Raw genomic sequence first — 115,343 nt, 5'->3', positions numbered from 1 at the left:
AAACAATTTGTGGCATTCTAATCTCTCTTAAATGTTGTCTACTGACTGCCCTGTAAGGGCTTTTTTAATTGATGCATCCATTCTGCGCGATGCAAAGTCGCTACTCGCATTATCGACTTTTTCGATAGCTGCTTTAATTTCGCCAGGCTCTTGTGCATTTTCGCGCACTTTTACCAGTTCTGCAATTTCAGTGCGTAAGTTAGCTAGTTGCATATCATCAAGCAATGCACCATCAGCTGCAAGTGATGCATTAAGCGCTTCTATTACACGCAGTGCTTCTACTTGTTGCTCTTTGAGCATACGCGCTTGCATATCGCCTTTCGCGTTACTCATTGACTCTTTTAGCATGTTAGCTACTTGGTCGTCAGATAAACCAAACGAAGGCTTAACTTGAATTTCAGCTTGTACGCCTGTTGATTTTTCCATGGCTGAAACACTTAATAAACCATCTGCATCTACCTTAAAGGTCACACGAATATGCGCAGCGCCTGCCGCCATTGGTGGAATACCTTTTAAGCTAAATTTAGCAAGCGATCGACAATCATCAACAAGCTCACGCTCACCTTGCAGCACATGCAACGACATTGCCGTTTGGCCGTCTTTGAACGTTGTAAATTCTTGCGCGCGTGCTACCGGAATCGTTGTATTGCGTGGAATGATTTTTTCAACCAAACCGCCCATCGTTTCAAGGCCTAGCGACAACGGCAATACATCAAGTAACAACATGTCAGAATCAGGCTTATTGCCAATTAACACATCAGCCTGAAGCGCAGCACCTAGTGCTACTACACGATCTGGGTCGATTGAAGTCAGTGGCTCTTTATCAAAAAAACTTTGTACTTGGCTACGTACCAGTGGCATACGGGTTGAACCGCCTACCATAATAACTTGCAGTACTTCGTCGTTTTCTATGCCAGCATCTTTTACAGCACGACGACACGAACGCAGCGTTTTTTTAACGAGTGGCATAGCCATTTCGTCAAACGTTTCGCGCGTTACTTCTACTGTGTATTTTTGATCGTCAAACTCAAGACCTACGTTTACTTTAGCGTATTGGCTTAATGCTTCTTTACAGGCCTTTGCTTTATTGATGAATAAACGTAAAACTGAAGGTGACAACGCTGACACACCAGTTTGCTGCTTAAAGTAATCAACAAGTAGTGAGTCAAAGTCATCGCCGCCGAGGCTTGAGTCGCCGCCAGTTGCCATTACTTCAAACACACCTTGGTGTAATCTAAGTACTGATATATCAAATGTACCACCGCCTAAATCATAAACAGCAATAATACCTTCTTGACCTGAATCTAAACCATAAGCAACCGCTGCTGCTGTTGGCTCATTTAATAAACGTAGTACGTTAATACCAGCAAGTTCTGCGGCATCTTTAGTACTTTGGCGCTGCGCGTCATCAAAGTACGCAGGCACTGTAATTACAGCCCCTAAAATTTCTTGATTACCAAAGCTTTGCTCAGCACGTGATCTTAATGCAGCTAAAATATGGCTTGATGCTTTAATTGGGCTGATTTTGCCAGCCGCAGTTTCTATTGCTAGCGCACCATTGTCTTCACAAAACTCATACGGTAATTGGCCATAACTTTGCTCTATTTCAGCCTGAGTTTTGCCTAAAAAACGCTTAACCGAAATAAGTGTATTAGCAGGATCTTGCGTTGCTGCTTGTGCAGCCTCTGCGCCAACAGTAATACCGCCTGCTTGATAACGAACAACCGACGGTAACATAGCCGCGCCAAGATCATCAGTTAACGTGCGGGCTTCGCCACTTTGTACTGTTGCAACTAATGAATTGGTTGTACCAAGGTCAATACCAATAGCTAGTTTATGTTCGTGTGGTGCCGCGCTCTGCCCCGGCTCAGCAATTTGCAATAATGCCATAATGCTCTTTAAACTCGTGTTGCTCGCTTTGCAGCAAGTAATTAATCGTCAAATAAACTGTCTTCAATGCGCTCTAGTTCGTCACGCAACTTATAAACAAACTTCAGTTTACGAATATTATCTGCGGCAAGTTGATATTGCTGCTCATCGTTACTCGCTAGTTGCTCGGCAAGTTGTGCACTGTACTGCGCGTTTAGTTGCTTAATTTGTTTTTCAAAATTTGCAATCGCAGTATCAGGATCGCTTGATGATGTTAGCTCTTCAAGCTCTTCGCGAAGTTCCATTTGCTGCATTAAAAACATTGGATCTTGCAAGGTTTGCTGCTCTGCACGAATATCAACACCTAGCTCACTCAACATATATTCAGCACGCTTTACTGGGTGCTTTAATATTTGTAGCGCATCGTTAATTTCGGCGGCGCTTTGCACAGCCATTAACTTATCGCGGCTGCTCGCATTCGCGTGGCGATCTGGATGTACAGTACGTTGTAATTCCAAGTAGTGCTTGTTAACTGTCACTAAATCAATATTGTAGTCAACTGGTATTGCAAATAACTCAAAATAGCGCATAACTTCAACCAATAAAATTCAGAAATTAATTTCAAAAATAACAAAGCCCTACATTAACTGGCAGGGCTTATTTATACTACAAAGATATTTAAATCTTAAACGGTAAAGCTTTCGCCACAACCACACTCATCTGCTTGGTTAGGGTTTCTAAATTTAAACCCTTCATTTAAGCCTTCTTTAGTGTAGTCGAGCTCTGTGCCGTCGATGTAAACTAAGCTTTTAGCGTCAACAATTAATGTGACACCTTTAGCCGCAAAAGTTTCATCGTCTTCGTTTAAATCGTCAACAAACTCAAGTACATAAGCAAGACCTGAACAGCCCGTCGTTTTAATGCCAACGCGCAGGCCTAAACCTTTACCGCGGTTTGCTAAAAATGATTGTACGCGGTTTGCTGCCGCATCTGTCAATGTCACTGCCATGAGTTTCTCTTCTTACTTCGCTTGTTTGCTTTTGTAGTCTGCAATTGCTGCTTGAATTGCATCTTCGGCTAAAATTGAACAGTGAATTTTCACTGGTGGTAATTCTAGCTCTGCACTGATATCAGTGTTTTTGATTGTCGCTGCTTCGTCTAGCGTTTTGCCTTTAACCCACTCTGTTACAAGTGAAGATGAAGCAATTGCGCTACCACAACCGTAGGTTTTGAATTTTGCATCTTCAATAACGCCAGTGGCAGATACTTTAATTTGCAATTTCATTACGTCACCACATGCTGGTGCGCCTACCATACCCGTTGCCACTGACGGATCGTTCTTATCTAGAGTACCTACGTTACGTGGGTTTTCTACGTGGTCGATTACTTTATCACTATAAGCCATTATTCTATCCTCATTACCTGCTAGGGTATGTGCTCACACTATTAGTGGTGAGCCCATTCAACTGAATCTAAATCAATACCTTCTTGATGCATCTCCCAAAGTGGAGACATCTCACGTAGGCGACCGATAGAGTTTTTCATTAATTCGACGGTGTAATCAATCTCTTCTTCGGTAGTAAAGCGACCAATACTAAAACGAATTGAGCTATGTGCTAATTCGTCGTTACGGCCAAGTGCACGTAATACATAAGAAGGCTCTAAGCTTGCAGATGTACAGGCTGAACCTGACGATACTGCAATGTCTTTTACTGCCATAAGTAACGACTCACCTTCAACAAAGTTAAAGCTGATGTTTACAATGCCAGGTACTGATTGGTCTTGTGTGCCGTTAAAGTATACTTCGTCCATATCAGCCATAATGCCGTCGATTAAACGATTACGTAAGGCGCTGATGTGTGCGTGATCTTTTTCGAAATCTTGCTTAGCGATTTTAAACGCAGTACCCATACCCACTAATTGGTGAGTAGCTAGTGTACCTGAACGCATACCACGTTCATGTCCGCCACCGTGCATTTGCGCTTCAAGGCGAGCACGTGGTTTACGACGAACGTAAAGTGCGCCAACACCTTTAGGGCCATACACTTTATGTGCAGAGAACGACATAAAATCAACTTTAAGCTGTTGCACGTCAATTAATACTTTACCCGCGCTTTGCGCTGCATCTACGTGGAACATAATTTTACGTTCGCGACACATTTCGCCAATAGTCGCGATATCTTGAATTACACCTAGCTCGTTATTAACGTGCATGATGCTTACAAGTACTGTGTCGTCACGCATTGTGTCGGCAAGTTTTTGTAAATCAAGTAGGCCGTTTTCTTCAACGTCCATGTAAGTTACTTCAAAACCTTGGCGCTCAAGCTCACGACACGTGTCGATTACAGCTTTATGCTCAGTTTTAGCGGTAATAACGTGCTTACCTTTTTTCTTGTAAAACTGTGCTGCACCTTTAATAGCAAGGTTATTTGATTCTGTTGCACCCGATGTGAAAACAATTTCACGTGGGTCTGCATTAATTAAATCAGCAATATCTGTACGCGCTTGGTCAACAGCTTCTTCTGCTTGCCAACCAAAACGGTGTGAGCGTGACGCAGGATTACCAAACTTACCGTCCATTGTCAGGCATTGCATCATTTCTTTAGCAACACGTTCGTCAACAGGCGTGGTCGCTGCGTAATCTAAATAAATCGGTAACTTCATTTCTCTCTCCGCTGCAGGTCAACCTTAAAGTTGACAGCTTACTTGAATGTTTTCCAACTGCTTAATTGCATTATTAATACTGTTATCTTGGCGCGATGCTATTTCTTTCACATCTGATTTTTCCACCAATTCAGCAAGGGTAATATTATTCAAAAATTCTTCTATGCGTGCGCTTAGGTCTGACCACAAATTATGTGTTAAACAACGCATACCACTCTGACAGCCGGTATCGGCACCTTGGCAACGTGTTGCATCGACCGATTCGTCTACGGCGCTAATAATATCGCCAACAGAGATAACGCTCGCTTCACGCCCTAGTAAATAACCACCACCAGGTCCACGAACAGAACTTACTAGGCCATTTTTACGTAAACGAGCAAATAATTGTTCAAGGTAAGACAAAGAAATTTCTTGTCTTTGTGAAATATCAGCAAGGGCTACAGGACCTACACCTGTGTGTAGTGCAACATCCAGCATAGCTGTAACGGCATATCTGCCTTTTGATGTTAACTTCATAACGCCCCCTGCACAAAAGAGTGCAAATTTTAATTACCAGAGTAAATTAGTCAAGTATTATCACTTGATAAAAATTTGATTTAGAAACTCTTACTTTTAAATTGTAGAGTTAACAAATTTTCAATACTTGACCTCTTTGGTCAAGTATTACAGCCATTGTAATTACCTGAGTAATTTAGTCAAGTATTAGCGCGTTAATTAGTCTAGGTCTTTTATAACTAATAGCTATACCTAAGTTACTTAGGGATAGCCTTATTAATTGAGGTGAGAATACCGCGTAAAATATTCATTTCAGCATCTTCAGGGTGAGCTCGGTTAAACAAACGGCGCAATTTAGTCATAACTAAACCAGGGTGCTGCTTGATGATAAAACCTGTTTTAAACAACGTGTCTTCAAGGTGATCATAAAACAGCTCAGTTTGCTTTGAGCTTGGGTAAACTGCATCGTCTTCTTCAACCTTTTTAGGTTGTTGATTTAAAAATGCCATGCGAGTTTCGTAGCTAAGTGTTTGTACGGCCATAGCTAAATTAAGCGAGCTGTACTCTGGATTAGCTGGAATACATACATGGTAATTACAAAGCTGTAATTCTTCATTAGTTAAACCACTGTTTTCACGACCAAATACTAGCGCTACAGGACCATTTACGGCTTCAGCAACGAGCTTTTCACCACATTCACGTGGTTCAACCATTGGCCACGAAAGCGTACGAGAACGCGCACTTGTGCCAATCGTTAATGTACAGTCAGCGATAGCTTCTTCAACGGTACCTACAATAACTGCATTGCCTAAAACATCAGTTGCGCCTGCAGCTAATGCACTTGCTTGGCTGTCTATTTCGCAAGCAGGATCAACTAAATAAAGTTTTGATAAACCCATGGTTTTCATGGCGCGAGCCGCCGAACCAATATTGCCGGAATGTGACGTGTTAACTAAAACAATGCGAATATCATCTAAGATCATTACTGTGCTACTTTGCTATGCCAAAAAATTGCGCAAATTCTAACATGAAAATGTAATAAGATCCTAGATTCAAAAGGCTAGATCCTATGATCAAACCCAATATAACGATTCTTACATGGGTAAATTCTAGGGATATAACGTCGATTTGTTTTGATGCTTAAACCATTGCCGCCTTTACATAGACATCAAAACGGTTCTTTTTGGTTTTGATCTGCATACTTGGGGTTTTTTCGTTTAAGAATGGGGCGTAATCGGGGCGCTTTACAACGACACGCTTACTGGCAAGTGGGTAGGCAAAATCAAGTAAGTCGTCAGCGTCGTTGTCTGCACCAACAAGCTCTTGGAATACGCGCATTTCTTTTTTAACTAATGCTGATTTTTCGCGATGCGGGAACATGGGATCTAAATAAACAACATCAGGCATGCTTTCGCATTGAGAGAGCAAAGTATGACTTGAGCCAAATATTAGGCTCATGTTTTCTTTCATCCACAAACCAATTTCAATATCGCTATAGGCTCGCTTTAAACCATCGTATAAAAGTGCAGCTACAACCGGGTGACGTTCATGTAATATAACTTTGCACCCTAGCGAGGCAAGTACAAAACCATCTCGCCCTAAACCAGCGGTAGCATCAAGTACAACAGGCGTTGCGCCTTTATTTAAACCCACCGCTTTGGCAATTGCTTGCCCTTTACCACCGCCAAACTTACGCCTATGGGCAGCAGCACCGGTTACAAAATCAACGTTAATTGCACCTAGTTTAGGCTCGTCGGTTTTAAATAGACTTAACCCTTTATCATCGTAATGTAAGCTAAAGCCACTGCAATTTTGCGCCCATTGGGCTAAACCAAAGCGTGTTTCTAATTCATTTAAATAAGGGCGTAACTCTTTAAAAGCACACTGAATAACCACAATAAACTCCGACGATAAAATACGCCTGTAGTATATCAACCGCTTTACTTTAAAGCACTAAAATAGCTCTATATCACTATGATGATTAGTATTAACCTTTACTGCTTCCGCTTTAGTACGTAAATTAGATATAAGTTCATTGCGGCTTTCGGCAACCTGTTTAAGCTGATATTTGATAAAGGCTAAATCACTATTAGCCGATACAAATAACTGCATCGTTTGATCCAGTTGGGATATATATAAGGTGAGATCCGCGGGATTTGCTTGTGTTTGTTGTAGCTTAATGGCGCAGTCAAGTTCATGTAGCTGTTCTATAAATATTTTAGTACTTTTGTTTTGCTCTACATTTTGAGTAGTTAACTGCTTAACAATGTCTTGAAGGGCTGTACTTATTTGAGCTGCCTGCTCATAACTGCTTTCGCTTCTTTCCATGGTAACAACCTTCTCGTTGGTCACTTCTAATATATGCGGGAAAAGATCTTTGTAGCGCCCGTACAAAGCATCATTATCAACAGGCATATTTTTTATCAAAAGGGACACTTTGGGGTAATTAATAATAGTGCTGCTACCAATATCAACAAATCGTTGAGCATTTCGATGTTGCTCAAGCAGCTCTTGTTCTAACGGGCAAACACCACTTTGCTGGCTGTAAAAAATACCTTTTCCTTGATACCAAAACACAACCACAACATCTAAATTTAAAGGAGCAAAAAAGGTAAAAAAGTATTCACTCAACGATTGAAAATTATTAGCGTGATAACTTTGTCCAACGTAGCGCATTATACGCCCCATATCGCCTGACTCTGTCATTGCCATTTCAGCTGTTTTATTCGCTTTTACTATATCCAATTTTAGTTTTGCGCATTTTTGCCTATATTCGTAAAGTACCTTTATTCGCGCTATTAACTCTTCTGCATTAAAAGGTTTTGTAATGTAATCAGATGCGCCGACGCTATAACCTTTTACCCGATCGCTTAGCTCTATTTTAGATGAGAGAAACATAACGGGAATATCCTGAGTATTTTGACTTTGCTTTATAGTTTTACATACGTCATAACCTGACATACCTGGCATTTCAATATCGAGTAAAATAATATCTGGGTTGTATTTATTGGTTAGCCTTAATCCTTCATCGCCATCTTTTGCATGAATTATTTTACAAAACCCTGCTAAAGACTCTTCAATTATATGATGAACATACTTGTCGTCATCAATTGCCAATACCAACTTTGCCATGCCTTAGTCCATTTTATTAGGTGTGCTAAAAGCATAGTACGGTAGGATGAAATTACTAAAAATTATTAGATAATAATTTTAAAATAATAAAAAAGCGCCATTAAGGCGCTTTAATTTGGTTTGTGCTAAATATTAATTTTTAAACAGCAATACCGCTATGGCGTAGTAACGCGTCGACATTTGGCTCACGACCACGGAACTTTTTAAATAATTCCATTGGCTCTTCACTGCCGCCTTTTTCTAAAATATTTTGCATGAAGGCTTGCCCTGTTTCAGCGTTAAAAATACCTTCTTCTTCAAATTTAGAAAATGCATCAGCAGAAAGTACTTCAGCCCATTTATACGAGTAGTAACCTGCACTATAACCACCGGCAAAAATATGGCTAAAACCATTTTGAAAACGGTTAAACTCAGGCGGTTTAACGATTGATGTGCGGCTACGTACATCGTTTAGTACTGCTTGAATTTGGCATTGCTCACCCACTTTGTAATCGTTATGGATTTTAAAATCGAATAACGAAAACTCAATTTGACGTAGCATTTGTACGCCTGAGTTATAGTTTTTAGCAGCAAGTAACTTATCAAGTAACTCTTTAGGTAACGGCTCACCCGTTTCATAATGACCTGAAATAAAGCTCAGGGCTTCTTCGTCATAACACCAATTTTCTAAAAACTGACTAGGAAGCTCTACCGCATCCCACGCTACACCATTAATGCCAGCCACTGGCGCGGCATCAACTTGTGTAAGCATGTGGTGAATGCCATGACCAAACTCATGAAATAAAGTAGTTACTTCGTCATGAGTAAACAGCGCAGGTTTATCGCCAACCGCCTTATTAAAGTTACACACTAAATAAGCCACTGGAGTTTGTAGTTCGCCGTTAGCGCGTACTTTACGACCCATACAGTCATCCATCCACGCGCCGCCACGTTTGTGGTCGCGTGCATATAAATCGAGATAAAAACGTCCGCGTAGAGTATTGCTACTATCTACAATTTCAAAAAAGCGTACATCTTTGTGATAAGTATCAAAGTCAGTAACTTCTTTTACGCTAATACCAAATAGGCGATTAACGGTTTCGAATAAGCCGCTAAGCACTTTATTTGCTGGGAAGTAAGGACGTAGTACTTCGTCTGAAATAGCGTACTTTTCTTGCTTAAGTTTTTCGCTGTAGTAACCAAAATCCCATGCTTGTAATTCAGAAATACCGTGTTTTTGCTCAGCATACGCTTTTAGCTCGGCCACTTCTTGCTCTGCTTGTGGTTTTGATTTAGCTGCTAGGTCTTCTAAAAATGAGAATACTTGTTCTGGTGTTTCGGCCATTTTAGTCGCGAGTGACTTTTCAGCGTAGCTGTTAAACCCTAGTAACTGTGCAAGTTCATGGCGAAGCGCAAGCTCCTCGCTCATAATATCAGAGTTATCAAACTCACCGGCGTTAGGGCCTTTATCTGATGCGCGCGTAGAAAACGCAGTGTAGGTTTCTCTGCGTAATTCGCGGTTATCTGCGTAAGCCATTATTGGTAAATATGATGGAAAATCGAGTGTAAATAACCAACCCTCTAATTCTTTACTTTTTGCTGTATCAGCTGCAAGTGCAAGAGCAGATTCTGGCAAGCCTGCTAAGTCACTCTCATCAGTAATATGTTTGTGCCAAGCAAGTGTGGCATCCATTACGTTGTTGCCAAATTTTGAGGCAAGCTCTGATAAACGCGCGCTAATTTCGCCGTAGCGTGTTTGCTGCTCTGCCGCCAGAGCAATACCCGATAATTTAAAATCGCGTAGCGCATTAGTAATTGTTTTTTGTTGTGCTGTAGTCAGCGTTTTAAATTCGTCACTGTTATAAAGCGTATTATACGCGTTGTATAAACCTTGGTGCTGACCTACAAATGTTGAATATTCAGATATTAACGGTAAGCACTGCTCGTAAGCTTCACGTAATTCGTCGTTATTCATTACTGAATTTAAATGCGATACAGGGGAGAACATGCGCGATAATTTATCGTCAGCTTCTTCAAGGGGTAATACTAAGTCATCCCACGTATACGAGCCTTTAGCTAACACGTCATCAATGGCTTTACGACAAAGCTCGATACCGTCTTTTAGTGCTGGTACTACGTACTCAGGCTTTATTTTTGAAAATGGTGGTAAGCCTTCAAGGCCAATTAATGGGTTGCTCATAAATACTCTCTTTGCGTTAATGCATTACGTTTTAAATTGGGTCTAAAAGTAAAAAAACAACTCAGCCGCTTTTAAGTTGTTTAATTTTAATATGGTTGCTCCAGAGCAAAACACAAATAACCCATTAATGAGTCGGCCACTTTATAACGTTCTAACACCGTATCAACTAAATTATTGCTACATACTTGTTTTTGAGTAAGCGAGCTAATGGCTATAAAGTCTTTTCGCTTGAGCTCATCTATTAAGGGATGCTCTTTTTCAAAACCTCTTGGCGGGCGTTTTAGCGATTCTCCTGACATTTCAAATATAGATTTAAATTGTTCATCATAAATTGCTTTTTTATAGCTATTTGGGTTTTCATCTATGCAGGTTCTAATTGCGTTAAGCGCCTTTGATTCTGGTCGCCAAATACCAGCACCTACAAAACATTCGTCATTTGCTAAGTGAAAGTAAAAACCCGGGGCGTGTACGTCTTTTCCCATAAAATGGCGAAATTGAATCCCTATATTAATTTTATATGGGGTTTTATCTTTACTAAAACGCGCGTCTTTATGGATTCTCATTAAGCTACCGCCCACTTTTTTATCTGATGCGACAAAATGGCTAGAAACATCAGCAAGTGGTGCTTGCATTTGCCTAATGAAATCTAAAGCGGGCTCTCTTACGTATTCCTCATACTGTGATTTATGGTCGTTAAACCAGTCTCTATTATTGTTTTTATCAAGCTGAGCAAGAAATTCGAATGTTTTTTTACTAAACATAGGTCACCTAAACACTCTTTATTTTTAAAACTTAATGTTATGCTAATGCGCATAAAACTCAACGCCTAAGGACATAAAATGACACAACACTTTGATTATATTGCAATCGGTGGTGGCAGTGGTGGTATTGCCTCTGCAAATAGAGCGGCAATGCGTGGCGCTAAAGTAGCACTTATAGAAGCAAAACACATGGGCGGCACGTGTGTAAACGTAGGCTGCGTACCTAAAAAAGTAATGTGGCACGGTGCTCAGGTTGCTGAAGCAATTAATTTATATGCCCCAGATTACGGCTTTAATGTTGAAGTAAAAGGCTTTGATTGGAGCAAACTAGTAGAAAGCCGTGAAGCCTACATAGGCCGAATTCATAAAGGTTATGACAGTGGCCTTGCTAGCAATGGCGTTACTGTAATTAAAGGCTTTGCTAAATTTGTAGATAATAAAACAGTTGAAGTAAACGGCGAGCACTACACAGCCGACCATATATTAATTGCAGTAGGCGGCCGCCCAAGCATTCCGCATATTGAAGGTGCTGAACACGGTATCGATTCAAATGGCTTTTTTGAACTAAAAGAGCAACCTAAACGCGTTGCAGTAATAGGCGCAGGCTACATAGCCGTTGAGCTTGCTGGTGTATTACATGGTTTAGGTACTGAGACACATTTATTTGTACGTAAGCATTCTCCACTTCGTAACTTTGACCCATACATAGTTGAAACACTTGTTGATGTTATGGCTGCTGAAGGCCCTACTCTTCATACAGAATCTGTACCTCATAAATTAGTTAAAGAAGATGATGGCTCTGTAACGCTACATTTAGATAATGGCAAAACTCATAACGTTGACCAAGTAATTTGGGCCATTGGCCGCCAGCCAACAACAGATGCAATTAATGTAGCTGCTGCCGGCGTAGAAGTTAACAGCGATGGTTTTGTAAAAGTTGATGAGTATCAAAATACCACAGCTAAAAATGTATACGCGGTTGGCGATATCATCGAAAATGGTATTGAACTTACACCGGTAGCAGTAAAAGCAGGCCGTACTTTATCTGAGCGTTTATTTAATAAAGAACTACCAGATGATTTAAAAATGGATTACAGCTTAGTTCCTACTGTTGTATTTAGTCATCCACCTATTGGTACTATTGGTTTAACTGAGCAAGAAGCTATTTCTCAGTACGGCGAAGAAAACGTTAAAATTTACCAATCTGGTTTTACGGCTATGTACACAGCGGTAACTAAACATCGCCAGCCTTGTAAAATGAAACTTGTATGTGCCGGCCCTGACGAAAAAGTAGTTGGCCTACATGGTATTGGTTTTGCGGTTGATGAAATGATTCAAGGTTTTGCCGTTGCCATGAAAATGGGCGCTACTAAAGCTGATTTTGATGCCGTTGTTGCGATTCACCCGACAGGCTCGGAAGAATTTGTTACCATGAGGGGTTAGTGTAGGGTTTTCACCTATACACCTTTCTTATTCTGGAAATAAACATAGGTCAGATGAATATCTGGCCTTTTTTAAAACTCATATTTATTAAAAAGCTTTCAAGTCTCTAGGGCTTATTTCATCAAATAATTTTTGTTTAAATAAAAATATTGATTTTTCCCGAAATACAATATTTTCAGATTGCCACTATAGAGAGATATGTTAACCAAAAATAAACTCCGTATATTCTTACTCCCCTCTATTACCAATGTATAATCTAACCATTTATCACTAGAAACTTTCTATTTGCACACTCCTACATATTTAGCCTTTCCAAAAATTAGATAAATTGCGAAAGTATTTGCATAAAATTCCAACTAAAATTAACCACTTTTTAAACTTTTTATTTTGAATAAAAGTGAAAAGTTATACTACGATTTCAATAGATATAGTTTAAAGTTTTTTTAAAATTTAAACGCTAGTACCGCATACACTGTAGATGCTTAAAAAAAAATAAAAATCACACCACCTTCGAAAAATGTGATAAATAACCTCATTAAAAAATAAAGTAACGTATTGTAATTTTAGGTATATTTTAAAAACGACTGAAAGAATCTCCACAAAGCCCTCTCTACATTTGATTTCACAAGAAAAACAAATTCCGTATCATCAACTTTAAAAATAAAACTACGATTAATCTTTTATGTTAAAAAAATTGAGTTCATTCTTTATTTAATAACAATATATATTGAAACCGCAAGAGTATAAAAAAAACAACAAGCCAAAACTATAAACACTATAAATTTGTATTGATTATTTACTATTACGCTATATAAATAGCTGTACGATAAAAACTCTAAAAATAGCTAACGCATTATTATTAATGAATTAATATCACCAAAATTAATTGATGTTTTGCGAAGCCATTCTTTTTATAGCGAGGTGTTCCTAGTTTATGGATAGTTCAAATTTAACTCTTCAGGCATATACTCAACATGAAAATCAGGCAGGTTTTTTCAAATTAGTGTTACTAAGTTTGAAGCTATGGTTATTGTTTTTTCACAACTTCCAAAAAAGAGCCTAACTATGGCATACATTCTTGAATCAAATAATGTGCGTATAGGTGGTGAGGCCATCTTCGATGCACATTCAATTGAATTTAAAGATGGCCTGAACTTAGGCCCAATACCAACACTTTATGATCAAAACAACTCATATATTGAGCCTGTTAATAATTGGTTCATACATTTAAAATCTTCAAAAAGGTTAGAAGACTTAAGCTCATACTCTCGGGCGCTAAAACATTATTGGAGTTTTCTAGAATCCAGAAACCTCTCTTGGGATTACTTTCCTCGTGCAAAAGGGTTAAAACCAACCTATAGGTATAGAAATGATGAGCTTTTAGAAAAGGCTACAAATGGAGAGCTTGCGTACTCAACTGCAAGTACGTACATGAGTCATATTATACAGTTCTACTTATGGGCCGCACGAGAAAAGTACTATGATATCAGCGAGAACCATAAACCATTTGAAATTGAATTTGTTCAAGCCCGACGAGATGATGTACTCGCACACATGATGCCTAAGTTTTTAATACAAACTACAGATTTACGTATACGAGTGCCCAGAGACTCTACGAATAAAAATATAAGAAGTTTAAAGCCACTCTCTCAAACACATTTGAGGACTCTCGGCTTATCTCTAAATTCTTGTTCAATAGAAATGCGCCTTATTTGTTTGCTATCTGCTCAATGTGGACTTAGGGCAGCTGAAACTGCAGGGTTTACTCTTATGGCCTTAAACCAAGCTGTAAAACGCCTTAGTTCCCGCACACACTACGAGATCACAATAGGCCCTAATAACGGTGTCCCAACAAAGTTCAATAAAACACGTATTATTGAAATTACAGAGCAGCTGTTATCGGATTTAATAGACTATTCAATTAGTGAACGAAGATTAAATAGGCTCAACAAGCTGCAGGCAAAATGTAAAAGCCTTGATGAGCAAACTGATGAGATAAAACCTATTTTAAGTAACTCTATTCAAAGCGCTTTATTAGCAGCTAAAAAATTTGAGCCATTATTTATTAGTCAGCAAGGTAATCCCCAGCTACCAGGTAGCCTGAGCTCTCGGTTTTCAGAACTTAGACGTGAAATTATTAATTCAGGAACTTCATTTGATTACAAATTCCATGATTTAAGGTGTAGTTATGCAACTTATCGTTTGCATAGTCTCCTAGAAGCTGGAATTGAGCCAGCTGATGCGCTTAGTCTGTTGATGTCATGGATGGGACATAAAAATGAATCTACCGTTTGGAAATACCTTCGTTATTTAAAACGTAAGGAAGCTATAAGAGAAAAGATATCTATCCTAGATAGTATTATGAATGAAGCACTCAAGGAGGCAGAAAATGAATAGGCATTTAAGCTTAATATCTCCTTGGGTTGAACACCTGTGTGTACCTATGATCAATGGAGCAAATGCATCAACTAACTTAGACTTTAATCGTTTTAGATATTTAGGTATTCCAAAAACACATGAAATAAAAGCGGGTAACGCAACGCCATTAGAGCGGGATGAAATCGCTCAGAACTTGTTTATTGCAATAATAGAAAGGAGAGATGCATCCCCTTCAACTAAAGCGAATATCTTTAATGCAGCTAGAAAACACTTTTCTTTCTGTGATAACCAAGAAATAAAACTAGTACCACTATCCGAAAAAGCCTTTGTGAAAGAGCTAGAAGCGCTATCAGTACGTCAGAGAAGAGGTGAAATAAAGGATAGTACAGTTAGTCGATTGCGGGCCGACCTCTCAACTTTATTTCAATGGCTTGAGCTTAATTCTAATATTAAGATGCCTACACACTTACACACAGGTACTACTCAAAGTACGCCAACTCGTGGATACAGTGACCAAGATCTAAAGCAGTTACTACCTCTATTAAGAAGCATTTTTAAACAATTGTATCCTCAGTTTGTTAAGGAGCCTCTTGTCCATATGCAAGCGGCTTCTAACTCAAGTACGATGTCTTTTTATTGGAAAGGTGAAGAATATGAAGTTTGTGGTGGCACAACAAAGTTATTTTGCACTGCAACATTTCTTCTTAGTTATTATACTTGGAGCAATAGCACAACTTTATACAATCTTAAAAGACCAAAAATAAGTAGTCATTCACTATCTGAGAATTGGTATCAAATGCCTGCGTTTAAAAGAAGAGCTTTCAAAACTATTACTGTTGAGCTAGGAGATAATAACCAATTTGAGATCCCTAAGTATGCGACTCAGTTTTTTAATCAGCTATTAACAGCATCGAAACTATTAGATCCTAGCCCTAATGGCCTACTGCTACCTGCATATAGCTGTCGAAAGAAAAAAATACAAAATATGAGTGGGTGTATACTAAATGACTTTAAAGCGAAGTGGTTAAATAAATTTTTCCCACTGCAAGATGAACGAGGTGAGAAACTATGGCCTGTCCCACGGAGGTTCCGAGCTACTGGCAGCCATTTAACATTAGCTCGTAAAGGCCCTGTAGAAGCTGCAATACTTCTAGATAATACTCCTAATACTATTAAAAGTTCATATTCGACTGGTAATCCGCACGAAAACGACAAAATGAATAGAGATACTATTCTTACATTAGAACAAACTGTTCGTGATAGGCAAAGCGTAGAAGCAGCTAAAGCCAAAGTAATCAAAGCCCAAAAGGTTGATGTATTAACTTACGATGCTTACGTAAGAAGAGCTTCCCCCCCAACCCGCAGTGCTCACGGAAGCTATTGTAAGGATTCAGATGGCCATAAAGCCGAGAAATTCACAGCAAGAGCACGGCAACACCGACTGATTTCCGATCGAGAACAATTAGCTTGCGCTGACTTATTGAAATGCTGGAGCTGTGACCATCAAGTACTTGTCGAATCAGCTATGGATATTTGGTGTATATTGAGTTTCAGAGAATGCCTTGAAGAATCTATATACCTCCACATTGATAAAACCCATCATCAAGAGAATTTTGCTGTAACAATAGAAAAAATAAACTTACGCCTGAAAAGCTTGCAGCCCAAAGTTGTACGTGACGCTCATCGACGACTAGCAAGCGAAGGAAGGCACCCTCTTTGGTTAGATATTGATAGTGTAATTATGAATAAGGGCTCTATATGAAACCATTACTTCACTTGCCGCATGAAACTTCACTACTCAATAAAAGTACTATTGATGTTATTGAACTAGTGCAAAAAAATAATTGGGACGAATTAAACCATACTCCAACCTGTATTGATAAATATGACATAGTCAGAGCAAGATTTGGAGATAATAAGTGGGATTGTTCCCCATACGCTACAGATAAAGGTAGCGACCAAAGCCAAAGAGTGTTTGATTTCACCTACCTAATTGATACTCCTGAGTTGCTTCTCCAGTCTAAGCTTATTGTTTATGGCTGGATATACATTCAAGGTAATATTTTAGGCCGAAAATGTAAGCTATCAACTCTAGCTTCCAGATTTAACACCGGCTTAAAAAAAATTTTAGTGAGCCTTATACAAGATAGTGGCAGGAATATAACGGATCTCAACAATTATAAAAAGTGGTATAAACTTGAAGAAACCCTAAAAGCCCAAAACTTTAGTAGACGTACACTAGAACTTTCTTTTACTGCTTTACAAGCTATATCAGGGCTAAATTACTGGCTTCCTTTTCAATTAGAATTACCAAATAAAAGTTATAAACAACTAGCCAGAAAGCTCTCTTGTAGGGATAAACTTGAGTCAAAACAGACAGTAGCAATCCCTCAAACATTAACTGAAAAAATATATGGTGAAGCAATTAAAGATGTTGAACTGGCTTGGCCACATAGAAAAAAGTTAGCTGAATTAGAGCGAAACCTACAGTCAAATTATGATATTGGCCGCTCAAGAGTCGACTATAAATTAGCTACAGGTCGATGGACTTGGCTATATGATAAAAATGGAGAATTAAATAAAAAAAGTTATGTTGAAGAAATAAATAAAGCTACTCCCAAATCACAAACTGAAATAATCGCCCAACACTTAGCAGGGACTAAATTACTTCCTAAACACAAAGCAGATGGAAATTGGCTTGTTAGATGGCGTACAAAACTTCAAACGGCTTGTTTTATATGCGCAGGAGCATTTAGCGGTATGCGAGTAAGTGAATTATTTGAGCTTCATGAGGATAGCTTCTTCACTCGCACTATTAATGGGCAAGTTTTTCACTCAGTCAGTGCAGCAACACATAAACTGGCTGCGGGGGCTAAACATGATGAGTGGTTAACAAGTCCTATTACTGAGAAGGCAATATCTTTAGCTATTGAATTAAGTGCTTGTGCTCGAGAGCAGTTAGTCAAAGTCGCGACACACAGTAGTGACCCCGGTCAGGTCGATAAGTTAATAGAGATTTCGAGTAATTTGTGGCTTAGTCAAATTCAAAGAAAAAATATGCCAATATTAATTACTCGAAGTAAATGGAATGACAAATTAAAAAAATATTCTGAGAAAGTTGGAGCTATTGTGAGTGAGGCTGATCTACGTGAATGCCGTCAATTAAACCCTAGAGACGGTGGTTCAATCAACGACAAAGTTGAGCTTGGTAAGCCATGGCCTCTCCTTACCCATCAATTCAGAAGAACATTTGCTTGTTTTGCCGTTCGTAACAATCTCGGCCATCCTATATCCATTAAACAGCAATTCAAACATCTTTCATTAAGAATGTCCGAATGGTATGTAAATGGCGCTATAGAAAGCCGTATAAAAGATATTAGTGTAGACACTGAACTAATAAACTTACTCAACGAAGCTAAAATTGAACAAACTACTGCACACTTAGATCGCTGGTTTAATGGAGAGGAGCAACTAGGCGGCACCTATGGCAAGGCCATTGTAGCAATGCGCAACGACAAGCCCGTTATATATAGTAATTGGGATAATTTATATAGGCTTGTAAAGGAGGAAAGGCTCACACTCCACGGAACACTTCATAGCTACTGTAAAAATGGACATAATTGCGACATGGATGGACTTATTAATCCAGCTTTTTGTGTGGATTGCCGCACTGGAGGTAGTGTAATTGACTTAGATAAAGCCCTATGGTGGCAAAAGAAACATGAGGTTTTAGGTGCCTACTTGCACAAAAGCCTCGATATCAATCGTAACGAATTTGCACATTGTATCACTCAAATACGGGCCGCAGAAAAAGTCATGGACGAATTTAAAATAAAATTTGTAAAGTATGAACATCCTGTGCAGGTAATCGATTTATGAATAAATCAGAGAACACGCTCTTGAGATTAGAAGCTGCTCTACAGAGGATTCTAAAAGGGGCAACTAGAAGAATTTCCGAGAGCCGAAAACTATCTGTTCGTGCTGTAGAAGAAGAGGCTGATATTGGAAACGGAAGTTGCTATTACTACCCTGATTTTGTGTCAAAAATACAATCTGAAATAGCTGTTCTTAAAGGGAAAACATCTAGTGAAGTAACATTGTCTGATTTAGCTATTTGCCAAGCAAAAATGAATAAAGAAAAAAAAATAAAAATTAGGTATCGTGATAAAGCAAGTGAACTAAAACAACAGGTAAAATCGATGGCAGCAGAGCATCACCAACTATCCTATGCTTTACGAAATATGCACCAGCGCGTAGAGGAACTAGAACTGCAAATTAGAAACATCGAAAAAAATAAAACCATAAAAATAAAGTAACTCAAACCTTTTAAGTAAGCTAAGTTACTAAGAGCTAGCAATACACTTTTTAAAGTAAGTTTAGTTGTTAATCTATTCGCAGCTAAGCAGTAAATTATATTATTTATGGGTTTCCACTCTCGCTGAAAATTAATTGAGTAGTTAACAGTGCTCCCCTAATAATACTGTCAAATGTAACTAGAGCGGGTAATCTTATTATGAAAAAAAGCCAAAAGACTAATAATGATTTAATTAGCCTAATCAGTAACGGTAGAATTATGCTTAATTCTAATCATTTAGATATAATCGAAGTTATTCACTTAGGCATAGATACGAACAGTATTGAGCAATTTAGATGTAAACTAGCTTGGGACATACAAAAGATTTCAGAGGCTATTGGTACGAATATAAAGATGCTGAATAAGCCTAAAATTTTAAATGCCACACTGAGTCAAAATGCAATTGAGATTGCATATCTAGCATCTATTTGTATTGATTATTTTGAAAATGAACATCGTTTTAATCTATGGCTAGATACTCCAAATTTACAGTTTAGTAATAAACCACCACGATCTTTTTTAAAATCAATTAAAGGTCGGGAGTTAATAAAAAAAACAATTAATTCTCTTAACTATGGTTTTACTGCATAAAGTAAAGATCACAAACTAATACTTCCAGAAATGTCTATCAGCTCATTTAGTGACAATATGGAGTGATTTAGCGCCACAATGACTAGCTTCCTATTGAATACAAAAAAGCTATTGATGAATTTATTTTTTAACCAATATCCAGCAATCTATAGCCTGCAATTTTAATCGCTAAAACATGTGATACTTACACTAACAATCCATTCTCACAAATCATTACTTATTTTTCTTATTAACTCATTTTGACGCAAGATTGCTATAGCTAAGCTCGTATGCCTATTGCATCTTTAACTATAATAAGATCTTCGCCGCTTTCCAGCATTAATAAAGAAAATGCTCTTCTTAGGTAATACGACGCACACTTTTACATGCAGGTCTCGACAGATCTAATATTTAGAATATGATAAATAGCCATGCAGTAATACGTTCATAGGTAATATCATATTACTTACGAATACAACTATTTAAAGCCCCTAGATATTACTTCCTCGATACGGTTTTCATTTCGAAAGACAATAAGTATTAAAATTTATTGACTGGTTTACTCAAAATAAAGCAATAACTGAATTCAATTTCATAATTAACTTTGCTGATCAAAAACACGCTTAGTATCAAATAAATGATTAATAGGGACATTCAATGCAGTCGACAATTTCAGAACTTCAATATCGGTCACTCTTCTGACATTAGCCTCAACTTTAGCTAGAGTACTTCGGCTAATTTGCCAATCAATAAGGTTACACTTAGCTACAAGCTGTTCTTGGGTCCAACCAAACTTCTCCCGTATTGTTTTCACGTTCTTACCGATAATATTCATGATCCAACCTGCTCCGTTAGCGGAGCTTGATTGTCACAAATAAAAGGCCTAGAATTGCTCCGCCTTCGGAGCAGTCGATTTTTTGGTTAACTTAGTTTGGAATTTCTTTTGAAAATAGACAATTTGGTAGTTCAAATAATTAAAGCTCCCAACTTTAATAACTTTACAACAAGTGATGTCAGATCTGCTTATATCGCTATCAGTAAAGATGCTTTTTTAGACCCTGTAATAATTCGTCGGAAGTTATACGCTGAACTTCTAAAGCTTGTTAATAAAGGGTGGTTAAGGAAGAAATCATCTAGTAATAAAAAAGGCACTCGCTTTGTTAAAACAGAGCTATTTGATGTTCAAAAGCTAATAGAGTGCATCGTTGATAATCCTCAGCAAATAACTCTTTGTAATGACATTAAACAATCTTTAACGACTAAGTTAAATCATTATAAAGCCGAGCTACTGTTAAACCTCGGAGAAACGGAGGCTTATAAGGAACTCTATGATGAATTCCCAGAATTAGTCACTGAAATTCAATATAAGTACAACCAAGCTAGAGATGATAACACTAAAATTTTAGGAAAAATTAAAGCCATAGAAAGCTTAATTAACCAAGAGAAACAGCAAAACACATGAAGTTAAGAGTTTGGCAATCTAAATGTATAAATCTGGCATTCAATAAGTATCTAAATGGACAAAAACATTTTTTAGCTTTGGCTACTCCAGGAGCGGGTAAAACCGTTATGGCCTCTGAGTTAGCAAACCAGATGTTAGTAAACAAACATATTGATTTGGTCATATGTTTTGCTCCAGCATCTATCGTCGCAAATGATTTTTGTGACAGCCTACAATTAATAACCAAAGAGCGTTTTGACGGGCTTTTGGGTGCTAAAGGGCGCTCACTTACTTATCAAAGCTTGCAACACTTAGATAAAACCTTTTGGCAATTATTTACTCGCTTTCGTGTGTTTGTTATTTTTGATGAAATTCATCATTGTGCAGGCTCAAACATCGAAAATGCTAACGCTTGGGGTGAACAAATAATACGAAACATTAAAGACAAAGCTACTTATACATTGGCGCTAACAGGAACGCCTTGGCGGTCTGACACTGCGCCAATTGTCCTTTCAAACTACTTATATCCTAGCAATAAAATTTCTTGTGATTATATCTACGGCCTTACTGAGGCGATTAAAGACGGTGTTTGCAGAGTACCTCAAATTGTCGCTATTGATAATAACAGCATTTCTATTGTTGAAGATGAGGAAACTAAAACATTTAATAGCTTCAAAAGCTTATTATCTGAATCTGCGGTGCCCTACCAAAGCGTCATAGAAAATGAAGCGGTTATTAAGTACATACTTTCATCGGCACAAAAAAAATTAAACAATATTCGTTTATCCTCTCCTAGCGCTGCCGGTTTAATTGTTGCCAGCTCAGTTGCACATGCAAAAAAAATCGCAAACATACTCAAAACACACCTTAACGATGAATGTGCTGTTGTTACTTATCGGGAAAGTGAACCTACTGAAATTATTCAACGATTCAGACACAGCTCCTCCAAATGGATTGTTTCGGTAGGCATGATCAGCGAAGGTACAAATATTCCAAGACTTCAAGTATGCTGCCATTTAACAAATATAAAAACAGAAATGCATTTCAGACAGATTTTAGGTCGAATTCTCAGAATTACTCCATCTAAAAATCAAAATGCTATTATGTATATGCCTGCACAACCGAAGTTCTTAGAATACGCTTATCGCGTTAAGCAAGACGTCCCTTTTGAGGCGGATGTTGTTAAGTTTGATAAGATGAAACCACCTATTGAGAATGATGTAACAGCAATTACTTCAGATGCAGTTACTTTCGGTGACAAAAAAGCTAAACATCTAAAACCTGAAATACACATAACCGACCCAGAAGCTCATGATGGGGTACTTGTTAGCTCATATCTTACAGAGCAAAGTGAACCACACTTTTTAACCCGCTCTTACGAACAAATCGTTAATATTTTTGGGCGTTTTAAACAAGAAGCTATTTCGCTAAGCTTAAATGAATTAAAGTAAATATACGGCTGACGTATATTTAATAGATCCCTATCTTAATGAGAATAAACACTTTGGCCTTGACCAGGGTATTTTTCAAAAATATGCATATAAACCTCGCTACAGGTTTTTGGCCATAAATTATCATCGTATGATTCAGGTAAGTTATCTAATACTTCCTCAATCATATTTTTAACTCTAGCTTTAGTTCGCTGCTTTTTACGCCAATCAATTACCAGTATTTCCTGCATTTTTCCTGTTAATTCTTTAGCTATTTCTTTAACTTGTTTACGCTCTTTCTCTGTTAGTGGTGCATCTTGAATCATCAAGTCGTACACTGCTAACTCTTCTTCAGCTAAGCCTTCACGAACGGTACGCTTTTCTTCATGCTCTAATTCATTAATAAACCCTTTCAGGCGATTAAAAAATTCTTCTGCGGTATATGCACCTAAATTATATTCTTCAATTAAATCTAAAAACTTTTGCTGTAAATCTTGGCGCGTTTTGTTTTTAAGCACCATTGGCTGCAATTTCCGCTCAATTAGGTTTTTAAGTTTCTCAGCATCTGATTGTTTTGGTTTCTCAATCGATGAAGCCATTGTCGCTAAAGCATCAAAGTCTATATTTGCAATGTTTATGGGATCTGGCAGGTTGCTTTGTATTTTAATAGTGGAAATTGATTCATCTAATAAGTCATTAACTTGGTTACGCACAACATCCAATACATCTTCATCATCAATTGATAAACCAGATTTCAAACGCATTTGAGAATAAATTATATTAATCGCGATACGATAAGGTACATATTGATTAGCGCTATCGTCAGGCATAATGGCCTTAAAAATACGGTTAATTTGCCTGATAAAAGACGTAAATTCTTCTTTATTTTTCGGCTCAAGCAGTATTTCGCTTGCGTTATCTAACAATGATAATTTGGCAAAACCATCAGCAGAGGCCGATACAATTTGGGTTAAGTCAATATCAACACTACCTAAGAAGACAATAAGCTCATTGATAGCTATACCTAATGCAGCGACCAGCTCAGATTTGTCTTTTGCAGGGCTATCAACTTTATAAGGTGCGCCGCCTTCAGTAACGCCACCTCCATATAGCCCTAATGCCTGTTGTAATGCGTTAAATATATTAATGTAGTCAACAATCTGTCCCGCAGCTTTTCCCTCATACACACGGTTAGCACGTGCAATGGTTTGCATCAAAGTATGGCTTTTAAGCGGCTTATCTAAGTAAAGAGTTGAAACAGACGGGGCATCAAAGCCTGTTAACCACATCGCGCATACAAATACGATTCTTAAATTATCTTCAGGGTCTTTAAACTTTTCATCTATTTTTTCTTTTAAGAAGCGCTCCCGGTGTGGTTTATAATCAAGCCCTTTTTTAGCAAGTCGCTCGTCATCATTTTGCCCGCCCGACACAACAACCGCCATATCAGTACTTTCCATATGCTCAATTTGAAATTGCAGTTTGTTTAAGCGGCTTCCCGAAGTATGTTTGGCTTTTGCTTTTAAGCTACTGAGCTTTGTTTTCCACGCTAGTTGAACTTTGTCATACATCTTAATGGTAGTGGCTTTATCAATAGATACCACCATTGCTTTGCCTAACATTCCATTACTGAAAGGGTCACGATTGATATAGTGCTCAACCAAATCAGCAGCAATAGTCTCTAGCCGATCTTCTCTAGTAATGATGTGATAAGCCTTAGAGAATTCAGACTCTAGACGCGCTTCTTGTTCTTCAGTAAGGTCTGCTTGATCAAGTATGTCAGCAATATCATCTCCAATAGTATCGCTCGACACTGAAACTTCAGGTACACGATTTTCGTAATATAAAGGAAGTGTTGCGCCATCATCAACAGCATCAGCAAAGTTGTAGATACTAATGTAGTCACCAAACACTTCTTGTGTTTTAGCCTCTCCTGCAAGCAATGGTGTGCCTGTAAATGCCATAAACGAGGCATTAGGCATAGCATTACGCATATTCATTGCTAAAGAGTCGTATTGGCTTCTGTGGGCCTCGTCAGTGATAACAATAATGTCATCACGTTCCGATAAAACCGGATAGTTTCCTTTTTCGTCACCTTTAAACTTTTGGATTAAAGTAAATACAAAACGGTGATCCTCTCCAAGTAACGCTTTTAATTGAACGCCTGAGTCTGCTTGGCAGTTTTCGGTAACAATGCCTGCAGAGTTGAAAGTTTTATAAATCTGGTCGTCTAAATCTGTTCTGTCGGTAACTAATACAAACGTCCAGTTACCGGTATATTTACGAAATGCCTTTTTACAGAAGAAAACCATTGAAAAGCTTTTACCGCTACCTTGGGTATGCCAAAAAACACCGAGCTGACCATCACGCTCCTTTACGTTATTAAGACCACACAATGCCTGATTAACACCTAAGTATTGATGATACTTAGCAATAATTTTAATCGTTTGTTTTGTCTTAATATACAAAGTGTAGTTTTCAATAATATCTAAGAGCCGGTTTTGCTCACACACTCCACGTATAACAACTTCTAAACTAACTCGGCGCTCTTCTTTTTCACTCTCTACTTTCTTCCATTCAGCAAAATGCTCCCACTGGCTAGATATAGAACCAACCTTTGATTGCACACCATTAGAAAGAATAATAATCTGGTTATAGGTAAACAATTTTGGAATAGTATTTTTGTAATCAGCTAAATTATTTTTATAAGCGCTAAGTAAGTTTTTATGACTTGCTTTTAGTTCAATAAAAACAAGTGGTAAGCCATTAATAAAGCCGATCAAATCTGGACGACGAGTTTCAATTTCACCCGTCATACTCATCTGGCTACAAAGCAAGAAGTCATTGTTAGTAGCATCTGACCAATCTATATATTGAACAACGCAATCATCTTCATCTTCAGCATTTGTTGTATACACATAGCCACTGGTTAATAACTCATAAACTTCTTCATTAGCTGCTATTGCGGTCATCGCACTTCTATCGCGCGCTATTTCGTCAATGGCTTCTTGAATAATAAGTTTATTAATATCCGGATTTAGCTTTAGTAACGCAGTTTGTAGCCTTGCGAATAGAACAACATCATTGCGAGTTTCCCTTCCAAAAAACATAGGATTATTAGTCAGAGACTCATTATCTAATGAACCAAAAACTTCATCCCAACAAATTGCGGTTTCCCAGTCTAAATCTGAAAATAACTGAATAGCAGGTTGTTCTACTAAAGCATCTTCCGTGTATGTCATTTTAAGCCCATTTTCTTATTGTCTTTCGTTGTTTACAGGTTCAACAACATCAGCATCTACCATTTGTTTTTTAATTAGAGAAATAAAACGTTTGTCGTTAACTAGCTTCAGAAATAGATCAACGTTATTTTCGTCTATAATAAATTGTCCACTTTCATTTTCAGCAAGGTCAAAGCGGTGTTCAGTTATAGCTTGTTTCATTTGCTCAATGAAAACCTGATCTTCAAAGTAGCGAGTCTCTTCTATTGCAACTAAACGTCGGAGTAGTGTCTTGTTAGTTCCTATTGCTATTTTTAAATCATCAACGCTTGAGACTATACCATTTTCAGCAAAGGCGTCGGCTAACAAATCTCTTTTAGCCTCTAAACCTTCACGAATGTTTAAGCCAAGCTCATAATTAGCTTTATCTCTGATAAAGACATCATCACCAAACGCAACAAAATCAATACGGTCTCTAAATGTAAATATTTTCTCAGCTTCAATTTTTTTGAAATGACCTTCTTTGAATGCCCAACTTTTTAGGAGGCGAGTAGATTTAAGATTCCAACCGCCTTTAACTTTTGAAAACGCGTAAAACTTTTGCGCATCATTAGAAAACTCAAAAACTAATGCCCATGCATTATTAAATTCTGTAATTTCTACCACAGGGTGGTTATCTCCACCATCTTCAATTTTATCAATAATCCCTTCAAAATCAGTGTTGTTTTTTTCATCTAGTAACGCACGATCTTCATCTAAATCTGCCGTTAATACCTGATATGTACTTAAATTATTAATAGGTAATATAACGCCTTCTTTTCCTGTAAAAAACATTTTAAGAGTGTTTTTTAAGTCATCTTCAAGCCCATCAATAGCTGCATATAAAGTCTTATAAGTGTTTTTCCCCTTATAGCTATTTTTCTTTATTACCCATAATCGACATTCCAGTTCATTAAAGTTGGTTGCCTTAATTTGCTCTAATATTTGTAATTTTTCCTGCATGATAATCTCATAACTCCCTTTATTTATTAATTATGCCCATATAATTATTTAGTTTTTTATATTTAACAGCGTCTTCAGCAGTAAGATCTTTTGGCGACAACATAACGCATTCCTTTTCTCTACCATTTTCTGTATATGTACAATCATATAAGCCATAACCGAGTGCGGCTAATATAGGGTTAATGAAGATACTTTGACTGCGAATAGACAGCAAACACAGGATTCCCATAAAGATAATAAGTGATAGCAGGTCTTGCCCCTTACTTAAGTCAAACGCAACGAAAGATATCATGTAAGGAATGGTGTAGTTGACCACTTCACTTGAGCGACTTTTCGCTTTAGTTATCGTAATATCAAAAGGGTTAGATGTAATGTTTTTAAGTACATACCACAACATTAACAGGCTTACAGCAGCAACGATGAATAACCCTAAAACGACGTTAGAGTTATTGAACACGATACCAACAGGGTAATCGATTTGACTGAAACCCAATATATTGGAGGTTAATTGATAAACTCGCCAATCGACTCTAACAAAATCTTTAATTATCATAATTAAAAATAAAGGCGTGTAGCCACTAATAAAAATGGCTATTGACGGTATGAGGGTTGTTGCGTTCCTTCGCTGCATCGCTTAATCCTTTAGCTCTATTTGGCCTGATATTAATTTAGGTAACAACATATCGCGTTGCTTTTTTAGGTTTTCATTTTTCTTAGTTAAAACTTTAACTTGTGACCAAAAACTTTTGCATAACTCTTCAAACCTCACCTGTAACTCTATTGGAGGGGCGATTATTTGATACTTACTTAAGTCAGCTATAGTGATCTGTGAAATTGATGTGCCACTATCTAAACTACGTAAATTAGCAAATTTTAGTTGGTAAAATAGATAAGATTTCTTAAGAAGATCTTCATTTTCCATTATGTAAATAGATAAATTTGTAAGCCAACATATATCAGGAGACATTTTTACATCACCAGTTCCACCTACACCACGAGCGATAACAATAACCTTCGATTCATTTAGATTCGCTTCAGGATAATAGCCCGTTATTTTATAGCCGCTGTAAATAGGTATTCCCTCTTTACATCTGAGGTCTTTTTTAGACATTTTTCCGTATTTCATTGATGACATATTTTCTAGCTTATCAAATTCCCATCCCTCTGGGATTTGACCTAGTGGCGAGTCGATGAGTTTTGGTTTGCCGTCTGCATCAAGGTTATCTTCATGGTTTGGGTAGCGGAAGTTAACAAACCATTCGCGATACAGAGATTGCGCCATGTCTTCTAAAATTGCGATGCGGCGATTGTTGTTTTCGATTAATAAGTCATAACTTCTGACTTTGCTTGCCCAATTCTTTTGCAATAATTTATCTTTTGGAATCTCAACGTCGAAACATCTCATATCAGATAGCAGCAAATTTTTCTGAGCAGCCCCCCCTGCAAGATTACACAACCTATCTTTTTCAGATAACAAATAATAATAGAGATATTCAGATGTTACTAAGTCATTATCAGCTTTGATGATGGCTACACTTTTTTGAAACGTAGTTCTTCTTGTTTCAGGCAAGTCCTTAGCTAAACACATCCTTCCTATTGTGCCGCTATTAGTTATTAATATATCGCCAGCAGCAAATTGAGTTCTTCTATCTGTTTCTTTGAAGTCCTCAGCAGATATTTGCCTAGCGCCACTATAATTTACTTGACCACCTTTAACGTCTTTACAACTAACAAAATAATAACCAGAATCTAATTGATCTTTACAATTTCCATGTTTTCCATCAGTAATCAAATGACATATATCGCCAAGCTTCTTAGTTAACAGCTCCATTATATTGCTCCCAGTATATTGGAAACATTCGTTGATATTGCTGATTCCAACTCATGCGCCTCAGCATTTAAAACTTCTAACTCTTCTTGTAAAGCAGTTAACTTAACAACAAAATCTTCATCACTTTCTTGCTCACCTTCAGCAACACCCACATAACGACCAGGGTTTAAACTATAACCTTGTTCAATAATTTCTTCCTTGGTAGCAACTTTACAAAGACCTGCAATATCTTGATAAGTCAGTTCTCCATTGTCATTAGCAAAGAAGCTTTTTAGTTCAAATTTACTATCGTTACCTGCGTCAGGGTGAGTTTCAAGATAAGTATTATCAATATCTTGCCCACGGTATAAACGCACTATGTTGGCAATAAAATTTAGCTGCTCGCTAGTGTAATCACGCACGGCTCGGGTTACTTGACGGAAGATATGGCGAGCATCAATAAACAAAACTTTATCTTTGTTATGCGCTGGTTTGTTTTTATCTAAAAACCATAAGGCACAAGGCAAAGTTACTGTGTAGAAGAAGTTACTTGAAACGGCCACCATGACATCAACGCCGTCTTCTTCAATTAGTTTTTGACGGATCTCTTGCTCTGAACCACGGGCGTCACTGGCTGAGTTTGCCATCACAAAACCTGCACGACCTTTTTGGTTAAGCGCTGAGTAAAACATTTGAATCCACAGGTAATTACCATTGTCATTACGCGGCATACCATAAGGAAAACGGTGTTTATCAGCTTCTAAACGGTCTTTTTGTATTTCGTTAACGTTAAATGGAGGGTTTGCCATTACATAATCAAACTGACCGTATTGTTTACCGTCAATTACATCACCTTTGGCTAGTTCAAACGGGTCTTCATAATAAGAGTTACCTTCACGGATATCGCCCTGCAAACCATGAACTGCAAGGTTTAACTTAGATAAACGAACAGTATCACCTGTTTTTTCTTGCCCGAATACAGACAGCTCATCAGAGGCATCTTTGTTATGCTTTGCCACAAAATCGGCTGAGCTGATAAACATACCACCGCTACCGCAAGCAGGGTCGTATACTTTTCCGTGGTAAGGTTCAATAACCTCGGTGATTAACTTTACTAATGCTGAGGGCGTGAAAAACTCACCACCGCCTTGGCCTTCAGTTTTGGCAAACTCATTAAGAAAATACTCGTAAATACGGCCAAATATGTCTGAGCCAAGAGTGAAGTCGATGTCATTAAAGTTTTTAAGCAAGCTTTTGAGCATATCGTTTTCAAAGCGAGAATAGGTTTTAGGTAGGGCACCCTTAATTGCTTCGTTGTCAGCTTCTAGCGCTTTCATGGCATCATTCACCTGAACACCGATATTAGAGCCTTCAGGAAGTGCTAGTAGGTTAGAGTAGAGTGCTTCATCTGGCACATACATTGCGCCTTCAGCTTGGATTTTAGACTTTATATCGCCACTGCCGCGACGGCGAGAGCTAGACTGTTCTTCTATCTTGCTTTTTGCCAGAGTAAAACGGTACTCAGCATACTTAAGAAAAATTAAACCTAGTATTGGTCGAGAGTATTCTTGAGCTGTTAAGCCTGTATTAGCGCGTAATGAGTCCGCTGCTGACCATAAACGTTTTTCTAATTCTTCTATCTTTTTAAAATCTGCCATTTTTATAATCCTTCTTATAATTCCCTTTATGTAGGGTAATGTATCAAATATGAGTTTACTTATATACAAACTGAACAGTACGACTATCTTATTGATATTTAGCCAGTAGTAATTTCAATGTTTTTTGAGATTGTTCAAACTCAACTTGATAGTTATTTAGTACTTGTAGCTCTTGCTCAACATCTAACTCCTCAACTTCAACGTTTTTAATAATATAACGTGAAATATTGAGTTCGTTATTTTGCTCTCTAATTTCAGGCATAAATACGGCTTTATAACGATCGTCGTCAGCTAGCTTTCCTGCCGCTAAATCAGCTATTAACACTGCGTCTTCTTCTGAAATAGTTATTCTGTTTTTGTTGCTTTCACCTATTCCACTGGCATCTACAAATACCACTGAAGAACCTGCTGGCTTGTTTTTGTTAAGCACCAAAATAACAGGGGGAATACTTGTGCCATTTAGAACATTAGCGGGCAAGCCAATAACAGCTTCCAGTAATTCGTTTTCTAGCAAATACTCCCTTACTTTTGCATCGTAACCGCCACGAAACAAAAAACCTTGAGGTATTAAAATGTAACCTTTACCCGTTTCATTTAATTTACTTAAGGCTTGTTGTATCCATAAGCTATCACCAGCAGCTGCCGATATTGGCTTATCTTTAAGTACTTCGATAAAAGGAGCGCCTACTAACATGCGCCGTTCATCTGCACCAAATTTCTGAGCCATTGGCGGCTCCATAACAACTAAATCAAATTGTTTGTCTAATCCAAAATTTGACTCTAAAAGTGAGTCTGTATTTGCCAACTTGAAATGTTTATTTTCAAGCGCTAGCAATCGGTAAGCAGAGATATAAGTACTACGATTTTTTTCTTCTAAGCAAAGAGTCTCTGAATTTAAGCTAGATGCTACTCTTGCTAAACCACATGCTCCGTCATACAAGGACTTACCACTACAATCACCAACTAGCGCAGAAAATATCCTTTCCATATTAAGGTTGGCTAAATCTGCTGAAAACCTTCCAAGTACTTGTGCATTCATTTCTCTTAAAGCCTTAGCAAGCGTGTCAAAGTTTGAAATGGCTGCGATGAAAGAGACGACAAGGTTGATTATCTTCACGTCAATTCGATGTTGGTCTGGCGCTGAGCATATCTCAGTTGGATAATTTTCCTCTAACGCTTTTCCAGCTTCTATTAGCATATCTAACTGTTTAGCATGACCGCTATTCACGATTACTTCGAATAACTCAGAGTTTTCCTTCGCAATATAAGCAACATAAGTAACTAATTCTAATATGTGTGGCACCTCCATTGAGCTACGGCTATTATCAATTAGGCTCCTTAATTGTTTTGTTAAATGCTCCATTACTTAGCTCCTTTAATTAATTGAGTAATATAAGCCGTTGAAACTTTCTTCTGTTGTTCTGCCAAATTGAGTGTTGATTGATAAGCCTGGTTGCTAGCATGAAATAGTTCTGCAATTTCATTTTGTTTATTCAACCCTGGCAGCTCAATCACTAACTTTTTGATACTTGATAAGCTTATATTTGTAATTATTGCACCTGTGCTGATCGTATCTAACTGGCTTTGACCAACAGATGAGTTAAAGTAAGCTACAAGCACTTCCCCAAGTAACTCATTGTTATTTGGTCTAAGTAAAATAAAGTTAGCAGAAGCAATTACATTAAGTTCGGCAATAGCTTTAGTAACGTAACCGGCCTTTATTGAGTTACCTTTAGCAAGAAGCACCACATCCCCTTCTTTTAATAGGAAACGCTGAATATCCTTTCCTTCCTTTATTATTATTTCACTAAGCTGTTGCTCAATAATTTCACCATTTAGATTAACAGAGCTACCTGTTAGTAAGTGCAACGCACCTTCGACGTTGCTTTCATTCTTTTCGAATAGTGCGTTTGTTGCACCAGTGGTTAATTCATTACATAACACCTCGATAGTTTTCACATTACTCTCCTTTCGTTTTAAACCTACGAATTAGGTTGTTGAGGTGATATTAACTATCAAACTTAATTAAAGCAAGTAGTTTTTAAAATTTAATGAAATCGTACAATAAAAACGATTCCGATTAAGTGTTTATAAATATAAAAGAACACTATATTTTTGTATTTAAGGAAACTAACTTCGGTGAAAATTTATTTTAACGGCTTTATTTTAGAAAACTGTTCTTGCCAATTTCTATAGAAGTTATCGCATGGTGCGGAAATCAACTGGAAAACATACAAATGGAATAGAGATACGGAACTTAGTTGTTATTTTTATATGATCTACTCTAGATAATATATGAAGATTTTTTACTTAACTGCAGAATATAATCTGGTCAGTAATATAGCAGTAGGACTTCATTTACATCGACTTATGAAGCGATAAAAATCTGGAAAATGCTACCGTTGGATAAGACTTCTCTGAAAAAACATCAAATATTTCCCGTTTTTCTGGAAAACACACAGATGCCTTATTATTAAAGGCTTTACAGAAAACTTCCAGACCTTACATGTAACAGTAACCCACAACGATGCGCTAGGCGCTAAACTCTAAGTTCTCAATTATAAAAAGCCCTTGCTAAGTAAATAGTAAGGGCTTTTTAATGCTTGTTATATTTTGCACAACAAACCACTTAAAACGTCACATTAAAAACATCCATTCAACATTAAGTAAATATCTAAGCCATTATTTTAACAGCAAAAATATTAGACCGATAAAAAGATTAAAAGTTTAAATTTTGTTTTGGCTTTAAGGCATTTTTACAATTAGAATCTCGCGCATTTATAGTTTCTCTTGGTTATTTATGTTTTTACTGCGATCTTTTATTTATTTATTATGCCTAGCGGGTGTTGCTCATTTAATTCAACTTGAAGGCTTTGAATTAAAACAGTATGCACTTTACAGTGAAGAAACTCTTACTGAACATATGCAAGATGTTTTAACTTTTTTAAGCTGTATTTTGTTTTTCTATGCTTCGCGAATTAACTTTCAACTCAAAATACCGGCAGTATTACTTGCTGCGTTATCGGCAATGATGTTTGTAAGAGAGTTTGATACCTACCTCGACTTATACTTTTTTGATGGCGCTTGGCAAAGTATCGTCTATTCAATTTTAGCTGGTGTGTTTGTTTATTTAATAACAAACAAAGGAAGTATTTTTAACGCTTTAAAAGCCTATAGCTTCACTCCTAGTTATGGAATTTGCTTATCAGGCATGGTTACTTTACTCGCATTTTCGCGAATGATGGGCAAAGGCGCATTTTGGCATTCAGTAATGGGCGATGACTACGTACGTGCAGTAAAAAACATTGTTGAAGAGGGTATAGAAACGCTTGGCTATACTCTAATCTTTATTTCAGCCATTGAGCTTGTACTCATATGCCGAAAAAGAATGGCTAAAAATCACAAACATTGCACTGATGAAGTAACTCAATAGCGTTTCTCCATTTTTATTGGTTACTTTTTTTGCACTAAATTTGCTAATTGGTTTAATAAATCAATATACTGAGCCTGTTTTTATCAACTCGCGTTTAATTGGATATTATGACTAAAGATATATTGCTGCATCCGTTTCTTCTTTCAATTGTAATGATCACAATTGCATTTGTACTAAAAGTACTTGTTGATAAGCTGGCTAAAAATCGCGCAGAAAAAAAAGAAAAAGATATTCGTTACATCGCACACAATATTAAGCATTTTATTAATTTTGTAATGATGATATCGCTGCTATTTGTGTGGTCTACCGAAATTCAAAACTTTGCACTTTCTATTGCTGCTTTTGCTGTAGCGATTGTGCTTGCAACGCGTGAGTTTATTCAGTGTGTAATAGGCTTTTTTTACCTCGTAACAACCCGCCCGTTTAGAGTCGGTGATTGGATACAAGTTGGTGATTATTTTGGTGAAGTAGCTGAAACGGATTGGATAAAAACAACCATGCATGAAATTGATATACATACTTATCAATTTTCTAGAAAAACCATATACATACCTAATAATAAGCTGATTACCAGCTCTATTAAAAACTTAAACTTTGTAAAACGCTTTGTTACACATCATTTTATTATTGTCCGTCGAGAAAGCTTTAACCCGTACCCTATTCACGACACATTGACTGAACAAGCTAAGCTGTATTGCGAAGAGTTTCAAGAAGTAGCAAGCCGTTATAATTCGATGATTGAGCGTAAACTTGATGCAAAAATATCTGGCCCAGAACCAGTAATTCACTTTGGTACAACCGATTTAGGTGAATTTAAAGCAAGCTTTACCTTGTTTTGCCCAACAGAAAAAGCGCTTGAGATAGAGCATAAATTAACAGAGTGCTTTTTTGCATTATGGTATAAAGAGGCTGAAAAAAATAAAGAGGATGAAGGAGAGGTATAAACCCCACCTTCATTAAAACAAAGAGCGCGAACTTACTTCGCGCTCATAGAGTCCAGCTTAAACGTAAAAAGCGAGGTGTAAAAACCTCACCTACAATAAACATCAAGCACGTAGGTGCGAATTCACTTCGCGCTTGAGTAATACTTAAGCTGTACCACCAACTGTTAACCGATCAATTTTAAGGCTTGGTTGGCCTACGCCTACCGGTACGCTTTGACCATCTTTACCACAAACACCAACACCTTTATCAAGTGCTAAGTCGTTACCAACCATAGATATTTGCTGCATTACTTCTGGTCCATTACCAATAAGCGTTGCGCCTTTAATTGGTTGGGTAATTTTACCATTTTCGATTAAATACGCTTCTGATGCGCTAAATACAAACTTACCTGAGGTTATATCAACTTGTCCGCCGCCAAAGTTAGGCGCGAATACCCCTTTTTTAACTGAGCTGATAATATCGGCTTGGCTGTGCTCACCACCTAACATGTAGGTGTTAGTCATGCGAGGCATTGGTAAATGCGCATACGACTCACGGCGTGCGTTACCTGTAGGGCTTACACCCATTAAACGCGCGTTTAGCTTATCTTGCATATAGCCTTTTAAAATACCGTTTTCGATGAGTACGTTGTAAGCGGCTGGTGTGCCTTCATCATCCACATTAAGTGACCCACGGCGATCGGCCATGGTGCCATCATCAACAACAGTACACAGCTCAGATGCTACTTTTTGGCCCACTTTACCACTAAACGCAGACGCGCCTTTGCGGTTAAAGTCGCCTTCAAGTCCATGCCCTACTGCTTCGTGTAAAAGCACGCCAGGCCAACCATTACCAAGTACAACTTCCATCGTGCCTGCAGGTGCATCAATAGCTTCAAGATTTACTTTAGCTTGGCGTACAGCTTCTTCAGCAAATTCCATCCAACGTGGTTTACCATCAACAAGTTCTTTAAAGTAACCATAATCTAAACGTGCACCACCACCTGCGCCACCGCGTTCACGGCGACCATTTTTTTCAAGCAGCACTGAGCAGTTTAAACGAATAAGCGGGCGAATATCGGTGGCAAACGTACCGTCACTTGCTGCGATTAATACTTCTTCGTATACCGCCGACATTGAACTAATTACTTGCTCTGCATCGGGTGCTAGTTCACGAATATAGTTTTCAAGTTCGCGTAATAAACTCACCTTGTCGGTATCGCTCATACTCGAAATTGGCTGATGCGGTGCAAACTGCTCTTTAGCTTTAACATCACTAAATACTTTAATCGCTCTATCTTCGCCAGCATCTGCAATGCTACGAGCCGCTGTAGCCGCTTTATTAAGCGCTTCGAGGTTGATTGCATCAGAGTAAGAAAATCCTGTTTTTTCGCCGCTTACAGCACGTACACCAACGCCACGTTCAACGTTATAAGAGCCTTCTTTAACTAAGCCGTCTTCAAGCACCCATGATTCGTGGTGGCTTGATTGAAAATATAAATCGGCGTAATCCACTTTATGCTGATGTATGTAAGCGAGCGTTTTTTCGAGCTCTTCTCTATTTAGCTGGCTGTCGTGTAGTAAATGCTGTTCAACCGAATTCATAATAAATGCTCTCTAAATCGTTGATGAGACTGCACGGGCATATCTCGTCTAATTTTTTGTAACTGGTCTAAATCTGCGTTGCAGCTTATAAAACCGGTGCCTGTTGGCAATTCACTCAGGATACTTCCCCAAGGTGAAATAATAATACTGTGGCCATATGTTTGTCGGCCATTTTCATGTGTACCGTACTGAGCTGCTGCAACTACATAACATTGTGTTTCTATTGCGCGAGCTGCTAATAATGGCTGCCAATGCGCTTGTCCTGTGACGACTGTAAATGCACTGGGTACTAAAATAATATCGGCGCCTTGGCGTACTAGTTCGTTGAATAAGCCACTAAAGCGCAGATCATAACATACTGTTAAGCCTATTTTACCAAAGGGAGAATCAACAACAACCACATCGCTACCTGCTTGGGTAAAATCTGACTCTCGATAGCTACCTGTTTGATCATCTACGTTTACATCAAATAAATGTATTTTGTTATACGTTGCAACCAGCTCGCCTTGATTATTATATAAGTGCGATGCTGCATAATATTTATGTTCGTTAAATGGCTCAGGCATTGTCCCTGCATTTAACCAAATATTATGGTGTTGGCACAATTCACTAAGTTGTAGTTTGTATCGCTCAACTTGCTTAGCAACACGTAACGTGTCGTTGCCGCTTTTACTAAACACTAAAAAAGCCTCAGGCAAACAAACAAGTAATGGTCTTGTTGCGGGGAGGGTTTTAAGTGCGCGCTTTAAGCTTGCTATGTTGTCATCAGGGTTTAGCCCTGAACACATTTGTAGGGCAACTATTGTGGGTGTGCTTATGCTTGCTGTTTTGTTCATTGCGTTACTGTTACTTGAGCATCTTTAAGTTTTAAATCGACTGATGCTTGTGGCTGATTTTGCGCAGCTTGAGGAAGCGTAACTTCACGACTTTTTCTGTCGAGTTCTTGAACAATAGGATCGTTCATTTTACCCGTTACTTTAAAGTTGATCTCTGAGATGACGCGCGCAGAATGAATAACTTTATCAATTGCTAAGGCAGCAAGCCCTGTTACTGGGTTTACCATCCATGCAACTATAACCGGAATACTCGAGGTTACCTGCGGCGCTACAGCAAGATCATAATCTATATCAAGCGTGTTTAAATTTGCATAACCTTTAATGGTTAAATCGGCGGGTACGCCGTCCATTTTGGTATCTTTAGTGTAAGCAATACCGTTTTCTAACTGCATAGTGCCTTGCATGCTGTTATAAAAAAAGCCCTTTGAAAATACATCTCTAAAATCAAGTTTCAGCTTGCGTACTAATGAATCAAGGCTCAGTAACGAAAATACGCGTGCCCCGCCATCGCTAACTTCAGTTAAGTGACCTTCTCCTAAATCCCAAGCTATCTCGCCACTTAAACTTTTCACATCAAAATCATAAGGTGCTGCTTGCCAAGTAAGATCATAATTTAGATCGGCTTTTGAATCTTTAATCGCGGAGGTTATATCAAACTCACCAAACAGTGCGCCTATGTCATCACTTTTAAGCTCGCCACTTAGCGTTGTTAATCCATTTTGCCACTGCCCTTTAGTGCGCAGTACATGATCGCCTTTATCGACTACAAGTTCTGATATTGATAAACGCTCTCCATCACCTAATAATGACGCACTCACTTTATCAAGTTGGTAGCGGTCAATTTTGCAATCACTACATTCAAACTCAATAGCAGGTATTTTAGTAAGCCAGCTCAAGTCTTTCTCAGGAAGTACATCTGTTATTTCAAGTGCTTGCTCATTGTGCGGTGCAAAATTAAGCCTTAAGTAATCGGCATTAATTCGTATGGGCTGGCTAGGCTGTGATGTAGGAATAAAAACCCCAGCTCTAAGTTCTTTAGCATTTAGCTTTAGGTATAAATCGTCTTTTGATGGTGCTAAACGCATTTCAAAATCATTAAAAATGATGTTACTCGCATCAAGTAAACCTATATTTGCGACCACCTCATTAAGCGGTGGCATAATCCCTTTTGATTCTTGATCTGGGTTTGCTTTACCCGCTTTAATTATTTGATCAATCAGATCAAACCAAGGCACTAATTCACTCTGTTCTAGATTTATATTTACGCTTAAATCTTTTTGGTTTAATCCTAAATCTTGTTTTCCGAGCACAAAATGGACATTGCTAAACTGTGATTTACCATTTTCTAAAATAGCATTAAAGTAAAACTGTTGATTAGCGTTTGCTGTAATGAGATTAGAAATGTCATCACCTTGTACTATTGCATCAAGCGCCCACACTTGTTCACTATTTTTATTATAAGGTGCAGGTAGATTACTTGTTAAACCAAGTAGTTCTGAGTTTACCTGTGCACGGTAATTAAAACCTTGTTCTTCAAAATTAAGTACTAAGCCAATATCAACATCACTTTGCCCGCTTAAATAATTTTTTAATATACCTTGTCCACTATCTATTAGTGTATCGGCGTCAATTTTGGCGTTTATATCTATGTTTGCTTGGTAATTTTTTGCATCACTTTTACTGCTGTAATTAATAGTTAGCGGCATGCCCAACCATTTCGCAGTCGCATTTTTAAGTGTGATATTGTCGTTTTTAAAATTAAGTTCGCCAGTTAAGTTTTTAAACTCAATACCTGGTGTTGCTATAAATACTGGCAAGTCATTTAAATTAACCTTGCCGCTAACACTGGCTCCACCTTTAAATTTTGAGCCTACTAAAAGCTCAATACTGGCATCGGCTTCGCCTTTGCCCTGCACAACTTTAAAAATTTCAGCAAGAGGTTTGGCAATAGGTGTCGCTGCAAAAAAATCATGTAACTTTTCCATTTGTGCTTTTTTATCAATTTGCACAATAAGTTCATCAGCATGCATTAAATCTGCAATGCTTACCTGTACACTATTACCAATATCTAAATTAACCAACTTACCTTGCTGGCTATATATGTCCATACGCTCATTATCAAAATGTAGCTGTACGTCGGCATTGGTGACCAAAGGCCAATCAGGATCAAACTCATAGGTTGCGTTGTCTATTTGCGCTAATACACCAAACTGGCCACTGCCATCGGTGAATGGAAAGCCCGATAAAGAACCTGCAAATAAGACTTGTGCTTTAGATACTTCTCCGCCTTTAATTGCCCCATTTAAATAGCTAACGAGCTCAGGGCTCATTGCTTTTAATGGGAAATAATGACCTGCAATTTTGGCATCTGGGGCGAAGGCTTCAGCGTAAAGATCTAATCGAGGATCATCTGTTAGACTAATTTGTAATTCTGCAGCAAGAGTAACTTCATCATTATCAAACCATATATTGTCACTACTTATATGCCAGCCATCATCTCGCTTAGCTAAATCTAGCTCTACATTTAGCTGATTATAATTTATGTCGTTACTAAAGCTTTCGCCTGTAACTAATGTGCCATTTTCGCCAAATAAATTTATTCGACCACTACTTTGATTAAGTAAACCATTTACTCTAAGTCCTTGTGCTGCAGGTACCGATCTTAATTCTTGCCAACCAATATTGTCAGCCTCAAACCATAATTGCCATTGCTGTGCATTAGAAAAATTTAAATAAGCGTGATCTATTTGCCCGCTAGGTTGGCGCTCTAAAAATGGTTCAAGTGCATCAAAATTACTTAGCCCTGCTAGGTTACTAAGTAATTCAAAATCAACTTGATGGAGCCACACTTCATTTTTCGCCCCTAGTTGAGCTTCAAACTCTAAACTTGGCCATGCTTTATCGTTACTATTAAATGTTAAACCGGTGCTTTTTAAGTGCCAGCTATTTTGCTCGGGATATAGATGGAATCCACCTTCACTCAAGCTAACTTGTTGGCTTTGCTCTTCTCGCTGCCAACGCACAAAGCTTGGTAGCCACTGCATTTTTATATCGCTTACAAAACCTTTATCTAGTTTTAGCCACGCTTGTAAATTAATATCGCTATGCAGTTGTTGCTTTTGCGTATTTATATATTGCGCTAACCAGTTAGATACATCGACCTTATTAGCCTGCACATAAATGTCGCCCGCAACTTGCTCTAGGGTATCGCCAGTAAGTGCTATGCGCGCATCAAAATCACCGACCGAAATACCCGGCAATGCTAAGCTCCCACTACCAAGATGCTGCTCATCTTCATTTTGCCAAACAATATTTTTGAGGAGTAACTTACGCTCTTTACCGTCTTCTAGAACAAAGTTAATACTGGAATTTTCTATTGCAAAATGACCCGTTTTACCCAAAAACAGTTCTTCAATTAGCTCTTTTTGCTCAAAAGAGACTTCGTCGTTGTCACCGTTTTTAAATAAGTTGGTGATATTTACACTGGTATGAAAACCATTAATAACAAAATAATTAGATCTAAGTTGCAGTGCTTTTAAGCTTTCCCATAAGTTTAGCTCTAAGCTGGTTTTAGCAATGGTGAGTGATATTGGTGCAGTTTCGTTATCTTTAAACGATAAATTCTCTAGTACTAATGCAGGACCACTACCCTGCCAACTTGCTGATATTTCACCAATAGATAAGCTTATTTCAAACTTTTCGTGTAAATAGCTTTCTATATTACCTTTGTATTCGTTTGCATACGGGAGGGTATATTTTAAAATTGAAACAATAACGGCCAGTAATACCAAAATTATGGCGCAGGTTTGCCATAACTTTCTAAAACAAAAAAAACAGACCGCTTTTGCTTTCATTACATCATTACCACATCAAACTGTTCTTGGCTGTATAAGCTCTCTGTTTGAATATTGACTTGCTTACCAATAAATAGTTCAAGCTCGGCAAGGTTATGATACTCGTCGTTTAGTAAGGCTTCACTTACAGCTGGCGCTGCATATACCATAAACTTATCGGCAGCGTATGCTCGATTAACGCGTACTATTTCACGCAGTATTTCGTAGCACACTGTTTCAACTGTTTTTTGCGATCCACGACCAGAACACGCCGGGCATACATCACATAAAATATGTTCTAAGCTTTCGCGTGTACGTTTACGCGTCATTTCAACAAGCCCGAGTGCTGAAAGCCCATTGATATTTGTTTTAGTGCGATCTTTTGCGAGTGCTGATTCAAGTGAATGTAATACTCGGCGCTTATGATCCTCACTTACCATATCTATAAAGTCGATAATGATAATACCGCCTAAATTACGCAGCCTAAGCTGGCGAGCAATTGCAGAGGTTGCTTCTACGTTGGTATTAAAAATTGTTTCTTCTAAATTACGATGTCCCACAAATGCACCAGTATTAACATCAACAGTCGTCATTGCTTCTGTTTGGTCAATAATTATATAACCACCAGATTTTAGTGTGACTTTACGATGTAGTGCTTTTTGAATTTCGTTTTCAACGTCAAACAAATCAAATATAGGTCGCTCACCTGGATAGTATTCGAGTACTTGAGACAGTTGTGGAACAAACTCTTCAGTAAATAACTTTAGCTCTTCATGAGTAAGTTTAGAGTCAACGCGAATGCGTTCCATATCTTCGCCTACATAGTCACGTAGGGTTCTAAAGGCAAGCGTTAAATCTTCGTGAAGGATGCTGGCCTTACTGGTTTTTTTGCGACGAGCTGTAATTTTTTCCCACAGTTTTCTTAAAAAACCGGCATCGTGTCGTAATTCTGCTTCGCTAGCGCCTTCGGCTGCTGTACGTACAATAAAGCTGCCATTTTCATCGCCATATTCTGCGACTATTTTTTTAAGGCGTGAGCGCTCTTCTTCAGTTTCAATACGCTGACTAACCCCTACATGGGTCGCATCTGGCATAAACACTAAATAGCGAGAAGGAATAGTTATATCTGTGGTGAGTCTTGCGCCTTTAGTGCCTAGCGGATCTTTTACCACTTGCACCATAATGTATTGGCCTTGACGAACTAACTCTCTAATGTCTTGTACTTTTTTTATTGGTACGTCGTCTACGCCTTCAACAATAGAGGCACTATTTACAATATCGGATGCATGTAAAAATGCCGCTTTTTCAAGGCCGATATCAACAAAAGCAGCCTGCATACCCGGAAGTACACGGCTTATTTTTCCTAGGTAAATATTGCCTACAATACCTAGATTACCAATTCGCTCTAGCTGTATTTCTTGCAGTACACCGTTTTCTATTAGGGCAACACGGCTTTCGCTCGGTGTGACATTGATCAGTAATTCTGTACTCATGTTACCTTCTTAAGAATGTTTTTAATAATTGTTCGGTTTCATATAAAGGTAAGCCTACAACAGAAAAATAGCTACCCGCAATGTGAGTTACAAAGCGACCACCTAAACCTTGGATACCGTAGCCACCGGCTTTATCTTGTGGCTCATTAGAATCCCAGTAGGTATTTATTTCTTCATCAGTTAAAGTTTTAAAGGTGACATCTGTGCTTACAACACAGCTAAGCACATCATTTTGCGTCGCAAATGCAACTGCGGTAAGTACTTGATGTGTGTTACCTGATAAACGTTTTAATGTGTGTATAAAATCGTTTTTATCACGAGGTTTACCCAGTGATTCATTATCGATAACAACCACGGTATCACTACCAAGTACAGGGCGATCAGTATATCCAAGCTCTACACCGCTTTGGGCTTTCAAGCGAGCTAAACGCTCAACAAGTGCTCTAGGTTGCTCGTTTGGAAGTGGGCTTTCATCTGCATCAACACTAAATTGTGTAAATTCGACACCTAATTGGCTTAATAACTCTTTACGACGGGGAGAGGCTGATGCCAAATATACTGCGGTAGTCATTACCTGATCCTAAAATGTCTGCGATATTTACGAAGTAGTAAAAACACCCAAAACCAACTAACCATTCCGGTTGCTACTGGCCATAAATACTGTGGATTAAAGTAAACCCCTAACAAAAAGTGATTTAGCCAAAACTGCATTAAATGATACAGCGTTAAAAACAAACCAATTAATAAGCTCTGTTGCCAAAGCGAAAAGTTACGAATTTTTTGAAAGTTGCTCGCGGTTACAAATATACATATTGAAAATGTAAGCGAGTTCACACCTAACGGTGAGCCAGATGCTAAATCTATTAATAAACCAACAACCCAAGCAGTACCAATATTTAAACGATGCGGTACTGCCAACGACCAATACATAAGTACAAGTAAAACCCAGTCAGGTCTAAATGGTTCAAACGAAAAAGGGAGCGGCATTAATGCCATTATTAACGCAAAAAAGATGCTTAGCGCAATTAACAATGAATAACGATTAATCATCGCTGATTTGCTCCTGTTGATTACGCCATAAAATAACCAGCAAACGAATGCGATCTAATTGCGCAATCGGTTCTGCAAAAACTTGTGCAAACGGGCGGCCTTCATCACGGTTTATTTCGGTTACTACAGCCACCGGGTATCCCTCTGGGAATGTGCCACCTAATCCTGATGTAACAAGTACATCGCCAATTCGCACATCTAAGCTGTGCGGAACGTGAGAGAGCTTAACGACGTTAATTTTACCTATGCCCTCAACAACCGTTCGTACATCGTTACGCAGTATACGCACAGGTGTGGCATGCGTAGTGTCGGTCATGAGTAATACGCGTGACGTAGTTGACCCTACTTTAGTTAATTGCCCTACTACACCCATCTCATCAATTACGGCTTGGCTTTCACTAAGTCCATCGGTGGTACCACGATTTATAACAACTTGATGGCTATACGGGTTTGAATGCACAGAAAGTACTTGAGCAATAATTTTACGATTTGATTGCTTTGCAGATGAGCCTAATAAGGCGCGTAGTTTTTGGTTTTCTCTGGCTAGAAATTGATACTGCTGAAGTTGCTCGCTTTGTAGCATTTGCTTTTTTTTCAGCGCTTCGTTTTCAGTAAGAAGTTGCTCTCGCGTATGCAGGCTTTTAGCACTTAAGCTAAATAATTCGTAGGGTAAATTAGCAACATAAATTAGTGGGCTAACTAAGGTATTGAGGCTGGTACGAACAACGGTACCACCTTGCGTATATCTGTCTCCAACAATGAGTGCGATACTCAAAAGCACTGCGACAAAAAGTCGCAGTTGCAAAGAGACTGTGCGTCCAAACATTAATTTCATTAGTCGTAACTAAAAACGTCACCACCATGAACATCAATCATTTCCAATGCTTTACCACCACCACGTGCAACACATGTAAGTGGATCATCAGCAACAACAACCGGAATACCCGTTTCTTCCATTAATAAACGGTCTAAATCTTTTAACAATGCGCCACCGCCAGTAAGTACCATACCGTGTGCAGAAATATCTGATGCCAGCTCTGGTGGTGATTGCTCAAGCGCAACCATTACTGCACTCACAATACCCATTAATGGCTCTTGTAGAGCTTCTAGGATTTCGTGTGAGTTAAGTGTAAATGAACGCGGAACACCTTCAGCAAGGTTACGACCGCGCACTTCAATTTCGATTGGCTCATCAGTTTTAAACGCAGAGCCAATTTGATGCTTAATATTTTCAGCTGTCGCTTCACCAATTAAGCTACCAAAGTTACGGCGTACATAATTAATGATAGCTTCGTCAAACTTATCACCACCAATACGAACAGATGATGAGTAAACAACGCCGTTAAGTGAAATAATAGCAACTTCAGTTGTACCACCACCAATATCAACAACCATAGAACCTGTTGCTTCTGATACTGGTAAGCCTGCGCCAATAGCTGCTGCCATTGGTTCTTCAATTAAGTAAACTTCACGAGCACCTGCACCCATTGCAGATTCACGTATTGCACGTTTTTCTACTTGAGTAGCACCACACGGTACACAAATTAGTACACGCGGACTTGGACGCATAAAGTTATTGTTATGCACTTGTTTAATGAAGTGTTGTAACATTTTTTCTGTTACAAAAAAGTCAGCAATAACACCGTCTTTCATTGGACGAATCGCTTTTATATTACCCGGTGTACGACCTAACATAAGCTTTGCTTCTGTACCTACAGATGCAACACTTTTAGGTCCACCAGCACGCTCTTGGCGGATAGCAACAACAGAAGGTTCATTTAATACAATGCCTTCGTCTTTTACATAAATTAGGGTATTGGCTGTACCCAAGTCGATCGATAGATCGTTAGAAAAAATACCACGGAGTTTTTTAAACATGAGGCTGGATGACCTTTGAAATACGTTCTTATATTAGCTGCCTCACTTTAACATGCTCAACTATATGAGCAATATAAAGCGCAGCGCCTTTGTGAATTTGTGAAAAAAGGAAGCAAAGCTTCCTTAATTGAGTTTTATCGTTCGCGAACTAAGCGAAAACCAATGTAGTTAGATCTAAAATCAGGCGCTAAAATTAAACGCGTAGATGCACGAGCAAGGCTTGGTGCAAAGTTCCACGCTCCGCCTCTTACTGCTACATCAGACTCACCTGATTCTTTATCGGTCCATTCCCATACATTGCCTACGGTATCGTATAATCCAAATGCATTTGGAGAAAAAGAACCTACTGGTGATGCACGTCTGTTTGACCATTCACTACCACACCAACCACAGTTAGCTAGGTTTTTACCAATTTCGTTACCCCAAGGGTATTCTGTTTCAGTTCCTGCGCGTGCTGCGTATTCCCACTCAACTTCGTTAGGTAAACGAAATTGCTGTCCTGTTTGACCAGATAACCACTCAGCATAAGCTTTTGCATCGTTATAAGTTAAACATACAGCAGGAAAGTCACTGCCTTGCTCAAAACCAGGATTACGCCAATTTAAATTTGCTTCCCATACTGGTTCGCCATTTAAATAATACGCACACCCTTTATTTTTTTCCGCTTGAGTTTTATAACCTGTATTTGCTACAAACTTTTCGTAGGCACCCACGGTTACTTCTTTACTTTGCATAGCGAAAGAATTTGCTATTACTTTTTCAATTACTGGACGTTCATTAGCTAAACCATTGCCGTTAATATCGCCCATTTTAAATTTGCCTGCAGGAATAACGACAACCGGCGTTTCAACGTTTGCATTTAATACATTAACGTTTTCACTAACCTGGCGTGTTGTTACTTCTGGTTGCTCTCGAGTATAGGCCGGTGCAGCAATCGACTTAGGCTTTTTTACTAAATTTGCATTAATTGTTTGCGCTTTATTCAAATCAACACGTGCTTGATAAGGTTTATAACCAAGTTTACGTATTTCAATGTTATGAATGCCCGGCGGTAAACGTGTAATCAAGCGTGTTGAGCCAAAGCTTACACCATCGATAAACACTTCATCGTCGTATACGTTTGATCGTAATGTTAGCTCTACCGATTGATCCTTCTTCTTATTAAGGATAGAAGGGTAATCTTTTTTCACCGATGCAGGTTTAACTGAATAATCACGTACTGGCTGCTCATTTAAACGAGAAACCGACACTGTGTTGCTATTATCCGCGCTATTACTGAATGTTAACTGACTATCAGTAAATGTATTGTTATACGCTGGTTGATAAGCAGCCGTAAGTGGCGTGCCGTACTCAGAACAATAGCGGTTATCTATGCTTAATAAGCTACATAAACGGCTGCTATTAACTTCGCCGCGCATAGTTACGCTTAAGTTAACGTTGTAATTACCTTGGCCGCTAAATGCACTGTTAACTACATGGCTACTTAATATTTGTACTTGAGCGCCCGCCAAATTGCGTTTTGGCTCAACAATGCGCTCTTCTGTTAGATTTGCAAAAATTTGATCAACAAAGCGTTTAGTTGCTTTTTGTAGACCCATTTGCTGACCGCGTTGCTCACATGCTGCTAGCGTTTCTGTTCGCTTACAGTTAATAGTGTGGTTAACCTCAAGCGTACCTTCACGTGTAAACTCGTTACGTAAACGCTCTACGCGGGCTGTAGTTAACTGCTCTTTTAAACTTTCTAATGTATTTAAAAGCGTATGCTTAGCAACACGAATTTGTTCTATATCTTTACGGTGGGATGCAATTGCCGCCAACTGCATAGAAATGTCATCTTTATTTTGCTTATGATCAATCACCGCTTTTTGATAGCGTGATTGAGCCGCACTAATATTAATAGTGGGATCGTCAATTAAACGACGGTACATTTCGTTCATCGCATCGAGCGCTTGGTTTTTTTCTTTATCTAGCTCTGTAGAACGAGAACGAAGTAGCTCTAATTGATTTTGTAACTGACTTTCTTCTTTAAGATGTTTTTCAAGTATTCTTGTCGAGTTATCGTATTCTGTCTGTTTAACACTAATCTCTGAGTCAATTCCAGTCACTGTAGCTGTGTCTTGTGCAAATGCACTACTAGCTAACAAACTAGCTGAAATTAACAGAGATAAAGGAGTAATTCGCATATATTCCAGTCCCAAAAAGCGGCAATTATTTGGTCGTTATTATTTTTTATAATTAAAGCCTTATGCTATGTACTTGCAGCACAAAACACAAGCTTTGTTCAATTATTATATTAGTTTACAACTATTCGCGTGTTTCACGCCAGTAAATAACCCGATCATTTCCTCTAAAGCGTCCAAATTGTAAAATAGTACGAGGATCAAGCTGTGTTCCATCGCCCTGCCAATCCCACTTTAACCAATCATAAGTATTATATTCTAAGGTAAATTCACCCAAACCATTTGGCTGTGCATAAATACCGTTATCTGCCGGATACACTCCCGCTTCTAGCTGGCCAGATACACCAGTCCCATATTTATAGGTTAATTGTGGGCTGCTAGGTGATATTTGAGTGATTTGGGTATGATCAAATACACTACAATTATCTTCAGTGTTATTTACAAATCCACTGCCGTTGTAATACTGAGCCTGCATAGGAATAAGTAAAGGGTCGAGATCGGAGCCTGCGTTATTGCCAAGGACTAAACGTCCAAACCTAAACTCTATCGGTAATGCATTTAGTCGTACGCTATTACAACCACCCGAGCATGCTGTTTGTGTATTAGGTTTATCATTTGCATCAATGAGTGTTGCTCCTTCTATGTTAGAAAGCGTTGCCATTAAGCTCACCATAGCGAACGGTCCGTCTGCTTGCCCTACACCTAATCTTTTAAGTGTCGTGTTGAGTTGGCTCATTTGCCATTGACCATCGCTTGTATCTCCCCAGTTGTTATTTCCTAGGTTTACTAAGCGGCTAGTAAAATTAGTTGCAGGTACATAGTTACCTACTTCATTATTTTCGGCATTAACGTCTACACTTGATTTATCAAAGCCCGCTTTATAATTAGCCATTAGCTCACCATTTTGATTTTGTGCTTGTACTGTAAAGCCAAGTTCAAAAGGTTGATCAAGGTAAGTTAAATTACTGCCGTATTGCGTGCATTGCGCGGCAGCTTGAACCCCCACTACCTGAAACTGCGAAGGTGCAAAACGACCAACGTTATATAGCTCACCTTTTACATCTCCCGCACCAAAATAATCGGCATCTTGAAGGCCTGCTGTTAAATCAATGATGCCAACTTGGTCGTAATTATATTGCGATATAGATTCACTCAAACTACCTGTGTTATTAAAGGCAACAGTACTCATAGCTTCAAGCGTACCTTGAATGCCTGGCGTAGGCGCTTTAAGTAATGCCTCTACAAGTGGTTGCTCTGTAATAAAATGCTTGGCAATGGTGTTATTTGTAATATTGCTGTAGTTGTCTGGGAAACCATCGTTGTTAGTGTCTTGCCCTGTTTGCCACTGCACCGCATTCATTTTTAAATCAAATGCTTCGCCCGTTAATCTAAATAAGCTCCCATCAGCGTCTGCTGCATAACCATCACTTGCAACCTCCATCGCTAATCCAAATGGCTTTACAACATATTCATTTGAACTACCTGTTAGATTTACTGACAGGTTAGTAATTGGATCTAAAATTAAGTTGGTTTTTACATTTAAACTCAACTTTCCTGCATCGGGATAATTTATAACAATCGGGGCTTTAGAATCACTATCAAAGTTTAGCGTGAACGATTTAGCTGCTTGCTCGACCGCAAAGGTATTATTGTTGTTACTAAGTGAAACCGTATCGGAGCAACTTGCACCAGTACTGCATATATACGATAAATCTAAGCTTACATCGCCACCAGCGGGAAATGCAGCTTCGCATACGCCCGTAGTGGTATTTGTTTTTACCGCTTGAATAGATAGCGCTTTTGCATTAAATCCAGTATTTGAAGGCTTTGCTGATAACTGAGTAGGAATTGTAGTATTACCATCGGTTTCGTTATTAAAAATAAATCCAGCATCAGAAAACGTAACTTTACAGCCACTCAAACCAACATTATTACCACCGATATAACAACGAAGAGGTGCAGAAGGATCAGCAGTGTTATATCCAAATGTAACACTGCCTGTGGTGCGTTTAGCAAATTCGACAACCGCTGATCCTGTAAAATTAATATTCTCCCCCGTAACCCAACTTTGCTGACCACTATTATCTGGAGAAAGGTTTAAACTAGACGGCTCAGCAAATAATAAATCGCAGGCATCATTAGCGCAGGCTGTTAGTGTCATTTCTTTAGCTTCACACGTTAGACCTTTGTTATCGCTTATTGTTAAACGATAATGATCCAGTGTTTCTGGTGTATAAATACCACAAAAACCAGGGATACTTTCGGGTACTGGTAGAGCGTCAAACGTTGAGCTCCCTTCGGTAATAATTTGAGTAGCCGATGTAATTGATCCCTGATACGTTACATTTTGAGCGATTCTTACCTCACCAGTGGCAACAATATAGCCCGCAATATTTGCATCGGCTGCAATAGCAACCGCACCATCCACATAAATAGCCAAGTACGCGCCAGTTTCTACTACTATATTTGTTTTACCTATATTCAAAAATGAAGTTGATAGAAGTGAGGTTGTGTCTTTTAAAAAAATACGTGTAGGCGCTGTTACTCTGTATTGTGTTTCCAGCATACTTAACTGCAACTCATCGTAATAATAGTCGCCAGCTAAAGACGTAGGTACGGGCCCTGTTGAGCTACCATCATTTGTAACCGTTGGCACCTGCGCCGCTTGATTAGGCTCTAAAGAGTTATAACCACCAGCAACACACGCCTGACCATTACACAAAGGAGGGCTTGTCAGCGCTGTAGAAATTAAACTTGTGGTGGTGACAAACTGCGCATTACCATCGGTTATTTCTACTCCCTGCACCAGCTGCACTTCACCATTGTTATAAGTAGAAATAGCGCCTGGAAATAGCGTATCACAATCTAAAATATCACCATTAAATACAAAGGTACTGGTCATGGCGAGTATTGATGCTTCCTCGTTTACGTGACGGCGCTCGTTATCGCCATCACGATCTTCGTCAACAACTAGCCCTAACCTGTCAGTTCGCAGGTTACAGCTGCGTAGCCACCCGCCATCATCTTCTTGGCGTGAGTTTTTACTTGCTACAACTAACGGAGCCACACTAAAGTTATTAGTAAAACTAAAGTAATTACAGCCATTGCTCCAGCCGTCAACTTCAAAGCCTGTGAAAAAAGTTTCCCACGATACCTCAACGCCATTATCGTCAGAAAATGTGCGGTTACTTCCGGGCTCTACAGCCATATAGGCAACAGTTTCGGTTTTTATGAGCCCAAGTGCTGTTTCAGATGCTTCTAAAGCAATATTAACGCCGCTGGCAGATAGAGAATTACTTTCTACTGCAACTGTTAAAAACGGAATTAATGCCTCAGAAGGTGGATTGCTGTCTATGCTATTGAGTGTTTGTAACGAATGGAAAAAGTTTGGCCTTTGAGTAAACGGTTCAGCAAATGTTAAAGGCTTATAGCCTTTAGGTGTTAATGGAGCAAAGCCAGACTTAGAGCCATACTGTAATTCGAGCAATAGATCAGTATTACCTACTTCCATAATTGTGCCGTCTGGAAATTGATGCACACCATACTCAATAGCTAAATAGTGCGCCCCCATACTAATATGTCCACCATCCTCTCCTGAAGGTTCAAGCGGTAAGGCCTCAAAGCTAGTTGTGGTTATATTACGTATTCTTATTATTGCAGGGTTTCCGCCTTGGTTTGTTGAGAGCATAAAAACAGCAGGAGGCGTTATATATTGCTGTTGAAAATTAACTTTTGTCCAAACAGGCGATGTATATGTATCTTGCAGTTCTATATAACGGCCTTCGATTTTTGGAGGCACTGCATTTGCGTAATTACAAAGTAACACGCAGCTAAAAAATGTAATGACCAATGCATTTTTCATCATGGTAAAGTTTTAGCCTCCACACTGAGCGTTCTTTGTGTTTGCCAATAATCTTTTCTGCAGCTACTCCCTGCAGGGCAATCAATTGCGGCGCACGTTGCACTGCTTTGTAAGTAATATATATTCACAAGCCCGTTGGTTGTACTGCTATCAGGTAAGTCTATATATTCATCGCAACTCACCACTACTTTACAGTTAGCTAAATATGCAGTTTGGAAGGTTAAATCAGTAGTAACTGATGTACAGCTCTGAACTGAGCGATTTGTTGGAAATAGTTGCGTTAAACCACTTTCTAGGCCGCTTTGTGCTGCCATAAAAGCGCGAGCCCCATAATACTCAATCGTATTTTGTTGAGATGCACCAGAAAGCACTTTAACTAATGCTAATCCTAGTGCTAATAAAGCAACAATAATTACTAAAGAAACAATTATTAAGTTCCCTTTTTGTTTACTGGGTAAGGCTTTTCCGTGAGGATTTTTTTTAAGGTACATTAGGAATATGTACCTCATAGTTAAAGTTCATTACTTCAGTATCGTTAAATTGCATTTGCGCATTCACATTAAGCACAGCGTTTCTTTGTAGGGAGAGCGCATCAAGAGTAAAAAATAAATCGCTCGCTAAATTATTGGCAATGTAAATACCTAATAAATCACGTTTAACACCACTGCTTATTTGTAAGCTCACGGCATCTAATTGATTAACAGTAAAACCGTAATTGGTATATCTATATAAATACTGCCCTTCAACGCAAAAACTTACAGGTTCTGAAAGTAAATAAAGGCGTTTACTCGGCGACTCTTGGGCAAATGCTTTGCTAAATTGCCACTCATCAATTTCGCTCGCTGAACTATTAAATGCTGATACTTGCAAGCGCTTATTATTGTTTTCATCGTATATATCAGCACTGCTTAATGGGTAAATAGTTGCCCAATCTCCAGCTTGCGGCTGCGTTAAATTATTAAGTTCAAAATCAACAGCGCTAACATTAAAAGGCGCTACGGTAGGTAGGTAATTTGTATAGTGAGTGGCCGATAAAAACGGCGTAAATTCTAAACACTGCTGAGCACTACAGGCCCCGCTAGTGCTGTTATCGCAAGAAAGCCTTAATGAATTAGGCGTAGCGTGGCGAAGCTCTTTACTAAGTCGCGTTATTAAAAAGCGGGCCTGGGCTACTGCTTCTTGACGTTCAACACCTTGTGAGTAAATACTGACCCCAGCACCAATAAATGAAAATGCACTTACGGCTAAAATACCAATAATAACCATGACAAGTAACAATTCTATAAGTGTAAATGCATTTTGGTATTTAGCTCTTTGCATTAGTAATTCCCTTTATATGCACTAAAGCCGTAAACACCACCTAAAGGTGATGTTACTTCAATAGTAATACGCTTAAAGGTTGTGCCATCGTTGATGGTCAATTCGTTAAAGTCGCTATCGTACTCAACAGTAACAACTAAATTAAAGTCGCTGTACTCACTTAACACCTCACCTAAGCTATTAGTAATAGGCTGGTTAGACAGTGCAATATAGTCATCTACATCGTTATAACTGGTTCGGGTTTCTAGGTCTGCCCCTAAGCTATCGACGCCTAAATTGCCCTCTGCGGTACAAGGCTCTGCACCTAAGGTTGTTTCGCCGCAACGCCTAAAAGGTGCACTTCTATCGCTGCGCTCATCAAACGATTTACTTTGAATTTCGTTCATTAGTGATTGACCAAATTCAGAGGCTCTTAAAGCAATAATTGGCTCTGCACTTTTTTTTGCTTGCGGGGCAATGAGCGCGGTAATAATGCTTAATGCAATAGCAAACATGACTATGCCAATAATAAGCTCTATTAGAGTAAAACCTTTTACTTTAAGGGCACGCATATATAAGCCCTTCACCACTTATGCATACGCCAGCTAATCCAACATCTATTCGACACTGCGAAGTGCAGGTTTGATTTGATTTACCTAAAGGATCAAAACTAATTTGGGTAAATATATTCGCGTTACTATCTAAAGCACTAAATGCTATATCACTTCTTTGCGTGTTTATTTGTACCACTAAATGATCGGTGTTATTAGCATCGGCTCCACCGGTACATGTATCGGGTGTGGGGGGAGCAATAAGTGTGGAGGTAATATAAAGAGTATGGCAACTTGTTGTCGCTGTATTTTGCATTGCACGTAGCTGCACTGTTCTAAGTGCATTTAATGTACGGTCTCGATATGAGTATGCATCTTCTGTTGAGCTGCCCAGAAATTTGGGAACTGCCGTTACCGACAGTATTCCCAATATCACTAGAGTAATAATTAACTCAATGAGTGTGAAGCCACGCAATCGTTGCCTACTACTGCTTATCATTTAATATTAATTAACATTCATCAGTAAAAATATTAATTGTAGGAGCCGTTACTACAACAGGCCCTGTAGTTGCAGTTGCTTGTATGTATTCAATTCTGCACTCATCATCAGCAATGTAACTATTAGGGTATATAATAACTGTTCCTGTTGTTGTCGCATCAATATTAAAGTCATCTGTGTCTGGTGCTGTAGATGGAGCAAAGCTAACATCTAAAAATGCTTCAAATGCAGCAAGTGTTGCTGCTGGGTAACCATAAACAGTAGGTACTGGTACACCAGTATCTACAGTAACTGTAGCCGTTGCCTTTTTGTGATCACTAGCAATAATAGACTTGCCGTTTACGATATTCATACCGCTGCGAATAGAGCCTTGTAAGCCTTCGAGTGTTGAAGCATTTGCATCACCTTGCAAGTTTAAAAAACGAGGTGCTGCAGTAACAGCTAAAATGCCTAAAATAACAATTACGATGATCAATTCAACAAGTGTAAAACCTGCTTGTTTATTTATTGGTAAACTTTTTAACGATTGCGTTTTCATAAATAAGCCTCTTTTAAATTACTTAGTTTTTAAATATTTTTACTTTGCCTGTTTTAGCAAAGTATGAAAAACCTGTTAAACCTGATATTTCACCCGTATTGGTAGGTATACTTTTAATATCAATGGTATGAGTTAAATAGTAGACGCATTGCGTACTTTCTGCATTGTACCTAACTAAAAAACTTACACTTTTTATTATCGATATTTCACTACTTAAGGTACTGCTTGGTGCATCTTGTAAAATTACATTTAATACTTGGCGGCATTTATGAGCATTTATAGACTCTGCGCGAGTATCTTTTTTTTCTGTTCCATCACCCGTTGGTGTACCTAACGATCCATCAACAGCAACTATCACTCCTCCATAATTAACGAATGTTATATTTGACTGACTATTTGGTCTCCCTTCTAACTCCCATTGACCTCTAACCATGCCAACAGCCGATGAAAAACTACCCGCAATAGCATCTACGCTTGCATTATGCGTTTGATTTTTAATACCTATATATTGAGGTATAGCAAAACTCAAAATTACTGCCAGTAAAATAACAACAATAACTAACTCAAATAATGAGAAACCTTTTGAGTAAGCTATGGTTGTGTTCACCTTAATTCCCTTTAATTGCCGACATCATGTTCCACATAGGCATAAAAATACCCAACGCTAAAATCAGCACCATAATGGCAACGAACACAGTTAAAATAGGTTCTATTTTGGCTGTTAAGCTTCGTAAGTCATAATCAACTTCACGCTCATAATAATCAGCTGCTTCTTGAAGTAACTCATCAACCCGACCGGTTTCTTCACCTACAGCGACCATCTGTAATACAAGCTGAGAAAACAGCTCAGAACTTTTTGAGGCTCTAAGTAAGCTATCGCCTTTTTCTATATCTTGGCGCATAGTAATAATCGCTTTTTCCATATAGCTATTATCTACGGCATGCGCTGTTAGCGATAACCCCGTGGTCATAGGTACGCCAGAGCGCAATACCATAGCTAGACTTTGGCTGTAGCGCGCAAGCAATGTGCGTTTTAAAATATCGCCAATAAATGGAATTTTTAATTTATATTGATCCCACTTGAAGCGCCCGGCATCTGTATTTAAATAACGCTTCCACGCAAATACCGCTCCAATACCCATTACCAACAATAACCACCAGTAATTAACAAAAAAGCTGCTAGTACCAATTAATATTTGAGTCATTAACGGCAATTCGGCATCGAATTTGGCAAACATGCTCGCAAAGGTAGGAATTACAAAAATATTTAAAATAACCATAGCTGCCACAAGAGCCAAAATAACAAAAGTAGGGTAGCGCATAGCTGCTTTTATTCGTTTGCGAGTTTCCTGTTCTTTTTCAAAGTAAATAGCGAGTTGATAAAATGCATCTTCTAATCGGCCAGAACCTTCACCAACCATTACCATTGACACTGTTAATCGGCTAAACACTTCATTATGTATCGCCATCGCACTGGATAAGTCACGGCCTTGTTCAAGCTGCCGAGTAACTTCCATCAATACATTTTTAAATTCTTTATTTTGTGTTGTATCTGCTAGCCCAATCATTGCTCGTATAATTGGAATACCTGCTTTTAATAGCGAATACATTTGCCTAGAAAACATAATCATGTCGTCTAGTGTTATTTTTTCGACAAATAAATTATCAAAAATTTTAATATTATTTTTTGTTTCAACTAAAGAAATTGATATTGGTATAAATTGACGCTTCATTAAACTATCAGCTACGCCAGCTTGGTTACTTGCTTCTAATTGGCCTTTTACCAATACACCTTTGCTGTCTTTCGCTTTATAGCTATATAGTTGCATCAATATCCCCTACTATTTCTGGGATATATTCAGCCACTTTAAATACTTCATCTAAAGAGGTAATACCTTGCTTAGCGTAATTTAGTGCCATTGTTGAAAGTGGTGAAAAGTTAGCACTATTTTTAGCTGCCTTTGCAAAACCTTGTGTGTCGTTAACCCGTAATGCATCCATCATCGCATCATCCATTTCGAGTAACTCAAAAATACCTACACGTCCTTTATAGCCACTGTGATTACATGCGGTGCAACCTTGCCCTTTAGAAAATTGAGCATCTGTAATCTCTTCGCCTAAATATTTTAACCAACTTAATTCTTGGCGATCTGGCAAGTACGGTACTCTGCAGTCATTACATACTCGTCTTACTAATCGCTGAGCAATAATCGCGCGCAGTGAACTTGCAACTAAATAGGCTGGTGCGCCCATGTCGATTAAACGCATAGCACTAGTAATTGCATCATTGGTATGTAACGTTGATAGTACGAGGTGGCCTGTTAAAGCGGCCCTTAATCCAATATCTACGGTTTCTTGGTCACGCATTTCGCCAACCATTATGATGTCAGGATCTTGCCTTAGAGCGGTCCGTAAAATACTGGCAAAACTTAGCCCTATTTTATTATTTATTTGTACCTGGTTAATACGGCCAATACGATACTCAACGGGATCCTCTACGGTAATAATTTTACTTTCTTGTTGGTTTAACTCACTTAATGCACCATAAAGTGTGGTTGTTTTACCCGAGCCTGTTGGCCCGGTAACTAAAACCATGCCATGTGGACGTTTTATAATGCTGCGCACACGTTTTAATATGTGTACAGGCATACCCGTTTCATCTAACGATAGTAATCCTGCGGATTGATCAAGCAGCCGCATTACAACTGATTCACCATGCTGGACCGGCATGGTAGATAAGCGAACATCAATACTATGACTGCGCACTTTTATATTAAACCGGCCATCTTGAGGAAGGCGTTTTTCAGATATATCTAATCCCGACATAAGCTTTAAACGTAGCACTAGTGCCGATGCTATTTTTACTTGGTTAAGAGTGTGCTCTTGTAATATTCCATCTACACGTTGACGAATGCGAAGCAAACCTTCATCTGGCTCAATATGAATATCAGATGCGCGAACTTGCACAGCATCCTCAAATATTGATTGCAGTAACTTTACGACGGTTGCATCAGATGTCTCATCACCTAAAGAGTTTAAATCAAACTCTTCTACGTCTTGGTATTCTTCATGGAGTTGTGCTGCAAAGTTGGTAATTTCATCTGTACGACGATATACGTTATCAAATGCAGCCATGATTTGGCTTTCTTGTACAACAGCTAAATCTATTCGTTTAGGAGCAAGCATAGTCGCAAGTTGATCAAGCCCCCTTAAATCAGCAGGATCGCTCATCCCGACCAAAACAGAGTCACCATTGTCTTCGATTACTAGTGCTCTGTAACGACGCGCATATACCTCAGATAAAAGCTTAGATACATCGTGTGATATTTTTCGCTGTGATATATCTAAAAAAGGTACCTGTAATTGCTGCGCTAAAAAGCGTAATAATTGTGGTTCACTAATAAACTCAAGGGTAATAAGTGTGGAACCTAATTTACGACCAGTCGCCGCTTGAACATTTAATGCTTCACTTAGTTGCACTTCGGTGATCATGTGTTCGTGGACAAGTAAATCGCCTAAGCGCATTTTTAAACTAGGTCTCATACGGCCTCCTTTAGTGCAACTAAACGCTGTAATGCATGCTGGGTCATAGCGGTATTTAACCCACCTAAATCTAGAGCTACTTTATAAAGCTGTTTAGCATCGAGGTACTCTCCTAGTGCATCTTTTGAGGTTGCAAGTGCAAGCCACCACTTGGCTTGACTAGGCTGGAGCTGTGTAAGATGTTTAAAGCTTTCAAGTGCTTTATGGTGCTTACTCGCACTTTGCGCAGCAGTACCTTGCAGCACCCAAAAATCAAGATTCGCCTGGGATTCAAATTCATCACTTAAAAGCAGTAATACCCCTTCATACTGTTGTTGCATAATGAGTATTTTGCTTAGCATTACACGCCATTCAAGTACGTTAGGGTTTTGGCGAATACCTGATTGCAAAACCTGTTGCGCAGAATTTATATCTTGTTGTTTAAAGTAAGTTGCAGCCAGTAAGTTTCGGGCCTCAACATGTAAAGGCGATTGCGCTAAAATAATGTTTAAATCACTAATAGCTTCGTTGTATAAGCCAAACTGTATTGCCTGTTTAGCTGCTGCTAATTGCTCGACCAATAAAGCCTGTGGTGACTTAGTTTCTGCTGCGCTTTTGATCATAGTATTTTGTGGCTTAGTTTTAGTCACTGAAGTAGTTTTTGGCTTGCTGACAATAACTTTGCTAGCCACTAACATATTATCTTTAGCTAGTGCAGGGCTTTGTTTAACCTCGGCAATTACAACCGGCTCAGCCGTTGGCTGAGAAACCAGTAATGTTGCTTCACTCAACTTGGATTCAGCTAAATCATTCACTTCTGGTTTTATTTGCTCAACTTGCACAGCCTTCTTCACAACTTCTTGCTCAACTAAAGGCTCTACAGTGCTTTTTTCATCTTGAGAATCAGATAAATTAGAGCTCAAAACCGCGACCATTTTTTGCTGTGGTAGCACAGATTCACGTTGAGTTTCTTTTTTGTCGGCGGTCGGTAAATACAGGTATGCTAAAAAAATGACACTTAGCATAATAAGTAAAATTGCGGCTTTAAATACAATGTTTTTTACATCATATATTGGCTTTACGCTTATACCTTCTTGAATATTCACTTGTTTAGCTTCACGTTGCTCAATATTTTTAAGCATATTATTTATAACGCTCATAACCACTGCCTCCATACCCATATGGCAGCAATAGCTAAAACACTAAACATTAACGCGCTGTAGCTCCAATATTGACCGGTTCGATATTTTGCGCAGTCTTCGGTATCTTTTATGGCAAGCTGAATATGGCGATTTGTTATTGTATTTAACCCTTCACCGTAAGCTTGTAATAGTGCTTTGTGGCATAAAATATTAACTAACCTAGGAATTCCACGGCTTGCTCTGGCAATCTTAAGCCCCATACTATTATTAAATAAAGGAGGCCTATTAAATCCTGCAACTTGTAAGCGATGATTAATATAATAAACAACCTCAGCGCCAGTCATCGCCCTTAATTTATACGAAAAACTGATACGTTGGCGTAACTGCCTTACTTTATTGTTTGCCAGTTTTTCATCAAGTTCAGGTTGCCCAAATAACACAACTTGAATCAACTTTTCGCTTTCTGTTTCTAAGTTAGTAAATAATCTCAACGCCTCTAGAGTCTCCCAACTCAAGCATTGCGCCTCATCAATCAAAAGCACTACGCGCTCATTATCTTCTTGTAAGTCGAGTAAGTGATGATTTATAAGCTGCCCTAGTGCTTGTTGGTCCAATGCTTTATCTACATCCATACCCAGCTCAATTGCAATCGCCCATCTAAGCTCTTCAGGGCTTAAATAAGAGTTAGGTAAATAAGCCACAATGTAATCTGGCTCAAGTTGGTTTAATAGCTTCCTACAAAGCAACGTTTTACCTGTCCCAACTTCACCGGTGACTTTAATAAACCCCTCACCCATTTCAATGGCTGTTGTTAGCACTTGCATCGCTTCGTGGTGCGGCTCAAGTGCACAAAAAAATTGTGTGTTAGGGGTTAACGTGAAAGGCATTTCACTTAAATTAAAAAAGCTTAAATACATAGTTAGTTTTCATACCATGTTTTTAAAAGCTGACGGCTTTCACCTTGTTGTTTTTTCCAAGTATCGGGCATAACAACGGTTGGTTTGATTAAAATAATTAGTTCTTTTTTCTCTTGGCGTTTACGAATACTTTTGAATAAGTTGCCAAATATGGGGATATCACCCAGTACGGGTGTTTTTGATTCTTCATCCTGTGTTGACGTTTGCATCAAACCACCAATAACCACTATTTCGCCACTTTGAGCGCGAATAACGGTATCTGACTCTCGAATGTTGCTTTGCGCTAGAGGTAACTCAAAACGTTGATCGTCTAAAGTAATTACTTTTAGCTGCTCTTCTGTTTCAGTTACTGAAGGGTGAACATGCAAAATGACTGAGCCGTACTTGTCAATTTGCGGCGTTACATCAAGCGCAATACCAGAAAAGAACGGCGTTAAATCAATCTCAGGCGAAGTAGTTGTAGCAGTACCTGTTACCGTCGTACTTGATACATTAGTAACAAAGTATTCGTCTTGCCCTACTTTTATAACTGCTTTTTGGTTGTTTGTAGCCGTAACGCGAGGGTTAGATAACATTTGCACATCACCTTGGGTTTCTAGCAAATTAATAACCCCGTTAAAGTCACCTTTTTGAATTGTCAGCGATGACGCTCCGCCAATGGCAGCCGAAATGCTATTACTAATTGTAGAACCCGCTGTTGTAGCAAACGAAATACCGCCTTCTAAACCACTGGCTATGCGCTCCCAGTTGACCCCTTGTTGGTACTCATCTTTTAAGGTTACTTCTATTATTTTCGCTTCTAGAATAACTTGGCGTTGCAGGTTTTCTTGGCTTTGACGTAAAAACTCTTTTAGCTGACTAATTTCGCTTGGTAATGCATTTACGGTTACCAAACTAGCTTGTGGGCTTGCAACAACATAGCGCCCATCGCTTGCGCCAATTAAAGACTTAAGGGCAACTTCTAATTCCTTCCAAAAATCGTTTTTATTAATTGTTTGGATTCGAGAACCATTTAAATCTAAGCTTTGATTATCGCCGCCAAATTCACTATTTTGCTGGTTACTATTACCTGAACTTGAACCACTCGAACCACTGCCACTTTGTGCAAATTGACTAACCCCACCAGCAACAACACTCACTGTAGACTGACCATGGCGTTGCATCATTAAATAATTTACAGGTATTGTTTCTGTGCGCATTTTGGCTGGTAGTACTTGTACAATTCGTCCTTCATTAACAATATCTAAAGGATACATACGCTTAATAACATTAATGACTTCATTAAACGTAACGCTTTTAAGATTTAAATTAATTGTGCCATTTACCTCAGGATGCACAGCAACACTAAAAGGGGTATCGTCTGTTAAGCCTGCAAAAAAAGCGCCTATTTCGACATCATTTGCTGCGACATCAAAACGCTTGATAGATAAATCATCACTTATAGTTTGCTCATTATTTATAGATGACAATAAGCTTTGTGTAAGTTCGCTTGGCATTTGTAAAGGCGCAATTACTTTAGGCTCTGTAGGTCTTTCAGATAACTCTTGCTCTATATGGTTTTTAACCTCTTTGCCTGGTTTAAAGCTATGGCACGCAGTTAAAAATGTAGGTAACAATAGAAGAACAAGCCACGGATGAGATAAATTATTTTTTAATTTCATAGTCATATAATTCTAATTTTATTTGTTTATCATCATTTGCTAACACAACCTGTTTTGAGTTAATGCTTAGCACCCGAAAATCATCTACAGCATCACCAACTCGATAAATATGGCCTGAAATAATGGCCTTAAATGCTGTACTGTTTTTAATAATAGATTGCAATTTAAGTTCTGTACTTTGCTTAACTGGACTATTGTTACTCACAAACATATTTGGCTGAGTCGGATCGCGAAGTTGCGCAAGCGCACTCGGCGCAATAATGTAAAAAGCCAAAGTACAAATACTATAACGCGATAAATTTTTCATTAGCGCTCACTGTAGCAATTTGTAAAGTTAATTCAGCCTGAGGGTACTCTAGTACCTGATAACTAAACTCTTGTATTAATAACTTATCTTGATTATTTTTTAATGCGGCTAAATATTTTTGTAAGCTAAAGTAGCTACCTTGCAAAGTAACTACCATCTGATGCTCAAAAAATAATGTTTGCGTATCATGTTCACCTAGTTTTTCTACATCGATAGCCCGTGCTGGTTTTACATTAAAGCTACTCACTTTTACGTCGCTACTATCTACGAGCAAATCTTTTAAAACGGCAGGTACATTTTTAGCAGCTACAAAGCCTTGGCTAAAACTATTAAGTTGATTATTTATTTCGGCTAATTCATCTCTGGTTTGTGCAATTTGACCGCGTAAAACCTTAGTGTAGTCGTAGTTTAGTGCTTGGTTTAACATGGAGAGTTGCGCATTTATCTGCTGTAACTCTTGCAGCGTTGTATTGTGCTTTGAACGTATGTTGGCAACTTCATCTTGCTGTGGAAAAATAACGAACCAGAGACCGAGGTAAATCACTATAAACAAACCAACAAATAAGGTGGAATACTTCTCACGTTTTTGCAGCGATGCAAACTGAGCTTGGTATTTGACCCATAATGGCCAACCTTTATTTTTATTATTCTGGCTACTTATTGTTTGGCTCATGGTTTATCGCCCTCATCACTAAGGTCTGTCGCTACATTAAATTCACTCACACCTGCTTGCGTAGATAACTCTAAAACTGAAAACTCTTTATCAATAAAAAATGGCGACTGTTTTAAATTATCAAACCAAATTGGTAAGAATTTTGATTGCGATGTTTGACCTTGAAGCGTCACACTTTGCCCTATAAACTTAATGTGGGTCAGCCAAATATTAGGTTCATGATACTTCGCTAAATCGTGCATTACCTGAGCGTAATCGGTTGCAGACTGATCTGAACTTTGCTCTAAATAGCTAAATATTTGCTGCTTGTGCAAAACCTCTTGCTGAAGTGTTTTTAGCTCATTAATAAAGAGTGTTTTATTTTGTTTCTCTGCTAACTGCTGTTTTACAACTTCTAACTGAGCTTTTCCTTGTTTGAGGTATTGCCTATTTTGTTCTAAATCAAGCTCACTAGAATATGTTTTATAACTGTAAAAAGCCCACGTGATTGCAATAATTAATAGCGCACCTAACCACAACGTAATCATTCCAGACAAAGGGACTGGGTCTCGCCGTACGCGTAAGGTTTTTTGATAAAAGTTAATCCGGGTTTTCATAGCACAGACTCAGGATCTGTTAATTGATAGGCTGCCCCAAGCGCATAATAAAAATTTGGCTCTAATTGCTGCGCTAATTCTAAGTTAGGCTCAAAATCTACAACTTTTACTTGTAAAAACTCTGCAAGCCCGGCTCTAAGAGTTAATGAAGATAAATCATCGCACTGTAACTGAATGCTGCGGATTGGTGGTTGCTTGAGCTGGCTTTCAAAAAAGTCCATAGAACGCTGAATTTCTAATCCTAACGCTTCTACCAATTCTTGATTTTGATCCTTATCTGAAATACCTAAAAAACCATTTAATCGCCTAGCTAATACTAATTGCCCATCACGAATAATTAAGATTCGAGGTTCATGATTAGCATGTTGCACAATCAGCATATGCGCCTCTTTGTATGAGCCAAACAAGGTAACTAAAACCATTTCTTCAGAGGTCATTGCACGCAAAACAGGTTTAGTTTGTTCAAAACTGTCTATAAACGGAAGTAGTTGCAGCTTATTCGTAATAAATACATTCATTTTGCTGCTTTGCATTGGTAAAGTTATTGGGTAATCAATAAAGTCAGCAACTATGTTTTCAGGTGCTATATCAACTAAGTCTTTTGTAGTCCAAGGGAGTGACTGAATGATTTCTTCATCACTAAGGTTTGGTTTATCCATTTGCACTATTTGATAAAAGTAGTGCGGTATGACTAAATTAACTGCACAAATATCAGTAGAAACCTCATTTGTACAAGCAACAATTGCAGCGGTATAATCGGTTTGCTCAGACACATTTACACTGTGAGAACTGTGAACCATCCATTGGTCGCGTTGTTTTTTTAAACATACTGCGTTAACAGTATCTGCGTAAGTTGCAACACCAATAGCTGTATTTGGATCTAAACTACGATTTAACCATGAAAACAGCTTTTCTTTCATATAGCTACTATTGTTAATTGTGTATGAAATAAGTGTCGTACATTTTAACTACTTTGCCAAATTGAAAACCAAAAAAATGCATGAAACATTCAAAACAGATGAAAATAACTATATTCAACAAATACATAGCTCGTTTCTAAAAAAGAGAAATATTTATTTAGGTATAAAACGTGATGATTTGCTCCATCCGCTAATAAGTGGCAATAAATGGCGTAAATTAAAATATAATTTAGCGTACATGCAAAAGATAAATAAAACAGAACTTCTGACTTTTGGTGGTGCGTTTTCAAACCATATTCACGCCTGCGCAGCTGCCGGAAAAGAATTTAATATAAAAACTCGCGCGATTATTCGCGGACCTGAACTGGATAACAACAATCCAACAATCCAATTTGCAAAACATTGTGGTATGAACCTACATGTAGTTAATCGTATAGAGTATCGAAAACGCCACGACACCGATTACCTTAATGCTCTGCAAGAGCGCTTTCCAAATGCTTATATTATTCCCGAAGGTGGTACAAACGAGCACGCCTTATTAGGATGTAAAGAGTTAGTGCAAAGCTTACCTGAGCATAACTACTTAGTGTGCCCTACCGGTAGTGGTGGCACGCTTGCTGGATTAATAGAGGGCAGTGCTTCAACAACACAAGTGATTGGTGTAGCAGTATTAAAACAAGCTAATTATTTAAATGAAGAAATAAAAAAGCTGAGCGCTAAAGCTAATAATCAAAACAACTGGCAGTTACTCACAGAGTTTCATGGTGGTGGCTATGGTAAGTTTTCACCTGAGTTATGGCAGTTTTGCCAAGATATGGGCCGCACTTATAATTTACCGCTTGAGCCTATTTATAGTGGAAAAATGATGTATGCATTATGGCAACTTATTGAGCAAGATTATTTCCCATCTGGGAGTAAAATTATAGCTGTTCATACTGGCGGGCTTCAGGGCTTGAATGGACTTAAATATAGAGGGTTAATTTAATTAAATACCGCTTGCGTAAACTCTTGAAGTGGCTCTGAAAAGTAAAACCCTTGAGCTCCCACCACTCCCAATTTGGCAAGCGTAAACAACTCTTTTTGAGTCTCTACGCCAACGGCATATACAGGTAAATTTAAAAGGTTTGCGGCTTCGACTATCTTTTTTATTTGCCTTTGATTTTGAGTTTTTTCATTTAATAAATGAATTAGTTCGTATGATAATTTAAGCCCGCATACTTGGTTATAATCAGTTAATACAGCTACTTTCTCACTACTTTTTACATTATCAATCACAATTTGTGAACGGTTTTTTTTAATTACATCAAGTGCATTAGTTATCGATTCTCTATGAGTAAAAAACTCAGCCTCACTTATTTCAAATTGTAATTTAGCACTTAATTTAAGCTCTGCTATTTGACTAGGTAACCATTCCCAAAATACATTATTAAACCAATTTTTAGGGTGTAGATTTACACTAACTGTTAAGGCCGAAGATTCACTCAGCATTAGCTTTTTAACTTGTGTTATTACTGCTTTATCTAATATTAAAGCGTCTTGATTACTATAAACCTGATTAATAAAATAACGAGCAGCTAGTAAACCAAGTTGGCTATGCCTAACTCTGATAAGAGCTTCATGTTCTAAAATTTCCCCGCTAGAGAGCTCAAATAAAGGCTGGAAGAATAATATAAATTTGTTCTTTTTAATATTTTCGATAACTTGCTTACTAGAAAGTGGTTTTTCTTGGCAGTAATTTAACGCTAAGCGGTGAGAGTGCTGTACTGAGCTGTTTTGCGATAGCATAAGTGCTGATTTTGCTAACTGATAAACCGCAATTTTATCTGCGCCTAATCGATAGTCGCACGCACCTATTTTAATATTTTTATGAGTCATACTTTTTTGATAATTTTGGCATAGTAAAAACACGCTCTGATGGAGCTTTTCAACGTAGCTGTCTAACTCGGGAGTAGGTATATGTGGCAAGGTGACGGCCAAGTAACTGGAATTTAGTATTTTTACCGACACATCTTTAAATTCAGTCAATTTTCTAGTGATTAACACTTTAAAAATAGCTTCTTTATCGGTTTTCTTATCAAAGTCACATTCAATGAGTAAAAATAAGCTATGTGATGCTCTATTAACCCCATACAAAGAACTTAATTCGCATTTTTTTACTTGTTTAATTAATCGTATTTTATTTTGTTTAATAGTTTTAGTAGGTTGTATCATTGTATTTTTGGGTGTAATTCTACGGCTTACATTCAATAAGCCCCACCAACGATAAGACCAGCCAGCGGCGCCTAATATGATCAAGTTTAGCAATATAAATAAGTAACTTTGTGCTACCCAAGCAGGATAGTGATAGAGGCTCAAACTTAATGTTTTGTAAGAAAAAACTTCGCGCTCTATATTCACTAAATGCCTAAAATGCTCTGCAGGCTTTGGCACCTCCAACACAAAACCTTCACTTTTAGCTAATGCGGCCAACACTTCATTGTTTATAGAAGGAGATAAATTCAGCTCGTAAACGTGTTTAACGAACTGCTGCCCAGAAGCATGAACTTTTTGATGTAATGCATCATTTAGAACGAAATTAAAACTAATAAGTATCATTAAAAATAAGACAAAAGAGATACCTTTGAAGTACTTTAAAAGCCAGATTTTACTCTTTTGCATAGCTTGCCACTCGTTAAATTATTAACTAAAGTGTTGTTCAATATCTATAGAAGTACAAGGCTGTAAACTAAGTTTAAACGTTTATTAATAGCTCTAAACAAAAAACACTCAGATAAACGAGAACTTACAAAAACAAACAACTATGCCCTTTATTTTATAAATAGATTAAATTGAATCCTCAAGCTTAAGCGCGTTTTGTTTGTAGTGTGTACAGCGAAGCGATGTGCTTTGTTTATGGTGCCTAACTCACTAACGTCTGACATTGATAATTCAACCTTTGCTGAAATAAACATATGGGGAAAAGAATGTATGAGACTTCATATAGCAACCGGTGGCCAGATTCTATTTTATGAATTGTCTTTTTAAGTTATCCAAAATAGGCTCAAGCCAGCGGACAATATTACGATAGGTACTTAATATGGATAATTATTAAATCACTTTAATGGCTCAGCTATTTATTTAAACAGCGGATTATAGTTTCACGTAGATTTTGCGCTTTAATAGGCTTTGCAACATGGGCGTTCATGCCAATGGATAAGTATCGTGTAATATCATCTTTCATAACATTAGCTGTTAAAGCAATTATTGGAATATTTGCGATTGCTTTGTCACTATCGCTACGAATAATTTTACTCGCCTCAACCCCGTCCATAATAGGCATATGAATATCCATCAAAATAATATCGTACAATTGTAATTTCACGGCTTGAATACATTCTAATCCATTGTCGACCAAGTAAATTTGAGCATCAGCCTTCTCTAGTATGTTTGTAACGATTAGTTTATTGATCGAGTTATCTTCCACAACCAATATTTTTATACCTGTCAGCGACGCTTCACTTACGGTGTTTACTATAGGCACTTCATTAAGAGGGCCTACTACTTTACTTTCAATCGCCTCATACAAAACACTCGTGTATACAGGTTTCTGCAAAATAGTTTTTATACTTACTTTTTTGGCTGCATTATTAAGTAAACTTTCGTCACTCATTATAAGTACAATCGTGTTGTTATAAAGTTGAGGATTAATATTGAAAATGCGTATTAAAAAAGCTTCGCTACTCATTGATGGCATTGCCCAGTCGACAATAATAACTTTAAATTTATCTTTACTGTGTTCAATAATATCAATAGCTTGTTTAGCAGATTGACAGGCCGTACATACTAGCCCCATAGCCGTTAGCTGATTTTCAATTACCTTAAGATCATCTTCATTATCATCTACAATTAATACCTCGAACGAATCAGTAAAAGTTAGGTCGGGAGTGTTATCAATCAACGCTTGGTTATTCAATTTCACCTTAATCGAAGCTATAAATTCACTACCTACACCTTGAGTACTTTTTACCGTTATATCCCCACCCATCGATTGGCATAAACGCTTACTTATAGTTAAACCTAAACCTGTGCCGCCAAACTTCCTGGTTGTAGAGCTGTCGGCTTGAGTAAAAGATTCAAATAAATCGGCAAGGCTTTGCTCGGCAATCCCAATACCGGAATCCTTAACAATGAAATACAAACAAACGCTCTTAGGATCGGCTAACGATCTTTTTGATTCTATTAATACCGATACAAAGCCCTGTGTAGTAAATTTAATTGCGTTAGAGCATAAATTTAGCAGTACTTGGTTTATTCGAACTACATCACCTATTAAATCGAGTTTAACCTCTTTACCAATGACAATATCAAATGTGATCCCTTTGCTTTGAGCTAGCTCATCAAAAGTTGCTTTGATGTAGTCAACAACCGAATTTACAGAAAAAGGAAATTCCTCAAGGTTAATATTTCCAGACTCAATTTTTGAAAAGTCTAAAATATCGTTAATAACTACAAGGAGTTGATCTGAAGAATATTTAATTTTATTTAAATAATGCTCATATTCCCCAGGCAAACCTTTTTCGAGCAAAATGTTGGTTAAGCCAATAATCCCACTCATAGGAGTTCTAATTTCATGACTCATATTTGCTAAAAATTCAGACTTAGCGGATGTCAGCTTTTCGGCCTCTTCTTTGGCTTGCAACAGTTCTTCAGTACGCTGATCAACGCGAGACTCTAATCTTTGCTTTTCTTCATCAAGCTCTTTTAAAAGTTGAATTCGCCGTTGATTTAAAAACAATACGAAAACTAAAAAGCTGCTAAGAATAAAAATAATCGCAGTAGCGCTGTAAATTAATGTATTATTTTGCTCAAAATAGGTTGGCTCGTAATAGGATATAATAGACTTTTCTGGCAAGCTTTGTGGAGCTATATCGAACTTGTTTAATTGACGCCAGTCATAAGCGTAAACACTTAGCCCTTCACCACTGATTTCACTTAAACTTTTATTTTCATTGTATAAAATTATCGATTCGGCAATACGTTCACCTATTTTTTCACCCGACAACACATACCCACCAACAACACCTGAGCCTAATAGTACCTCCCAATAACTAAAAACGGGCGCAGAACTTGCTTTAGCTAATTGCTCTACGAGCTGATAAGGGCTAAGGGATTTATTATCGTAATGCCTGAAAATGGGAGTAAACAATATAATTGAATCATCTGGCGCATTTTTTACTTTAGTTAGCAGCTCTGGCATTGAAAGATCAAACCACTTCTCTACGCCTAAATACGAAAAGTCACGGTTAATAACCGAAAATAGCCCTCGATAAAAGCTCATCCCAATATCGTTTTTTGTATCTAATATAACGATTAATTTTTTAGGCTTCATTAAATTAACAGCGCTTGCTGTTGCTTGCGCGTAATCTAATTTAGCTTGGATTACTGCTCCGTTAGTATTTTTAGGCAAACTAAATTGAGCGCCTGGTTCCAAATATATTCTTGCAGCATTTATAAAAAAGTCATCTAATTGCGATAAAAGTACTGCAGCAGAAGGAGACTGAGTAACAATGATATCGATGTGCTTATTTTTATATTTTTGTTTGAGGTAGTCCTTCATTAACTGTTTTTGATTTGCTTCATCGAATCGGTTTACATCCATATTTTCAACGAAGAGTTCATAACTAAAAGAACGTTCTATAAGTTTTTTACGCAGTCCAGAATCAACACTTTTGTGCCAAGGCATATCTTGGTTTGTTGAATTTATAAATAAAACATGAGTAACATTTGAAGAAGGTTGAGCGTTTGAAATTGGACTCACAAATTGAAAAACAAGAAATAAAAATAAGATATTAGTTTTCATGTTTCTCATTGTGTAATCAAGGTAAAAGTCTTTTAATGGTAAGTGTTAACGATATATATATCAATTAAATAAAATGTAAATATCACCATAATTTAACATGTTTACTAATACTATTTCATTTTATTGCTTAATGACGATATTCATTGATAGTTCTGGGTTGCCCTCACTACACAACTCGTATAAAAAAGCCCCGTATGCACGGGGCTTTTCTATAATACATCTTTACACTGTAAAGGTTGGGACACTAAAAAGGGATATCGTCGTCAAAATCAATGGTTGGTTCCATTGGGTTTGATGCGCCACCTTGCGGAGCACTTTGTGGTTTAGGAGCGAAACCACCTTGCTGTTGTGGTGCACTTTTTTGCTGTGGTGCATAACCACCTTGCGGCTGATATTGATTACTTTGCTGCTGTGGTGCTGGAGCCGGTTTTGGTTGTGCTGCTGGTGCGGCTTGTTGCTGCGGATTATAGCCACTTTGCTGTGCAGCTTGGCCTTGGTTATTTTGACCGTAACCACCGCTTTGTTGACCACCTTGCGGCTGATTACCTTGGTAACCACCACCTTGTTGTCCACCTTGCGGCTGATTACCTTGGTAACCACCACTTTGCTGATCGCCACCACGTGCGCCTAACATTTGCATTTGACCAGTAAAGCCATCTACAACTATTTCTGTAGTGTATTTTTCTTGGCCTTGTTGATCGGTCCACTTACGTGTTTGAAGTTTACCTTCAACATAAATTTGTGAACCTTTACGACAATATTCACCAACAATTTCAGCTAATTTGCCAAAGAACACAACACGATGCCACTCAGTTTTATCAACCATTTGGCCAGTGTTTTTATCTTTATAGCTATCCGAAGTTGCTAAGGTAATATTTGCTACACCATTGCCGTTAGGCATATAACGAACTTCAGGATCTTGCCCTAAATTACCAACCAAAATTACTTTGTTCACACCGCGTGCCATGGAACCATCTCCTATAAATGTTAGATTAAACCAGCTACTTTACGTGCTTGGTCTAGGTCAAATTCTTTATCATTAATCTTTAAATAGCTGCGACTTTCATCGCGAACCACAGTTGCTTCTATTACGCCTGGTAAAGCAACTAACTGAGAAGCAAGTGTTTGAGCATGCTCTTCAGAATCTAATTTGGTCATTAAACTAATAACTTTACTTTTGGGTGGGACTTGCATTTTCCACGCAATAATAAGCCATATTAACCCAACAAGTGCCGCTGCCGCAAACACAGCTTGCGTCGTTGTAGTTTGTGCTACATAACCACCTAACATACCGCCTAAAAAGGCGCCTAAAAACTGACTAGATGAGTAGCCACCCATTGCTGAACCTTTTTGGCTTGCAGGTGCTATTCGCGATACAAGCGCAGGCATAGTGGCTTCTAAAAAGTTAAACGCCACAAAATAAAGCAGCATACACACAGCAATGCCTACTACACTATTAACCCATACCGACATTGCTAGCATACTAATAGTTAACAAGGCTACTGAGCCAATAAATGCTTGTTTTTCTTTCTCTTTTTTAATGGCTACAATCATTATTGGTACCATTAATAAAAATGCTAAAAATAGCACTGGAATATATAGATACCAGTGATGGTCGGCAACTAAGCCATCTTTAATTAATTGACTCGGCAGTACAACAAAAATTGTGGTTAGCGTTAAGTGTAATAGCAATACACCTGCATTTAATCGTGCTAACTGAGGGTGCTTAATTAGTTTTTTAATGTCGCTAAAGCTTGCTAATGTATCGCCTTTGGGCGCTTTATTTACCGCATTTGGCACTAGCATAGTCACTATAAATATACCAAAAACAGCTAAAATAGCAGTCAACCAAAATACACCCGCAATACCCCACGAAGCTGCGACAATTGGCCCAAGTAGCATAGCAAAGGCAAAGCTCATTCCTATGCTCATACCAATAACGGCCATTACCTTTGGTCGTTGCTCATCGCGGCTTAAATCTGAAGCAAACGCGAGTAGCGCACTGGCTATTGCGCCCATACCTTGTAGAGCGCGGCCTACGGTAACCATTTGAATAGAGTCAGCTAATGCAGCAACTACAGAGCCAATAGCAAATACGACTAAGCCACCAACAATAACCTTTTTACGACCAATCTTATCGGATAATCGACCCATAGGTATTTGCAATACGGCTTGCGTTAAACCATACGCACCAATGGCAAAACCAATCCAAATAGGCGAAAAACCTTCAAGCGATTGTCCATAAATAGCCAATACAGGCATCAGCATAAACAAGCCGAGCATTCTAAATGCAAACACACTCGCCAGCGATACTGCGGCGCGTTTTTCTCGTGAATTAAGTGAAGATGCGGTCATTATCTGCGTGATCTTACTCTATGAAAAATTGAGGTTGGGATTCTACCATAAGCTTGGCAATAATTAATCGCCTATAAGTAAGGATTTTTCATTGATCAAGGATTAATATTGCTTCGTATTATGCGATACTGAGTAAATAATTTTGGTAATAAACGAGATAGCATGGAAAACATTGAAGTCCGAGGCGCCCGTACGCATAATTTAAAAGACATCAGCCTAACCATCCCACGTGATAAATTAATAGTTATTACTGGTCTATCTGGTTCGGGGAAGTCATCACTTGCATTTGATACACTTTATGCAGAAGGACAACGCCGGTATGTTGAATCACTTTCTGCGTATGCAAGACAATTTTTATCGCTTATGGAAAAGCCTGATGTAGATCACATCGAAGGCCTCTCTCCTGCCATTTCTATTGAGCAAAAATCAACGTCTCATAACCCACGATCAACTGTGGGTACTATTACCGAAATTTACGATTATTTACGACTTATGTTTGCCCGCGTTGGCGAACCACGATGCCCTACACATGATTTACCACTTGCTGCGCAAACCGTTAGTCAAATGGTAGATACTGTTTTGGCACTGCCTGAGGGCAGTAAATTAATGCTGCTTGCGCCAATAGTAAAAGAGCGTAAAGGTGAGCATGTTAAGTTATTAGAGCAGCTATCAAGCCAAGGTTATATTCGCGCCCGTATAGACGGTGAAGTATGTGACTTGTCTGATCCACCAACACTTGAGCTTCATAAAAAACATACAATAGAAGTTGTTGTAGACAGATTTAAAGTAAAAGATGGCTTACAACAACGCTTAGCAGAATCGTTTGAAACCGCGCTTGAAATGTCTAATGGCGTTGCACATGTAGCATACATGGATGATAGCAGCGCTGAAGAAATTCTATTCTCAGCAAACTTTGCCTGCCCTACTTGTGGCTATGCAATGACTGAGCTAGAACCGCGTTTGTTTTCGTTTAATAACCCTGCTGGTGCGTGCCAAACCTGTGATGGTTTAGGTATACGTCAATATTTTGATCCTAATCGCGTAGTGCATAACCCAGAGTTAAGCCTTGCTGGCGGTGCAATTAAAGGCTGGGATAAACGCAGCTTTTATTACTATCAAATGCTACAAGCTGTTGCTGAGCATTATAGTTTTGATTTAGATGTGCCTTATCAAGATTTAGACAGCGACTCGAAAAAAATTATTTTAGATGGCTCTGGTAGCACTAAAATTGCGTTTAATTACCGTAACGACCGTGGCGATTTAATTACGCGTAATCATGAGTTTGAAGGCGTTTTAAATAACATGAATCGCCGCTACCGCGAGACCGAGTCAAACTCAGTACGAGAAGAACTTGCTAAATACCAAACAAGCCAAGCATGTCCTAGCTGTAATGGCTCGCGTTTACGCGAAGAATCTCGAAATGTATTTATTGGAAAAACCAACTTACCTGCAATCACGTGCATGAGTATTGGTGAAGCTATGGAGTTTTTTGAAGGGTTAACGCTAACCGGACAAAAAGGCCAAATAGCTGAAAAAATACTAAAAGAAATTCGCGACCGTTTATCGTTTTTAATTAACGTTGGCCTAAATTACTTATCACTTGAGCGCAGCGCCGACACACTATCAGGTGGTGAAGCTCAGCGTATTCGCTTAGCAAGCCAAATTGGTGCAGGCCTTGTAGGTGTAATGTACGTACTAGATGAGCCATCAATTGGGCTACATCAGCGCGATAACGACCGCTTACTACAAACACTGGTCCATTTACGCGACTTAGGTAACACCGTTATTGTGGTAGAGCACGATGAAGATGCTATTCGTGCCGCTGACCATATTATTGATATTGGCCCAGGCGCGGGTGTTCATGGTGGGCATATTATTGCTCAAGGAACACGCGACGATATTTTAGCAAGCAAAGAGTCTGTTACGGGCCAGTTTTTATCAGGCGTACGTAGAATAGAAATACCAAAAGAACGTCACCCAACGAACGACAAATGGCTAGAGCTATTTGGCGCAACGGGTAATAACCTTAAAAATGTGGATTTAAAAATCCCATTTGGTTTAATGACCTGTGTGACAGGTGTATCGGGCTCGGGTAAATCAACGTTAATAAACGACACTTTGTTTAAACTTGCTCATACAGAGCTAAACGGCGCAACAACAGCCGAAGCGGCACCGTATAAATCAATTAGCGGTTTAGATCATTTTGATAAAGTAATCGATATTGATCAAAGCCCAATTGGTCGTACTCCGCGTTCAAATCCGGCAACCTACACAGGTATATTTACCGGCATTCGTGAGTTATTTGCAGGCACACAAGAAGCGCGCTCACGTGGCTACAAAGTAGGTCGCTTTAGCTTTAACGTTAAAGGCGGACGCTGTGAAGCTTGCCAAGGTGACGGCTTAATTAAAGTTGAAATGCACTTTTTACCTGATGTGTATGTACCGTGTGATGTATGTAAGAGTAAACGCTATAACCGCGAAACCCTCGAAGTACAATACAAAGGTAAAAACATACACCAAGTGCTTGAGATGACTGTTGAAGACGCTCATGACTACTTTGATAAAATACCGGCTATTGCGCGTAAGCTTAAAACGCTGATGGACGTTGGTTTGTCGTATGTTCGTTTAGGTCAAGCCGCTACTACTCTCTCTGGTGGTGAGGCGCAACGTGTAAAATTAGCACGCGAGCTATCAAAGCGTGATACTGGTAAAACGCTCTACATATTAGATGAGCCAACAACAGGCTTACACTTTGCTGACATTGAACAGCTGCTTGTTGTACTTCATCGTCTGCGCGATCACGGCAATACAATTGTTGTTATTGAGCACAACCTCGATGTAATTAAAACTGCAGATTGGGTTATCGATTTAGGACCTGAAGGCGGTGCTGGCGGTGGTGAAATACTCATTGCAGGCACACCAGAAGAAGTAGCCGAATGTGAGCGTTCACATACAGGGCATTACTTAAAACCTCTATTAAATAAATAGAGGTTTTAAGTTGTGGCAAATCAATCGGCATTAAAGTTATTTAACCGTCGAGATTACACTTAATTAAAAATGGCGAGAAGACTCACTTCTCGCTATTTTTTTACTCTAACTTTTCATTTATCAACATAATACCAATCCGCAATAATACTTAATCATTTTGCGGGGCTAAATGTGTCGCTACCTGTGTTAAAAAATTCTCATTTAGACAAAATCGAAAATGCTATTAAAGAAAAAAAACACACCGCTGCAAATTTAACTTCGAAAGATAAACAGGCCCTAGTCGTTCCAACTTATCTGTATTATTTGCATGTCTTTATATTTTGATGCTGTAAAGAAAATCTGATTGTTATCACTAATAAAAAATGCGATAGGTTTAAAATCCACGTGCACATCTTTTACTGTTTTATCTTCTAAATTAAGCCTTGCAACTCTTGAAATTGCATCAGAGTAGTAAAGGTAATTACCATTAATGGCAAAAAGTTGTGCTTGTCGCGCGTCTTTAGGCAATTCCCAACTCTGTTTATTTGATAATTTAATTAACTGATTATTAGTAATTGCATAATTAGTACCGTCAGCGCCTGAAATTAATTTGTTGGCTTTAACATCCTCTAATATAGTTGTGTCTCGCGTTAATAAATTAAACTGAGCAAATAGATTTTCTGAACCACGTCGCTCTAAATAAATTATACTTTCATTATCTTTAGACCATACATAGCTTAGTATTTTTCGCCCTTCAAACTCAGCTATGGTATAGAGCTTGTTCGACATAACGTCAAAAAATGCAATATCACTATTAACTCTTAATAAAACACGATCTTGCTTACTCGATACTCTTAGTCCGCCAATAGCAAAGGTAGATTTACCTTCATAAGTAAAGTTACTAAGTTGCTTTGTAAGTCCATTTTGAGATAACCACAACTGACTGCTACCAGAGCGCTCCGATACAAAAATATGCGCTGGCCCTTTCTCATTAATGACTTCTGCAATGATGTAGTCGTCCTCATCACTTTTGTAGAGTGCTTCATACTCAGGAACATCGCTAAAAAGATTAGTCGCTTTAATTAACGAAAATGCTTGTGTTTTATTTGCTGAGTAAAAAAGGCTATTAGCAGATTGAACTGCAATATAATAAGGTGAAATTGCTGGGGTAACCGTTAGTGTGCGTTTAATAATATTATTTTCATCAAACACAATGGTTGAAAGCTCAGAGTCTTCAAAAACAATCACGCCTTTATCGTCTGCAAGCCAGTCAAACGCGAAGCTAATTATGCTTTTCTTTGCTTTAAATAACCGCTTGGTTTCATGGGTCTCAAAGTTGTAGCTAAATACAGAAAAAGGCTTACCCTTTTGGCTAAGTACATATGCTATTTTACTACCAGAATGAGATAAACGAGGCATGATTACACCATACATGACGCCTGGTGGTGGGATCACTATGAATTCTTTTTTAAGTTCTAAATCATATTTATATAAACCTGAACCCTCATGCTCATTTTTATATTCGGTGTAATAAATATGCTCACCACTTTCGTCTACTTGCGCATAACCTGTGTATCTAAGGTCGCACTTTTTAATTAAAGTAGCCTCTCCTATAACAGGAAACTGGCTTAAATCAACGAGAACCATTTCACACTTTTGCTGCTTTAAGTTGGTCGCTTGTAACAACACAGAGTGCTGATTTAACTGCCACGATAAAATGGATACTTGAAAGCCAGGATAGGTAATTTCAACTTCCCTTTGATCAGATAGTCGTTTTACAAATGCATGCATTACGTCATTTTCAGGTTCAACATTTGTATAAGCTAAATATTGTTTATCTGAGGACATCTCAGGATGAACCTCACTGCCTATATTCCACGTGCTTGCTACCTTATTAACCGTGATCTGTTTAATCTTTTCACTAGAAGGTGTATTAATAAAAAACAACCCAAACCATACTAAAAAGCACAGGCAAATAATGGCGAATAAAGAATAAATCAAAAACTTTTTACTATTCGTTCTTTGAACTGGTTGCGAAATAGTTGCAGTAGCTATCTCTTCATTTTTGGCAGAAATACCCGGTGAGTCAGGCAAAATGTTTGCAGGCTCTTTCGAAACGTTTGCTTGCGTTAAACGCTCAGGTATTACCGTTAGGCTATATCCTTTACGGTAATGTGTTTTTAAAAGCGGCGCTTTTTCAATTGGGTGGGCAAGCTGCTTTCTTAACTCTGAGATTGCACGGTTAATCGCATTATCGTCAACAAAGCTTTGTTGCCACACACTCTCAATAAGCTCTTGGCGGGAAACGATTTGTTGAGGCTTATCTATAAAGTGGAGTAATAACTTTACTAAAAGTGGATCTAATTCCCTTTCTAAATGGTTTGAAGTAATCACACAGCGATTACTAATAAATTGCCAAGGTCCGATTTGATAATTCATAGTCTTTACGTATTTTTATTTTTATAAACCGTATCACATCTACACTTTATTTTATAGAAAAAGCATTTTAAACCTTATATTAGCATTATAAGGTTTAAAGCTAACATACTAAATTTAAACAATTATTTAGCTTTAAAACCTTATCTATTAATTGCTCATAACTAGATAAGCGACTCTTAATAAATTCAGCGATATTCTTTAAACCGTCATCAACAAGCAGCTTAGTAAAAAATCATTTGTGATTCTAAATTGGCTGCAGCAAAAAATACAAAAGGTTTAATTATGAACAGCACAATGAAAAAAGTACTACCGGCTTTACTACTAGCAACTGCTTTTAATACTACTTCAGTTATTGCAGCTGACACTAAACAAAACACCGATCAAAATAATTTTGAGAAATGCATGATTGGTGAAAGCATAAAGGCAATTAACCCTGTTAATCAAAAACTACAAAAAACAAACAAAATAGACGCTTCTGAGTCTTTAAAAAGTAATGTTGATAAGCAAACGTTACTTTCTTCAATAGATGAAAAAATATCAGCTGAGCTTGACTCTTCAATGAGTAAAATAAACTCGCAAATTGATAAAAATCTTTCAAAGGTAACATCGTCAATCACTACATATTTCAGCAATGTGTTATCGAACTAAAAACAATAAAATTAAAAGTTATATTAAGGAATTATCATGAAAAAATTCACAAAAAAATTAGTATCTGCCAGCGTATTACTTAGTTGCAGCCTTTTAGCAAATACAGCACAGGCTCAAAGCTCTGTATGGCAAGTAAGTAATGGCAATGACTCACTATTTATTGGCGGTACAGTTCACATACTACCTAAAGCTGAAATGCCACTACCCGCTGAGTTTAACCATGCTTATGAACAAGCAGATACAATTATTTTAGAAGCACCGTTACCTGACCCAGCCGACACCAATGCACAAATGCAAATGTTAGGTGCGCTATCGTATACAAATAACGAAACGTTAAGTCAAAAGCTAGAACCCGAGATTAAGGCTTTACTTGAAAATAAGCTTAGCGAGTTTGGCGCTAACCTAGCTAAGTTAGATGGTTTTCGCCCTGCTATGGTTAGTATTGTTTTAATGTCGATGGAGCTTCAAAAGCAAAATTTAATGGGTGAAGGGGTTGATGCTTACTTTACTAAAAAAGCGACTGAAGATAACAAAACAAAAGATTACTTAGAAACAATGGAATTTCAGTTAGAGTTTTTTAAAACAATGGGTCAAGGCAACGAAAACGATTTCATTAAACGTAACTTAGCCGAGCTTCACAACTATGGCGATATGTTTAAAGGACTTTTAGCTGCCTGGCGCAAAGGTGATACAGAAACACTGAATAAAGTGGCACTTGAAGATATGCAGCAAAATGATCCGAATAGCTATAAACAAATCATTACAGATAGAAATAATGATTGGTTACCAAAAGTAGAAGCCATGTTTAACAACGACAAAAATGAGTTTGTACTTGTTGGAGTTGCCCACCTCGCAGGACAAGATAGTTTACTTACCTTACTTGAAAACAAGGGCTATAAAGTTTCTCTAGTTGATATTGATAGCACGGCAGATATAACAGTAAGAGGGGCTGAATAATGGATAAAACAGATAAACTAGCGATATCGCTACTGTTTCTATTTGGGTCTATCATGTTGATATGTGCTATATAAAAAATGCCGCTAACAAGCGGCATTTTTTTATTTTAATAAACTTACCCGCGAGGAATAAAACCAAGCGCATCGTATACCGATTTCAATGTTTTCTCAGCACGTACACTTGCTTTTTCAGCACCTGATTTCATTATGCTATTAAGTAGGTTTTGATCTTCTCTGATCTCTTTAAAACGGGCTTGAATTGGCTCAATCATATTTACAACTGCATCTGCTGTATCTTTCTTTAAATGGCCATACATTTTATCTTCATACTCAGGAACTAGGTCTTCTATTGAGCGCTTAGTTGCAACACTCAATAAAGTAAGCAAGTTTGATACACCAGGCTTTTCTGTGCGATCAAAATAAATACGTGCTTGTTCATCTGAATCAGTTACTGCTTTTTTAAGCTTTTTCACAATTTGCTTTGGCTCATCTAATAACATGATATAACCATTTGGGTTTTCGTCAGACTTAGACATCTTTTTAAGTGGGTCTTGCAAGCTCATTACGCGTGCACCAAACTGTGGAATATACGGCTCTGGTAATTTAAATACGTCGCCGTATAAATTATTAAAGCGTGTGGCTATATCGCGAGTCAGCTCTAAGTGTTGCTTTTGATCTTCACCAACGGGTACTTGATCAGCTTGGTATAATAAAATATCCGCAGCTTGCAATACCGGATATGAAAATAAGCCCACGTTTACGTTATTTGCATGCTTAGATGACTTGTCTTTAAACTGAGTCATTCGATTAAGCTCACCCATTTGCGCGTAACAATTTAATACCCACGCTAACTGTGCGTGCTCAGGTACTTGTGATTGTACAAATAACGCAGATTTTTCAGGATCAATGCCACATGCCGCGTAAAGAGCAATACCATCCAACACTCGAGAGCGCAGTAACTCAGGCTCTTGGCGAACCGTAATAGCGTGTAAGTCTACTAACATAAAGAAACTTTCGTGGTCTTCCTGTAACTTTAGCCACTGGTTAATAGCGCCAACATAGTTGCCTATTGTCATACCACCGGTTGGCTGAATGCCGCTTAAAACTACTGGTTTACTCATGATTTTCCTTTATTTTGCTTAATTAATAATATTTAACGCTGCGTTAGAACAGGTATTATATCTAAGAAGTGATCGCATAGGTACTGTGGATTATAATCCCCAAGATTTTCACCTTGGTTATAGCCATAACTAAGTGCAATTACGTCTATATTAGCGGCTTTAGCTGCAAGTATATCGCTTTTAGAATCACCTATCATTATTGCTTTATTAGGCTCTGCATTTAGTTTTTTGCAGGCAAATAGCAATGGCTCTGGCGATGGTTTTTTTGCCATGTCGTCACCGCATACAATCACATCAAAATGACTCGTTAGTGCCAGTTTATCAAGTAGTTTTTCTGTGAATATTCGAGACTTATTAGTGATTAATGCTTTAGGCATACCACGAAGTGCTGCAAGCCCGGTTTCTACATGTTGGTACAAAACACTATACTCACCAACTTGTTGTTCATAGTGCTTATAAAACTGTAATATTGCTTTACTACTAAGTGACTCATCTAGATGTGCACTCACTTGCATATCGCCACTCAAAGCGCGTTTAACGAGGACTTCAACCCCATTACCGACCCAGCTTTCAACCAAGCGTTGACTAACAATAGGGAAAGCAAGACTGCTCAAGGTTAAATTAATAGCAATATACAAGTCGTAAACGCTATCAACCAAAGTACCATCTAAATCAAATAAGGCGACGTCGTACTTCATTATTTTACACTTCCAAGCTGTTTACGCATTTGGTCAATCACAACCTTGTAATCTGGTTGATTAAAAATAGCTGAGCCTGCAACAAACATATCAGCACCCGCTTGTGCTGCTGCAGCAATATTATCGACTTTAATACCCCCATCAACCTCTAAGCGAATATCTCGGCCTGACTCAATAATACGCTGTTTTGCTTGGCGTAATTTTTCAAGCGTATGAGGTATAAAGCTTTGCCCGCCAAAACCTGGGTTAACCGACATAAGTAAAATGGTATCTAGCTTATCTATAACATGGTCCAAATAACTTAGGCTTGTTGCTGGGTTAAAGACTAAGCCTGCTTTACAGCCGTGATCTTTTATTAACTGTATTGTACGATCGACGTGCTCACTGGCTTCAGGATGAAAAGTAATAATTGATGCGCCAGCCTCTGCAAACAATGGAATAAGACTATCTACAGGCTTAACCATTAAATGTACGTCGATAGGTGCTGTAATGCCGTAATCTCTGAGTGCTTTACACACCATAGGACCAATTGTGAGATTAGGTACATAGTGATTATCCATTACATCAAAGTGAACCACGTCAGCGCCCGCTTCGAGTACTTTATCAACATCTTCGCCTAGTTTTGCAAAATCAGCAGACAAAATAGAAGGGGCTATTAAATATTTTTGCTCTGGGTTAAACATGATTAACTCCATCAATAAATAGTGTATTGCGTTAATGTAACTTAATTGAAGATGTTACCCAAGTAATATGGCGTAATAGCCCCTATTTCAGGTAACTTTAAGTTTGATTTTTAATCAATATTTGCTATGATTAAAAAAGTAACAAATTATTGGATTTCATCATGCGTGCTTTTAAAACTGGGATATTAATTGCGTCGGCATTACTGCTTATCGGGGCGTTTAGCTTTGGTTCAAGCTCTGAGCAAGAATTAAGCTCAGTAGGTAATTGTCATAATACACAAGTGGTAAGTGCTCAAAACACATTAACTACAATCACGTGTATTAAAGCTGAAGAAGAGTCATCGTGGTTTTCGTGGTTAACTGGCGATAGCCGTAGTGCTCAGTTTCATTACCTCGATTTACTAGAGCTACTTACTAGCTCTGATGATTCTAAAAACACTCCATCTTTAAAACCTTTATTTTAAATAATGCTGCAATTTTTTAGTGCGTTGCAAAGTGTGCTAGCAGCATTTTTTGGTGTTCAATCTGAAAATAAACGCCAAGTCGATTTTAAACAACACTCTCCTATCTCTATCATCCTAATTGCGATTGTACTATTTATTGCTTTTGTTATCGCAATTTACGCAGTGGTTGCTTGGGTGCTAAATACATAGCCATCAACTCGTCAACTTTATTTCTAGAGCCACCTTTGGGGCTAATAGTGCGCTTTACTTGAATTTGATCAAGTGATGCTTGGCTATAAATTTTTCGAGTCCATACGGTATCGTGATTAGAGATAAGCACTGGTGTATCATTTTCAAAGGCAGCCTTCTCAGCCAGATTAGCCAAATTAGCCTGATCATCTAAATTAAACCCCCCTTTAGCGTAAGACGTAAAAGAAGCTGTTTTACTTAATGGTACATAAGGTGGGTCGCAATAAATAACTGCATTGTTAGGCACTAACTTAAAAACGTCATCGTAATCTAAACAGGTGAAGGTTGCTTTTTGTGCTTTTTCAGCAAAAAAATACATTTCTTTTTCAGGAAAGTAAGGCTTTTTATATTTACCAAAAGGCACATTAAAAATACCTTTTAAATTATACCTACAAAGTCCGTTGTAACCATGGCGGTTCATGTATAAAAACAATATTGAACGTTCATATACATCACGACTTTGATTAAACTGCACACGATATTCGTAATAAGCATCTGCGTGATTATTCAAATCTACAAATAACTTTTTAGCGTCACTAATCAGCTCATCTGGAGAGCTTTTTAGCTCTTTGTATAAGTTAATTAAGTCTGCATTTATATCGTTGAGAATATAGTGTTTAAAGTCACTATTTAAAAACACAGAGCCTGCACCAACAAAAGGTTCAACCAACGTATCAGCATGCTTGCTAGCTTGGTTTAATCGCGCATTAATATTTTCAACTAGGCTGTATTTTCCGCCGGCCCATTTAAGGAAGGCTCTACTCTTTTGCTGCATTGGCTCTTTACTTCAATCTGGTGTTGCGCGATTTTACACTAAAGCAGTGTGTTTTACTGATCAACGAGTGCTATTTCTTGCTTTATTTTACTAATTTTTTTATAGAAAGGTTTATTTTTTCTAACCTCAGCAGATAAAGTATCCATTGCTGATTTTGCTTCGTTTATACTTTCAAAACTGCCAAATGTAACAACCCACCATATTTTATTATTTCGCTTTGTTTGGTAAGTATGAGTTTGCTGCTGTAGATTGAATTGAGCAATAAAATTATCGCTAACTTCCTGCTGAGTTACGGCTAATAATTGAATAACACTATTTGTATCTATTTGCTGCATGTACCATATATTATCTTGGCTGATCTGAGTTTGCTCTACTGTATTTACTTTTAGAGCTTTAGATTTAACGTCACTTGATACACTGCTTTTATTATTAGTACTATCATCAACATCATTGTCTAATACGTTAACGGTATTCGTAGGTTCGGTAAGGCTTTGCATTATGGCAGGCACATCATTAATGTGTACACGCTCTGCTTTAATATCTGGCTCAACAACTTTGGGGTCATTTAAGTTAATTATTGAGTCATTTTTCTTTATAGCCGGCTCACTTACTTGCTCTATAGATATTGCTGTATTTATTACTTGTGTTTCTTCTTGCTGATAATACTGTTGCCACCACTGTGTCATATCCGACTTATAAAGCAGACCAATAATTAAAAACATAATCAGCAACATCAAAATCAATAAGTGTAATCGCCAAGACACTTTGTCTTTTACAATAATATCGGCTATGTGCTCACTAGGTTGCCAAGCAAGCAATAAGCTGGGATTACCGTGAGCCTCAGCTAAAAAAGTACTAAATACAGGGTCTTCATCATAGGGTAAGTCTGTAAAGTACCACTGCAATAACATCTTGCTTTCTCGAAGCGTTAGCGGCTCCAAATAAATTTCAACAGCGTTATTTAAAGCCAGTTTAGACTGTGAAGCTATTATAATATATAGCGTATTTGGGCTGTTTTTAGAAAGTAACTCAAGCTCAATTAACATCTCATCAGATAATTGCCTACCGCCATCAAGTACCCATAAACATGGCCCGCATGGTTGCTGCTGCAGTAATTGGTAATAGTTTTCAGGTAAACTTAAGTTATGATCAATCAGGGGAGAGTTAAAGCTTTGCTCTAATAACTCACTCATTAGCTGAGCGTCAGTCATTTGTGCACTTACTTGCACAAAGGCTTTATTAAAGTCGTTGTATTTATCTGTAATGAAGGTTTCGAGCATATAACTTTTACCTAGCCCAGAAGTGCCAAGTAAAACAATTAAATTTTGCCCGTACTCAAATTGCAGTGCGATTCTATCCACCAAAGCCGCACGGCTTGGTAAAATTTGTGACTGCATTTACTGCTCGATTAAGTCTCTAACTTGATCATCAGATACATTATCAACTAATGCACACTGGCCAAATTGGGTAGGTAGAATAAAGCGGATAGTGCCTTTTTTATTCTTTTTGTCTTTACGCATATGCGTTAAAAACTGCTCGCTAGTCATTTGCTTTGGAATTTCTGTTGGTAAATTATATAGCTCAAGCAGCTTAATAATTCGATCAACTTCATCTGCGCTTAAATCTTGGCGTGTCTTGGCAAGTTTAGCTGCTAATACCATTCCTGTTGCAACAGCTTCGCCGTGTAACCAAACGCCATAACCCATCTGTGCCTCAATTGCATGGGCAAATGTATGGCCTAAGTTTAACAAAGCCCGTAAGCCATGTTCTTTTTCATCTTGAGCAACTATAAGCGCTTTTATTTCACAACATCTAAAAATGATATGCTGTAAGCATGCTTCATCTAGTTGCTGTAAATTAGTCACATTTCGCTCTAAATAGGCAAATAATTCGGTATCGTAAATCAGACCATACTTAATTACCTCAGCCATACCTGCTGCAAACTCTCGTGCAGGTAGAGTGTGTAATGTTTGCGTATCAATAAAAACCGCTTGAGGCTGATAAAATGCCCCTATCATATTTTTACCTAACGGATGATTTACTGCCGTTTTTCCACCTACCGATGAATCAACCTGTGAAAGCACTGTCGTTGGTATTTGAATAAACGGTACGCCGCGCTGATAACAAGCCGCTACAAAACCAGTTAGGTCACCTACAACACCGCCACCTAACGCAATTAAACACGTATCTCGGCCACAGTTATTTTGTAGTAAAAATGCTGATATTTTTTCAAACCATTCCAGTGATTTATATTGCTCACCGTCAGGAATAATAAAAGATAGCGGATTTAGATCAGCTAATGAATCAAGTAACCTTTGCAAATATAAAGGCGCTATTGTGTCATTAGTAATGATGATAGGCCGACAATCACCAATGTGGTGAACCAGGCGGCCATTATCTTGAAGTGCAGATTGCCCAATATAAATAGGATAACTTCGCTCGTCCAAATTAACAGTTAATTTAAGCATGCTTGGCTATTCCTTTATTATTGGTTTTTAAAAATCTAATTTCTCGATGATTTGGTTAGCAACAACTTTAGCGCTTTGCTCATCGGTACGTACAACAAAATCAGCAACTTCTTTGTATAGTGGCTCGCGTTCTTCTGCTAAGCGCTCTAGTACGTTACGAGGTGCTTCTTCAGTTTGCAGTAATGGGCGACGCTTGTCGCGTTGCGTGCGTGCAACTTGCTTCTCTATAGGTGTCTCTAGGTATACAACGATACCTCGAGCCGAAAGCTTGTTTCGAACTTCTTTGCTCATTACTGAACCACCACCGGTAGCAAGTACAATACCTTGCATCTCGGTTAAATCGCCAATAACAGACTCTTCTCGAAGTCTAAAGCCTTCTTCACCTTCAAGATCGAATACCCATGCAATATCTGCACCTGTGCGGCGTTCGATTTCTTGATCAGAATCAACAAATTCAAGGTGTAATTGGTCAGCGATGTGACGACCAATCGTGCTTTTGCCAGCCCCCATGGGGCCAACTAGAAATATATTACGTTTCTCAGCCATATCTTTTAGTACAAACAAACTCTAAAATTTGAAATAAAACCCCGCCTAACGACCTGGCCCCAAAATTAAGGAGGGGATTATCTCAGTAATTGCGGGGGTATTTCAAGTCAATTAGCATAAAAAGCCATATAACGAGCAATTAATCTAAATAATCACCCGTTGGTTAACATAAAACCACTGTATTTTAATCAATTTGTATTTTTGGTGTCACAAAAATAAGTAATTCACGCTTTTCATTAAACTCACTTGTGGTTTTAAATAGTCTTCCTACGTAAGGAATGTCACCTAAAATTGGCACTTTACTCGTAGTATTAATGATCTGCTGCTGGAAAATACCACCGAGTACTACGGTTTGTCCATTCTCAACTAACACTTGAGTTTGAATCTCTTGGGTATCAATAGACACTGCTTCACCTGTTCCCGTTTGTACAGTATCACCACGAGTATCTTGAGTAATAATTAAGTCTAGAATTACTTTATTATCAGGTGTGATATGAGGTGTCACTTCTAAGCTTAGTACCGCTTTTTTAAAGCTTACAGTAGTAGCACCACTTGAAGCTGACTCAGTGTAAGGTATTTCAGTACCTTGCTCTATTCGCGCTTTTTGCTGATTAGCCGCTATAATACGCGGACTAGCAATAATTTCGCCTTTATTCTCTTCTTCAAGAGCACTTAGCTCTAAATCAATTAATGTACCGTTAGCCAACTTTGCTATGTGCAAACCAATACTGGCCGCAGGATTAGAAATTGGTAAATTTACATTTAATCGATCTGAAATACTTGGCGCATTTGAAGTTGATGTCGCGTTATAAATACCTTCTGCGCCTTCAAGGGAGCCTGAAATACCAACACTACTGCCTTGATCACTAAAGCCCCAGCGTACGCCTAAGTCTTCAGTAACGTTATCGCGCACAGTTACCATTCGAGATTCAATTACAACCTGCTGTACCGGAATATCGAGCGTTTCTATCATCCGGCGAATGTTTTCTATACTCTTTACAGTATCTTTTACTAATAAGGTATTTGTACGCTGATCAACCGAAACACTACCACGGGCAGTTATGATGCTGTTTGTATCTGTTTTTAATAAGTCAGCAAAATTTTCGGCTTTAGCATAGTTTAATCGAATGTATTCACTATAGAGTGGCTCTAAGTCTTCAACTTGCTGTTTAGCTTTTAAATCTTTGGCTTCACGTGCCGCAAGCTCCTCTGCAGGCGCTACCATTAAAATAGAGCCATCCATGCGTTTGTCTAGCCCTTTAATACGCAGTACTACGTCAAGCGCTTGATCCCATGGTACGCCATCTAAACGCAGTGTTATATTACCTGTCACTGAATCACTGGTTACTAAGTTAAAATCGTTATAACCCGCAATAATTTGTAGTGCTGCTCGCACAGAGATATCTTGAAAATTTAAGGTCATAGGGCGACCTTGATACTCAACTCCACCATCTAAATAGGCGTTTTGCGTTTCATCTTTTTCTACCGTCAGCGTTAAAATATTATCTATTTGCTGATACGTAAATGTAAACTGAGCATTTGGCTCAATAACGACACGACTTAATCCGTCTTCTTTAAAAGTCTCGATATTACTTACAACAGTACCAAAATCTAATACATCTAATTCATAAAGTAGGTCATCTAAAATATCGGTGTGATGAAAGTCAGCGTAAATTTTCCCGCCACTTTCATGGACTTCAATTGCAGCTTGAGTGTCTTGTAGAAATACGAGTACTTTCGCCTCGCCCTTTTCACCACGTCTAAAATCAATTGATTGGATACGGTTGATGTAATTTCCACTTACGTCACCTGAGTCCATCGCTACATCTTCATTTTCAGATTCTGTAAGAGGATTATCAGACACGCGTATTGATACTAAGTTGTTATGAACTTCAGTTTCATAAATTTTTAATCTATCTAAGTTTACCGTTACCTTTAAACCACTGTTAGTTAAAACATTAGTAACACTGCTAATTCCAGCTTGATTAACTTCAACATCATTTAAACCAACCTCTAACTCTGCGGTATCAAAAAACATTTCGATTCGGGCTGGGCTATTAAACACCTGAACTTTTGGCTCAAGCGTTAACTCTTCATCAAAAACAAGCTGTAACTCAGTTTCGCCTTTAAGTAATGGATTATAACGAACATCATAAAGTAACGGCCCTGCAACGGCTGAATTTACAGTGACTAAAGCAACAGCAGCCAGTAATGTTCGTGAAATACGATGAAGCCAAAGTACATCCTTATGCATGCTATTTTTACCTTTTTTATTATTAATTTGCGCCATCTGTTGCCGCCTCTAACATTTCTAATTTAGTCAAGCGCTCTTTCCAACAGCCAGACCCATCAGGGATTAATTCCACTAACTCTATATAGTCGTTACTTACTGTTTTTACTTTGCCATCATAACTACCAAGGTAATTCCCTACCGTTACACGATGCAAAGTAGCGTCAGCTGCTGTTATTAATGCCCATATTTGTCCACTAGAACCAATTGTGCCTTTCATTGCTAAGTTATCTAGCGGGTATTTTTCTAACGGTTCGCGGCGACGCTCTTGATCTGGGTGCAAACAGTTTTTTACTTGCGTTAATTTATTTTGGATTATCTCAGGCTGAGGCGCTACAAACGGGCTACGTAGCTGACCAGCACTGTACTCAAATATTTCAAACTTTGTCAGCTCAGGAATTGATTCAACCTTTGGTGTTGTGCTTGCTTTTACCTGATCAATAAATTCTTTTTGCTCAGACGTATCATCATTACAACCACTCAAAACAAACACCATTACTACAGGTACTACGCGAAGGAGCTTCATTTTTTAACCCCTTCTTCATAACGATATGTTTTTGCAACAACACCAAATGTTAACTGTTTATCGCCCGATGATAAAATAGAAAAGTCATGTAAGCTTACAATTCGTGGTAACTGAGCTACTTTACCCACAAACTCACCAAATTCATGGTAGGTTCCTATCACTTCTATTTTAATCGGTAATTCAGTATAAAATTCTTTCTCGACTTCTGGTAACCAACCTATTTTTAAAAAAGTCAGACCACTTGTTGTGCCAACATACGACAAATCATCAAGTAAACCAGGGGTTTCGTTAGAGGTAGGTAAACGTTTTAATAATTGTGAAAACTTATCTTCCATTTCAATCATTTGTTGACGGTAGATCTCAAGCTTACTCGCGACTGCGTATTTAGTACGATAAGTAGTGCGTAACTCGACCTCTTTCGCAACTGCACTGTGGTAACTATCAATTTCATCAGAAACTAATAGGCTATAACTAAAAAACAATACAAGTCCGGCAACAAACGTACAGCAAATTGCTTTAACTGCAATAGGCCAATCGCCAATGTTATCGAGCTCTATTTCATTCCAATCAATTTCACTCAGTGCTTTAAAATCAAGGCTCATCGCTAACCTCACCAATTTTATCAAATGGTTTTACATAAAATTCCATATTAAAATCACTAAGTAAACGCGAAGATTGATCGCCTGCAACAATGCCTTGCATTGAAGGATTCTCTAGTAAATATGAGCTTTGTACTTGGCGCAGCATTGTTGATAAACGGTTATTAGATTCACTGCGTCCCAATACATGTATTTGGCTGCCTCTGCGCTCGAGTTTTGTTAAGTAAACCCCACCCGGCACTATTTTGGCAACTTCATCCATTATTTGCGTACCCAAATTACGGCTGCTTTGTAATTCTTCAATGAGCCTCATACGCTGTTGTAAGTTTTCTTTTCTTTTATCTAAACTTCTAATTTCACTTATTTTTTTATCTAGCATGCTAATTTCTGAACTTAAATAGTTATTCTTTAAGTTTTGACCGTCTTTTAATGCACTATAAAAAGAGCTTAATAAGTACATACTCGCAAAACAAAGTATAACGACACCAATAAGTATAGTTACAAATTTCTTTTTCGATTCTTCGCGCTGCGATTCACGCCAAGGAAGTAGATTTATATGTGGCATGTTGAAAAGCTCCTTAATGCCAACCCTGTCGCAATTGCAAACTGCGTTTTGTGACGCTGCATTACATTACGATCTACTTTTGGAGAAATTTCCATATTTTCAAAAGGCTCAGCAACGACAGAGTGAATACCTAGTTCTTCAATGAGTAATCGGTCAATACCTTTAATCATCGATGTACCACCCGTTAATACAATATAGTCGATTTGCTCTTTGCCACTGGTTGTTAAAAACATTTGCACCGCGCGTCGCACTTGTTGAAGTAACGAAGTTTGAAAAGGGGCTAATACTTCAAAGGTGTAGTTTGGCGGTAAATCGCCTGATGTTTTACCAATTTCAGCTTCATCAAATCCTTTATTATAATAAGCAACGATACTATTTGTATATTGGTCGCCACCAAAAACTTGGTCACGTGTATAAATTGTTTCCCCTGCTTGAACAACGCTCACGAGCATTAAAACCGCACCAATATCAACCACAGCCACACATTTATTAAATGCGTCGCTGGGTAATTGTTGGTAATACACATCCATTGCACGACTTAATGCATAGCTTTCTACATCAACTATTTTAGCTTCTAAATTTGCAGCTTCTAAAGCGCCAACACGCGCTTCTACACTCTCAGTACGAGCAGCTGAAAGCAAAACATTCATTTTACTAGGATCGGCCTCATTCGTCGAAAGCTTCTCAAAGTCGAGGCTCACTTCATCAAGAGGATATGGAATTAAACTATCAGCTTCAATTTCAATTTGCGACTCAAGTTCAGCATCAGTTAACGATACATCCATGAAGATCACTTTTGTAATGACTGTTTGGCCAGAAACAGCCACTGCTGCAGATTTTAACGACTTTGGTAATTTTTTTCTTAATTTTGTAATTACGTTACCAATCGCTTCAATATCTTGAATTGTTCGCTCACTCATTGCGCCTTTTGGCATCGGCTCAATTGCAAGTGCTTCGAGTCGAAATCCAGTTTCAATTTCACGTAAAAGCACAGCCTTAATAGAGTGCGATCCAATATCAATTCCTACCATCATTTGGGACGGTTTTTGAAATAGTTGACTTAGCATGTTTCAACTTGGCCTTTGTTTTAATAATAAACAAGTTATAATTTTTATATGAAAAAATATTATTCATTTTTTAATCAATATATACTAGCAGTCAAAACTCGCAATTGGGAGTCCATTTAGGGAAATATAAGTGATTTTATTAAAACGAACTTTACAATTTTTTATCATTTGTGTGTTAATTGGTCTGATTACTTTGATCAGTCTTTATTACTACGTTAAACCTGATATCCCCAGTGTGCAAGTTTTAAAAGACGTGCAATTACAAACTCCTATGCAAGTATTCACTAAAGATGGGCTTTTAATCAATCAATTTGGTGAAAAACGTCGTATTCCAGTGACTATTGATGAAATTCCTCAAACACTCATTAATGCATTTTTAGCGACAGAAGATAATCGATTTTACGATCATATAGGCATAGACCCTATTGGTATAGTACGTTCGGCTGTTGTTCTTATATCTACTGGCGAGAAAAAACAAGGTGCAAGTACTATTACTATGCAGCTTGCTCGTAATTTCTTTTTAACACGCGAAAAAGCATATATCCGTAAAGTTAAAGAAATATTTATAGCGCTTCATATTGAAGGAGTGTTAACAAAAGACGAAATCTTAGAGCTTTATCTTAATAAAATAGAATTAGGTAATCGTGCTTTCGGTATTGGTGCAGCAGCGCAAGTTTATTACGGTAAAGAGCTAAAAGATTTAACACTTGCACAAATGGCGATGATTGCAGGTTTACCTAAAGCACCTTCAGCTTTAAACCCAATTCGTAACCCAACGCGTGCAAAAGCACGCCGAAATGTAGTTTTAGGCCGTTTACTGACCGAAGACTATATAACACAAGAGCAATATAACGAAGCAACTAGCCAACCTATTACAGCTTATTTTCACGGTGCAGAAATAAACTTATACGCACCGTATATCTCTGAAATGGTGCGCGCTGAAATGGTTTCGCGCTATGGGGTAGATAAAGCCTACAACTCAGGTTTTAAAATTTTTACCTCAGTAGAGTCAAAGGTTCAAAAAGCAGCGCAAAACGCACTTGTAAATAACTTACACAGTTACGATATGCGTCATGGTTTTAGAGGTCCAACTGATGTTTTATGGAATCCTGAAACACAACCAGCTTTAACTGAGCAACAAATACTCAATAAATTACAGAGCGTAAATGAGTTAGGCACTTTAAAAGTTGCAGCAGTACTCAGTGTTAATAATAAAACAGCTACAGTACTACTTAAAAACGGTGAGCAAACAACTCTCAGTTGGGATAGTTTAAAATGGGCGCGTAAGTATATTACTCGCTACCGCCAAAGCTTTGCTCCAAAAGCAGCTACTGATATTTTAACGCCAGGTATGCAAATATGGGTACGTCAAAACGAAGATAACAGCTACTTATTAAGCCAAATACCAGAAGCATCAAGCGCTATTGTATCCCTCGATCCACAAGACGGTAGAATAAAAGCTATTGTAGGGGGTTACAGCTTTGAGCAAAGTCAATACAACCGAGCGATACAAGCTAAGCGTCAAGTGGGTTCTAATATAAAACCTTTTATATATTCAGCAGCACTTGAAAAAGGTTACACGCTTGCGTCTATATTAAATGATGCACCTATAAACCAGTGGGATAAGAGCCAAGGCGTAGCATGGCGCCCTAAAAACAGCCCTGCTGTTTACAATGGTCCTATTCGAATTCGCCGTGCTTTAGCACAGTCTAAAAACGTTATTTCAGTGCGCTTACTACGTGGTGTTGGATTGCAACGTACAGCTGATCACTTACTAAAATTTGGTTTTAAAGACGCTGACATTAATCGTAGTGAATCATTAGCACTTGGTAGTGCTTCTATTACCCCGCTTGAACTTGCAAGAGGCATGAGCACATTTGCCAACGGTGGTCACTTAATTGAACCTTACTTTATCTCAGAAATTCAAGATGCTTACGGCAATGTATTGTTTAAAGCAAACCCTGCTCTTGCCTGTGACGAAGAGCCTTTGCCAACACACAATGCACTCTCAATGCATAATAGTGATGATGAAATGGAGCAAACGAAAAAATGTGCGCCGAGAATTATTTCTAAGCAAAATGCATTTTTAATTGCTGATGCTATGAATAGTGCAATTTGGGGGGGTGGTAGCTGGGCTCATAAAACAGGTTGGAGTGGAACCGGTTGGCGAGCACAAGCGCTAGATCGTCGCGATATTTCAGGTAAAACAGGCACAACTAATGACTCAGTAGATACCTGGTTTAGCGGTTTTAATAGTAATGTGATGACCTCAGTTTGGGTTGGCTTTGATAATCCGGGCAACGCTCTTGGTCGCTCTACATATAATAACAACCTAGATAGCAGCCAAATATCAGGTGCGGAATCTGGCGCTAAAACCGCGCAGCCAGCGTGGGTTGAATTTATGAAAGCGGCACTTGAAGGCAAGCCTGAAGCCCCAATTGAGCCGCCTGAGGGACTCGTTTCTATTCGTATTGATTTAGCTACAGGCTTACTTAGCCATAAAAATGACTACACAAGTCGATTTGAATATTTTGAAAAAGGCACCGCACCTACAAAGTATGTGCTATCTCAGCCTAACGATATATTTGAAGAAGACACTAAAACAGAAGAAGAGCTATTTTAGTAATATGTATGTAATACAAAAACGGCAGCTTATTTAAGCTGCCGTTTTTGTTTAAACCAAATGTTTATTTTAAGTTTTGAACAAGCCAATATAAATCAGAGTGCACACCCGCAGCGGTCACTTCCCTACCCGCTCCTGGCCCCTGAATCACTAATGCGTTATCGCTATACCATTTGCTATTAATTACAAAAATATTATCGCCTGGTGTAAGGTTTGCTAACGCATCGCCATTAGGCACATACGCTATTCCCACTTTAGCAATTACTTCACCTTGTGTGATTTCTAACAAGCCCGTATATCTAAGTACTGAATTTTTAGACTTTGCTGTCACTGCATGCTCTTCGATGAACGCGTCTAGCTGTGCTTTTTTATTTAAAAAGTCATCCCAACTTCCCAGCGCAAGTTCATCTGGCATCAATGCCGATAAACTAATATCGTCAAGTTCAAGCTCAACACCTAGCTCTCGAGCTAAAATAAGTAGCTTACGCTGCATATCTCGCCCAGATAAATCTTCGCGAGGGTCTGGCTCTGTGAATCCCATTTTCTGAGCTTCCAGTAGCAACTCAGAAAATGGCCTTGTTCCATCATATTTACTACATAACCACGAAAGCGTGCCTGAGAAAACACCTTCTATACGTGTTATTTTATCGCCACTATTTTGCAAATCAGCCAAAGCAAAGTTAATAGGTAAGCCAGCGCCTACACTGGTGTTATATCGCCAATGTAAATTACGTTCTGTAATATTACTACGAAGTGCTTTATACCAAGTAGTAGGTGCTGTTCCAGCGTATTTATTAGCACTAATTAAATGACAGTTTCTATCTACAAAGTCTGGATATAACAAGCTAAATTGTTCACTTGCGGTAATATCAATTACAATTTTATGCTCGTAATCGAGCTCATTTATAGCATTCAGTAAATCTGCAGATTGATAGCTATTTGCCTCATGCTGCCATTGAGTTTTCCATTGCTGTGTATTAATACCACTTGCATTAAACAGCATTTTTTTAGAGCGAATTAGACCGACTAATTTAATACCAAAGTCATCCGATAAACGCTCAAATTGTGCCGATAACTGTTTAATAAAAACGTCGCCAACGTTACCAAGCCCCGCAACTATAATTGCGATTTCTTGGCCTTTATTAATTAGCTTATCGTGTAAGGCACTTTGTATATCACTATCTATAAATTGATCGGTAAGCAATAAAGCATAGCCAGTATCTTGATGGACAAAACGAGGTTTTATGCTGTGGAGTTTTAATAAATCTAATGCTTGTAAGCTTAATGTATTAACGTCTTGCTCAGGCGCTACAATTGCACAACCGTTTAAATTTGACTCGCTAATATTTGCCCTACCCGCAAAATAATTAATAACCAGATAAGTTTGTGCTGCAGGTACTACTAAATACACTTCACCATTATGGTTAAAGTGATGAAGGCTATGCTGAATAAGCTGACTAACACTTGCAACCTCACCTTCACTTAATCCTTCAACCATTAATAGGTCAACATTTTGCAACGTGGTTATAAAGCGCTTTTTCTTCGCTGAACCTTCTTTGACTATATCTGTTGGACTTGCTTGTACGTCAAAACTACTGCGAACAGCTAGCTTAATATCTGTGTTTTTAAGTGGCGATAGTGTTTTTGCATGTAATACAGGGTTACCCAAACGAGCTAATAAATTAGCTTGCCCGCGACAAATTTTGCCGTATTTAATCGCTTTTTTTACCTTTCGAGGATCAGTGCTATACACTCCCTGTGTATCAGTCCAAATACATACTTGCTTAGCATTGCAATAATTTGCAAGTAGTGTTGCACTGTAGTCACTCCCATTTCGGCCAAGCGTTACTGTCTCGCCTTTGATATCTGCGGCAATAAACCCAGTAACAACATTTATTTTATTAGGCAAAATTAACTGCCCACATTGCTGCGCATTTTGCGCATGCATTAATTCGCCATCATTTAAGGTAAAAAGAGTACGTGCATCTTCAGCGCATGCCTCAATATTTAGCTGCTGTAAATAAGTAGCGAGTAAACGTGCTGACCACAGTTCGCCATGTGCAAGTAATGCAGCCTCTTTTAGCTGCTCAGCTTGAGCAAGTTCTGCAATATAGCTAAGCTCGGTATTTAGTGTTTTAAGTGCACTTCGTTTTAAATCAGCTTCTAATAACTGCTCTATTAAATCACTTTGATGGTTATTTAACTGCAGTAAAATATCAGCTACTGCTTGAGTATCTTGTTTTTGATAGCTTTGCCAAAGTAATACTAGCGTATCGGTTGTCTTACCCGCAGCCGATACCACCACACAATCACCCGGTTGAGTATGTGTAATTATTATTTTTGCTACGCTTTGGTATCGCTCACTTGAGCTTAAACTCGATCCACCAAATTTATGTATACAGTTAACCATATTAATCACCAAAGCGCCGGACGAGCTGCACTTAATTTAACGTTACCACCAGAAGTGCCTGCTCCTTTGCCTACACGGCCAACATTTTTATTTTGCCCTGGTTTTACAAGTTCAAACACTCGTTCAAAATCAGCGACTAAATCGTGTATATCTTCAATACCTACCGAAATACGAATAAGCGTATCGCCCACACCCGCCTCTAAACGTGCTGTTGCCTCCATACCTGCGTGCGTCATAGTTGCAGGGTGACAAATTAAGCTCTCTACGCCACCTAGTGACTCAGCTAAACTAAACGTTTTAAGGCTAGTTAAAAATGCTGCAGCGTCATTTATATCGCCTTTAATATCAAAACTAACCATGCCACCAAAACCAAGTTGCTGTGCTTTAGCCAGCTCATGTTGAGGATGTGACTCAAGACCTGGGTAGTAAACTTGGCTTACATATTCAGAGCTTTCAAGGTACTTAGCTATTGCCAGTGCATTTTCTTGATGCTGCCTTAGGCGCACATTTAAAGTACGTAAACCACGAAGCGTTAAATAGCTATCAAAAGGCGCACCCGTAATACCAATGTTATTAGCCCACCAAGCAAGCTCATCGCCTAACTCTTGTGTTGCTGCAATAACAGCGCCGCCTACTACATCTGAGTGTCCGTTAATGTATTTAGTGGTTGAATGCACCACAATATCTACACCAAACTTAATAGGGTTTTGTAAGGCAGGCGACAAAAACGTGTTATCTGCAGCCACCAATGCACCGCATTGCTTAGCCACATCGGTAACCGCTTTAATATCTGTTAAACGAAGTACTGGGTTACTTGGGGTTTCTATCCAAATAAGCTTTGGTTTAATTACTAAAATTTGTTGAAGGCTTTCTTCTTTTGTTAAATCTAATATTTCGAGCTTTAGTAGTCCGCGTTTTTGTAAAGATGTAAATAAACGATAGCTGCCACCATAACAATCATGTGGAATTACTAACCTATCGTCACTATTAAGTAGCTGAGTAGCTAAATGCACGGCAGCCATGCCTGTAGCTGTAATTATGCCACGAGCGCCACCTTCAAGCTTAGCAAGCGTCTCAGCTAAAATATCACGATTAGGATTACCGCTACGACCATAATCATACTCACGCTTAGTATCAAAGTCGGCAAACGAATAAGTAGTCGATAAATAAATTGGCGGTACCACCGCACCATGATGTTTATCAGCATCAACGCCATTACGTACAGCAATGGTCGCTTTGTTTTTTTCGCTCATATTCGTCACCTGATTAATTTGGATGTTTAGACGTCTAAAAGAGTAAGTTATCCGTTTTGATAAGTCAAAGTATTTTAAAGCTCTAGATGGCTAAAAGTAGAAGGGGCCTCTGCGAATAACACATTTTAGCTCACAAAAGTGTGCTTATCTTTACACCTACGATAGGCTTATTAAGATAGATCGGTATCTATTATTTGACTATCTTTTTTAAATCGATAGAATTTCACGCATATTTACACGCTTTTTATACCGTGTGAGAAATTAATAATCTGAGGCAACGATACATCTTATGGCTAAATGGAATGGTGAGTATATTCACCCATACGCAGAACACGGTAAAAAATCAGAGCAAGTTAAAAAGATCACCGTTTCGATCCCGCTAAATGTATTAAAGGTATTAACTGACGAACGTACACGTCGTCAAATCAATAACCTTCGCCATGCTACAAATAGTGAATTGCTATGTGAGGCATTTTTGCATGCTTTTACTGGCCAACCTTTACCAAATGACGATGACTTACGTAAAGATAACGCCGAAAAAGTGCCAGAAGAAGTTAAAAAAATAATGCAAGAAATGGGTCTAGAAGTACCCGTTTTAAACGAAGAATAAATATTACAAAGACAAAAAAACCTCAGTAATTACTGAGGTTTTTTTATGTCTAAATTTTATTGTATAGATTTACTGCATATAGTTTTCAGGTAGCTCAATTTGTGCAACACCTGACTCAATAGCAGCAAGTGCAACAGCTCTTGCTATACGCGGCAGTAAACGTGGATCCATTGGTTTTGGAATAATATACTGCGCACCAAATTCTAGTTTATCTACTCCAGCGGCTTTTAAAACTTCTGCAGGTACTGGCTCTTTGGCAATACTTCGAATAGCACCTACTGCAGCAATTTTCATTTCATCGTTAATAGCACTTGCACGTACATCAAGTGCACCACGGAAAATAAACGGGAAACATAAAACATTATTAACTTGGTTAGGGTAATCAGAGCGCCCTGTTGCCATGATTAAATCGTTGCGTGCGCCGTGCGCAAGTGCAGGATCAATCTCAGGATCTGGATTTGAACATGCAAACACAACTGGTTTTGCAGCCATTAGCTTTAAATCTTCAGCCGCTAATAAGTTAGGGCCAGAAACACCCACAAATACATCCGCATCTGCAATTACATCTTGCAATGTACGCTTATCGGTATTATTAGCAAAAAGCTGTTTGTATTCATTTAAGTCATCGCGGCGGGTATGAATAACACCTTTGCGGTCAAGCATATAAATGTGTTCACGCAGTGCACCACACTTAATTAACAGCTCCATACACGCAACAGCGGCAGCGCCTGCACCTAAACATACAATAATTGCATCTTCAATTGACTTACCTTGTACTTCTAGCGCATTTAACATACCAGCAGCCGTTACAATGGCAGTACCGTGTTGATCGTCATGAAAAACAGGAATGCTACAACGCTCTATTAATGCTTTTTCAATTTCAAAACACTCTGGTGCTTTAATATCTTCAAGGTTAATGCCACCGAATGTGTCGGCAATATTGGCAACCGTATTAATAAAGTCTTCTGTTGTTTTGTGCTTAACTTCAATATCGATAGAATCAAGCCCTGCAAAACGTTTAAACAATAATGCTTTACCTTCCATTACAGGCTTAGACGCTAAAGGACCTAAATTACCAAGGCCTAGAATTGCAGTACCATTAGTAATAACCGCAACCATGTTACCTTTACCAGTATATTTATAAGCATTTGCAGGATCTGCAGCTATTTCACGTACAGGTTCGGCAACACCTGGGCTATACGCAAGTGCAAGATCATGAGCCGTTTCAGCTGGTTTTGTAAGCTCAATGCTAATTTTACCTGGTACGGGATGTGAGTGGTAATGTAGTGCTTGTTCACGAAAGTCAGACATAACGCGATGGTATCCTGCAATTTAAGTTAAAGTGAGAGATGGAGTCTTGGGGTACGATACCCTTATTATTTTTAAATTCCAAGCAATATCAGGTCTATCCTGTTATATGCTATATCCTTTAATTTTAATAGGTTTTTCAGTAACTTTGCAGGATTATATCGACATTTAATAAATAAAAATTCACCTAAAAAGTAAGTTTTAAGGTGCTATTATACCTATCAAAATCTTATAAAATGTATACTTAAAGTAACAGCATAAACTTAGAATAACAGCCTACTACCCTACTTTAAAAACAGATAAGCCCACGTTAGCTACTTTTATCAACCTAGTTAAAAATTGTACTATTTAAAATATAGAGAATATCTATCGATTTGTCTGTAAAGGATTATGCATACTCAGAATAAGAATAGGAAATAGTTATGCAAAAGGAGGGGATAGTTAAAATCAACGAAATAATACCAATCTGCTTATATATGGGGTCTATTTAACGTTAAGAAAATTACGCTAGAACTAGGCAAAAATTTTTGTATCTAGTTGTTCTAAATAAAAAATTTTTAACGACGTTATGGTGCAATTTAATTCGTTAAATTGCTCAAAGATTTATGTAGGTTGGTTTAAGATAATAAATAACAAATTTTAGGCACAAAAAAAGCACCCTAAGGTGCTTTTTTTAACTAAACAGCAATAATTACTTCTTGCTGGCAAGTGCACCGAAGCGCTTGTTGAAGCGATCAACACGTCCGCCAGTGTCTAAAACTTTTTGCTTACCAGTGTAAAACGGGTGACACGCAGAACATACGTCTAAGTGAATGTCTTTACAAAGAGTTGAGCTAGTTTCGAATTTATTTCCACATGAACATGTTGCAGAAATTACTTCGTACTTAGGGTGAATACCTTCTTTCATAGGAACCTCTAGTTAAGGCCGCATCGCTCTCCAAACCCGGAGTTTGGCACCATACGTCGTTAAAACAAATTTGTTGGTGGCGGATTTTATCCAACAACCTCCCCCCACACAAGTATTTATTTATATTTTTGCCAAAAAAGTGAACAATCTCTTTCTCAAGCACTATTGCTAGTAGGTTTTTAGCGTTATTTTTAGTACATTACAGCATTAATTTTACGGGTTGAGTTGTTATGAGTTTTGTTGAAGTTGCTATTAAAGTTCCGCTTCCACGCACCTTTGATTATAAAATAGAAGAACAGCTCAGTGGCTTATCAACTCCTTTACTACCTGGCATGCGGGTTTTGGTACCTTTTGGTAATCAAAAAAAAGTAGCGGTTGTTCTGGGTATTAAAAGCAGTACCGACGTCCCTTTAAATAAAATTAAAAATATTATAGAGGTAATAGACGACGCCCCTATTTTAAGTGCCCAGCATTTAGAACTCCTTAGCTTTACTGCCCGCTATTATTGCTATCCATTAGGCGAAACTATTCATATAGCGCTACCTGGTGCACTTCGCCAAGGTGAATCGCCTGATAAAACCAGTATTAATATGGTTGCCCTGACAGAAAAAGGTGCAAAAGTACCGTCATTAAAAGCTAAAACACAGCTCAACCTATTAAAGCAGTTATCGCAATCAGGTAAGTCATCATTAACTGAGTTAAAAGCACTGGGCTTTAGTAAAAAAACAATAGATAGCTTAATAGATAAAGAACTCATAACACAAACTATTGAGCACGATAACCAATGGCAAAGTGTTGCTCCAACCGTCGGTAGTAAACCAGTACTTAATAAAGAACAAGCGGTTGCTTGCACAGCTATAAATCAAAGTACTGGCTTTAGCAGCTTTTTATTAGAAGGCGTAACGGGCAGCGGTAAAACCGAAGTGTATTTACAGTGCCTAGAAGAAGTACTCAAACGTGGCGAGCAAGCCCTCGTACTCGTGCCCGAAATCGGCCTAACACCACAAACCGTAAACCGTTTTCGCCGCCGCTTTCCTGATACACCCATTATGCTTTGGCACTCTGCACTTACCGACAACGAACGCTTACAAACATGGCGCTTTTGCGAAAAAGGCAGTTGTGCGATAGTTATTGGCACACGTTCGAGTATTTTTCTGCCATTTTTAAAACTCGGTATGATTGTTGTTGATGAAGAACACGATTCATCATTTAAACAACAAGATACGCTTCGCTATCATGCCCGCGACTTAGCTGCTTACAGAGCTTTTCAGCATAAAATTCCGCTTATATTAGGCAGCGCCACACCCGCGCTTGAAACACTTCACAAAGCAATTAATAACAAATACCAGCTGTTAAGTTTAACCGAGCGTGCGCAAACAGCGACTGACAACCAGTTTAAGTTACTCGATATGAAAGGTCAGCCCGACCAAGCAGGTATTGCACATGCAAGCCTTGCTACTATGCGTCAGCACTTAAATCGCGGTAAACAGGTTATGGTATTTTTAAATCGTCGAGGTTTCTCTCCAACCCTTATTTGCCATGAGTGCGGTTGGTTGAGCGAGTGTAAACGATGCAGTACCAGCGCTACATTTCATAAAGCGATTGGGCAAATGATCTGTCATCACTGTGGCGACCAGTACCCTGTCCCTCACCAATGCCCTGACTGTGGAAGTACGCAAATATTTCCTAACGGTAAAGGCACAGAGCAAATTGAAGAGTTTTTATCGACCGAATTCCCTGATACACCTGTTACTCGTATAGACCGCGATTCAACTCGCCGTAAAGGTAGCCTTGAAAAAGCACTTGATGAAATAAACCTAGGCGGCGCACGCATTTTAGTGGGCACACAAATGCTTGCCAAAGGCCATCACTTTGCAGATGTAAGCCTTGTTATAATTTTAGATGTAGATAGCGGCTTATACTCATGCGACTTTAGAGCAACAGAACATTTAGCGCAATTAGTCACCCAAGTAGCGGGGCGTGCTGGACGTTCAGGTGAGCCTGGCCAAGTGTTATTACAAACACACTTTCCAGAACACCCTCTTTTGCAAGACTTAGTTAATAATGGTTACCAAGACTTTGCCCGCTTTGCTCTTAGTGAGCGCGATGATGCTGACTTACCGCCCATTACAAATATGGCCATTGTGCGTGCACAAGGGCATAGTATTAAACTAGTCGTCGATTTTTTGACGGATTTGGTTCCTGTGAATGGGGTATCTGGTATACAATTGCTCGGTCCGATCCCTGCCCCACTTGAAAGAGTCGCAGGTATGTATCGTTTTCAATTGCATATTCAAGCGCAAGATCGTCGCATATTACATCAGTACCTTGCGCAAATGGTTGATTATTTAAGTACCAGTAAACTTGCACAAAAAGTACGCTGGAGCTTAGACGTAGACCCTATAGACATGATTTAGGTTAAGGCCAAAATAACACCATGGCACAGCACGATTATATTAATAAAAAGCCTGCAGGCAGAAACAGTAAAAAAAACGCACCCGCTAAAAAACCATTTCCTATTCTTTTAGCCGTTATAGCCATCTTACTTGTAGGTGGTTTTGCCTACACACTATGGTTTATAAAAAGTAATGCCGATCCAAAACTTGTCGAAAAACAAGCTAACCCAACTGCACCCGCAAAAGTAGAAGTTGTTATTCCACGTACACCGGAATTTATTAAAGAAATTAGAAACCACGAGATTCAAGTTGAAGTAAAAGAACTTGAGCAAAAAGGTCCTTATGTTATGCAATGCGGTTCGTTCAGAACTCATGCACAAGCTGAATCGTTAAAAGCTAAAATCGCATTTGCAGGGCTCATTTCTGAGATAAAACAGGCTGAAGGCAGCAATGGTACTTGGTATAAAGTACGTTTAGGCCCTTATAAAACCAAACGCCAAGCCGAAAGCGATAAAAACAAACTTAAACGTGTAAAAATAGTCGGCTGCGGAATTTGGGGCTGGACTTGAAAATAAACCATTCACCCATATAACCTCATCATAATCGTTTTTTACGAGTTGCCTCTGCAGCTCGATGATGAGGAATAACATGACTACTATCGTAAGTGTTCGCCGCGGCGACAAAGTTGTAATTGGCGGCGATGGCCAAGTTTCACTTGGTAACACCGTAATGAAGGGTAACGCCCGCAAAGTTCGACGTCTTTATAATGGCAAAGTAATCGCTGGTTTTGCCGGCGGTACTGCTGATGCCTTCACTCTTTTCGAACGTTTTGAAAGCAAATTAGAAATGCACCAAGGTAACCTAACTAAAGCCGCAGTAGAAATGGCTAAAGATTGGCGAAGCGACCGTGCCCTTCGAAAACTCGAAGCGCTGCTCGCCGTAGCAGACGAAACAGCCTCTTTAATTATTACCGGTAATGGCGATGTAGTTCAGCCAGAAAACGATTTAATTGCAATTGGTAGTGGTGGTAACTTTGCGCAATCAGCTGCAACCGCCCTTTTAGAAAATACAGATTTAAGCGCTCGTGAAATAGTAGAGAAAAGCTTAACTATTGCAGGCAACATCTGCGTATTTACTAATAACTTCCAAACAATCGAAGAATTATAATAGGAACTATTATGTCTGATATGACCCCAAGAGAAATTGTTCACGAGCTAGATCAGCATATTATAGGTCAGGCTAAAGCTAAAAAAGCGGTCGCTATTGCACTTCGTAATCGCTGGCGCCGTATGCAATTAAATGAAGATTTACGCAGTGAAGTAACACCAAAAAATATACTAATGATTGGCCCAACAGGTGTAGGTAAAACAGAAATTGCCCGCCGTTTAGCAAAACTTGCTAACGCACCATTCATTAAAGTAGAAGCGACTAAATTCACTGAAGTTGGTTATGTTGGTAAAGAAGTAGATACGATCATACGTGACCTCGTTGATGTTTCAATTAAAATGACTCGCGAACAGCAAACTAAAAAGTTTAAGCATCGCGCCGAAGAAGCAGCAGAAGAGCGTATTTTAGATGCACTTTTACCACCGGTTAAAGATCAATATGGCGAAAGCCAACGCGACGATACTTCATCTACTCGCCAAACATTTCGTAAAAAATTACGTGAAGGTCAATTAGATGATAAAGAAATCGAGATTGAATTAGCGCAAGCTCAATCAAACGTAGAAATTATGGCGCCTCCTGGTATGGAAGATATGACCAACCAGTTACAAAGCATGTTTCAAAACATGGGCGGCGATAAACGCACTAAACGTAAGCTAAAAATTAAAGAAGCCTTCAAACTATTAACGGAAGAAGAAGCCGCTAAATTAGTAAACCCTGAAGAGCTAAAAGAACAAGCTATTTTTGCAGTAGAGCAAAACGGTATTGTGTTTATAGATGAAATAGACAAAATTTGTAAACGTGGTGATTCTTCAGGCCCTGATGTGAGCCGAGAAGGTGTTCAGCGCGACTTACTACCGCTAATTGAAGGCTCAACAGTAAACACTAAACACGGTATGGTTAAAACTGACCATATGTTGTTTATTGCCTCAGGTGCGTTCCAAATGTCTAAACCATCAGACATGATACCTGAGCTACAAGGTCGCTTACCGATTCGAGTAGAACTTGAACCACTAACTGCAGATGACTTTAAACGTATCCTGACAGAGCCGCATGCATCGCTTACTGAGCAACAACGAGAGCTCCTTAAAACTGAGCAAGTAACGATTGAGTTTAGTGATGATGCTATTGAGCGTATTGCTAAGGCAGCGTGGCAAGTTAACGAAAAAACCGAAAACATCGGTGCTCGTCGCTTGCATACTGTGATGGAAAGATTGATGGAAGAAATTTCATACGATGCTTCTGAAAAAGCAGGTTCATCACTTGTCATTGACGCCGCTTACGTTGAAAAACATCTAGGCGCACTTGTTGAAGATGAAGACTTAAGCCGCTTCATTCTATAAAACGAATATAAACGTTATACTAAAAGCCTCCAGATTGGGGGCTTTTTAATGGGATATATAAAATGAAACACGTTACAAAAGTGCATTACCACAGCGTGAGTAAAAATTTAGATGTTTATTTTGACGACGATAGCCAAGCAGTCTTTAGCTGTGAATTTTTACGCGTTCACTCTCCCTCTGCTGAAGTGCAAGGCCATGGCTCTGGTCCAATGAAGCTAGTACTTAATAAACAATCTGTAGGTATAAAAAACATAGTACCTGTTGGGCATTATGCACTGCGTTTAGATTTCGATGATGGTCACAATAGCGGACTGTTCAGTTGGAGTTACTTTGAAAAACTACAAGCGCAGCAACAAACGTTGAGCGATGAATATTCGGCACGCGTAGCCGAGCACGAACAAAACAAAAACAGTGTACCAATAAAGTTTATTCCTTAAACCTTATTGGTAACTTTAGGTGGGTATTTTTAGATTAGTTAACCTAAACCCTGGTTAAGATATTTACTATCCAGGGTTCAAGTTAGTTACACTTTAAACTTATCAATAGCGCTAAATAACACTCTAGCTTGCTCAGATACTTCTTCGCTAGTTTGGGCGTTTTTAGCAGCATGTTCAGTTGCATCTTGCGCAATGTCGCGAATTCTTACTACATTTTTATTAACCTCTGATGCCACTTGGCTTTGCTCGTCAATAGCAACCGCTATTTGAGAGCTCATTTCCATTATTGTTTGTACATCTTCAGTAATTGCGCCTAATAACTCACCTGCTTTAATTGCTTGCGAGGCACTTTCATCGCCTTGAGAACGACATTTGTGCATAATACTTACCACTTCTTGAGTACGCTGCTGTAAGGTACTTATAATACCTTCAATCTCACTCGTAGACTCTTGAGTACGCTTCGCTAATGAACGAACCTCATCTGCAACAACAGCAAAGCCACGACCATACTCACCAGCACGGGCCGCTTCTATTGCCGCATTAAGTGCGAGTAAATTTGTTTGATCTGCAATCCCCCGAATTACATCAAGCACTGAACCAATTGTTTCGCCATCTTTTTCAAGTTGCGACACTACATTTGATGCATTCCCTAACGAATCAGATAGGGCCCTAATGTGCTTAACGGTAGAGTCAACTTCACTGCGCCCTTGTTGAGCACTTAAATTTGTTGACTCTGCTTTTTTAGCAGCCGCTTCAGTATTATGTGAAATATCCTGAATCGTCGCCTGCATTTCGGTGGCTGCAGTTGCAACCATGTCGGCTTCATGTAATTGCTCTTGCATACCGGAGCTTGTTGCTGCAGTACTTTCTGATAAATGCTCTGTTGCTATATTAAGCGTATTTAAAGCACCATTAACTTCGTTAATTAAGTTTTTAAAATCGCCTATTAAGCTATTAAAGTCGACCGTCATGGTGGTAATTTCGTCTTTACCTGTTTGCTCTATCATCACGCTTAAATCATTATTACGACGAATATCGTTAATGGTGTGATAAACCCGCTCTATAGGCACAATAATCGAGCGGCTCGTGAAATAAACCAACATCAAAACAATAATGCCAGCAATCACAAAAATAAGAATGGCTAAAAATTGTGCCTGTTCAACGCTTTTATCTACCTGTTGCTTAGTGCTTAATAGTATCTGCGCAACGATTGCATCACTTTGTTCAACACTTTTACGCATTTTTCCAAGTGCACCTGAATTTAAATCTAAGCCCAATTCAACCTGTGCCTGGACCAATGCTTGAAATTGCGTTTGGTAGGAATTTAAAAAGCCATTTAATTGAGCTGTATACCCCGTATCAAATTGAGCCTGAGCGATTTGCTGCTTTAAAGTATCAACCCCTTCATCAAATCGAGTTAAATACTTAAGATCAAAACGTAGCATAAAATCTTTTTCAGCCCGTCTTAACTGTAATATAGAAGATAAGAGTTTGTAATTACCTTGCTCTTTGAGCAAGCTTTCAACCTCGTGTACTGCACTTCTTAGTTCGCCATACAGCCCATCTTTTGGGTGTAATCCAATGCGTTTTTGTAGCACAACAACACTCATAAAGTCATTGTTATAAGTACTTACCAAACTATCTAGATTACTTATTTTTTGGGTTTCGATACCCTGCTCTTGCATAATTACATTCAACTTAGCAATCTTACTTTTAAGCTGGTTATAATCTTGTTCAAATAAGTCTAATGCTTCTTCTTGTTTATAAAAAAGAAAGTTTTTTTCATGTTTACGCAGTTCTAATTCATGGATATTAAGCTCTTCAGCAAGCTGAATTGTTTTATTTAAGCTTAACGTTGTTCTCGCTTCATAAATTATTACGCATAAAAGGACCACCATTGCTAAACCAACAACGACTGCGTTTAACTGTAAACGTCGTTTGATTGTTAAGTTTTGTAAAAAATTCATCGCTAACGCCTTTTTTAAATATGCATTTGTATTATAGCTGATAGCTCAGAAGCGACTCATTAATTTAACTTTTTATTATTGGTTATTCTAAGCTACTTAATTATGATGGCTATAAAGCGACACTATCCCACAAACCTTTGTGTAACGATTGTGTGTTATTCCACTGTTGTTCAACCAACCAATCAATTAAAGGCGCGGGATCGCTAGGGTAATTTATTTGCTTATTTTGCGGGGCGCTATTCCAGTCATCAAGGGCTTGCGGGTTTAAATAGTTCATAACATGCGCCATGCCCATGGCAAACAAAGTTTGTGCATTTGCGGTTTGCTCAAACTGCCCATCTAAAGGCTTTAATAGTAACTTCTTACCTAACTTAAGCGCTTCACTGGCAAGCTCAAACCCCGCATTACCAATAACGCCACTCGTGTTTGCTAAGTCATTTAAAAAGCCAGAACGTGAGGGTGGTCGCAAATGTATATGTCCAAAAGACTGATTGCAGGCATTTGGGTGATAACAATAAAATTCTTTTTCGGGAAAGTCTTTTAAGTAATCAACAATGCTATCTAAGTTTTCAAACGGTAAATATACCAATACCTTATTTAGTACCGCGACAGGGTTCTCATGATTATGATGAGCAATAAAAGGCGGGATTATATTATTTGCAAATGGCTTCCAGTGTACGCCTAAGTAGGTAGATGCTGGTGCATAATGCTTGATGAGTGATTTTCTAAGTACACCACGACCAAATATAGGTACGTTTTCTGACAAAAATGCGGCTTGGTGACTAATACCGATAACGGGTATATCGGCCCGTTTTGCAGCCCATGCTGTGACTGGCTCAAAGTCATTAAGTACAAAATTGTACTGTTTTATATCAAGCGATTTTATATCACTCACCAGCTTACAAACTCGCATGTTTTTAAGTGTTTTTAAATTTTTCACTTGCCCATTTTCAGTACTAAACGATAAGCCCCGATACACTTTATAATCTGAGAATTCGTGCATATCAAAGTAATCTTTATTTGCTCGCCCTGAAAACACATAATCAACATCAATACCAAGTTTATTAAAGCAACTTGCCATAACCCTAGCCCGCGTTATATGACCATTACCGGTACCCTGCACTCCATACAATATTTTCATACAGGTACCACAAGCGCTAATGCGAATAAGCCACAAACACTGCCAATAATCGCACCTATAATAATATCAGCAGGAAAATGTACGCCTAATACAACACGAGAAATAGCCACACCAGCAGCCCAACTAAGTAGTAGCCATATATATTCAGGGAAAAAGTGACTTAGTATAATCGCAACTAAGAACGCTGCAGCGCTGTGACCCGAGGGCAAACTAAATTTATCATTGGGTACTATGTAAGCATTTGTTACTAAGCAGTCGCATGGACGGATGCGGGCAAATCTATTTTTGGCCAGTAAATAAATGGGCCTTTCTATAGCAAAACCAACTAATATCGTTACCGGTAATAATTGTTGCTGCTCATTATTACTAAGCCACCACACAGCTAAACACACAAGTATGTAAAGCCCACCATCACCGCTTTTAGATAAGCCAAACGCCATTGTTTTAAACCACTTCGGTGAGTTGCAATTAAACAGAGTTAAAAATAATTGCTCATCTAGCAAAGCTGCCCTTTTAAACATATTATTGTTATCCATCACTTCCCCCTCATTGCATAATATATGAACACCGATTTAGCTTATGTGTTGTAAATAACAATTGAGTGACGCTTTTAAGACACTATTATTGCGATTAATGATTTAGCGCTTGTTTTGTCTAAATTTACTGCGATTAAGTCGTTGTTATTGCTTATAAGGAGGGTATACTGAGGTATAAATTAATGTACCTTTTGAGGATAAAATAATGGATTACAGCACTTCTGATTTATGTGACCACTTTGCTGATGTGGTTGACGTGCTAGAGCCAATGTTCATCAACTTTGGTGGTCGACACAGCTTTGGTGGCCGCATTAAAACGGTTAAATGTTTTGAAAATAATGAACTGATCCGCGAATTACTTTCTCAAGACGGTACAGACTTAGTGCTTCTTATTGACGGTGGTGGCTCAACTCGCCGTGCACTTATTGATATTGAATTGGCCGAACTTGCACTTGAAAATAACTGGAATGGTATTGTTGTTTACGGCGCAGTACGCCACGTTGATGAGCTTGAAGAACTTGATTTAGGCATTCAAGCAATTGCTTCTATCCCTGTTGCAGCTGACAGTGAAGGTGCTGGCGAGGATGCTATAGGCGTTAACTTTGCCGGTGTATCATTTTTTGATGATGACTTTATTTATGCCGATAGTACTGGCATTATTTTATCTGCAGAAGAATTAGAATTGGAAGTTGTAGAAGTATAACGTGACCTCCCATTTAAAAGTATATGATGAAAGCGCGGTTAGAGCACTTTGCTCTAGCCGCGTAAATGAAAAAAAAGCATGGCAATCAATGGCCTTGCTAGACACTCAAGTAAACCTGCAACAAGCACTCATTGACGCAGCTCAATTTGGCATTCGCTACGTACTTCTTGGTATTTGCGAAGATATTGGCCCAAAAGCAAATTTAGGAAATAGCGGTGCAAACGAAGCATGGTCTGCTTTTTTAAAACGTTTTTTAAACCAACCTCATAATCAATTTATTGCCACTCAAAAAGTACTTTTATTGGGTGAAGTAAATACTGATGATTTAATGGCGCAAAGCAACCAACTTAATAATCAGCAAGCCCAGCAGTTAACTCAATTACGAGATTTATGCCAACAACTTGATGAACGCGTAGAGTCAGTATTAAGCCTTATTTTTAAAGCAGGGCTTGAGCCAATCGTCATTGGCGGAGGTCACAATAATTGCTTAGGTATTATTCGCGCGCTAAGTAAGTCAAAAAACACGCCTGTTAATGCTATCAATTTTGACCCTCATGCCGATTTTAGAGAATGTGAAGGTCGTCATAGTGGTAATGGTTTTCGCTACGCGTATAACGAGCAACATTTAAGTAATTACCATGTTATTGGCTTACATGAATTAAAAAATAATCAAGCAATTATAGATGCAATGAGTGAAGCTAACTTTAAGTTTGATAGCTATCAATCTATACAAGTTAAGCGAAAAATTACACTAACGCAGGCAATTGAAAATGCACTAAGTAATTTTAATGATTTACCACTGGGTGTTGAAGTTGATTTAGATAGTATTACTTATATGCCAGTTAGTGCGTATACATATTGCGGATTTAGTGTGAGTGACACTGAGCACTTTGTGCATTTAGCTGCAAGCCATCGCCACTCTAAGTACTTACACTTATGTGAAGCAGCGCCTAACCAGCATCCTAACGGGTTAGATGCCGGTGCTGCCCATGTAGGGCAAGTGATTAGTGCACTTGTAAATAGCTACCTACAAGCCAAAGAAAACACTTAACGTTGTTGAACCGATCGCCACTCTTTTAGCCAGCTCATTAAACCGATACTACTTAGCGGATGACCAAAGTAATAACCTTGTGCAGCATAACCTTTTAAGCTTTTTACAAACTTAAGTTGTTCAAGTGTTTCTACTCCTTCAAAAATTACTTTTGTTTTTTGTTGGCTATGCATATCAACCATTCCACCAACTAAACTGCGTATATTGTTTTGATTACTAAAGTCAGCGGTAAGTGAAGGTGAAACCTTAATATACTCAACCGCTAAACTTGGTAACTTAGAAAGTAGTACTGGGTTATCACCAAGTCCATCCACACATACTTTTAAGCCTATGTTATTAAGCCTTGCGATCATGCCTCGACCTTTGTCATCTAAACCAGCAAAAATATGTAAAGGGCATTCAACAATCAAGTCTCCCGCCTCTAAGTGATGCTCATTTATAACAACATCAACAAATTCAACAAACTCTTCATTTAGCATTTCAGGGCCAAATACGTTAATGCTAAGCGGTATAGAAATACCTTCTACTCTAAGCGCCATTGCAAGCTCAGCGGCTCTCTCCATTACAAATTTAGCAAGCGGGTAACCAAGCCCTGCTATTCTTATGTCGTCAATAAAACGATTAGCAGATAAAATTCCTTGCTTAGGATGCTGCCAACGCAGTAGTAATTCTAAAAACTCAATTTGACCGTTTTCGTTGCAAATTATAGGTTGAAAATAGAGTTCTAATTCGCTCGAAAAATCAATATTTGCTAATTCTTTTAGTCGCGCTTGTTGCTCTCGCAGTTCAATCATCATTTGTTGATGATAAGGCACAACCTTGCGATTTGGGTGGCTATCGAGTGCTAGGTATGCGTACGATATTAAATTATCAAAGTTATTGTCTTGCTCATTACAATCAACATAACTCGCCCTCGCTTTTACCTCTACAGTGCAGTTAGCGACATTAAATGGCTTAAGCGTTGCACCCAGTATTTGTTCAATAACCAACTCATGCAAATGTTTTTGATTCGCAAAACTACAAATAAATGCAAAGTTAAGGCCCCCTAAGTGGGCTAGCTTTTCTTGCCCAACTAAAGTCACTATTTCGTCACTTGAAAGCAGTTCTTTTATTCGATTAGCCGATTGTGCTAACAGTATATCGCCAAAGTCACGTCCAATGTGCTGGTTAACTTGCTCAAATCCTTCAAGACGAATAACGATTAACGCTGCACTTACTTGCTTATTGTCGCACCATGCATAGTAACCTTGACGTAACTGTTTTCTATCTGCAAAAACCGAAAGCGGAGACTCTTCAATAAATGCATCACCTGTAGGTTCTGGCTCTATCACGACTTCTATTTCAGCGCTTTCATCATTTAAAAAGCCAACAATAGCTAATAATAATATCGCTAACACAACCCAAAATAACGGAACTTCCAATAATAAATGAGCTGAAAATAGAACAACAAATAAAAGACCAGCCATTGAGCTGGTAATAATCATGCTCCAATTATTTCGCTCGAAGGCTTGCCATAAATGAAAACAAAATCCAAAGGCAAGTAAAATGGCAAGCCAAGCTGCGCCCGTACTCAAAATAGCCAAACCAACAGCTGCTGTGCATAAATAGCTAAATTTAATACTGGCATTTTTAACGGCAAATAAAGTGGCAATCATCGCCATCAATAGTGCACCACTAAAAAATATTGGAAAATTACTGTCGGTTAGTATGTTCAAATTAACGGCATCCGTATTCGCTAAAAAAGTTTAAACCAAGTTATATGTGGGTAAAAATAATACAAACTAATTAATTCTACCCAAAATCCATAAATTTAGCAGTTTATTTACGCCAAATTGGTAACTTAATTGTGATGGATGACTTATTTGCCAATGCGCAATATCAGCTCTTGCGCCAACCTTTAAAATACCACGCTCGTCTAACCCTAGTGCTTTAGCTGCATTTCGAGTAACACCTGCCAATGCTTGCTCGGGTGTTAATCTAAACAATGTGCATGCCATGTTCATCATCAAGTGCACTGAGCACAGCGGTGAAGTACCTGGGTTAAAATCACTCGCAATAGCTATCGGTACTTTATATTGATTAAGTAATTCAATAGGTGGGAATTTAGTTTCTCTTAAAAAATAAAATGCACCGGGCAATAACACCGCGACCGTCCCAGCGTCTGCCATGGCTTTTACACCCTCTTCATCGAGATGCTCAATATGATCCGCCGAAAGGCCATTAAACTGCGCCACCAGCTTAGCACCCTGTTGATTAGATAACTGCTCAGCATGGCATTTTACTGGGAGGTTATGCTTTTTAGCCGCCTGGAAAACACGTTTGGTTTGCGAATGACTAAAGCCTACATTTTCACAAAATACATCGACTGCATCAGCAAGATTATTAGCCACTACCTGATCAAGCATGTCAGTACATACCAAATCAATATATTCATCAGCACGGCCTTTGTATTCAGGCGGTAGAGCATGCGCCCCTAAAAAAGTAGTTTTAATATCAATAGGATGATGCTCACCTAATAAACGAGCTACTTCTAATATTTTTATCTCGTTTTCAGTATCTAGCCCATAGCCCGACTTTATTTCAACGGTGGTTACACCTTCTTTTAATAACGTATTTAAGCGATCTTTTGCATCAACAAACAATTGCTCACGGTCGGCTGCTCTTGTGGCTTTAACCGTACTTGCTATGCCACCGCCTTGTGCTGCGATTTGCTCATAACTTACACCCTGCAAGCGCTGCTCAAACTCTTGCGATCTTGAACCTGCACACACTAAATGTGTATGACAATCTATTAAGCCCGGCGTTAACCACTGCCCTTTGATACTCAATGTCGGCGTTGCAAACACATCAAAACTGGGCAACGTTGATTGCTCTCCAATCCACGCAATTTCACCATTTTTAATAGCTATAGCAGCATTTTCGATTTCGCCATAAGGGGCATTTATATTGCTATCCATAGTGGCAATATTGGCATCAGTTAAAAGTAAGTCGATTTCTTCTAACTCATAATTTTTTGTTGTGCTTTGCATTTTACAGCCCTTTTTACGCCCAGAGTGATGAAAATATAGTCTAACAACCCACCTTGTATATACAAGGTAATTGTGTCATCTTATTTATATAGTTTATTTTTAATGTAACCATAAATTTAATGACGACACCTAAATTTGCGCAAATAAAACAATTCATTGTTGATAAAATTCGCAGCGGTACGTGGCAAGAAAACCAACGTGTTCCCTCTGAAAACGAACTAAGTAGTCAATTTAGTGTCAGCAGAATGACAGCCCGCCGAGCACTAAGCGAATTAACCGAGGCAGGTATTTTAACCCGCAGCCAAGGGCTTGGTACATTTGTAGCCACATTTAAATCGCAGTCATCGTTACTCGAAATAAAAAACATTGCTGATGAAGTAAAAGAGCGTAACGGCAACTACACCTGTAGTGTACTCATACTTGAATCAATAAATGCAGTCGCACCTATTGCCATTGCGCTTGGTGTTGAGATTGACAGTGTTGTATATCGAAGTGTACTCGTGCATAACGAAAACGACAGCCCCTTGCAGCTAGAAGAGCGTTTTGTAAACCCTGCACTTGCGGCTGGTTACTTACAACAAGACTTTAGCACGCTTACACCTCATGAATATCTATCTAGTGTTGCACCACTTACCCAAGCGAGGCATACCGTAGAGGCTATTATGCCAAACAGCGAAATGTGCCAATGGTTAAATTTATATAACGAAGAACCATGCTTACAAGTTATTCGACGCACATGGTCTATTAACGGCATTGTAAGCTTTGCGCGCCTTGTATCACCAGGCAGTAAATATCGCTTAGGTGGACACTTAACATTTAAAAAATAACAAACAATAGCGCTTACTGCGCTTTTTTTATAACAAATCACCTTGTATATACAACAGGAGCAAAACATGAACAACCGACTCGACACAAGTCGCGTAATACGTGCACCTCATGGCGATAAAATAAGTGCTAAAAGCTGGCAAACTGAAGCTGCTAAGCGCATGCTAATGAATAATTTAGACCCTGAAGTTGCAGAACATCCTCATGCACTTGTTGTATATGGTGGTATTGGCCGAGCAGCTCGTGATTGGCCAAGTTATGACAAAATTATAGAAACCCT

Annotated in this window: 98 protein-coding genes (2 of these 98 cut by a window edge); 27 read left to right on the top strand and 71 right to left on the bottom strand. The window is 38.5% G+C overall.

Annotated elements, in window-relative coordinates; genetic code table 11:
- The 12 genes from fdx to I6F43_RS12285 all read right to left on the bottom strand — a co-directional run.
- On the bottom strand, positions 1-16 hold the 5' portion of the coding sequence (gene fdx, locus I6F43_RS12340) for an ISC system 2Fe-2S type ferredoxin (RefSeq protein ID WP_007586379.1). The gene continues 323 nt to the left of window position 1, outside the view; the window shows 16 of its 339 coding nt (coding positions 1-16); the start codon lies at positions 14-16; the stop codon falls past the left edge of the window.
- Between the two features lie 11 nt (positions 17-27).
- Complete coding sequence (gene hscA / locus I6F43_RS12335) at positions 28-1,890, bottom strand: Fe-S protein assembly chaperone HscA (RefSeq protein WP_197102573.1); 1,863 nt, start codon at positions 1,888-1,890, stop codon at positions 28-30.
- 41 nt (positions 1,891-1,931) lie between these two features.
- Positions 1,932-2,459, bottom strand: a complete 528-nt coding sequence (hscB, locus tag I6F43_RS12330; protein WP_024598032.1) for a co-chaperone HscB — start codon at positions 2,457-2,459, stop codon at positions 1,932-1,934.
- 95 nt (positions 2,460-2,554) lie between these two features.
- Entirely contained in the window at positions 2,555-2,878 is a 324-nt protein-coding gene (iscA, locus tag I6F43_RS12325) for an iron-sulfur cluster assembly protein IscA (RefSeq protein ID WP_007377674.1), read from the bottom strand.
- Positions 2,879-2,890: 12 nt separating this feature from the next.
- The gene (iscU, locus tag I6F43_RS12320; RefSeq protein ID WP_002958426.1) at positions 2,891-3,274 is read right to left on the bottom strand and encodes a Fe-S cluster assembly scaffold IscU; all 384 of its coding nucleotides are present in this window, start codon (positions 3,272-3,274) and stop codon (positions 2,891-2,893) included.
- 41 nt (positions 3,275-3,315) lie between these two features.
- A complete protein-coding gene (locus I6F43_RS12315; protein WP_002958425.1) occupies positions 3,316-4,533 on the bottom strand; it encodes an IscS subfamily cysteine desulfurase in 1,218 nt (405 codons plus the stop codon).
- A gap of 24 nt (positions 4,534-4,557) precedes the next feature.
- A complete protein-coding gene (gene iscR, locus I6F43_RS12310; protein WP_007586371.1) occupies positions 4,558-5,049 on the bottom strand; it encodes a Fe-S cluster assembly transcriptional regulator IscR in 492 nt (163 codons plus the stop codon).
- Between the two features lie 236 nt (positions 5,050-5,285).
- Complete coding sequence (trmJ, locus tag I6F43_RS12305; protein WP_024589846.1) at positions 5,286-6,011, bottom strand: tRNA (cytosine(32)/uridine(32)-2'-O)-methyltransferase TrmJ; 726 nt, start codon at positions 6,009-6,011, stop codon at positions 5,286-5,288.
- Between the two features lie 157 nt (positions 6,012-6,168).
- Positions 6,169-6,924 carry a class I SAM-dependent methyltransferase gene (locus I6F43_RS12300; RefSeq protein ID WP_010554084.1) on the bottom strand — a complete coding sequence of 252 codons (756 nt, stop codon included), beginning with the start codon at positions 6,922-6,924 and terminating at the stop codon, positions 6,169-6,171.
- Between the two features lie 57 nt (positions 6,925-6,981).
- Positions 6,982-8,160 carry a response regulator transcription factor gene (locus tag I6F43_RS12295; protein WP_197102571.1) on the bottom strand — a complete coding sequence of 393 codons (1,179 nt, stop codon included), beginning with the start codon at positions 8,158-8,160 and terminating at the stop codon, positions 6,982-6,984.
- A 139-nt stretch (positions 8,161-8,299) separates the two neighbouring features.
- Positions 8,300-10,339, bottom strand: a complete 2,040-nt coding sequence (prlC, locus tag I6F43_RS12290) for an oligopeptidase A (protein WP_197102569.1) — start codon at positions 10,337-10,339, stop codon at positions 8,300-8,302.
- Positions 10,340-10,425: 86 nt separating this feature from the next.
- Positions 10,426-11,100 (bottom strand): DUF2461 domain-containing protein, encoded by a 675-nt coding sequence (locus tag I6F43_RS12285; protein ID WP_121953553.1) that lies wholly within the window; start codon positions 11,098-11,100, stop codon positions 10,426-10,428.
- A gap of 78 nt (positions 11,101-11,178) precedes the next feature.
- Between I6F43_RS12285 and gorA the strand changes: the two genes are divergently transcribed.
- The 6 genes from gorA (at position 11,179) to I6F43_RS12255 (ending at position 19,867) form a co-directional block, all read left to right on the top strand.
- Positions 11,179-12,543 (top strand): glutathione-disulfide reductase, encoded by a 1,365-nt coding sequence (gorA, locus tag I6F43_RS12280; protein ID WP_197102567.1) that lies wholly within the window; start codon positions 11,179-11,181, stop codon positions 12,541-12,543.
- A gap of 1,065 nt (positions 12,544-13,608) precedes the next feature.
- Positions 13,609-14,940: a tyrosine-type recombinase/integrase gene (locus I6F43_RS12275; RefSeq protein WP_197102565.1), complete on the top strand. Its 1,332-nt coding sequence runs from the start codon at positions 13,609-13,611 to the stop codon at positions 14,938-14,940.
- On the top strand, positions 14,933-16,684 hold the full coding sequence (locus I6F43_RS12270; RefSeq protein ID WP_197102563.1) for a hypothetical protein: 1,752 nt from the start codon (positions 14,933-14,935) through the stop codon (positions 16,682-16,684). Before I6F43_RS12275 ends, I6F43_RS12270 begins: the two co-directional genes overlap by 8 nt.
- Positions 16,681-18,801, top strand: a complete 2,121-nt coding sequence (locus I6F43_RS12265; protein ID WP_197102562.1) for a hypothetical protein — start codon at positions 16,681-16,683, stop codon at positions 18,799-18,801. Before I6F43_RS12270 ends, I6F43_RS12265 begins: the two co-directional genes overlap by 4 nt.
- Positions 18,798-19,238 carry a hypothetical protein gene (locus I6F43_RS12260; protein ID WP_197102560.1) on the top strand — a complete coding sequence of 147 codons (441 nt, stop codon included), beginning with the start codon at positions 18,798-18,800 and terminating at the stop codon, positions 19,236-19,238. Before I6F43_RS12265 ends, I6F43_RS12260 begins: the two co-directional genes overlap by 4 nt.
- A 197-nt stretch (positions 19,239-19,435) precedes the next feature.
- Positions 19,436-19,867: an antitoxin Xre/MbcA/ParS toxin-binding domain-containing protein gene (locus tag I6F43_RS12255; RefSeq protein ID WP_182717743.1), complete on the top strand. Its 432-nt coding sequence runs from the start codon at positions 19,436-19,438 to the stop codon at positions 19,865-19,867.
- Between the two features lie 577 nt (positions 19,868-20,444).
- Here I6F43_RS12255 and I6F43_RS12250 read toward each other — a convergent pair.
- Entirely contained in the window at positions 20,445-20,660 is a 216-nt protein-coding gene (locus I6F43_RS12250; protein ID WP_331460611.1) for a helix-turn-helix domain-containing protein, read from the bottom strand.
- Between the two features lie 129 nt (positions 20,661-20,789).
- Here I6F43_RS12250 and I6F43_RS12245 point away from each other — a divergent pair, with 129 nt between their 5' ends.
- Complete coding sequence (locus I6F43_RS12245; RefSeq protein WP_182717741.1) at positions 20,790-21,308, top strand: hypothetical protein; 519 nt, start codon at positions 20,790-20,792, stop codon at positions 21,306-21,308.
- A complete protein-coding gene (locus I6F43_RS12240; protein ID WP_197102556.1) occupies positions 21,305-22,738 on the top strand; it encodes a DEAD/DEAH box helicase in 1,434 nt (477 codons plus the stop codon). Before I6F43_RS12245 ends, I6F43_RS12240 begins: the two co-directional genes overlap by 4 nt.
- Before the next feature lie 35 nt (positions 22,739-22,773).
- On the opposite strand, the gene I6F43_RS12235 is transcribed toward I6F43_RS12240, so the two are convergent.
- The 7 genes from I6F43_RS12235 to I6F43_RS12205 all read right to left on the bottom strand — a co-directional run bounded on the left by I6F43_RS12235 (position 22,774) and on the right by I6F43_RS12205 (position 32,367).
- Positions 22,774-25,959 carry a type I restriction endonuclease subunit R gene (locus I6F43_RS12235; protein ID WP_197102554.1) on the bottom strand — a complete coding sequence of 1,062 codons (3,186 nt, stop codon included), beginning with the start codon at positions 25,957-25,959 and terminating at the stop codon, positions 22,774-22,776.
- A gap of 15 nt (positions 25,960-25,974) precedes the next feature.
- On the bottom strand, positions 25,975-26,940 hold the full coding sequence (locus tag I6F43_RS12230) for a Kiwa anti-phage protein KwaB-like domain-containing protein (RefSeq protein WP_197102553.1): 966 nt from the start codon (positions 26,938-26,940) through the stop codon (positions 25,975-25,977).
- Between the two features lie 19 nt (positions 26,941-26,959).
- Positions 26,960-27,571 (bottom strand): hypothetical protein, encoded by a 612-nt coding sequence (locus I6F43_RS12225; RefSeq protein ID WP_197102551.1) that lies wholly within the window; start codon positions 27,569-27,571, stop codon positions 26,960-26,962.
- Positions 27,572-27,574: 3 nt separating this feature from the next.
- Positions 27,575-28,771 carry a restriction endonuclease subunit S gene (locus I6F43_RS12220; protein WP_197102549.1) on the bottom strand — a complete coding sequence of 399 codons (1,197 nt, stop codon included), beginning with the start codon at positions 28,769-28,771 and terminating at the stop codon, positions 27,575-27,577.
- Positions 28,771-30,408, bottom strand: coding sequence for a class I SAM-dependent DNA methyltransferase (locus I6F43_RS12215; protein ID WP_197102547.1), 1,638 nt, complete (start codon positions 30,406-30,408; stop codon positions 28,771-28,773). The genes I6F43_RS12220 and I6F43_RS12215 overlap by 1 nt, the downstream gene beginning before the upstream one ends.
- An 88-nt stretch (positions 30,409-30,496) precedes the next feature.
- On the bottom strand, positions 30,497-31,771 hold the full coding sequence (locus I6F43_RS12210) for an N-6 DNA methylase (RefSeq protein ID WP_197102545.1): 1,275 nt from the start codon (positions 31,769-31,771) through the stop codon (positions 30,497-30,499).
- A complete protein-coding gene (locus I6F43_RS12205) occupies positions 31,771-32,367 on the bottom strand; it encodes a restriction endonuclease subunit S (protein ID WP_182717734.1) in 597 nt (198 codons plus the stop codon). The genes I6F43_RS12210 and I6F43_RS12205 overlap by 1 nt, the downstream gene beginning before the upstream one ends.
- A gap of 841 nt (positions 32,368-33,208) precedes the next feature.
- On the opposite strand from I6F43_RS12205, the gene I6F43_RS12200 reads away from it, so the two are divergent.
- Positions 33,209-33,841: a hypothetical protein gene (locus I6F43_RS12200; protein ID WP_024594473.1), complete on the top strand. Its 633-nt coding sequence runs from the start codon at positions 33,209-33,211 to the stop codon at positions 33,839-33,841.
- Positions 33,842-33,948: 107 nt separating this feature from the next.
- Positions 33,949-34,785 carry a mechanosensitive ion channel family protein gene (locus I6F43_RS12195; RefSeq protein WP_010553762.1) on the top strand — a complete coding sequence of 279 codons (837 nt, stop codon included), beginning with the start codon at positions 33,949-33,951 and terminating at the stop codon, positions 34,783-34,785.
- A gap of 144 nt (positions 34,786-34,929) precedes the next feature.
- Here I6F43_RS12195 and tldD read toward each other — a convergent pair whose 3' ends face one another.
- The 25 genes from tldD to I6F43_RS12070 form a co-directional block, all read right to left on the bottom strand.
- Positions 34,930-36,369 (bottom strand): metalloprotease TldD, encoded by a 1,440-nt coding sequence (gene tldD, locus I6F43_RS12190; protein WP_101163214.1) that lies wholly within the window; start codon positions 36,367-36,369, stop codon positions 34,930-34,932.
- Positions 36,366-37,205, bottom strand: coding sequence for a carbon-nitrogen hydrolase family protein (locus I6F43_RS12185; RefSeq protein ID WP_197102535.1), 840 nt, complete (start codon positions 37,203-37,205; stop codon positions 36,366-36,368). Before I6F43_RS12185 ends, tldD begins: the two co-directional genes overlap by 4 nt.
- On the bottom strand, positions 37,202-41,059 hold the full coding sequence (locus I6F43_RS12180; protein WP_197102533.1) for a YhdP family protein: 3,858 nt from the start codon (positions 41,057-41,059) through the stop codon (positions 37,202-37,204). The genes I6F43_RS12185 and I6F43_RS12180 overlap by 4 nt, the downstream gene beginning before the upstream one ends.
- On the bottom strand, positions 41,059-42,531 hold the full coding sequence (rng, locus tag I6F43_RS12175) for a ribonuclease G (protein WP_007586345.1): 1,473 nt from the start codon (positions 42,529-42,531) through the stop codon (positions 41,059-41,061). Before rng ends, I6F43_RS12180 begins: the two co-directional genes overlap by 1 nt.
- Position 42,532: 1 nt before the next feature.
- Complete coding sequence (locus I6F43_RS12170) at positions 42,533-43,102, bottom strand: Maf family protein (RefSeq protein ID WP_007586343.1); 570 nt, start codon at positions 43,100-43,102, stop codon at positions 42,533-42,535.
- Positions 43,102-43,581: a rod shape-determining protein MreD gene (mreD, locus tag I6F43_RS12165; protein ID WP_007586341.1), complete on the bottom strand. Its 480-nt coding sequence runs from the start codon at positions 43,579-43,581 to the stop codon at positions 43,102-43,104. The genes I6F43_RS12170 and mreD overlap by 1 nt, the downstream gene beginning before the upstream one ends.
- A complete protein-coding gene (gene mreC, locus I6F43_RS12160; RefSeq protein ID WP_193371825.1) occupies positions 43,574-44,416 on the bottom strand; it encodes a rod shape-determining protein MreC in 843 nt (280 codons plus the stop codon). Before mreC ends, mreD begins: the two co-directional genes overlap by 8 nt.
- The gene (locus tag I6F43_RS12155) at positions 44,416-45,459 is read right to left on the bottom strand and encodes a rod shape-determining protein (RefSeq protein ID WP_007586338.1); all 1,044 of its coding nucleotides are present in this window, start codon (positions 45,457-45,459) and stop codon (positions 44,416-44,418) included. Before I6F43_RS12155 ends, mreC begins: the two co-directional genes overlap by 1 nt.
- 134 nt (positions 45,460-45,593) lie before the next feature.
- On the bottom strand, positions 45,594-47,642 hold the full coding sequence (locus I6F43_RS12150) for an SUMF1/EgtB/PvdO family nonheme iron enzyme (RefSeq protein ID WP_165721207.1): 2,049 nt from the start codon (positions 47,640-47,642) through the stop codon (positions 45,594-45,596).
- Between the two features lie 121 nt (positions 47,643-47,763).
- A complete protein-coding gene (locus tag I6F43_RS12145) occupies positions 47,764-51,504 on the bottom strand; it encodes an H-type lectin domain-containing protein (protein WP_197102531.1) in 3,741 nt (1,246 codons plus the stop codon).
- Positions 51,501-51,992, bottom strand: a complete 492-nt coding sequence (locus tag I6F43_RS12140) for an agglutinin biogenesis protein MshP (RefSeq protein ID WP_197102529.1) — start codon at positions 51,990-51,992, stop codon at positions 51,501-51,503. The genes I6F43_RS12145 and I6F43_RS12140 overlap by 4 nt, the downstream gene beginning before the upstream one ends.
- Positions 51,982-52,821, bottom strand: a complete 840-nt coding sequence (locus tag I6F43_RS12135; protein ID WP_197102527.1) for a PulJ/GspJ family protein — start codon at positions 52,819-52,821, stop codon at positions 51,982-51,984. Before I6F43_RS12135 ends, I6F43_RS12140 begins: the two co-directional genes overlap by 11 nt.
- Positions 52,821-53,372, bottom strand: a complete 552-nt coding sequence (locus tag I6F43_RS12130) for a type II secretion system protein (protein WP_197102525.1) — start codon at positions 53,370-53,372, stop codon at positions 52,821-52,823. The genes I6F43_RS12135 and I6F43_RS12130 overlap by 1 nt, the downstream gene beginning before the upstream one ends.
- The gene (locus tag I6F43_RS12125) at positions 53,359-53,826 is read right to left on the bottom strand and encodes a type II secretion system protein (protein WP_231614074.1); all 468 of its coding nucleotides are present in this window, start codon (positions 53,824-53,826) and stop codon (positions 53,359-53,361) included. The genes I6F43_RS12130 and I6F43_RS12125 overlap by 14 nt, the downstream gene beginning before the upstream one ends.
- A 34-nt stretch (positions 53,827-53,860) precedes the next feature.
- Entirely contained in the window at positions 53,861-54,388 is a 528-nt protein-coding gene (locus I6F43_RS12120) for a prepilin-type N-terminal cleavage/methylation domain-containing protein (protein ID WP_169061024.1), read from the bottom strand.
- Between the two features lie 22 nt (positions 54,389-54,410).
- Complete coding sequence (locus tag I6F43_RS12115) at positions 54,411-54,995, bottom strand: pilus assembly FimT family protein (RefSeq protein ID WP_197102521.1); 585 nt, start codon at positions 54,993-54,995, stop codon at positions 54,411-54,413.
- Position 54,996: 1 nt separating this feature from the next.
- Positions 54,997-56,217: a type II secretion system F family protein gene (locus tag I6F43_RS12110; protein ID WP_010553774.1), complete on the bottom strand. Its 1,221-nt coding sequence runs from the start codon at positions 56,215-56,217 to the stop codon at positions 54,997-54,999.
- On the bottom strand, positions 56,204-57,931 hold the full coding sequence (locus tag I6F43_RS12105; protein ID WP_197102519.1) for a GspE/PulE family protein: 1,728 nt from the start codon (positions 57,929-57,931) through the stop codon (positions 56,204-56,206). Before I6F43_RS12105 ends, I6F43_RS12110 begins: the two co-directional genes overlap by 14 nt.
- The gene (locus I6F43_RS12100; RefSeq protein WP_169061027.1) at positions 57,928-59,070 is read right to left on the bottom strand and encodes a tetratricopeptide repeat protein; all 1,143 of its coding nucleotides are present in this window, start codon (positions 59,068-59,070) and stop codon (positions 57,928-57,930) included. Before I6F43_RS12100 ends, I6F43_RS12105 begins: the two co-directional genes overlap by 4 nt.
- Positions 59,067-59,969, bottom strand: coding sequence for an ExeA family protein (locus I6F43_RS12095; RefSeq protein ID WP_007586321.1), 903 nt, complete (start codon positions 59,967-59,969; stop codon positions 59,067-59,069). The genes I6F43_RS12100 and I6F43_RS12095 overlap by 4 nt, the downstream gene beginning before the upstream one ends.
- A gap of 2 nt (positions 59,970-59,971) precedes the next feature.
- Positions 59,972-61,630 (bottom strand): pilus (MSHA type) biogenesis protein MshL, encoded by a 1,659-nt coding sequence (gene mshL, locus I6F43_RS12090; protein ID WP_165721265.1) that lies wholly within the window; start codon positions 61,628-61,630, stop codon positions 59,972-59,974.
- Positions 61,614-61,937, bottom strand: coding sequence for a hypothetical protein (locus tag I6F43_RS12085; RefSeq protein WP_007586318.1), 324 nt, complete (start codon positions 61,935-61,937; stop codon positions 61,614-61,616). Before I6F43_RS12085 ends, mshL begins: the two co-directional genes overlap by 17 nt.
- Positions 61,915-62,610 (bottom strand): hypothetical protein, encoded by a 696-nt coding sequence (locus tag I6F43_RS12080; RefSeq protein ID WP_007586316.1) that lies wholly within the window; start codon positions 62,608-62,610, stop codon positions 61,915-61,917. Before I6F43_RS12080 ends, I6F43_RS12085 begins: the two co-directional genes overlap by 23 nt.
- Complete coding sequence (locus tag I6F43_RS12075) at positions 62,607-63,206, bottom strand: PilN domain-containing protein (protein ID WP_231614073.1); 600 nt, start codon at positions 63,204-63,206, stop codon at positions 62,607-62,609. Before I6F43_RS12075 ends, I6F43_RS12080 begins: the two co-directional genes overlap by 4 nt.
- A complete protein-coding gene (locus I6F43_RS12070) occupies positions 63,203-64,126 on the bottom strand; it encodes an MSHA biogenesis protein MshI (RefSeq protein WP_101163202.1) in 924 nt (307 codons plus the stop codon). The genes I6F43_RS12075 and I6F43_RS12070 overlap by 4 nt, the downstream gene beginning before the upstream one ends.
- Before the next feature lie 76 nt (positions 64,127-64,202).
- On the opposite strand from I6F43_RS12070, the gene I6F43_RS12065 reads away from it, so the two are divergent.
- A complete protein-coding gene (locus tag I6F43_RS12065) occupies positions 64,203-65,111 on the top strand; it encodes a 1-aminocyclopropane-1-carboxylate deaminase/D-cysteine desulfhydrase (protein ID WP_197102510.1) in 909 nt (302 codons plus the stop codon).
- Here the strand turns inward: I6F43_RS12065 and I6F43_RS12060 are convergent.
- The 4 genes from I6F43_RS12060 to I6F43_RS12045 all read right to left on the bottom strand — a co-directional run bounded on the left by I6F43_RS12060 (position 65,108) and on the right by I6F43_RS12045 (position 72,320).
- Positions 65,108-66,784 (bottom strand): EAL domain-containing protein, encoded by a 1,677-nt coding sequence (locus tag I6F43_RS12060; RefSeq protein WP_231614072.1) that lies wholly within the window; start codon positions 66,782-66,784, stop codon positions 65,108-65,110. The two genes, I6F43_RS12065 and I6F43_RS12060, sit on opposite strands and share 4 nt — an antisense overlap.
- Positions 66,785-67,235: 451 nt before the next feature.
- Complete coding sequence (locus I6F43_RS12055) at positions 67,236-69,965, bottom strand: response regulator (RefSeq protein ID WP_197102508.1); 2,730 nt, start codon at positions 69,963-69,965, stop codon at positions 67,236-67,238.
- Between the two features lie 244 nt (positions 69,966-70,209).
- Complete coding sequence (gene ssb / locus I6F43_RS12050; protein ID WP_007586300.1) at positions 70,210-70,932, bottom strand: single-stranded DNA-binding protein; 723 nt, start codon at positions 70,930-70,932, stop codon at positions 70,210-70,212.
- Between the two features lie 20 nt (positions 70,933-70,952).
- Positions 70,953-72,320 carry an MFS transporter gene (locus I6F43_RS12045; RefSeq protein ID WP_010553785.1) on the bottom strand — a complete coding sequence of 456 codons (1,368 nt, stop codon included), beginning with the start codon at positions 72,318-72,320 and terminating at the stop codon, positions 70,953-70,955.
- Between the two features lie 162 nt (positions 72,321-72,482).
- Here I6F43_RS12045 and uvrA point away from each other — a divergent pair, with 162 nt between their 5' ends.
- Entirely contained in the window at positions 72,483-75,308 is a 2,826-nt protein-coding gene (gene uvrA / locus I6F43_RS12040; protein WP_024589880.1) for an excinuclease ABC subunit UvrA, read from the top strand.
- 276 nt (positions 75,309-75,584) lie between these two features.
- Here uvrA and I6F43_RS12035 read toward each other — a convergent pair whose 3' ends face one another.
- On the bottom strand, positions 75,585-77,726 hold the full coding sequence (locus tag I6F43_RS12035) for a transcriptional regulator (RefSeq protein WP_197102506.1): 2,142 nt from the start codon (positions 77,724-77,726) through the stop codon (positions 75,585-75,587).
- A gap of 282 nt (positions 77,727-78,008) precedes the next feature.
- Between I6F43_RS12035 and I6F43_RS12030 the strand changes: the two genes are divergently transcribed.
- Both I6F43_RS12030 and I6F43_RS12025 read left to right on the top strand, forming a co-directional pair.
- Positions 78,009-78,374, top strand: coding sequence for a hypothetical protein (locus tag I6F43_RS12030; protein WP_197102504.1), 366 nt, complete (start codon positions 78,009-78,011; stop codon positions 78,372-78,374).
- 36 nt (positions 78,375-78,410) lie between these two features.
- A complete protein-coding gene (locus I6F43_RS12025) occupies positions 78,411-79,331 on the top strand; it encodes a TraB/GumN family protein (protein WP_197102502.1) in 921 nt (306 codons plus the stop codon).
- A gap of 115 nt (positions 79,332-79,446) precedes the next feature.
- On the opposite strand, the gene trpS is transcribed toward I6F43_RS12025, so the two are convergent.
- From trpS to rpe, 3 genes are read right to left on the bottom strand one after another with little or no spacing between them, the layout of a single operon-like run.
- Entirely contained in the window at positions 79,447-80,451 is a 1,005-nt protein-coding gene (gene trpS, locus I6F43_RS12020; protein ID WP_007586290.1) for a tryptophan--tRNA ligase, read from the bottom strand.
- A gap of 32 nt (positions 80,452-80,483) precedes the next feature.
- Positions 80,484-81,149, bottom strand: a complete 666-nt coding sequence (locus I6F43_RS12015) for a phosphoglycolate phosphatase (protein ID WP_197102500.1) — start codon at positions 81,147-81,149, stop codon at positions 80,484-80,486.
- Positions 81,149-81,832 carry a ribulose-phosphate 3-epimerase gene (gene rpe, locus I6F43_RS12010; protein ID WP_165721225.1) on the bottom strand — a complete coding sequence of 228 codons (684 nt, stop codon included), beginning with the start codon at positions 81,830-81,832 and terminating at the stop codon, positions 81,149-81,151. Before rpe ends, I6F43_RS12015 begins: the two co-directional genes overlap by 1 nt.
- Before the next feature lie 161 nt (positions 81,833-81,993).
- Here rpe and I6F43_RS12005 point away from each other — a divergent pair, with 161 nt between their 5' ends.
- Together I6F43_RS12005 and I6F43_RS12000 are read left to right on the top strand one after the other, a co-directional pair.
- Positions 81,994-82,296 carry a hypothetical protein gene (locus tag I6F43_RS12005; RefSeq protein WP_010553790.1) on the top strand — a complete coding sequence of 101 codons (303 nt, stop codon included), beginning with the start codon at positions 81,994-81,996 and terminating at the stop codon, positions 82,294-82,296.
- 3 nt (positions 82,297-82,299) lie between these two features.
- Positions 82,300-82,485 (top strand): DUF2970 domain-containing protein, encoded by a 186-nt coding sequence (locus tag I6F43_RS12000; RefSeq protein ID WP_081709141.1) that lies wholly within the window; start codon positions 82,300-82,302, stop codon positions 82,483-82,485.
- Here the strand turns inward: I6F43_RS12000 and I6F43_RS11995 are convergent.
- The 9 genes from I6F43_RS11995 to I6F43_RS11955 form a co-directional block, all read right to left on the bottom strand.
- Entirely contained in the window at positions 82,442-83,299 is an 858-nt protein-coding gene (locus I6F43_RS11995; protein ID WP_024589888.1) for a Dam family site-specific DNA-(adenine-N6)-methyltransferase, read from the bottom strand. The genes I6F43_RS12000 and I6F43_RS11995 overlap by 44 nt on opposite strands.
- A gap of 53 nt (positions 83,300-83,352) precedes the next feature.
- Positions 83,353-84,696 (bottom strand): AAA family ATPase, encoded by a 1,344-nt coding sequence (locus I6F43_RS11990; RefSeq protein ID WP_197102498.1) that lies wholly within the window; start codon positions 84,694-84,696, stop codon positions 83,353-83,355.
- Positions 84,697-85,767 carry a 3-dehydroquinate synthase gene (gene aroB / locus I6F43_RS11985; protein WP_010553793.1) on the bottom strand — a complete coding sequence of 357 codons (1,071 nt, stop codon included), beginning with the start codon at positions 85,765-85,767 and terminating at the stop codon, positions 84,697-84,699.
- 27 nt (positions 85,768-85,794) lie between these two features.
- Positions 85,795-86,313, bottom strand: a complete 519-nt coding sequence (gene aroK, locus I6F43_RS11980) for a shikimate kinase AroK (RefSeq protein ID WP_004589350.1) — start codon at positions 86,311-86,313, stop codon at positions 85,795-85,797.
- A gap of 184 nt (positions 86,314-86,497) precedes the next feature.
- Positions 86,498-88,603, bottom strand: a complete 2,106-nt coding sequence (locus I6F43_RS11975) for a type IV pilus secretin PilQ (RefSeq protein ID WP_197102496.1) — start codon at positions 88,601-88,603, stop codon at positions 86,498-86,500.
- On the bottom strand, positions 88,590-89,129 hold the full coding sequence (locus I6F43_RS11970) for a pilus assembly protein PilP (RefSeq protein WP_007586272.1): 540 nt from the start codon (positions 89,127-89,129) through the stop codon (positions 88,590-88,592). Before I6F43_RS11970 ends, I6F43_RS11975 begins: the two co-directional genes overlap by 14 nt.
- Entirely contained in the window at positions 89,126-89,731 is a 606-nt protein-coding gene (locus I6F43_RS11965; protein WP_197102494.1) for a type 4a pilus biogenesis protein PilO, read from the bottom strand. The genes I6F43_RS11970 and I6F43_RS11965 overlap by 4 nt, the downstream gene beginning before the upstream one ends.
- On the bottom strand, positions 89,721-90,293 hold the full coding sequence (locus tag I6F43_RS11960) for a PilN domain-containing protein (RefSeq protein WP_007586268.1): 573 nt from the start codon (positions 90,291-90,293) through the stop codon (positions 89,721-89,723). Before I6F43_RS11960 ends, I6F43_RS11965 begins: the two co-directional genes overlap by 11 nt.
- The gene (locus I6F43_RS11955) at positions 90,281-91,360 is read right to left on the bottom strand and encodes a pilus assembly protein PilM (protein ID WP_024589891.1); all 1,080 of its coding nucleotides are present in this window, start codon (positions 91,358-91,360) and stop codon (positions 90,281-90,283) included. Before I6F43_RS11955 ends, I6F43_RS11960 begins: the two co-directional genes overlap by 13 nt.
- A 130-nt stretch (positions 91,361-91,490) precedes the next feature.
- Between I6F43_RS11955 and I6F43_RS11950 the strand changes: the two genes are divergently transcribed.
- Complete coding sequence (locus tag I6F43_RS11950) at positions 91,491-93,983, top strand: penicillin-binding protein 1A (protein ID WP_101217492.1); 2,493 nt, start codon at positions 91,491-91,493, stop codon at positions 93,981-93,983.
- 64 nt (positions 93,984-94,047) lie between these two features.
- On the opposite strand, the gene metL is transcribed toward I6F43_RS11950, so the two are convergent.
- Both metL and metB read right to left on the bottom strand, forming a co-directional pair.
- Positions 94,048-96,393, bottom strand: coding sequence for a bifunctional aspartate kinase/homoserine dehydrogenase II (gene metL / locus I6F43_RS11945; RefSeq protein ID WP_197102492.1), 2,346 nt, complete (start codon positions 96,391-96,393; stop codon positions 94,048-94,050).
- Between the two features lie 5 nt (positions 96,394-96,398).
- The gene (metB, locus tag I6F43_RS11940; protein ID WP_197102490.1) at positions 96,399-97,646 is read right to left on the bottom strand and encodes a cystathionine gamma-synthase; all 1,248 of its coding nucleotides are present in this window, start codon (positions 97,644-97,646) and stop codon (positions 96,399-96,401) included.
- 289 nt (positions 97,647-97,935) lie between these two features.
- On the opposite strand from metB, the gene metJ reads away from it, so the two are divergent.
- Positions 97,936-98,256, top strand: coding sequence for a met regulon transcriptional regulator MetJ (gene metJ / locus I6F43_RS11935; RefSeq protein WP_007586263.1), 321 nt, complete (start codon positions 97,936-97,938; stop codon positions 98,254-98,256).
- 69 nt (positions 98,257-98,325) lie between these two features.
- Here the strand turns inward: metJ and I6F43_RS11930 are convergent, their stop codons facing one another.
- Both I6F43_RS11930 and rpmE read right to left on the bottom strand, forming a co-directional pair.
- Positions 98,326-99,567: a malic enzyme-like NAD(P)-binding protein gene (locus I6F43_RS11930; RefSeq protein ID WP_197102488.1), complete on the bottom strand. Its 1,242-nt coding sequence runs from the start codon at positions 99,565-99,567 to the stop codon at positions 98,326-98,328.
- A gap of 688 nt (positions 99,568-100,255) precedes the next feature.
- On the bottom strand, positions 100,256-100,471 hold the full coding sequence (gene rpmE / locus I6F43_RS11925; RefSeq protein ID WP_007582029.1) for a 50S ribosomal protein L31: 216 nt from the start codon (positions 100,469-100,471) through the stop codon (positions 100,256-100,258).
- A gap of 230 nt (positions 100,472-100,701) precedes the next feature.
- Between rpmE and priA the strand changes: the two genes are divergently transcribed.
- The 5 genes from priA (at position 100,702) to I6F43_RS11900 (ending at position 105,811) form a co-directional block, all read left to right on the top strand.
- Entirely contained in the window at positions 100,702-102,888 is a 2,187-nt protein-coding gene (gene priA / locus I6F43_RS11920) for a primosomal protein N' (protein ID WP_024594431.1), read from the top strand.
- Between the two features lie 20 nt (positions 102,889-102,908).
- A complete protein-coding gene (locus I6F43_RS11915; protein WP_007582031.1) occupies positions 102,909-103,436 on the top strand; it encodes an SPOR domain-containing protein in 528 nt (175 codons plus the stop codon).
- 79 nt (positions 103,437-103,515) lie between these two features.
- On the top strand, positions 103,516-104,034 hold the full coding sequence (hslV, locus tag I6F43_RS11910; protein WP_002958366.1) for an ATP-dependent protease subunit HslV: 519 nt from the start codon (positions 103,516-103,518) through the stop codon (positions 104,032-104,034).
- A gap of 11 nt (positions 104,035-104,045) precedes the next feature.
- Positions 104,046-105,374 (top strand): HslU--HslV peptidase ATPase subunit, encoded by a 1,329-nt coding sequence (hslU, locus tag I6F43_RS11905; RefSeq protein WP_007582032.1) that lies wholly within the window; start codon positions 104,046-104,048, stop codon positions 105,372-105,374.
- Between the two features lie 62 nt (positions 105,375-105,436).
- Positions 105,437-105,811 (top strand): gamma-butyrobetaine hydroxylase-like domain-containing protein, encoded by a 375-nt coding sequence (locus I6F43_RS11900; protein WP_010553804.1) that lies wholly within the window; start codon positions 105,437-105,439, stop codon positions 105,809-105,811.
- A gap of 86 nt (positions 105,812-105,897) precedes the next feature.
- Here the strand turns inward: I6F43_RS11900 and I6F43_RS11895 are convergent, their stop codons facing one another.
- The 3 genes from I6F43_RS11895 to I6F43_RS11885 form a co-directional block, all read right to left on the bottom strand.
- Positions 105,898-107,778 carry a methyl-accepting chemotaxis protein gene (locus I6F43_RS11895; RefSeq protein WP_101217276.1) on the bottom strand — a complete coding sequence of 627 codons (1,881 nt, stop codon included), beginning with the start codon at positions 107,776-107,778 and terminating at the stop codon, positions 105,898-105,900.
- 109 nt (positions 107,779-107,887) lie between these two features.
- Positions 107,888-108,919, bottom strand: a complete 1,032-nt coding sequence (locus I6F43_RS11890; protein ID WP_197102486.1) for an MJ1255/VC2487 family glycosyltransferase — start codon at positions 108,917-108,919, stop codon at positions 107,888-107,890.
- Entirely contained in the window at positions 108,916-109,455 is a 540-nt protein-coding gene (locus I6F43_RS11885; RefSeq protein WP_010553806.1) for a phosphatase PAP2 family protein, read from the bottom strand. The genes I6F43_RS11890 and I6F43_RS11885 overlap by 4 nt, the downstream gene beginning before the upstream one ends.
- 205 nt (positions 109,456-109,660) lie before the next feature.
- On the opposite strand from I6F43_RS11885, the gene rraA reads away from it, so the two are divergent.
- Together rraA and I6F43_RS11875 are read left to right on the top strand one after the other, a co-directional pair.
- Entirely contained in the window at positions 109,661-110,158 is a 498-nt protein-coding gene (gene rraA, locus I6F43_RS11880) for a ribonuclease E activity regulator RraA (protein ID WP_197102484.1), read from the top strand.
- A gap of 1 nt (position 110,159) precedes the next feature.
- Positions 110,160-111,209, top strand: a complete 1,050-nt coding sequence (locus I6F43_RS11875) for a formimidoylglutamase (RefSeq protein WP_197102477.1) — start codon at positions 110,160-110,162, stop codon at positions 111,207-111,209.
- Here I6F43_RS11875 and I6F43_RS11870 read toward each other — a convergent pair.
- Both I6F43_RS11870 and hutI read right to left on the bottom strand, forming a co-directional pair.
- Positions 111,206-112,870: a bifunctional diguanylate cyclase/phosphodiesterase gene (locus I6F43_RS11870; RefSeq protein ID WP_024589898.1), complete on the bottom strand. Its 1,665-nt coding sequence runs from the start codon at positions 112,868-112,870 to the stop codon at positions 111,206-111,208. The two genes, I6F43_RS11875 and I6F43_RS11870, sit on opposite strands and share 4 nt — an antisense overlap.
- Before the next feature lie 120 nt (positions 112,871-112,990).
- Positions 112,991-114,238, bottom strand: coding sequence for an imidazolonepropionase (hutI, locus tag I6F43_RS11865; protein WP_197102476.1), 1,248 nt, complete (start codon positions 114,236-114,238; stop codon positions 112,991-112,993).
- Positions 114,239-114,357: 119 nt separating this feature from the next.
- Here hutI and hutC point away from each other — a divergent pair, with 119 nt between their 5' ends.
- Positions 114,358-115,065, top strand: coding sequence for a histidine utilization repressor (gene hutC, locus I6F43_RS11860; RefSeq protein ID WP_007582045.1), 708 nt, complete (start codon positions 114,358-114,360; stop codon positions 115,063-115,065).
- A 66-nt stretch (positions 115,066-115,131) separates the two neighbouring features.
- Positions 115,132-115,343, top strand: partial view of a urocanate hydratase gene (gene hutU, locus I6F43_RS11855; protein ID WP_010553810.1) — the 5' end (the start) only. The gene runs 1,462 nt beyond the window's last position; 212 of the gene's 1,674 nt are visible here — the first part of the coding sequence; the start codon lies at positions 115,132-115,134; its stop codon lies off the right edge, out of view.

It is taken from the genome of Pseudoalteromonas sp. NZS71_1 (genome assembly GCF_015864305.1).
GTDB classification, from domain to species: Bacteria; Pseudomonadota; Gammaproteobacteria; order Enterobacterales; family Alteromonadaceae; genus Pseudoalteromonas; species Pseudoalteromonas arctica.
The sequence above is the reverse complement of the archived record's forward strand: the minus strand, read 5'-3'. Positions and strand labels throughout refer to the sequence as shown.

What these genes read in the sequence shown, in the direction of transcription:
- aroK (WP_004589350.1), bottom strand. Translation starts at nt 86,313, where the DNA reads ATGGCTGAGAAACGTAATATATTTCTAGTTGGCCCCATGGGGGCTGGC.
- hutI (WP_197102476.1), bottom strand. Translation starts at nt 114,238, where the DNA reads ATGCAAAGCACAACAAAAAATTATGAGTTAGAAGAAATCGACTTACTT.
- I6F43_RS11995 (WP_024589888.1), bottom strand. Translation starts at nt 83,299, where the DNA reads ATGCAGCAAAAGAGTAGAGCCTTCCTTAAATGGGCCGGCGGAAAATAC.
- I6F43_RS12080 (WP_007586316.1), bottom strand. Translation starts at nt 62,610, where the DNA reads ATGAGCCAAACAATAAGTAGCCAGAATAATAAAAATAAAGGTTGGCCA.
- I6F43_RS12295 (WP_197102571.1), bottom strand. Translation starts at nt 8,160, where the DNA reads ATGGCAAAGTTGGTATTGGCAATTGATGACGACAAGTATGTTCATCAT.
- I6F43_RS12210 (WP_197102545.1), bottom strand. Translation starts at nt 31,771, where the DNA reads ATGGAGCATTTAACAAAACAATTAAGGAGCCTAATTGATAATAGCCGT.
- I6F43_RS12130 (WP_197102525.1), bottom strand. Translation starts at nt 53,372, where the DNA reads ATGCGTGCCCTTAAAGTAAAAGGTTTTACTCTAATAGAGCTTATTATT.
- I6F43_RS12015 (WP_197102500.1), bottom strand. Translation starts at nt 81,149, where the DNA reads ATGAAGTACGACGTCGCCTTATTTGATTTAGATGGTACTTTGGTTGAT.
- ssb (WP_007586300.1), bottom strand. Translation starts at nt 70,932, where the DNA reads ATGGCACGCGGTGTGAACAAAGTAATTTTGGTTGGTAATTTAGGGCAA.
- priA (WP_024594431.1), top strand. Translation starts at nt 100,702, where the DNA reads ATGAGTTTTGTTGAAGTTGCTATTAAAGTTCCGCTTCCACGCACCTTT.
- I6F43_RS11895 (WP_101217276.1), bottom strand. Translation starts at nt 107,778, where the DNA reads ATGAATTTTTTACAAAACTTAACAATCAAACGACGTTTACAGTTAAAC.
- I6F43_RS12075 (WP_231614073.1), bottom strand. Translation starts at nt 63,206, where the DNA reads ATGAAAACCCGGATTAACTTTTATCAAAAAACCTTACGCGTACGGCGA.
- I6F43_RS11870 (WP_024589898.1), bottom strand. Translation starts at nt 112,870, where the DNA reads ATGGCGATGATTGCCACTTTATTTGCCGTTAAAAATGCCAGTATTAAA.
- I6F43_RS12140 (WP_197102529.1), bottom strand. Translation starts at nt 51,992, where the DNA reads ATGTACCTTAAAAAAAATCCTCACGGAAAAGCCTTACCCAGTAAACAA.
- I6F43_RS12315 (WP_002958425.1), bottom strand. Translation starts at nt 4,533, where the DNA reads ATGAAGTTACCGATTTATTTAGATTACGCAGCGACCACGCCTGTTGAC.
- rpmE (WP_007582029.1), bottom strand. Translation starts at nt 100,471, where the DNA reads ATGAAAGAAGGTATTCACCCTAAGTACGAAGTAATTTCTGCAACATGT.
- I6F43_RS11890 (WP_197102486.1), bottom strand. Translation starts at nt 108,919, where the DNA reads ATGAAAATATTGTATGGAGTGCAGGGTACCGGTAATGGTCATATAACG.
- I6F43_RS12235 (WP_197102554.1), bottom strand. Translation starts at nt 25,959, where the DNA reads ATGACATACACGGAAGATGCTTTAGTAGAACAACCTGCTATTCAGTTA.
- I6F43_RS12135 (WP_197102527.1), bottom strand. Translation starts at nt 52,821, where the DNA reads ATGCAAAGAGCTAAATACCAAAATGCATTTACACTTATAGAATTGTTA.
- hscB (WP_024598032.1), bottom strand. Translation starts at nt 2,459, where the DNA reads ATGCGCTATTTTGAGTTATTTGCAATACCAGTTGACTACAATATTGAT.
- I6F43_RS12095 (WP_007586321.1), bottom strand. Translation starts at nt 59,969, where the DNA reads ATGTATTTAAGCTTTTTTAATTTAAGTGAAATGCCTTTCACGTTAACC.
- tldD (WP_101163214.1), bottom strand. Translation starts at nt 36,369, where the DNA reads ATGAATTCGGTTGAACAGCATTTACTACACGACAGCCAGCTAAATAGA.
- I6F43_RS12065 (WP_197102510.1), top strand. Translation starts at nt 64,203, where the DNA reads ATGCATGAAACATTCAAAACAGATGAAAATAACTATATTCAACAAATA.
- I6F43_RS11885 (WP_010553806.1), bottom strand. Translation starts at nt 109,455, where the DNA reads ATGGATAACAATAATATGTTTAAAAGGGCAGCTTTGCTAGATGAGCAA.
- I6F43_RS11970 (WP_007586272.1), bottom strand. Translation starts at nt 89,129, where the DNA reads ATGAAGCTCCTTCGCGTAGTACCTGTAGTAATGGTGTTTGTTTTGAGT.
- I6F43_RS12070 (WP_101163202.1), bottom strand. Translation starts at nt 64,126, where the DNA reads ATGAAAGAAAAGCTGTTTTCATGGTTAAATCGTAGTTTAGATCCAAAT.
- I6F43_RS12255 (WP_182717743.1), top strand. Translation starts at nt 19,436, where the DNA reads ATGAAAAAAAGCCAAAAGACTAATAATGATTTAATTAGCCTAATCAGT.
- mreD (WP_007586341.1), bottom strand. Translation starts at nt 43,581, where the DNA reads ATGATTAATCGTTATTCATTGTTAATTGCGCTAAGCATCTTTTTTGCG.
- rng (WP_007586345.1), bottom strand. Translation starts at nt 42,531, where the DNA reads ATGAGTACAGAATTACTGATCAATGTCACACCGAGCGAAAGCCGTGTT.
- I6F43_RS12180 (WP_197102533.1), bottom strand. Translation starts at nt 41,059, where the DNA reads ATGAAAGCAAAAGCGGTCTGTTTTTTTTGTTTTAGAAAGTTATGGCAA.
- uvrA (WP_024589880.1), top strand. Translation starts at nt 72,483, where the DNA reads ATGGAAAACATTGAAGTCCGAGGCGCCCGTACGCATAATTTAAAAGAC.
- I6F43_RS12270 (WP_197102563.1), top strand. Translation starts at nt 14,933, where the DNA reads ATGAATAGGCATTTAAGCTTAATATCTCCTTGGGTTGAACACCTGTGT.
- I6F43_RS12240 (WP_197102556.1), top strand. Translation starts at nt 21,305, where the DNA reads ATGAAGTTAAGAGTTTGGCAATCTAAATGTATAAATCTGGCATTCAAT.
- I6F43_RS12085 (WP_007586318.1), bottom strand. Translation starts at nt 61,937, where the DNA reads ATGAAAAATTTATCGCGTTATAGTATTTGTACTTTGGCTTTTTACATT.
- iscU (WP_002958426.1), bottom strand. Translation starts at nt 3,274, where the DNA reads ATGGCTTATAGTGATAAAGTAATCGACCACGTAGAAAACCCACGTAAC.
- I6F43_RS12005 (WP_010553790.1), top strand. Translation starts at nt 81,994, where the DNA reads ATGCGTGCTTTTAAAACTGGGATATTAATTGCGTCGGCATTACTGCTT.
- I6F43_RS12200 (WP_024594473.1), top strand. Translation starts at nt 33,209, where the DNA reads ATGTTTTTACTGCGATCTTTTATTTATTTATTATGCCTAGCGGGTGTT.
- I6F43_RS11955 (WP_024589891.1), bottom strand. Translation starts at nt 91,360, where the DNA reads ATGCTAAGTCAACTATTTCAAAAACCGTCCCAAATGATGGTAGGAATT.
- hscA (WP_197102573.1), bottom strand. Translation starts at nt 1,890, where the DNA reads ATGGCATTATTGCAAATTGCTGAGCCGGGGCAGAGCGCGGCACCACAC.
- I6F43_RS11990 (WP_197102498.1), bottom strand. Translation starts at nt 84,696, where the DNA reads ATGCAGTCACAAATTTTACCAAGCCGTGCGGCTTTGGTGGATAGAATC.
- I6F43_RS12260 (WP_197102560.1), top strand. Translation starts at nt 18,798, where the DNA reads ATGAATAAATCAGAGAACACGCTCTTGAGATTAGAAGCTGCTCTACAG.
- I6F43_RS12230 (WP_197102553.1), bottom strand. Translation starts at nt 26,940, where the DNA reads ATGCAGGAAAAATTACAAATATTAGAGCAAATTAAGGCAACCAACTTT.
- I6F43_RS12170 (WP_007586343.1), bottom strand. Translation starts at nt 43,102, where the DNA reads ATGACTACCGCAGTATATTTGGCATCAGCCTCTCCCCGTCGTAAAGAG.
- metJ (WP_007586263.1), top strand. Translation starts at nt 97,936, where the DNA reads ATGGCTAAATGGAATGGTGAGTATATTCACCCATACGCAGAACACGGT.
- prlC (WP_197102569.1), bottom strand. Translation starts at nt 10,339, where the DNA reads ATGAGCAACCCATTAATTGGCCTTGAAGGCTTACCACCATTTTCAAAA.
- I6F43_RS11960 (WP_007586268.1), bottom strand. Translation starts at nt 90,293, where the DNA reads ATGCCACATATAAATCTACTTCCTTGGCGTGAATCGCAGCGCGAAGAA.
- rraA (WP_197102484.1), top strand. Translation starts at nt 109,661, where the DNA reads ATGGATTACAGCACTTCTGATTTATGTGACCACTTTGCTGATGTGGTT.
- I6F43_RS12285 (WP_121953553.1), bottom strand. Translation starts at nt 11,100, where the DNA reads ATGTTTAGTAAAAAAACATTCGAATTTCTTGCTCAGCTTGATAAAAAC.
- aroB (WP_010553793.1), bottom strand. Translation starts at nt 85,767, where the DNA reads ATGCTTAAATTAACTGTTAATTTGGACGAGCGAAGTTATCCTATTTAT.
- trpS (WP_007586290.1), bottom strand. Translation starts at nt 80,451, where the DNA reads ATGAGTAAACCAGTAGTTTTAAGCGGCATTCAGCCAACCGGTGGTATG.
- I6F43_RS12220 (WP_197102549.1), bottom strand. Translation starts at nt 28,771, where the DNA reads ATGGAGCTGTTAACTAAGAAGCTTGGCGATATATGTCATTTGATTACT.
- I6F43_RS11915 (WP_007582031.1), top strand. Translation starts at nt 102,909, where the DNA reads ATGGCACAGCACGATTATATTAATAAAAAGCCTGCAGGCAGAAACAGT.
- I6F43_RS12000 (WP_081709141.1), top strand. Translation starts at nt 82,300, where the DNA reads ATGCTGCAATTTTTTAGTGCGTTGCAAAGTGTGCTAGCAGCATTTTTT.
- I6F43_RS12145 (WP_197102531.1), bottom strand. Translation starts at nt 51,504, where the DNA reads ATGATGAAAAATGCATTGGTCATTACATTTTTTAGCTGCGTGTTACTT.
- I6F43_RS12185 (WP_197102535.1), bottom strand. Translation starts at nt 37,205, where the DNA reads ATGAACAAAACAGCAAGCATAAGCACACCCACAATAGTTGCCCTACAA.
- iscR (WP_007586371.1), bottom strand. Translation starts at nt 5,049, where the DNA reads ATGAAGTTAACATCAAAAGGCAGATATGCCGTTACAGCTATGCTGGAT.
- I6F43_RS12155 (WP_007586338.1), bottom strand. Translation starts at nt 45,459, where the DNA reads ATGTTTAAAAAACTCCGTGGTATTTTTTCTAACGATCTATCGATCGAC.
- I6F43_RS12110 (WP_010553774.1), bottom strand. Translation starts at nt 56,217, where the DNA reads ATGCAACTATATAGCTATAAAGCGAAAGACAGCAAAGGTGTATTGGTA.
- I6F43_RS12025 (WP_197102502.1), top strand. Translation starts at nt 78,411, where the DNA reads ATGAAAAAATTCACAAAAAAATTAGTATCTGCCAGCGTATTACTTAGT.
- I6F43_RS12030 (WP_197102504.1), top strand. Translation starts at nt 78,009, where the DNA reads ATGAACAGCACAATGAAAAAAGTACTACCGGCTTTACTACTAGCAACT.
- I6F43_RS12035 (WP_197102506.1), bottom strand. Translation starts at nt 77,726, where the DNA reads ATGAATTATCAAATCGGACCTTGGCAATTTATTAGTAATCGCTGTGTG.
- I6F43_RS11900 (WP_010553804.1), top strand. Translation starts at nt 105,437, where the DNA reads ATGAAACACGTTACAAAAGTGCATTACCACAGCGTGAGTAAAAATTTA.
- metB (WP_197102490.1), bottom strand. Translation starts at nt 97,646, where the DNA reads ATGAGCGAAAAAAACAAAGCGACCATTGCTGTACGTAATGGCGTTGAT.
- iscA (WP_007377674.1), bottom strand. Translation starts at nt 2,878, where the DNA reads ATGGCAGTGACATTGACAGATGCGGCAGCAAACCGCGTACAATCATTT.
- metL (WP_197102492.1), bottom strand. Translation starts at nt 96,393, where the DNA reads ATGGTTAACTGTATACATAAATTTGGTGGATCGAGTTTAAGCTCAAGT.
- I6F43_RS12055 (WP_197102508.1), bottom strand. Translation starts at nt 69,965, where the DNA reads ATGAAAACTAATATCTTATTTTTATTTCTTGTTTTTCAATTTGTGAGT.
- I6F43_RS12275 (WP_197102565.1), top strand. Translation starts at nt 13,609, where the DNA reads ATGGCATACATTCTTGAATCAAATAATGTGCGTATAGGTGGTGAGGCC.
- I6F43_RS12045 (WP_010553785.1), bottom strand. Translation starts at nt 72,320, where the DNA reads ATGACCGCATCTTCACTTAATTCACGAGAAAAACGCGCCGCAGTATCG.
- hslU (WP_007582032.1), top strand. Translation starts at nt 104,046, where the DNA reads ATGTCTGATATGACCCCAAGAGAAATTGTTCACGAGCTAGATCAGCAT.
- rpe (WP_165721225.1), bottom strand. Translation starts at nt 81,832, where the DNA reads ATGTTTAACCCAGAGCAAAAATATTTAATAGCCCCTTCTATTTTGTCT.
- I6F43_RS11975 (WP_197102496.1), bottom strand. Translation starts at nt 88,603, where the DNA reads ATGGCGCAAATTAATAATAAAAAAGGTAAAAATAGCATGCATAAGGAT.
- I6F43_RS12265 (WP_197102562.1), top strand. Translation starts at nt 16,681, where the DNA reads ATGAAACCATTACTTCACTTGCCGCATGAAACTTCACTACTCAATAAA.
- mshL (WP_165721265.1), bottom strand. Translation starts at nt 61,630, where the DNA reads ATGAAATTAAAAAATAATTTATCTCATCCGTGGCTTGTTCTTCTATTG.
- I6F43_RS12105 (WP_197102519.1), bottom strand. Translation starts at nt 57,931, where the DNA reads ATGAGACCTAGTTTAAAAATGCGCTTAGGCGATTTACTTGTCCACGAA.
- I6F43_RS11930 (WP_197102488.1), bottom strand. Translation starts at nt 99,567, where the DNA reads ATGTCTGACTTTCGTGAACAAGCACTACATTACCACTCACATCCCGTA.
- trmJ (WP_024589846.1), bottom strand. Translation starts at nt 6,011, where the DNA reads ATGATCTTAGATGATATTCGCATTGTTTTAGTTAACACGTCACATTCC.
- I6F43_RS12225 (WP_197102551.1), bottom strand. Translation starts at nt 27,571, where the DNA reads ATGCAGCGAAGGAACGCAACAACCCTCATACCGTCAATAGCCATTTTT.
- I6F43_RS12100 (WP_169061027.1), bottom strand. Translation starts at nt 59,070, where the DNA reads ATGAGCGTTATAAATAATATGCTTAAAAATATTGAGCAACGTGAAGCT.
- I6F43_RS11965 (WP_197102494.1), bottom strand. Translation starts at nt 89,731, where the DNA reads ATGAGCCTTGATTTTAAAGCACTGAGTGAAATTGATTGGAATGAAATA.
- gorA (WP_197102567.1), top strand. Translation starts at nt 11,179, where the DNA reads ATGACACAACACTTTGATTATATTGCAATCGGTGGTGGCAGTGGTGGT.
- hutC (WP_007582045.1), top strand. Translation starts at nt 114,358, where the DNA reads ATGACGACACCTAAATTTGCGCAAATAAAACAATTCATTGTTGATAAA.
- hslV (WP_002958366.1), top strand. Translation starts at nt 103,516, where the DNA reads ATGACTACTATCGTAAGTGTTCGCCGCGGCGACAAAGTTGTAATTGGC.
- I6F43_RS12215 (WP_197102547.1), bottom strand. Translation starts at nt 30,408, where the DNA reads ATGGCAGATTTTAAAAAGATAGAAGAATTAGAAAAACGTTTATGGTCA.
- I6F43_RS12195 (WP_010553762.1), top strand. Translation starts at nt 33,949, where the DNA reads ATGACTAAAGATATATTGCTGCATCCGTTTCTTCTTTCAATTGTAATG.
- I6F43_RS12150 (WP_165721207.1), bottom strand. Translation starts at nt 47,642, where the DNA reads ATGCGAATTACTCCTTTATCTCTGTTAATTTCAGCTAGTTTGTTAGCT.
- I6F43_RS12120 (WP_169061024.1), bottom strand. Translation starts at nt 54,388, where the DNA reads ATGAAAACGCAATCGTTAAAAAGTTTACCAATAAATAAACAAGCAGGT.
- mreC (WP_193371825.1), bottom strand. Translation starts at nt 44,416, where the DNA reads ATGAAATTAATGTTTGGACGCACAGTCTCTTTGCAACTGCGACTTTTT.
- I6F43_RS12060 (WP_231614072.1), bottom strand. Translation starts at nt 66,784, where the DNA reads ATGCAAAAGAGTAAAATCTGGCTTTTAAAGTACTTCAAAGGTATCTCT.